Annotated in this window: 101 protein-coding genes and 1 tRNA gene (1 of these 102 running past the window's edge); 97 read left to right on the forward strand and 5 right to left on the reverse strand. The window is 44.6% G+C overall.

Translation table 11 applies throughout. The annotated features are described in order from the left end of the window. The 19 genes from ACZQK9_RS00815 to yihA all read left to right on the forward strand — a co-directional run. Positions 1-636, forward strand: a 636-nt coding sequence (locus ACZQK9_RS00815) for a hypothetical protein (RefSeq protein ID WP_483269324.1), incomplete at its 5' end; no start/stop codon positions are given. 55 nt (positions 637-691) lie between these two features. Next, positions 692-3,409, forward strand: a complete 2,718-nt coding sequence (locus ACZQK9_RS00820) for a hypothetical protein (RefSeq protein WP_483269325.1) — start codon at positions 692-694, stop codon at positions 3,407-3,409. 108 nt (positions 3,410-3,517) lie between these two features. Continuing rightward, the gene (locus ACZQK9_RS00825; RefSeq protein WP_483269326.1) at positions 3,518-4,519 is read left to right on the forward strand and encodes a rod shape-determining protein; all 1,002 of its coding nucleotides are present in this window, start codon (positions 3,518-3,520) and stop codon (positions 4,517-4,519) included. Between the two features lie 63 nt (positions 4,520-4,582). Beyond that, a complete protein-coding gene (locus tag ACZQK9_RS00830) occupies positions 4,583-6,565 on the forward strand; it encodes a YgiQ family radical SAM protein (RefSeq protein WP_483269516.1) in 1,983 nt (660 codons plus the stop codon). Positions 6,566-6,680: 115 nt separating this feature from the next. Further along, positions 6,681-7,865, forward strand: a complete 1,185-nt coding sequence (locus ACZQK9_RS00835) for an acetyl-CoA C-acetyltransferase (protein WP_177987573.1) — start codon at positions 6,681-6,683, stop codon at positions 7,863-7,865. A 43-nt stretch (positions 7,866-7,908) separates the two neighbouring features. Beyond that, positions 7,909-8,700 carry an enoyl-CoA hydratase-related protein gene (locus ACZQK9_RS00840; RefSeq protein ID WP_483269327.1) on the forward strand — a complete coding sequence of 264 codons (792 nt, stop codon included), beginning with the start codon at positions 7,909-7,911 and terminating at the stop codon, positions 8,698-8,700. A gap of 40 nt (positions 8,701-8,740) precedes the next feature. After that, positions 8,741-9,613 (forward strand): 3-hydroxyacyl-CoA dehydrogenase family protein, encoded by an 873-nt coding sequence (locus ACZQK9_RS00845; protein WP_177983616.1) that lies wholly within the window; start codon positions 8,741-8,743, stop codon positions 9,611-9,613. Between the two features lie 76 nt (positions 9,614-9,689). Next, positions 9,690-10,856: an acyl-CoA dehydrogenase gene (locus ACZQK9_RS00850; protein ID WP_177983615.1), complete on the forward strand. Its 1,167-nt coding sequence runs from the start codon at positions 9,690-9,692 to the stop codon at positions 10,854-10,856. A gap of 13 nt (positions 10,857-10,869) precedes the next feature. Then, positions 10,870-11,649: an electron transfer flavoprotein subunit beta/FixA family protein gene (locus ACZQK9_RS00855; protein WP_021986152.1), complete on the forward strand. Its 780-nt coding sequence runs from the start codon at positions 10,870-10,872 to the stop codon at positions 11,647-11,649. Positions 11,650-11,674: 25 nt separating this feature from the next. Continuing rightward, a complete protein-coding gene (locus tag ACZQK9_RS00860) occupies positions 11,675-12,736 on the forward strand; it encodes an electron transfer flavoprotein subunit alpha/FixB family protein (RefSeq protein ID WP_021986153.1) in 1,062 nt (353 codons plus the stop codon). 146 nt (positions 12,737-12,882) lie between these two features. Further along, the gene (locus ACZQK9_RS00865; protein WP_483269328.1) at positions 12,883-13,596 is read left to right on the forward strand and encodes a YkgJ family cysteine cluster protein; all 714 of its coding nucleotides are present in this window, start codon (positions 12,883-12,885) and stop codon (positions 13,594-13,596) included. A gap of 328 nt (positions 13,597-13,924) precedes the next feature. After that, the gene (locus tag ACZQK9_RS00870) at positions 13,925-14,626 is read left to right on the forward strand and encodes a 5'-methylthioadenosine/adenosylhomocysteine nucleosidase (protein ID WP_483269329.1); all 702 of its coding nucleotides are present in this window, start codon (positions 13,925-13,927) and stop codon (positions 14,624-14,626) included. Positions 14,627-14,710: 84 nt separating this feature from the next. After that, a complete protein-coding gene (locus ACZQK9_RS00875) occupies positions 14,711-15,190 on the forward strand; it encodes an S-ribosylhomocysteine lyase (RefSeq protein WP_483269330.1) in 480 nt (159 codons plus the stop codon). A gap of 115 nt (positions 15,191-15,305) precedes the next feature. Continuing rightward, on the forward strand, positions 15,306-15,524 hold the full coding sequence (locus ACZQK9_RS00880) for a hypothetical protein (protein ID WP_483269331.1): 219 nt from the start codon (positions 15,306-15,308) through the stop codon (positions 15,522-15,524). Positions 15,525-15,733: 209 nt separating this feature from the next. After that, on the forward strand, positions 15,734-21,472 hold the full coding sequence (locus ACZQK9_RS00885; protein WP_483269332.1) for an Ig-like domain-containing protein: 5,739 nt from the start codon (positions 15,734-15,736) through the stop codon (positions 21,470-21,472). An 80-nt stretch (positions 21,473-21,552) separates the two neighbouring features. Then, a complete protein-coding gene (locus tag ACZQK9_RS00890) occupies positions 21,553-21,756 on the forward strand; it encodes an alpha/beta-type small acid-soluble spore protein (RefSeq protein ID WP_117780736.1) in 204 nt (67 codons plus the stop codon). Between the two features lie 212 nt (positions 21,757-21,968). Then, a complete protein-coding gene (gene tig, locus ACZQK9_RS00895) occupies positions 21,969-23,255 on the forward strand; it encodes a trigger factor (RefSeq protein WP_483269333.1) in 1,287 nt (428 codons plus the stop codon). A gap of 35 nt (positions 23,256-23,290) precedes the next feature. Beyond that, positions 23,291-24,583, forward strand: coding sequence for an ATP-dependent Clp protease ATP-binding subunit ClpX (gene clpX, locus ACZQK9_RS00900; RefSeq protein WP_216506960.1), 1,293 nt, complete (start codon positions 23,291-23,293; stop codon positions 24,581-24,583). Next, positions 24,583-25,182 (forward strand): ribosome biogenesis GTP-binding protein YihA/YsxC, encoded by a 600-nt coding sequence (gene yihA / locus ACZQK9_RS00905; protein WP_216506958.1) that lies wholly within the window; start codon positions 24,583-24,585, stop codon positions 25,180-25,182. The genes clpX and yihA overlap by 1 nt, the downstream gene beginning before the upstream one ends. Here yihA and ACZQK9_RS00910 read toward each other — a convergent pair. Continuing rightward, positions 25,157-25,675 (reverse strand): DUF4364 family protein, encoded by a 519-nt coding sequence (locus ACZQK9_RS00910; protein ID WP_021984260.1) that lies wholly within the window; start codon positions 25,673-25,675, stop codon positions 25,157-25,159. The two genes, yihA and ACZQK9_RS00910, sit on opposite strands and share 26 nt — an antisense overlap. 235 nt (positions 25,676-25,910) lie before the next feature. On the opposite strand from ACZQK9_RS00910, the gene rho reads away from it, so the two are divergent. The 8 genes from rho to ACZQK9_RS00950 all read left to right on the forward strand — a co-directional run bounded on the left by rho (position 25,911) and on the right by ACZQK9_RS00950 (position 34,265). Next, positions 25,911-27,380 carry a transcription termination factor Rho gene (rho, locus tag ACZQK9_RS00915; RefSeq protein WP_178016534.1) on the forward strand — a complete coding sequence of 490 codons (1,470 nt, stop codon included), beginning with the start codon at positions 25,911-25,913 and terminating at the stop codon, positions 27,378-27,380. A gap of 175 nt (positions 27,381-27,555) precedes the next feature. Then, a complete protein-coding gene (rpmE, locus tag ACZQK9_RS00920; protein ID WP_021984262.1) occupies positions 27,556-27,759 on the forward strand; it encodes a 50S ribosomal protein L31 in 204 nt (67 codons plus the stop codon). Positions 27,760-27,833: 74 nt separating this feature from the next. Then, the gene (locus ACZQK9_RS00925) at positions 27,834-28,781 is read left to right on the forward strand and encodes a DUF1385 domain-containing protein (RefSeq protein WP_178016535.1); all 948 of its coding nucleotides are present in this window, start codon (positions 27,834-27,836) and stop codon (positions 28,779-28,781) included. A gap of 8 nt (positions 28,782-28,789) precedes the next feature. Beyond that, positions 28,790-29,665: a peptide chain release factor N(5)-glutamine methyltransferase gene (gene prmC, locus ACZQK9_RS00930; protein WP_483269334.1), complete on the forward strand. Its 876-nt coding sequence runs from the start codon at positions 28,790-28,792 to the stop codon at positions 29,663-29,665. A gap of 145 nt (positions 29,666-29,810) precedes the next feature. Beyond that, positions 29,811-30,887 carry a peptide chain release factor 1 gene (gene prfA, locus ACZQK9_RS00935; RefSeq protein ID WP_216506952.1) on the forward strand — a complete coding sequence of 359 codons (1,077 nt, stop codon included), beginning with the start codon at positions 29,811-29,813 and terminating at the stop codon, positions 30,885-30,887. A 108-nt stretch (positions 30,888-30,995) separates the two neighbouring features. Beyond that, entirely contained in the window at positions 30,996-31,433 is a 438-nt protein-coding gene (locus ACZQK9_RS00940; RefSeq protein WP_021984266.1) for a GatB/YqeY domain-containing protein, read from the forward strand. Positions 31,434-31,499: 66 nt separating this feature from the next. Further along, positions 31,500-32,300 (forward strand): hypothetical protein, encoded by an 801-nt coding sequence (locus ACZQK9_RS00945; RefSeq protein ID WP_483269335.1) that lies wholly within the window; start codon positions 31,500-31,502, stop codon positions 32,298-32,300. Positions 32,301-32,330: 30 nt separating this feature from the next. Continuing rightward, positions 32,331-34,265, forward strand: coding sequence for an EAL domain-containing protein (locus ACZQK9_RS00950; RefSeq protein ID WP_483269336.1), 1,935 nt, complete (start codon positions 32,331-32,333; stop codon positions 34,263-34,265). Positions 34,266-34,294: 29 nt separating this feature from the next. On the opposite strand, the gene ACZQK9_RS00955 is transcribed toward ACZQK9_RS00950, so the two are convergent. Together ACZQK9_RS00955 and pdxR are read right to left on the reverse strand one after the other, a co-directional pair. Next, positions 34,295-35,134, reverse strand: coding sequence for a putative ABC transporter permease (locus ACZQK9_RS00955; RefSeq protein WP_178016541.1), 840 nt, complete (start codon positions 35,132-35,134; stop codon positions 34,295-34,297). Positions 35,135-35,259: 125 nt separating this feature from the next. Beyond that, positions 35,260-36,678, reverse strand: a complete 1,419-nt coding sequence (gene pdxR / locus ACZQK9_RS00960; protein WP_483269337.1) for a MocR-like pyridoxine biosynthesis transcription factor PdxR — start codon at positions 36,676-36,678, stop codon at positions 35,260-35,262. Positions 36,679-36,878: 200 nt separating this feature from the next. Here pdxR and ACZQK9_RS00965 point away from each other — a divergent pair, with 200 nt between their 5' ends. From ACZQK9_RS00965 to ACZQK9_RS01070, 22 genes are all read left to right on the forward strand, one after another. Further along, complete coding sequence (locus ACZQK9_RS00965) at positions 36,879-37,715, forward strand: pyridoxamine kinase (RefSeq protein WP_216506945.1); 837 nt, start codon at positions 36,879-36,881, stop codon at positions 37,713-37,715. Positions 37,716-37,846: 131 nt separating this feature from the next. Continuing rightward, positions 37,847-38,623: a ZIP family metal transporter gene (locus ACZQK9_RS00970; protein WP_483269338.1), complete on the forward strand. Its 777-nt coding sequence runs from the start codon at positions 37,847-37,849 to the stop codon at positions 38,621-38,623. Positions 38,624-38,742: 119 nt separating this feature from the next. Further along, complete coding sequence (locus ACZQK9_RS00975; RefSeq protein WP_178016545.1) at positions 38,743-39,363, forward strand: flavodoxin family protein; 621 nt, start codon at positions 38,743-38,745, stop codon at positions 39,361-39,363. A 78-nt stretch (positions 39,364-39,441) separates the two neighbouring features. Next, a complete protein-coding gene (locus ACZQK9_RS00980; RefSeq protein WP_178016546.1) occupies positions 39,442-40,722 on the forward strand; it encodes a glutamate-5-semialdehyde dehydrogenase in 1,281 nt (426 codons plus the stop codon). Between the two features lie 68 nt (positions 40,723-40,790). After that, positions 40,791-42,275 carry a polyphosphate:AMP phosphotransferase gene (pap, locus tag ACZQK9_RS00985; protein ID WP_483269339.1) on the forward strand — a complete coding sequence of 495 codons (1,485 nt, stop codon included), beginning with the start codon at positions 40,791-40,793 and terminating at the stop codon, positions 42,273-42,275. 59 nt (positions 42,276-42,334) lie between these two features. Continuing rightward, complete coding sequence (locus ACZQK9_RS00990) at positions 42,335-43,168, forward strand: undecaprenyl-diphosphate phosphatase (RefSeq protein WP_118373666.1); 834 nt, start codon at positions 42,335-42,337, stop codon at positions 43,166-43,168. Positions 43,169-43,267: 99 nt separating this feature from the next. Next, positions 43,268-45,637 (forward strand): glycoside hydrolase family 3 N-terminal domain-containing protein, encoded by a 2,370-nt coding sequence (locus ACZQK9_RS00995; protein WP_483269340.1) that lies wholly within the window; start codon positions 43,268-43,270, stop codon positions 45,635-45,637. Between the two features lie 37 nt (positions 45,638-45,674). Continuing rightward, positions 45,675-47,132 (forward strand): aminoacyl-histidine dipeptidase, encoded by a 1,458-nt coding sequence (locus ACZQK9_RS01000; RefSeq protein ID WP_178016549.1) that lies wholly within the window; start codon positions 45,675-45,677, stop codon positions 47,130-47,132. Between the two features lie 18 nt (positions 47,133-47,150). Further along, positions 47,151-48,197 (forward strand): histidinol-phosphate transaminase, encoded by a 1,047-nt coding sequence (hisC, locus tag ACZQK9_RS01005; RefSeq protein WP_216506934.1) that lies wholly within the window; start codon positions 47,151-47,153, stop codon positions 48,195-48,197. 109 nt (positions 48,198-48,306) lie between these two features. Further along, positions 48,307-49,203 carry a DUF5688 family protein gene (locus ACZQK9_RS01010; RefSeq protein WP_216506932.1) on the forward strand — a complete coding sequence of 299 codons (897 nt, stop codon included), beginning with the start codon at positions 48,307-48,309 and terminating at the stop codon, positions 49,201-49,203. A gap of 85 nt (positions 49,204-49,288) precedes the next feature. Continuing rightward, positions 49,289-49,492, forward strand: coding sequence for a cold-shock protein (locus ACZQK9_RS01015; protein ID WP_178016552.1), 204 nt, complete (start codon positions 49,289-49,291; stop codon positions 49,490-49,492). Positions 49,493-49,707: 215 nt separating this feature from the next. Then, positions 49,708-50,301, forward strand: coding sequence for a TetR/AcrR family transcriptional regulator (locus ACZQK9_RS01020; protein ID WP_178016807.1), 594 nt, complete (start codon positions 49,708-49,710; stop codon positions 50,299-50,301). Positions 50,302-50,329: 28 nt separating this feature from the next. After that, entirely contained in the window at positions 50,330-50,719 is a 390-nt protein-coding gene (locus tag ACZQK9_RS01025; RefSeq protein WP_021984283.1) for a response regulator, read from the forward strand. Positions 50,720-50,729: 10 nt separating this feature from the next. Continuing rightward, positions 50,730-52,055, forward strand: coding sequence for a replication-associated recombination protein A (locus ACZQK9_RS01030; protein ID WP_483269341.1), 1,326 nt, complete (start codon positions 50,730-50,732; stop codon positions 52,053-52,055). Between the two features lie 11 nt (positions 52,056-52,066). Further along, positions 52,067-53,518, forward strand: a complete 1,452-nt coding sequence (locus ACZQK9_RS01035; RefSeq protein WP_483269342.1) for an efflux RND transporter periplasmic adaptor subunit — start codon at positions 52,067-52,069, stop codon at positions 53,516-53,518. Then, on the forward strand, positions 53,518-54,255 hold the full coding sequence (locus ACZQK9_RS01040) for an ABC transporter ATP-binding protein (RefSeq protein WP_483269343.1): 738 nt from the start codon (positions 53,518-53,520) through the stop codon (positions 54,253-54,255). Before ACZQK9_RS01035 ends, ACZQK9_RS01040 begins: the two co-directional genes overlap by 1 nt. Next, the gene (locus ACZQK9_RS01045) at positions 54,248-55,588 is read left to right on the forward strand and encodes an HlyD family secretion protein (protein ID WP_178016555.1); all 1,341 of its coding nucleotides are present in this window, start codon (positions 54,248-54,250) and stop codon (positions 55,586-55,588) included. Before ACZQK9_RS01040 ends, ACZQK9_RS01045 begins: the two co-directional genes overlap by 8 nt. Positions 55,589-55,607: 19 nt before the next feature. Continuing rightward, positions 55,608-56,897 (forward strand): ABC transporter permease, encoded by a 1,290-nt coding sequence (locus tag ACZQK9_RS01050; RefSeq protein WP_483269344.1) that lies wholly within the window; start codon positions 55,608-55,610, stop codon positions 56,895-56,897. A 28-nt stretch (positions 56,898-56,925) separates the two neighbouring features. Next, positions 56,926-57,171, forward strand: coding sequence for a hypothetical protein (locus ACZQK9_RS01055; protein ID WP_178016557.1), 246 nt, complete (start codon positions 56,926-56,928; stop codon positions 57,169-57,171). A gap of 83 nt (positions 57,172-57,254) precedes the next feature. After that, positions 57,255-57,761: an SEC-C metal-binding domain-containing protein gene (locus ACZQK9_RS01060; protein ID WP_021984290.1), complete on the forward strand. Its 507-nt coding sequence runs from the start codon at positions 57,255-57,257 to the stop codon at positions 57,759-57,761. Between the two features lies 1 nt (position 57,762). Continuing rightward, positions 57,763-59,598 carry an ATP-dependent helicase gene (locus ACZQK9_RS01065; protein WP_483269345.1) on the forward strand — a complete coding sequence of 612 codons (1,836 nt, stop codon included), beginning with the start codon at positions 57,763-57,765 and terminating at the stop codon, positions 59,596-59,598. Beyond that, positions 59,580-60,278, forward strand: coding sequence for a hypothetical protein (locus ACZQK9_RS01070; protein WP_483269346.1), 699 nt, complete (start codon positions 59,580-59,582; stop codon positions 60,276-60,278). Before ACZQK9_RS01065 ends, ACZQK9_RS01070 begins: the two co-directional genes overlap by 19 nt. Positions 60,279-60,288: 10 nt before the next feature. On the opposite strand, the gene ACZQK9_RS01075 is transcribed toward ACZQK9_RS01070, so the two are convergent. Continuing rightward, positions 60,289-60,603: a DUF1292 domain-containing protein gene (locus ACZQK9_RS01075; protein WP_178016560.1), complete on the reverse strand. Its 315-nt coding sequence runs from the start codon at positions 60,601-60,603 to the stop codon at positions 60,289-60,291. A 125-nt stretch (positions 60,604-60,728) separates the two neighbouring features. Between ACZQK9_RS01075 and ACZQK9_RS01080 the strand changes: the two genes are divergently transcribed. From ACZQK9_RS01080 to ACZQK9_RS01160, 17 genes are all read left to right on the forward strand, one after another. Continuing rightward, positions 60,729-62,465 carry an ABC transporter ATP-binding protein gene (locus ACZQK9_RS01080; RefSeq protein ID WP_483269347.1) on the forward strand — a complete coding sequence of 579 codons (1,737 nt, stop codon included), beginning with the start codon at positions 60,729-60,731 and terminating at the stop codon, positions 62,463-62,465. Beyond that, a complete protein-coding gene (locus ACZQK9_RS01085) occupies positions 62,458-64,224 on the forward strand; it encodes an ABC transporter ATP-binding protein (protein WP_483269348.1) in 1,767 nt (588 codons plus the stop codon). Before ACZQK9_RS01080 ends, ACZQK9_RS01085 begins: the two co-directional genes overlap by 8 nt. 78 nt (positions 64,225-64,302) lie before the next feature. Beyond that, positions 64,303-65,712 (forward strand): cysteine--tRNA ligase, encoded by a 1,410-nt coding sequence (cysS, locus tag ACZQK9_RS01090; protein ID WP_483269349.1) that lies wholly within the window; start codon positions 64,303-64,305, stop codon positions 65,710-65,712. Then, the gene (locus ACZQK9_RS01095) at positions 65,697-66,113 is read left to right on the forward strand and encodes a Mini-ribonuclease 3 (protein WP_177983493.1); all 417 of its coding nucleotides are present in this window, start codon (positions 65,697-65,699) and stop codon (positions 66,111-66,113) included. The genes cysS and ACZQK9_RS01095 overlap by 16 nt, the downstream gene beginning before the upstream one ends. Positions 66,114-66,134: 21 nt before the next feature. Next, complete coding sequence (gene rlmB / locus ACZQK9_RS01100) at positions 66,135-66,908, forward strand: 23S rRNA (guanosine(2251)-2'-O)-methyltransferase RlmB (protein ID WP_178016565.1); 774 nt, start codon at positions 66,135-66,137, stop codon at positions 66,906-66,908. A 51-nt stretch (positions 66,909-66,959) separates the two neighbouring features. After that, entirely contained in the window at positions 66,960-67,553 is a 594-nt protein-coding gene (locus ACZQK9_RS01105; protein ID WP_483269350.1) for a sigma-70 family RNA polymerase sigma factor, read from the forward strand. A gap of 63 nt (positions 67,554-67,616) precedes the next feature. Further along, positions 67,617-67,689, forward strand: a tRNA-Thr gene (locus ACZQK9_RS01110). A gap of 133 nt (positions 67,690-67,822) precedes the next feature. After that, on the forward strand, positions 67,823-69,643 hold the full coding sequence (locus ACZQK9_RS01115; protein WP_483269351.1) for a dockerin type I domain-containing protein: 1,821 nt from the start codon (positions 67,823-67,825) through the stop codon (positions 69,641-69,643). Positions 69,644-69,670: 27 nt separating this feature from the next. Continuing rightward, on the forward strand, positions 69,671-71,593 hold the full coding sequence (locus ACZQK9_RS01120; protein ID WP_483269352.1) for a cadherin-like beta sandwich domain-containing protein: 1,923 nt from the start codon (positions 69,671-69,673) through the stop codon (positions 71,591-71,593). Positions 71,594-71,656: 63 nt separating this feature from the next. After that, the gene (locus tag ACZQK9_RS01125; protein WP_483269353.1) at positions 71,657-73,324 is read left to right on the forward strand and encodes a glutamine--tRNA ligase/YqeY domain fusion protein; all 1,668 of its coding nucleotides are present in this window, start codon (positions 71,657-71,659) and stop codon (positions 73,322-73,324) included. 37 nt (positions 73,325-73,361) lie between these two features. Then, positions 73,362-74,231, forward strand: coding sequence for a DUF2225 domain-containing protein (locus ACZQK9_RS01130; RefSeq protein WP_483269354.1), 870 nt, complete (start codon positions 73,362-73,364; stop codon positions 74,229-74,231). A 36-nt stretch (positions 74,232-74,267) separates the two neighbouring features. Further along, positions 74,268-74,909, forward strand: coding sequence for a hypothetical protein (locus tag ACZQK9_RS01135; protein WP_483269355.1), 642 nt, complete (start codon positions 74,268-74,270; stop codon positions 74,907-74,909). Between the two features lie 93 nt (positions 74,910-75,002). Further along, complete coding sequence (locus tag ACZQK9_RS01140) at positions 75,003-75,722, forward strand: DUF6062 family protein (protein ID WP_483269356.1); 720 nt, start codon at positions 75,003-75,005, stop codon at positions 75,720-75,722. Between the two features lie 247 nt (positions 75,723-75,969). Continuing rightward, on the forward strand, positions 75,970-76,254 hold the full coding sequence (locus ACZQK9_RS01145) for a co-chaperone GroES (RefSeq protein WP_021984306.1): 285 nt from the start codon (positions 75,970-75,972) through the stop codon (positions 76,252-76,254). A 79-nt stretch (positions 76,255-76,333) separates the two neighbouring features. Continuing rightward, positions 76,334-77,962 carry a chaperonin GroEL gene (groL, locus tag ACZQK9_RS01150; RefSeq protein WP_177983477.1) on the forward strand — a complete coding sequence of 543 codons (1,629 nt, stop codon included), beginning with the start codon at positions 76,334-76,336 and terminating at the stop codon, positions 77,960-77,962. Positions 77,963-78,175: 213 nt separating this feature from the next. Beyond that, the gene (locus ACZQK9_RS01155; protein WP_483269357.1) at positions 78,176-78,373 is read left to right on the forward strand and encodes a type II toxin-antitoxin system HicA family toxin; all 198 of its coding nucleotides are present in this window, start codon (positions 78,176-78,178) and stop codon (positions 78,371-78,373) included. A 2-nt stretch (positions 78,374-78,375) separates the two neighbouring features. Next, positions 78,376-78,771: a type II toxin-antitoxin system HicB family antitoxin gene (locus ACZQK9_RS01160; RefSeq protein WP_483269358.1), complete on the forward strand. Its 396-nt coding sequence runs from the start codon at positions 78,376-78,378 to the stop codon at positions 78,769-78,771. On the opposite strand, the gene ACZQK9_RS01165 is transcribed toward ACZQK9_RS01160, so the two are convergent. After that, positions 78,768-79,814, reverse strand: a complete 1,047-nt coding sequence (locus tag ACZQK9_RS01165; RefSeq protein ID WP_483269359.1) for a LysR family transcriptional regulator — start codon at positions 79,812-79,814, stop codon at positions 78,768-78,770. The genes ACZQK9_RS01160 and ACZQK9_RS01165 overlap by 4 nt on opposite strands. A 227-nt stretch (positions 79,815-80,041) precedes the next feature. On the opposite strand from ACZQK9_RS01165, the gene leuC reads away from it, so the two are divergent. The 31 genes from leuC to thiI form a co-directional block, all read left to right on the forward strand. Continuing rightward, positions 80,042-81,304, forward strand: a complete 1,263-nt coding sequence (gene leuC / locus ACZQK9_RS01170) for a 3-isopropylmalate dehydratase large subunit (RefSeq protein WP_483269360.1) — start codon at positions 80,042-80,044, stop codon at positions 81,302-81,304. A 38-nt stretch (positions 81,305-81,342) separates the two neighbouring features. Beyond that, positions 81,343-81,834: a 3-isopropylmalate dehydratase small subunit gene (gene leuD, locus ACZQK9_RS01175; RefSeq protein ID WP_216506897.1), complete on the forward strand. Its 492-nt coding sequence runs from the start codon at positions 81,343-81,345 to the stop codon at positions 81,832-81,834. 23 nt (positions 81,835-81,857) lie between these two features. Beyond that, positions 81,858-82,553, forward strand: a complete 696-nt coding sequence (locus tag ACZQK9_RS01180) for a zinc-ribbon domain-containing protein (RefSeq protein WP_483269361.1) — start codon at positions 81,858-81,860, stop codon at positions 82,551-82,553. Between the two features lie 37 nt (positions 82,554-82,590). Next, positions 82,591-83,673 carry a 3-isopropylmalate dehydrogenase gene (leuB, locus tag ACZQK9_RS01185; protein ID WP_483269362.1) on the forward strand — a complete coding sequence of 361 codons (1,083 nt, stop codon included), beginning with the start codon at positions 82,591-82,593 and terminating at the stop codon, positions 83,671-83,673. Between the two features lie 277 nt (positions 83,674-83,950). Then, positions 83,951-85,615 carry a dihydroxy-acid dehydratase gene (gene ilvD / locus ACZQK9_RS01190; RefSeq protein ID WP_178016617.1) on the forward strand — a complete coding sequence of 555 codons (1,665 nt, stop codon included), beginning with the start codon at positions 83,951-83,953 and terminating at the stop codon, positions 85,613-85,615. A gap of 103 nt (positions 85,616-85,718) precedes the next feature. Then, positions 85,719-87,401, forward strand: coding sequence for a biosynthetic-type acetolactate synthase large subunit (gene ilvB, locus ACZQK9_RS01195; RefSeq protein ID WP_216506889.1), 1,683 nt, complete (start codon positions 85,719-85,721; stop codon positions 87,399-87,401). 14 nt (positions 87,402-87,415) lie between these two features. Next, complete coding sequence (serC, locus tag ACZQK9_RS01200; protein WP_178016619.1) at positions 87,416-88,498, forward strand: 3-phosphoserine/phosphohydroxythreonine transaminase; 1,083 nt, start codon at positions 87,416-87,418, stop codon at positions 88,496-88,498. A gap of 16 nt (positions 88,499-88,514) precedes the next feature. Further along, complete coding sequence (locus ACZQK9_RS01205; RefSeq protein WP_177970465.1) at positions 88,515-89,678, forward strand: phosphoglycerate dehydrogenase; 1,164 nt, start codon at positions 88,515-88,517, stop codon at positions 89,676-89,678. Between the two features lie 22 nt (positions 89,679-89,700). After that, a complete protein-coding gene (gene asd / locus ACZQK9_RS01210; protein WP_177983463.1) occupies positions 89,701-90,792 on the forward strand; it encodes an aspartate-semialdehyde dehydrogenase in 1,092 nt (363 codons plus the stop codon). 200 nt (positions 90,793-90,992) lie between these two features. Beyond that, positions 90,993-91,559 carry a P-loop nucleotide/nucleoside kinase family protein gene (locus tag ACZQK9_RS01215; RefSeq protein ID WP_216506887.1) on the forward strand — a complete coding sequence of 189 codons (567 nt, stop codon included), beginning with the start codon at positions 90,993-90,995 and terminating at the stop codon, positions 91,557-91,559. Positions 91,560-91,599: 40 nt separating this feature from the next. Then, a complete protein-coding gene (locus ACZQK9_RS01220; RefSeq protein WP_483269363.1) occupies positions 91,600-92,832 on the forward strand; it encodes a DUF1015 domain-containing protein in 1,233 nt (410 codons plus the stop codon). Between the two features lie 18 nt (positions 92,833-92,850). Further along, positions 92,851-95,058 carry a 1,4-alpha-glucan branching protein GlgB gene (gene glgB / locus ACZQK9_RS01225; protein WP_483269364.1) on the forward strand — a complete coding sequence of 736 codons (2,208 nt, stop codon included), beginning with the start codon at positions 92,851-92,853 and terminating at the stop codon, positions 95,056-95,058. Positions 95,059-95,157: 99 nt separating this feature from the next. Continuing rightward, entirely contained in the window at positions 95,158-96,009 is an 852-nt protein-coding gene (locus tag ACZQK9_RS01230; protein ID WP_483269365.1) for a mechanosensitive ion channel family protein, read from the forward strand. 77 nt (positions 96,010-96,086) lie between these two features. Beyond that, entirely contained in the window at positions 96,087-97,301 is a 1,215-nt protein-coding gene (locus tag ACZQK9_RS01235) for a CobW family GTP-binding protein (protein WP_483269366.1), read from the forward strand. A gap of 116 nt (positions 97,302-97,417) precedes the next feature. After that, on the forward strand, positions 97,418-98,380 hold the full coding sequence (locus tag ACZQK9_RS01240; protein WP_117780695.1) for a TIGR03943 family putative permease subunit: 963 nt from the start codon (positions 97,418-97,420) through the stop codon (positions 98,378-98,380). Positions 98,381-98,717: 337 nt separating this feature from the next. Continuing rightward, positions 98,718-99,434, forward strand: a complete 717-nt coding sequence (locus tag ACZQK9_RS01245) for a metal ABC transporter ATP-binding protein (RefSeq protein WP_178016624.1) — start codon at positions 98,718-98,720, stop codon at positions 99,432-99,434. Positions 99,435-99,436: 2 nt separating this feature from the next. Continuing rightward, the gene (locus ACZQK9_RS01250; protein WP_216506879.1) at positions 99,437-100,276 is read left to right on the forward strand and encodes a metal ABC transporter permease; all 840 of its coding nucleotides are present in this window, start codon (positions 99,437-99,439) and stop codon (positions 100,274-100,276) included. A gap of 11 nt (positions 100,277-100,287) precedes the next feature. Next, positions 100,288-101,349, forward strand: a complete 1,062-nt coding sequence (locus tag ACZQK9_RS01255; RefSeq protein ID WP_483269367.1) for a metal ABC transporter substrate-binding protein — start codon at positions 100,288-100,290, stop codon at positions 101,347-101,349. Positions 101,350-101,460: 111 nt separating this feature from the next. Next, positions 101,461-103,089, forward strand: coding sequence for a S1C family serine protease (locus ACZQK9_RS01260; RefSeq protein ID WP_216506875.1), 1,629 nt, complete (start codon positions 101,461-101,463; stop codon positions 103,087-103,089). A 203-nt stretch (positions 103,090-103,292) separates the two neighbouring features. Then, positions 103,293-104,345 (forward strand): heat-inducible transcriptional repressor HrcA, encoded by a 1,053-nt coding sequence (gene hrcA / locus ACZQK9_RS01265; RefSeq protein ID WP_177983433.1) that lies wholly within the window; start codon positions 103,293-103,295, stop codon positions 104,343-104,345. After that, positions 104,335-104,988, forward strand: a complete 654-nt coding sequence (grpE, locus tag ACZQK9_RS01270) for a nucleotide exchange factor GrpE (RefSeq protein ID WP_253292154.1) — start codon at positions 104,335-104,337, stop codon at positions 104,986-104,988. The genes hrcA and grpE overlap by 11 nt, the downstream gene beginning before the upstream one ends. A 59-nt stretch (positions 104,989-105,047) precedes the next feature. Beyond that, entirely contained in the window at positions 105,048-106,892 is a 1,845-nt protein-coding gene (dnaK, locus tag ACZQK9_RS01275; protein WP_021984331.1) for a molecular chaperone DnaK, read from the forward strand. Positions 106,893-106,951: 59 nt separating this feature from the next. Next, positions 106,952-108,118 carry a molecular chaperone DnaJ gene (gene dnaJ / locus ACZQK9_RS01280; RefSeq protein WP_021984332.1) on the forward strand — a complete coding sequence of 389 codons (1,167 nt, stop codon included), beginning with the start codon at positions 106,952-106,954 and terminating at the stop codon, positions 108,116-108,118. A gap of 10 nt (positions 108,119-108,128) precedes the next feature. Next, complete coding sequence (gene prmA, locus ACZQK9_RS01285; protein WP_483269368.1) at positions 108,129-109,133, forward strand: 50S ribosomal protein L11 methyltransferase; 1,005 nt, start codon at positions 108,129-108,131, stop codon at positions 109,131-109,133. 26 nt (positions 109,134-109,159) lie between these two features. Next, on the forward strand, positions 109,160-110,878 hold the full coding sequence (locus ACZQK9_RS01290) for a serine/threonine protein kinase (RefSeq protein ID WP_483269369.1): 1,719 nt from the start codon (positions 109,160-109,162) through the stop codon (positions 110,876-110,878). A gap of 230 nt (positions 110,879-111,108) precedes the next feature. Continuing rightward, positions 111,109-111,819: a LytR/AlgR family response regulator transcription factor gene (locus ACZQK9_RS01295; RefSeq protein WP_483269370.1), complete on the forward strand. Its 711-nt coding sequence runs from the start codon at positions 111,109-111,111 to the stop codon at positions 111,817-111,819. 153 nt (positions 111,820-111,972) lie between these two features. Then, complete coding sequence (locus tag ACZQK9_RS01300) at positions 111,973-113,037, forward strand: LytTR family transcriptional regulator DNA-binding domain-containing protein (protein ID WP_216506867.1); 1,065 nt, start codon at positions 111,973-111,975, stop codon at positions 113,035-113,037. A gap of 11 nt (positions 113,038-113,048) precedes the next feature. Beyond that, positions 113,049-113,204 (forward strand): hypothetical protein, encoded by a 156-nt coding sequence (locus ACZQK9_RS01305; protein WP_178016633.1) that lies wholly within the window; start codon positions 113,049-113,051, stop codon positions 113,202-113,204. Between the two features lie 80 nt (positions 113,205-113,284). After that, entirely contained in the window at positions 113,285-114,031 is a 747-nt protein-coding gene (locus tag ACZQK9_RS01310; protein ID WP_216506865.1) for a 16S rRNA (uracil(1498)-N(3))-methyltransferase, read from the forward strand. Between the two features lie 45 nt (positions 114,032-114,076). Beyond that, positions 114,077-115,222: a cysteine desulfurase family protein gene (locus ACZQK9_RS01315; protein ID WP_483269371.1), complete on the forward strand. Its 1,146-nt coding sequence runs from the start codon at positions 114,077-114,079 to the stop codon at positions 115,220-115,222. Between the two features lie 75 nt (positions 115,223-115,297). Next, a protein-coding gene (gene thiI, locus ACZQK9_RS01320; protein ID WP_178016636.1) for a tRNA uracil 4-sulfurtransferase ThiI crosses the window boundary here: on the forward strand, positions 115,298-115,343 show its start. The gene runs 1,136 nt beyond the window's last position; only the first 46 of its 1,182 coding nucleotides appear in the window; it begins with the start codon at positions 115,298-115,300; its stop codon lies off the right edge, out of view.

A 115,343-nucleotide genomic window follows, 5' to 3' on the forward strand; every position in this document is an offset into this window, starting at 1 on the left:
CCGGAGATCGAGGAGACGGTGGAAGAAGCTGTCGAAGAAGAACCGGAGATTGAGGCAGAAGTCGAAGAGTCAGAGACAGTAGAACCGGAGCCGGAGATGGAGACTGAGCCAGAACCGGAGATCGAGGAGACGGTGGAAGAAGCTGTCGAAGAAGAACCGGAGATTGAGGCAGAAGTCGAAGAGTCAGAGACAGTAGAACCGGAGCCGGAGATGGAAACTGAGCCGGAACCGGAAAACGAGGAAACGGTGGAAGAACCGAAAGAGGAATTCCATGTAGCTCCGTTTACAACAAAACCGGAAAAAAAGAAGCTGGACTTTCCAGTATTTAAGTCATCGTTATTCCCAGATTACCATAAGGAAACGAAAATTGTTGAGAACAATTTTAACGTGATTATGGAAGAAGCACAGGATAAGATGACGGAAAACATGCGTAAAGAGGAGCAGATGCAGAGAGAGGCAGAAGCGTTACTTGCATCACTTGGAATCAGCATGGATGCTATATCAACAACACCGGAGGCTGAGAAGAGAGAAGAACAGCCCGCACAAAAAGGACCTTCACGAGATGAGTTAAAAGCATCTTTGAAGATAGATTCTGTTAAGAAGAATTTGCTGAAACGTGTGAAAGAATACAGATAATTCTTGACGAGAAGACATGACCGAGAGAAGGTATGACTGAAAGGAGGCAATGGGAGTGGCTATTGATCAAAGAGAAGCGTTGATTGCTGCGGTAAGAGCACAGGTAGAAAAGGAAAAAGCTGCCAAGGCTGCAAAACTGAAAAAAGAGCAGGAAGCAATGCAATTGTCTGGGGCTGCAGAGGCTGGAGAAGCTGCTGCGGACCACAATAAGCCAAAATACAAAACTCTGTCAGCGGAGGAACTTGCGAAAATCGAAGAGAAGAAACGTCGTAAGAAAGCTGCAGAACTTGGTATTAAATTGGAGGATGAGGAACCAGAAGAGACATCTGCAAAGGTGGGAGAGCCTGCAAAGGAAGAGCCAAAGAAAGCAAGTGATGAAGGACTTGGTATGAGTGTTGGCATTCAGGCAGATAAGTCTGGTAAAACTTTGGATAAACCAGCTGGTGGCGGACTTGGTGCGCCGGTGGAAGGAGGATTATCCGGAAGTAAAACAGAAAGCAAAGGACTTGGAGGATTGGGCGGCGGCCTTGGGGCTACAGAACCATCCGGCGGTCTTGGACTCAATATTGACATGGGTAACAAGCAGAAAGAGAATGCACCTGAGAAGAAAAAGGCTCAGGATGATGAAAAGGCAAGATTGCGTCCTACAAAGTTATCCGGTGACAGTGGCGATGTAAAAGTAATTGGTGGAGATGATGCAGAAGGTGAAGCATCATTTACAAAACAGGGAAATACAACTATTATTTCCGATGGCGTAGAATGGAAAGCACAGGAGAATAAGACAACCAAGGCTGATGCTGATGATATTATCAGCATCGTACCAAATCGGAGTACTCCTACCAATGATGTGAAGAGTATGTATGATCTTGGTGACGAGGATGAGGATGCTCTGGGTGCAGAGATATCAAAACTTGCGCAATATGGTGATGCTGAGAATAAGGCAGAGGAAGAAAAGAAGAAAGCGCAGGAAGAGAAGGCAAAGAAGGCAGCTGAGGCGGAGGCAGCCAAGAAAAAGGCAGCCATTGAGGAGGCTGAACGGAAGGAAGAAGCCAGAAGAAAGAAACTGAAAGAGGCAGAAGAAAAGGCAGCTGCACAGGAGCGCAGAATTGCAGAAGCAGCAGCCAGACAGCGTGCAGCTGCAGCCGCTGAGAAACGTGCAGCCGAGGAGGCACGCCTCAAGGCAGAAGAGGAAGAAAAACGTAAGAAAGCGGAAGAGGCACGTCTGAAAGCAGCCGAGGAAGCCCGCAAGAAAGCGGAAGAAGAGGCAAGAGCCAAGGCAAAGCAGGAAGCTTTGAAGAAGGCGGAAGAGGCAAAGAAGAAAGCCGAAGAAGCAAAGCGTATCTTAGAACAGGCACAGAAGGCAGAAGAAGAAGCAACAAAGCGTGCAGAAGAGAATCGGAAGCGTGCTGAGGAAGAAGCCAAGAAGAAAGCCGAAGCAGAAGCAAAGAAGAAAGCTGAGGAAGAAGCCAAGAAGAAAGCCGAAGCAGAAGCAAAGAAGAAGGCAGAGGCGGAAGCAAAGAAGAAGGCAGAGGCGGAAGCAAAGAAGAAGGCAGAGGCAGAGGCAAAGAAGAAAGCCGAAGAAGAAGCCCGTAAGAAAGCTGAGGAAGAAGCAAAGAAAGCAGCCGAAGAAGCCCGTAAGAAAGCTGAAGAGGCTATGCGTATCTTAGAAGAAGCAAAGAAGGCGGAAGAGGCAGCACTAAAGGCAGCTGAGGAAGCTCGTAAGAAGGCAGAGGCAGATGCAAAGAAGGCAGCCGAGGAAGCTGCAAAGGCAAAGGCTGAGGAAGAGAAACGTAAGAAGGCGGAAGAAGAAGCAAAGAAGAAGGCAGAGGCGGAAGCAAAGAAAAAGGCGGAAGAGGAAGCTAAGAAGAAGGCAGCTGAAGAACTTGCTGCAAAAGCTGAAGAAGAGGCTCGTAAGAAGGCAGCCGAGGAAGCTGCAAAGGCAGAGGCGGAAGCAAAGGCAAAGGCAGAGGAAGCCCGTAAGATTTTGGAGGCTGCGAAGAAAGCGGAAGAGGAAGCGTTGAAGGCGGCAGAACAGGCAGATACGATTCAGATCGATTTGACACAGCCGGCCGAAGAAGGAAAACTTCCACTTGCTGCATCTTATCTTGAGAAGTATACAAAGATGGAGAAATCCGGAAAGAGTCTTGTCGAGACATTCAATGCAATTACAGTTGACCAGAATAACCGTAATGTATGTATGATGGGTGATCATGGATTTGGTCTGACCTGTGTTGGCGAAGATTTTGCAAGAAGCTTCTATGATATGGGAATCTGCAAGGCAAAGACGATTGCAAAGATCAAGGCACAGGCATTGAACAAGGTAAAGCTTGCAGACGCGATGTCAAAACTTGCCGGCGGATGTATGGTTGTTGAAAACGCAGGCTTGATTGCACCAGACAAGATGACAGAGTTGATAAAGCTTACAGCTAAGGATGCAAATGATGTTGTAGTTATTCTGACGGGTGCAACTGAGTCTATCAATCGCTTGTTTGGCGCAACCGGAGAAGCAAAGAACAAGTTTGCACATCAGATCAATATGGAAGGCATTTCTACAAAGGATATGCTTGCAATTGCAAAAGGATATTTCAAGCAACAGGGCTTTAAGACAGATGATTCTGTAGAGGGTACTGTGAAGAACCTTCTGATGGCGATGGAGTCTGGAAATATCGATCGTATGCTCAAGGCTTGTGATGAGGCGATGTTGAAATGTGACGATCGTGAGAAGGCAAAGGGATCCAGTCGGAAATATTTACTAAGCGAAGATTTTAAATAATCGTTGAAAAAATAAGAGCCGATGCTTATAATTTAAGCATCGGCTTTTTGTGTAATAAGCTGATGGCAAGATGATAAATAAGAAACCAGAAGATAAGAGGTATAAAACGTGGTAAATATAGATATCGGTATAGATCTTGGAACATCGAACACGGTCATATACATAAAAGACAAGGGGATTGTGGTCAACCAGCCATCTGTGGTCGCATATGAAGCGAAGAGCAAAAAGATTATTGCGGTTGGAAATAAAGCGAAGAAGATGCTTGGAAAAACACCGGAGGATATCGAAGTAGCACGTCCAATTCGAAATGGTGTTATTTCCGATTATATTATGACGGAGCGTATGCTCAAGATCTATGTGAAATCAGCGATTGCAAAACGAAAGATCTGGGGGAAGCCAAACATTTGCGTCTGTGTACCAAGTGGTGTCACGGATGTACAGCGACGTGCAGCGTGTGACGCGGTATATCGTACCGGTGCAAAAAATGTGTATGTACTCGAAGAACCATTTGCAGCAGCTATCGGTGCAGGTGTGGATATTGAATCCGCGGTTGGTGCGATGGTTGTGGATATTGGCGCGGGAACGACAGATATCGCGATTGTTGCAAGAGGCGGCGTACAACAGAGCAGTTCTATCAAGATCGGTGGCGATGATTTTGATGAGGCAATCATCCGTTACATGCGCAAACGTCACAATGTGTTGCTTGGCGAAAGTTCTGCCGAGCAGTTGAAGAAGGACATTGGATCTGTATATCCACGGGAGCAGGATGCGATTGGATATGCACGTGGAAAGGAACTGGTACGTGGACTTCCAACAAAGATGGCTGTCAAATCATCTGAGATGATCGAGGCGTGTCAGGAGGAGACAGATCAGATTATGGATGCTATCCGTGTCATGCTGGAGGGAGCTCCGCCAGAGCTTGTTTCGGATATTTCCGAGCATGGTATTATTCTTGCCGGAGGCGGAAGCAAGATCTTCGGTATGGACAAGCTGATTATGGAAAGGATAGGTGTTCCGGTCGTGAATATCAAGAATCCGGATCAAGTTGTTGCGACAGGCGCCGGAACGGCGCATTATTATATCAAGGACGGAAGAACCTTGGAAGAGTAAAAGACAGGATAGAGATACGTGGAAAATAGGAAAATAACACTGCGTGAACATGACGTGGAATATATGTATGACGAGAGATTCCTTCCGCTCACGCAGAAGGAAATGCAATTAAGAGGCTGGGAACAGCCGGATTTTGTCTATGTGATAGGGGATGCTTATGTGGATCATCCATCTTTTGGACCGGCGATTATAAGCCGGGTGTTAGAGGCACATGGATATAAGGTGGCAATTATTTCGCAACCGGACTGGAAGGATGAAAACTCCATTGCTATTTATGGCAGACCGAGGCTTGCCTTTCTGGTGTGTGCGGGAAATATGGATTCGATGGTAAACCATTATACTGTCTCTAAAAAAAGACGGCATACGGACGCCTATACGCCGGGTGGAGAGATGGGAAAAAGACCGGATTATGCGACAGTCGTGTACTGCAATCTGATCCGGAAAAAATACAAGGATGCAGCAATCGTGGCAGGCGGCATTGAAGCAAGTCTGCGCCGGCTGGCTCATTATGATTACTGGTCGAACAAACTCAAACATTCGATTCTCGTTGATGCGCAGGCGGATATGGTAATCTATGGTATGGGTGAACATGCAATCGTGGAGATTGCAGATGCACTGGAAAGTGGTATCGACATCAAAGATTTAAGTTTTATTCATGGAACCGTCTACAAAGCAAGAAATCTGGAACATCTGTATGAAGACTATATTGAACTTCCATCGTATGATGCATTACAGGAAGATAAGTTAAATTATGCGAGAAGCTTCAAGATACAATATGATAACACTGACCATATCACCGCGAAGGTTCTAGTAGAAAAATACAAAGATTATCAATATGTGATCCAGAATCCGCCGGCAGATCCTTTGACGGAGCTGGAGATGGATGAGGTGTATGCACTTCCATATACGAAGACCTATCATCCGATTTATGAAGCACAAGGTGGAATTCCAGCGATATCGGAGATTAAATTTTCACTTGTCAGTAATCGTGGGTGCTTTGGCGGATGTAGTTTTTGTGCGCTTACATTCCATCAGGGGCGGACATTACAGACACGCAGTCATGCTTCTATTATAGAAGAAGCAAGGGAAATGACGAAAGATCCTGAGTTTAAGGGATATATCCATGACGTGGGTGGACCGACGGCAAATTTCCGGCAGCGAGCCTGTAAGAAACAGGAAAAATATGGCGTCTGTGCGAATCGGCAGTGCTTATTTCCGAAGCCTTGTCCGAACCTGATCGTGGACCATTCGGATTATCTGAAGCTGTTGCGGGAGCTTCGGAGTCTGCCGAAGGTAAAAAAAGTATTTATCCGTTCAGGTATCCGGTTTGATTATCTGATGGCGGACAAGGATGACACGTTCTTCCGGGAACTTTGCAAATATCATATCAGCGGACAGCTGAAAGTGGCACCGGAGCATATCTCGGATAAGGTGCTGATGAAACTTGGTAAACCGGAGAATGCAGTCTTTCAGGCATTTTGCAGGAAATACAAGCGGATCAATGAAGAACTTGGTTTAAAGCAGTACATGGTACCATATCTCATGTCATCGCATCCGGGTTCGACCCTGAAAGAAGCGGTGGAACTGGCAGAGTATCTGAGGGACTTAGGCTACATGCCGGAGCAGGTGCAGGATTTCTATCCGACACCATCCACGATATCGACCTGCATGTATTACACCGGTGTCGATCCGCGGACGATGGAAAAGGTGTATGTACCGAATTCGCCACATGAAAAGGCAATGCAGCGGGCCTTGATCCAGTATAGAAATCCGGATAATTATGATCTGGTGCATGAGGCACTTGTCAAAGCAGGGCGGACAGACTTGATTGGATTTGATAAAACTTGTCTGATCAAACCACGGAAGATGAAAAATGCTGTATATGAGAAAAAATCTCAACATGGGGCGCTGAATAAACAAACTGGAAACCGTTCGAATGTGCAACATAAAAATTCTGCCCAGAAGCAGGGACAAAATCAGAAGCCACAAATGAATACAAAAAATAAGAAAAGTATACGCAATGTACATAAAAAGAAACAAAAGTAAAGGTTTCTTTTATTGCGAAACCATGGAAATTATGATATTATCTATCTAGGCGTGTCGACATATGCATGATCGGCACAGATAGAAACAATAAAACGAAATGGAGGAAAATTTCATCATGGCAAAGAAAGTAGTTTTAGCTGGCGCATGTCGTACAGCAATCGGTACTATGGGTGGTGCTCTTTCGACAACACCGGCACCAGTGTTAGGTTCTATCGTAATCAAGGAGGCTCTGAACAGAGCAGGCGTTCCTGCAGATCAGGTCGATCATGTATATATGGGTTGCGTTATCCAGGCAGGTCTTGGACAGAACGTAGCTCGTCAGGCATCTCTGAAGGCTGGACTTCCTATCGAGACACCTGCTGTTACAGTAAACGTAGTTTGTGGTTCTGGTTTGAACTGTGTTAACATGGCAGCTCAGATGATTCAGGCTGGCGATGCTGATATCGTTGTAGCAGGTGGTATGGAGAACATGTCTATGGCTCCTTATGCAGCTATGAACGCTCGTTTTGGTTACAGAATGAACAACGGCAAGCTTGTTGATACAATGGTAAATGATGCTCTTTGGGATGCATTCAATGATTACCACATGATCAAGACAGCTGATAACATCTGTGAGCAGTGGGGACTGACTCGTGAAGAGCTTGATGTATTTGCAGCAAACAGCCAGCAGAAGGCAGCAGCAGCTCAGGAGTCTGGTGCATTTGACGCAGAGATCGTTCCAGTTATGGTTAAGAAGAAGAAAGAGACAATCGAGTTCAAGAAGGATGAGGGTCCTCGTCCTGGAACAACTGTTGAGACTCTGGCTAAGCTTCGTACAATCAACCCAGGCGGATTCGTTACAGCTGGTAACGCTTCTGGTATCAACGATGGTGCAGCAGCAATCGTTGTTATGTCTGAGGAGAAGGCGAAAGAGCTTGGAGTTAAGCCTATGGCTACATTCGTTGCAGGCGCACTTGCAGGTGTTGATCCTTCTATCATGGGTATCGGACCTGTTGCTTCTACAAAGAAGGTTATGGCTAAGACAGGCATGAAGATCGAAGACTTCGATATCATTGAGGCAAATGAGGCATTCGCTGCACAGTCAGTCGCAGTTGGTAAGGATCTTGGTATTGATACAGAGAAGCAGCTCAATCCAAACGGTGGTGCAATCGCACTTGGTCATCCGGTTGGAGCTTCCGGATGCCGTATCCTTGTTACATTGCTTCATGAGATGCAGGCAAGAGGCGCTAAGACAGGTCTTGCTACACTGTGTATCGGTGGTGGAATGGGCTGCTCTACAATCGTTAAGATTGAGGACTAATTGAGCCGCGTAACATATTTGGATATAGTTTAAGGAGATTAAGATGGAATTTATTACTTATGAGCAGGAAGGCTTTGTAGGCGTTGTTACAATCAACAGACCTAAGGCTTTGAATGCGTTGAATAGTCAGGTGTTGGATGAGCTTGAAGCTGCATTCGATGCAATTGATCTGGATACAACAAGAGCCGTAGTTCTTACAGGTGCTGGCGAGAAGTCATTTGTAGCAGGTGCTGATATCGCAGAGATGTCTACACTTACAAAGGCTGAGGGCGAAGCATTCGGTAAGAAGGGAAATGATGTATTCCGTAAGATTGAGACATTCCCGATCCCGGTAATCGCTGCAATCAACGGATTTGCACTTGGCGGTGGCTGTGAGATTTCTATGAGCTGTGATATCCGTATCTGTTCTGAGAATGCAGTATTCGGTCAGCCAGAGGTAGGTCTTGGTATCACACCTGGATTTGGTGGAACACAGAGACTCGCTCGTCTGGTAGGAGCCGGTATGGCAAAGCAGATGATCTACACAGCAAGAAATATTAAGGCTGATGAGGCATACAGAATCGGTCTTGTAAACGCTGTATATCCATTGGAAGAGCTTCTTCCGGCAGCTAAGAAGATGGCAGCAGGCATCGCAGCAAATGCTCCGATCGCTGTTAGAAACTGCAAGAAGGCAATCAACGATGGACTTCAGGTAGATATGGATCAGGCAATCGTGATCGAAGAGAAGCTCTTCGGTGACTGCTTCGAGACAGAAGACCAGAAGGCAGGTATGGGCAACTTCCTTGAGAAAGACAAGGAGAAGAAGTTAAAGGTTGTTCCTTTCCAGAACAAATAATAAACAGGTAAGTAATTAAAATTTTAAGGAGGAAATAAACATGAAGGTTGGCGTTATTGGTGCTGGTACCATGGGACAGGGCATTGCAAAGGCATTTGCTATGGTTGATGGTTACGAGGTTGCACTTTGCGACATCAAACAGGAGTGGGCCGAAGGCGGAAAGGATAAGATCGCTAAAGGCTATGCTAGACTTGTAGAAAAAGGAAAGATGACACAGGAGAAGGTAGATGCAATTCTTGCAAGCATCACACCTGGTCTGAAGGAAAATCTCTGTGCAGACTGCGATCTGATTGTAGAAGCTGCATTCGAGGATATGGGAGTTAAGAAGACAACATTTGCTGAGCTTGACAAGATTGCAAAGCCAGAGTGTATCTTCGCTTCTAATACATCTTCACTTTCTATCACAGAGATCGGAAATGGCCTTACACGTCCTATGATCGGTATGCATTTCTTCAATCCTGCTGACAGAATGAAGCTTGTTGAGGTTATCGCCGGTGTAAATACTCCACAGGAGACAGTTGATAAGATCATCAAGATCTCTGAGGAGATCGGTAAGACACCTGTACAGGTAAATGAGGCTGCTGGTTTCGTTGTAAACCGTATCCTTATCCCAATGATCAACGAAGCAGCTTTCATTAAGATGGAAGGTGTTTCTGATATCGCAGGTATTGATGCAGCTATGAAGCTTGGTGCAAATCACCCAATGGGACCGCTTGAGTTAGGTGATTTCGTAGGTCTGGATATCTGCCTTGCAATCATGGATGTTCTGTACAAGGAAACAGGCGACAGCAAGTATCGTGCATGTCCATTGCTTCGTAAGATGGTACGTGGTGGAAACCTCGGCTGTAAGACAGGCAAGGGATTCTACGTATACAACGCAGATCGTACAAAGACACCTGTTGACGCTCAGTAATAAGCGTACAATTTCCGCATGTGGCTGTTAGCCACGTGCGGGTGTAATAAACAATCTATTATGGAGGATAGAAAGAATGGATTTCACTTTAGACAAGAAGTATGAAATGGCGCAGACCCTGTTCAAGGATTTTGCGCAGAACGAAGTAAAGCCTCTTGCACAGGAAATTGATGAGCAACACAGATTTCCAAGAGAGACTGTAGACAAGATGGCAAAGTATGGTTTCTTAGGAATTCCTGTTTCTAAGGAATTAGGCGGACAGGGCTGTGATATTCTCACATATGCTATGTGCGTAGAAGAGCTTTCTAAGGTTTGTGGTACAACAGGTGTTATCGTATCTGCACATACATCTCTGTGTGTAGACCCGATCGTAACATTTGGTACACCAGAGCAGAAGGCAAAGTATGTTCCGGATCTTGCATCTGGTAAGAAGCTCGGTGCGTTCGGTCTGACAGAGCCAGGTGCCGGTACAGATGCACAGGGACAGCAGACAAAGGCAGTTCTTGATGGTGACGAGTGGGTATTGAACGGTTCTAAGTGCTTCATTACAAATGGTAAGGAAGCTGACGTATATATCGTTATCGCTGTTACAGGTATCATCGAGAAGCGTGGCAGAAAGATGAAAGAGATTTCTGCATTTATCGTAGAGAAGGGAACACCTGGATTTACATTTGGTACGAAGGAAAACAAGATGGGTATCTGTGGTTCTTCTACATATGAGTTGATCTTCACAGACTGCCGTATCCCTAAGGATGCACTTCTTGGACAGAAGGGCAAGGGCTTCAATATCGCTATGCACACACTCGATGGTGGTCGTATCGGTATCGCTGCTCAGGCTCTTGGTATCGCTGAGGGCGCTCTTGAGACAACTGTAAACTATGTAAAGGAAAGAAAGCAGTTTGGTAGATCAATTGCCCAGTTCCAGAATACACAGTTTGTACTTGCTGATCTTGCTACAAAGGTAGAGGCTGCTAAGCTTCTTGTATACAAGGCTGCAAGAAAGAAAGATGAGTATCAGAGTGGCGCTAAGGTTTCTTACTCTGTAGAGGCTGCTATGGCTAAGCTTTATGCTGCTGAGGTTGCTATGGAAGTAACAACAAAGTGTGTACAGCTTCATGGTGGTTATGGTTACATCAAGGAGTATGACGTTGAGCGTATGATGAGAGATGCTAAGATCACAGAGATCTACGAAGGTACTTCAGAAGTACAGCGTATGGTTATCTCAGCAAACTTGTTAAAGTAAGGAGGTACTTATCGTGAAAATTATCGTATGTATTAAGCAGGTACCTGATACAAAGGGTGGCGTACAGTTCAACCCGGATGGTACATTGAATAGAGGAGCAATGCTCACAATTATGAACCCGGATGATAAGGCTGGTCTTGAGGCAGCTCTTAGACTGAAGGATCAGTATGGCGCTGAGGTTACAGTTCTTACAATGGGACTTCCAAAGGCTGCAGATGTTCTTCAGGAAGCAATCGCTATGGGCGCTGACAAGGGTGTTCTTGTAACAGACCGTGTACTTGGTGGTGCTGATACCTGGGCAACATCTACAACAATCGCTGGTGCGATCAGAAAGCTTGACTATGATCTGATTATCACAGGCCGTCAGGCTATCGATGGTGATACAGCTCAGGTTGGTCCTCAGATCGCTGAGCACCTTGGACTTCCAGTTATCTCTTATGCACAGGAGATCAAGGTGGATGGAGACAGCGTAATCGTTAAGCGTCAGTATGACGATGGTTACCATATGGTAAAGGCTCAGATGCCATGTCTTATCACAGCACTTTCTGAATTAAATGATCCAAGATATATGACACCAGGTGGAATCTTCGATGCAGTAAACGCAGAGATCACAACTCTTGGTAGAGCAGATCTTGTAGATGTTGATGATTCAAACATCGGTCTGAACGGTTCTCCAACGAAGATCGCCAGAGCTTCTGACAAGGTTAAGAAGGGTCAGGGCGAGATGGCTCCGGAAGACGCAGATCCAGTAAGCTATATTGTTGGTAAACTGAAGGATAAGCATGTAATTTAATTAAAAAGGAAAAGTGGTGAATAAAATGGGAGCAATGAATGCAGAAGAATTAGCAAAGTACAAGGGCGTATTCGTCTTTGCACAGCAGGTAGATAATGTATTAAGCGGAATCTCTTTCGAGCTTGTTGGCGAAGGAAAGAGACTTGCAGAGAAGTTAGGCACAGAAGTAACAGCAGTATTGGTTGGTTCTGATGTTTCAGGACTTGTAGACGAGCTTGCTGCTTACGGTGCAGATAAGGTAATCGTAGTAGACGATCCAGAGTTGAAGAATTACAGAACTGAGCCATATGCACACGCACTTGCTTCAGTTATCAATGAGTTCAAGCCGGAAATCATGTTGGTTGGTGCAACAGCAATCGGTCGTGATCTTGGTCCTACAGTTTCAGCCAGAGTTCAGACAGGACTTACAGCTGACTGTACATTACTTGAGATCGGTGATTTCCCTGTTAACCCAATCCCAGGAAAAGAGCAGAAGCACAATCAGCTTCTTATGACTCGTCCAGCATTTGGTGGTAACACAATCGCTACAATCGCATGTCCAGACAACCGTCCTCAGATGGCTACTGTACGTCCAGGCGTTATGCAGAAGCTTGACAAGGTTGAGGGTGCAAAGGCTGAGGTTATCAACTACAACCCAGGTTTCACACCAAATAACAGATATGTAGAGATCCTTGAGATTTCTAAGGCTGTTTCAGACATCAAGGATATCATGGATGCAAAGATTCTTGTATCTGGTGGTCGTGGTGTTGGTTCTGCTGAGAACTTCAAGCTTTTGGAGGATCTTGCAGACGTACTTGGCGGACAGGTTTCATGCTCACGTGCCGTTGTAGATTCAGGCTGGAAGCCAAAGGAGCTTCAGGTTGGTCAGACAGGTAAGACTGTACGTCCACAGCTCTACTTCGCAATCGGTATCTCAGGAGCAATCCAGCATGTAGCTGGTATGGAAGAGTCTGATATCATTATTGCAATCAATAAGGATCCAGACGCTCCAATCTTTGATGTAGCTGACTATGGTGTTGTTGGTGATCTGAACAAGATCGTTCCAGCACTGACAGAGGCTATCAAGGCTGAGCTTGCTGCAAAGTAATCTGATTATTTGCGAAAGTAAATAGTAAATAAGAGTTTAGAACCACCGTGTATCGTAAGATATGCGGTGGTTTTTGTTATTGAAAATCACCTATAAACTATGCTATTATCGTTACGTGGAAAAAGTTACAGAAAAAGGAGTTGCAAATGATACGCGAATGTAGTCTGGAAGAGATATCCGATGGACGGACATACCGGGAAAATGATATGGTGAAGGCGGATACCGCTGGATGCGGTGGCTGTCATAAATGCTGCATGGGCATGGGTACGTCAATTATCTTAGATCCCTATGATATCTGGCTTCTGAAGAGTTTCTCAGAAGAAAAGAAGCTTACATTTGAACAGCTTCTTGCAACCGGAAATGTAGAGTTGAATATCGTAGATGGATTGATTCTGCCGAATCTCAGCATGAAAAAGGAACAGGATAGCTGCGCTTATCTTAACGACGAGGGACGATGTCAAATCCATGATATACGACCGGGCATCTGCCGGTTGTTTCCACTTGGAAGAGTCTATGATGCGAAAGGGGAGTTTTCCTATTTTCTGCAGACCGGTGAGTGTGAGAAGAATAATCTGGCGAAGATTAAGGTGAAAAAGTGGATTTCCATGCGTTGTCCGGAGAAAAATCGGGAATTTATCACAGCGTGGCACGCGCTTATACGTACAGCCGGACAGAAGATGGTGGAACATAAACAGAGCGGGCGTGGAGAGAAATTACAGGAACTTGCCATGTACATCCTGAACGAATTCTATGTTGCAGATCTGCCGGAAGCAGCCTACGATGATGCAGGAATCACAGCCATTTACGAAACATTATGCAATAAGATAGAAAATGCAAGAGAATCTCTTGAACATTTTTGAAATGATGAAGTAAATGCATAATTGCAAAATGCGATATGTGTATTTCCATATTTATAGTTTGAAATTCAAGAATATGCATATGTTTGGAACTTAGAATTACTTAATGTTCTGTGACATAAACAGAAATGATTGAACACGATGTTCAATCAAGCCGCCACTGAGCCATGGATGGCGAATTGGCGGCGGTTTCGTACGAAGTGATGGAGTGTATCGGAACATTTAGTAATTCTTAGTTCCAATACATCGCATAGGATTGAAGCTTAAACTATAAATATGGAAGATAGAAATACTTGAATTTGCAATTATATTTATTAAGGAGGAAAGAAAAATGCTCGGAATTATCGGCGCAATGGATGAAGAAGTTGCAAAATTAAAGGAAACCATGCAGGATGTTACAGTCGAGACAAAGGCATCTATGGAATTCTATAAAGGAACGATGAACGGCAAGGATGTCGTCGTTGTCCGCTCCGGAATCGGAAAGGTCAATGCGGGAATCTGCACACAGATTTTGTGCGACCTGTATCATGTCGATGCAGTGATCAATACAGGAATCGCAGGAAGCTTAAATGCGAAGATTGATATCGGTGATATCGTACTTTCGACCGATGCACTGCAGCATGATATGGATGCCACAGGCTTTGGTTATGAGCCGGGCGTAATTCCGCGGATGGAGACATCGACATTTGTTGCAGATGAGAAGCTGCGCAAGCTGGCGAAGGAATGCTGCGAGCGTGTGAACCCGGATATCCATGTATTTGAGGGACGCGTGGTCAGTGGTGATCAGTTTATCTCCGATAAGGCGAAAAAAGAATTTATTCTGGAGACATTTGCAGGCGACTGCACCGAGATGGAAGGCGCAGCAATTGCACAGGCTGCATACTTAAATCAGATTCCATTTCTGATCATCCGTGCGATTTCAGACAAGGCGGATGACAGTGCAACCGAAGATTATCCAACCTTTGAGGCGAAGGCAATCGCACACAGCGTGAAGCTCGTGCAGGCAATCGTTGCAGGATATGCGAATGCATAGAATAAGAGTTAATCTCATATGTGATTCCATGTATAAATAGAATCACATGTCGAATATAGAATCAATAAGAAAGCAGGTAAAATCATGGAAAAAATAGCAAGCTTTACAGTCAATCATCTGAATTTACTCCCAGGCGTATATGTGTCAAGAAAGGATAACGTCGGCGGAAATGTGATTACGACGTTTGATCTGCGTATGACAAGACCAAACTATGAGCCGGTGATGAATACGGCGGAGGTACATACGATAGAGCATCTGGCAGCAACATTTCTGCGGAATCATAAGGATTATGGCGATAAGATCATTTATTTTGGACCGATGGGATGCCGGACGGGATTCTATCTGATCTTGGCAGGCGAGTATGAGTCGAAGGATATCGTGCCATTGCTGAAAGAGCTTTATACATTTATGAGTGAGTTCGAGGGAGAAGTGCCGGGTGCGTGTGCGCGGGATTGCGGAAACTATCTCGACATGAACCTGCCAATGGCAAAATATCTGAGTAAGAAATATCTGACGGAAGTATTGGAGAATATTTCAGAGGAGAGACTCGTCTATCCGGAATAATTATCCACAATATCCACAAAATGCGCGTATTTGTTGCATTTTGTAAAATGTCTTGAAAATCCCATGCAAACCGCTTATCATCTTAGTATAAGGTAAGGATGGAAGGAGGATTTGCATGGGAGAAGAACAGGATATATCCAGGAAGATCGAGTATGAAAGCCTTGTCGAATATGATTCATTTCGCAACCCTTCGATTGTGGAAGAACAGCCGTTTTATTACAAAGGGATAAGCCGGAGTGAGTATGAGAAAGAACTTGCATATCTCAATCAGAATCTGCCATCATTTTACGATGGTTCGTATGTGCCGCTCTGGAAACAGTCGTGGTATCGGTAAGGAGCTTTGGCCAGCATCCGAAAGTACAAAATAAGTCATTATTTCTAAAACAACCCCAATATTTTGTGGAAAATTTCATAAAAAGTATTTGATTTTACATAGCAGTATGATACAATGAAGTATAATTGTGGACAGGTATAGTTTGACTTGAATTATTATGGAAAATGTATCGAGGATATAGAGAGTTTATAAGGTAGAGAGGTGTAACTATGAACTTGAAAGACAAGCTGGTAAGTAAATTATTGGATATTGGAAAGAAACACCGGATATTAGTTTATCCGATGCTTGCTTTGGTTGCGGTTGTAACTGCAATTTCACATGTCATCTGCTGGGGACGCGGAAATGGCAAGAAGATGGTCGCATCGATTATGGTTGTGGCTCTTCTGATCACACAGTCGATGTTCCTGACGTCATCCGCTGTAAATAATGGCGATGATGCAAACGCGGCACTGACGAATACCGCGACAGACGCAACCAGTGTGATGAATGGCGAGGATGGTGCAGACGATGCAGTTCAACTGCTTGATGAAAGCGGAAATGCCGATGCTGTAGACGACGGAACGACGGATGCAGGAACGGCCAATGTTACATACTATGCATATACAACCTCATCTCAGACAATTGCCGGTTTTTCAAAGGCTTGTGCAGTTGCAGACTCTATCATTACTTTGATGAACAATAAAGCAGAAATTCTGCAGGGCTTTGGTCTGGATGCAAATTATTTTACAACAGACGGAAATCTGTACAGTGATGCACAGTGTACAACTCAAATCGCTGGCAATCAGATGACAACGACAGAAAATGGAACCTATCAGGTATTTGTAAAGATCACAAGAACTGCATATACACTCGCATTTTCTGATTGTGGTGATCAGGGAGAGGTAGCAAGCGTTACGATACCGACGAATGAGACAGATACCGGTAATGTGGAACAGGGAATGTCATTTGCAGTACCGGGATCAGATGCTACCTATCATTTCTATAAGAGAGGATATAAGTATATCAGTCTTGGAGATAAGACGATTGGTCAGAATATCGAGGTGAAGTCTTCCGATGTTCGCACGAACACGATCACGGTGAAGGCAGGCTGGGAGCCGATTAAGGATATGAAGCTGACATACCAGTTGTATGATCCGTCGGTTGTCAGTGTACTTGGTCCGGTAAATGCAGCTGATGCGGTAGAAGAAAGTGCGCCGTTTGCATATGGTGATGTGGTATCTATCTTGTCTTTGGACGAAGCAGCTTATATCAATAACAAGGGATATTATTTTGCAGGCTGGAAGATCGAGGGCACTGATACGATTATTGATCCATCCCAGACAGCAACAATGGCTGCGACGATCGAGAGTGGACTGGTAAAAGAAACTGGTGAGCTAAAAGATGAAACAAATGTTGCGCCGGTTAAACTGATTGGTCAGTGGAAATATAAGGAAATTGAGTTGTATGTCGATGGCAATAAGGTGGATGGCAGTGATGCGGCTGTGACAGGCATGTACGGTACAGCCATGAACCATGTCATTACGGCAAAGTACAAGAAAGATGGCGCAGAGAGCGAGTCTATCCAGTTTACAAATGGTATGCAGGCAGTTACAACCGGACTGGGTACCTATGGACTTTCTGTAAATGAATCAGCAAACTCTTATACGATAACAGGTACACCGAACAATGTGACAACGGATGCACAGAGCTATACATTTACGGTCACAGATACAAACGACACAAACAAGACAGCAACCTTCAACCTTGTGTTTGCCGTTGAAAAGCTTCCGGTTATCATCGGTGAGGTCAAGGATGCTTCCACGGGAGGAACTTTGACAAAGGTATATGATAATTCGGATACCATTCAGGTGCAGACGACAGCGTCTGTCACTGCGCAGGATGGCAGTGTACCAGCGTGCATTACGAATGATGCAATTCAGGTGACATTTGATGCTGCAGCGAAGATGCTTGATACCGGAAGCGTGAAAGGCAAGGATGTCGGAACTGGAAAGACAATCCGTCTCACATCACCAAAGCTATCCGGAAATAATGCAAACTGCTATGAGCTACTGAATGTAGAAGAAGGGCACCTTGATGTAGCAAATGCAGCCAGCGTAACGAAGCGTACCCTGAACGTAGAGGTTGCATACGATATGGATTCTGTATTGTTTGGACAGGATAGTCCGGACTGTACACTGACGATCACAAATCCGGATAATATTGCACAGGGAAATAACAACGAAGAGCAGAATGCATATGCGGCAGATCCGAATGCATTTATGACAAGATATCTTGGATTGAATAATAAGGATGCATGGGAGACAAACCGTAAGGTTTACAGCAGTCCGGCAAATGCATATTATTATATCCGACCAACCTTTGCAAGCAACGGAAACTATGAGGTGGTTGTTGCAAATCCACCGAAATTTTCGGTAACAAGAGAAAGTTCTGACGGATATTTCACTGTCAAAGAGACAGCAGTCGGTGGATATTATCAAAGCTATACGATCGTGGCAACGAACGGATATGATATGGTTCGAATCCTGGGTGATGGCGAAGTGGATATCTCTGATACGATGACACGTGCGCAGGCAAAGGCGCTGTTCAAAAACCAGTCCGCAGGTATTACGGCGGATGGCACATACACGAACATCCGGTTCCAGCTGTATAATTCGACAACTGATGCAATCTCTGCTATCTATACGGTGAAAGACACAATCGTTGTAGATACGAAGATTCCGGTTTATGTAAGCCATACGGTAGAACCGGCAGGCTTTGTAAATCAGCTTGGATTTGGTACCTATTATCATTCGCAGGACAATGTCACAGGTATGACATTGACGGTTACATATCGTTCAGACGAAAGTCCTTGTGATTACCTGCATTATTATTTTGCGGGCGAGGATGCAGGCACTGTTTCGACGACAATGATGCAGACGAAGATGGTATCGAAAGGAAATGGTCTGTATGAGGCAAAACTTCTGGTAGGAAGTGGATATGCCGGACAGCTGGTTGTATGGGCAACCGATACGAAGCAGAAAGAGTCTGCACATACAAAGCTGGTATGTTATACGACGAATACAGATGCAAGTCTGACAGATAAATATTATGAGTGGATGGTTGAGGGAAACCCTCCAACTGCTGCGCTGAACGTGCAGGGAAATGAAGAAGCTGCTCTGACAGACAAGTGGTATAACACCTTGGATGCAGCAATCGCGGCAACGGATATTGACAGTGGACTGGATGCAGCGATATGGAGTATTGAGACACCAAGCACGACTGTGACGGCTACGACATCTGCGTATGGTGTCAATGTGACAAAGAATGCAAAGATTACAGATTATACATTCCACCAGATTATCACAGGTGGAGCATCAAATGATTACACGCCAGGCAAGTATTACATCTCGGCGGTTGTAAAGGATAATGCAGGCAATACGGTAAATGTGGAGAAGCAGGGACCATTCCTCTTCGATGGCATCAAGCCGGCAGTGACATTGTCTGATGATGGAGAAAGCCAGACGCAGTTCCAGTCTGATGTCACGATTAAAATGGAAGCGACAGAGGGTGAACTGGAAAGTGGTATTGACAGCATTGCGCTGTACAAGGACAGCACAGACAGTGAGCCGATCCAGACATGGTCGGCCTCCGGTGCGAAGAGCTGGACAGAAAGCTATGATGTAACAGAGAGTGGAACCTATATCTTGGTTGTAACGGATATCGCAGGCAATAAGTCTACCGAACAGGTAACCTACAGTCATATTTCTTCCGAGAGACCGGATAAGCCAAGCGTATCAATCACAAAGGGTGATAATGGAGCGATTGGAAATGCGGGCTGGCTGATCGAGGACAAGCCGAAGGTAACGATCAAATCGACAACGGAGACAAGTGATAAGGTTCCGGTCAAAACCTATTATAAAGTGATTTACACAGATGCAAGTGGAAAACACGAATCCTCTGATAGCTTTACAGGAGAAAACTACACATTTGCACTGGATGGACAGGGCGATGTGACGGTGGAAGCATGGGCAGTCAGCGAGGCGGGTTGTCAGAGTGATACCGCTTCCGAGGATGTAAAGGTTGATATTGAGGGACCGTCTGTGACGATTACAGATTCTGTGGTAGATGCAAGTGGTACAGTAACCATTAATTTTCAGGCCGTCGATCTGATTAGTGGAGTAAATGTTGATCAGGTGCTTGTGAATGGCAATGCAGTTGCTGTTACGGATACAGATGGTGTGTCAAAGGGAAGCTTCAAGGCAGATGGCAGTGCAACTTACACGATTGTTGCTTACGACAATGCAGGTAACAAGTCTGCAGAGGTAAGCTTTGAACCGCTTGGTCTGGAGGTAACACCGGTTACAGCCATCACAAATACGACAGCACATATCGAGGTACAGGTGATTCAGGGAACAAATCCGCTATCAAAGAGTCTGTGCTATATCGAATACAAGAAGGCAACTGAGACAAGCTATGATACTGTACTTGTCAATAAAACAGATACCGCACGTGGAATTGAAATGATTTACAATTTCAGCAAACTGACACCAGATACGGTATATAATTACCGCGTACATGCAGCAACTCTGAATTCTGCTGAGGAGCGTGTGATTGAAGGAAGCTTTAAGACACTGTCTGGCAATTCAACGACCACAGTCTACGGTACGGCAGCTTATAATGATTCATTGCCGGACGATGTGAAGGATAAGCCGATTTATATCAACCTGTACCGTGGCAATACCATTGTCGGCGGCGAGGTTGTAACAAGCGCAGAAAACACACGGTATATGTTTACGGGTGTATCCGATGGAACCTATCGTATCGTTGCAACAAACGGTACTCTGACGAAAGAAGCATCAGTAACGGTTACGGATGGAATGATCACATATCCAGAAACTTATTCGACAACCGGAGGAATCAACTTCGTACTTTCCGGTTTGTCTACGGACGTGATATTGGATGATGGCGATGTGGAGATTGCTGTGGATGGTCTTGATAAGATCTACAATAACAGCTACTACAAGGGAAATGTAACGGATGATGATCTGCGAATCGTTCAAAATGGTGGTCGGATCGACATTGCGCTGCATGCAAGCTATATTAAGGTAAACGATGTGACATCTGAAGAAAAGGGGATTTTCGCAGATAAGCTTGGCAGCCAGACAGAGATTGTTCGATATATCAAATTGTATATTGAGAAAAATGTTTATAATAAATACGGTAATTTGGAATATACACAGAATCTGACGAGACTGTATGAGCCAGTTACGATATCATTCCCATTGGAGGATCTGGCAGGCGAGAATATCAAGGTAGCTTCATTACATGCGGAAGGGCAAAATTATTCGTTCAAGAACTGGATAGACGCAAGTGAGGCTACACTTACACATGATTATGTTATTATTAATACAGATCGTTTTTCAACCTATGCGTTGTATCGTGTAACACAGCCAAAGACTTATACGGTTGTATGGAAGGATGGCGATGGTAATGTCTTAAAAACTGAGACAGTAGAAGAAGGTGCTTCTGCAACACCGCCGGAAGGTATACCGACCAAGACACCAACGAAGGATTACACATACACCTTCGAGGGCTGGGATCAGGATTATACAAATGTTACAAAAGACATGGTGATTCTTGCATGGTTCTATTCGGTAAAACAGGAAGAACCAACAACGGAACAGCCAGGAACGACGGAACAGCCTGGAACAACGGAACAACCGGGAACAACCGAGAAACCAGGAACATCAGAGCTGCCGAATACGGATGTGAAACCGGGCGATAATGGTAATGGCGCAAACGGCGGACAGAACACTACGAAGAATCCTGTGAAGTATACCTATATGGGTGCAGCCGGATCTCCACAGACGGGGGATGCAACACCAATCGTATTGCTTGTGTGCGCATTTGTATTTGCGGGCGTAGGAATCGTGGTTACGATCAAAAAGAAAAAAGTTTCTAAAAATTAACAGTCATAGTTCTTCGCATACCGAACATAATAAGAGTAAGACATACATGTCTTAATTCAAAAGTATGGAGGTAGAAAATTATGAAGAACTCAAACAACACAACAAGCGTACCAGAGGCTAAGGAAGCTATGAACAAGTTCAAGATGGAAGTAGCAAATGAGCTCGGTGTAAACCTGAAGCAGGGATACAACGGAGATCTTACTTCCCGTGAGAGCGGTTCAATCGGTGGCGAGATGGTCAGACAGATGATCAAGAAGCAGGAGCAGCAGATGTCTGGTAAGTAATCGGACTTATCAGATGGATATGCACTAAGTAAGACCAAGTAAGGGAGTTTGTTTCTATATCAGTGATAATGGGAAACATTATTGCATAAGATATAGAAACAAGCTCTTTTTTTGAGTAAATATATAGACTTGCGAAAAATCTTATGTTATAATGCAGAGAATAGTGCTTACAGTGGATAGTAGGCGTTGCAAGTTAAGGAGGAAAAAAACAAATGAGTTTAGCAGTAGAAAAATTAGACGGAAGCATGGCGAAATTGACAATTACAGTACCAGCCGAGGAGTTTACAAAGGCAATTACTTCTGCATACAATAAGCAGAAGAGTAAATTCTCTGTACCTGGATTCCGTAAGGGAAAAGTACCACAGGCATTCATCGAAAAAATGTACGGTGCTGCTATCTTTTATGAAGATGCTGCAAATCAGCTTATAAATGAGTATTATCCAAAAGAACTCGAAAACTGTGAGGAAGAGATTACATCCAATCCAGAGATCGATGTAACACAGATTGAGAAGGGTAAGGATTTTATCTTCACAGCAACTGTAGCTGTAAAGCCAGAGATCAAGATTGGTGATTACAAGGGTGTTGAGATCGAGAAGATTGATACAACTGTAACAGATGAAGATGTTATGGCAGAAATCCTGAAGGATCAGAAGGAAAACGGAAGAAAGATCGATGTAACAGACAGAGCAGCACAGATGGATGACGAAGTTACAATCAACTTCGAGGGCTTTGTAGATGATGTTGCATTTGAAGGTGGAAAGGGCGAGAACTACAAGCTCACACTTGGTTCACACTCCTTCATTGATACATTTGAGGATCAGATCGTTGGAAAGAATATTGGCGATAAGTTTGATGTAAACGTAACATTCCCGGAAGAGTATCATGTAGAAGAGCTGAAGGGCAAGCCAGCTGTATTTAAGGTAGAGCTTCTTGCAATCTCCGCACTGGAGCTTCCAGAGCTGGATGATGAGTTCGCAAGTGATGTATCTTCTTTCGAGACATTTGCTGAGTACAAGGAAGATAAGAAGAAGACATTGGAAGTAAAGAAGGAAGAGCAGGCAAAGCGCGAGAAGCAGTCTAAGGTAGTTGAGAAGATCGCTGAGACAGCTGAGGTAGAGATTCCGGAAGCAATGATCAAGTACAACCAGGAAAGAATCATGAATGAGATGTCTCAGAGAATGATGTATCAGGGACTTCAGATGGAACAGTATCTCCAGCTTATGGGAACAACAAAGGAAGAGTTCTTAGAGCGTGTAAAGCCGGATGCAATCGCAAGAATCAAGACAAGTCTTGTGCTTGAGGCAGTTGCAGCAGCAGAGAATATCGTTGCAAGTGATGAGGATGTAGATGCTGAGATCCAGGATATGGCTGCACAGTATCAGATGAAGCCAGAGGAACTCAAGGATATGATTGGTGCTCCGGAGATGGAGAATATCAAGAAGGATATCGCTTCCAGAAAGGCACTCGAATTCCTTGGCGAGAATTGTAAGGAAGTTTAATCAGAAAAGCTTCACTTAGTTAGGAGATAATTAGAATGGCAAATCGTTCAGACGATAAGAAAAAAGTAAGATGTTCGTTCTGTAACAAGTCACAGGAGCAGGTGCGCAAGCTGATTGCTGGTCCGAATGTATATATCTGTGATGAGTGTATTGAGATTTGTTCTGAGATCATACAGGATGAATTTGATAACGAGCCTTCTGACTCTGAGATCAATCTCTTGAAGCCGAAGGAAATCAAAGAATTCCTGGATGATTATGTCATTGGACAGGAACAGGCAAAGAAAGTACTTTCTGTGGCGGTGTACAATCACTATAAGCGTATTCTGGCGGAGAAAGATTTTGATGTCGAGCTTCAGAAGAGTAATATTATTATGATAGGACCTACGGGTTCCGGTAAGACATATCTGGCACAGACATTGGCAAAGCTTTTGAATGTTCCGTTTGCAATCGCAGATGCAACTGCTTTGACAGAGGCAGGATATGTCGGTGAAGATGTAGAGAATATCTTATTGAAGCTGATTCAGGCAGCCGATTATGATATTGAGCGTGCACAGCATGGAATTATCTATATTGATGAAATTGATAAGATCACGAAGAAATCAGAGAATGTATCGATTACACGTGATGTATCCGGTGAGGGTGTACAACAGGCACTTTTGAAGATTATCGAGGGTACTGTTGCTTCTGTGCCACCACAGGGTGGAAGAAAGCATCCACAGCAGGAGTTTATCCAGATTGATACAACGAATATTCTCTTTATCTGTGGTGGTGCATTTGAGGGCATGGAGAAGATTATCGATAACCGTATCGGTAAGAAGTCCATCGGATTTAATGCAGAGATTGCAGACCGTTCTTCAGACAAGAAGGTTGGCGAGATTTTAAAACAGGTATTGCCAGAGGATTTTGTAAAATATGGTCTGATTCCGGAGTTTATCGGACGTGTACCGGTCAGCGTTACGCTGGATTTGCTGGATGAGGATGCACTGGTACGGATTTTGTCAGAGCCGAAGAGTTCCATCTGCAAGCAGTATAAGAAGCTGTTTGAATTAGATGGTGTTGAACTGATCTTTGACGAGGATGCGCTTCGAGAGATTGCGAAGGAAGCTATGACAAGAAAGACAGGTGCGAGAGGATTGCGTGCAATCATCGAGAAGACGATCATGGAACAGATGTATGAGATTCCTTCCGATGATACCGTTGTCAGCTGTCGTATCACAAAGGATATGGTGGATGGCGTTGCAGGTCCGGTCATTGAGCGTTCAGACGAACCTAGAACGAAGAAAAACGCTTCCCGTAAGCGGATAAAGCAAGAGGATTCAATTGCGTAATGGTTATCAAATCAGCAGAATTAGAAACAGTATGCGGCATTACGAGTAAATTGCCGGAAAATACATTCCCGGAGATTGCTTTTGCGGGCAAATCGAATGTTGGAAAGTCTTCGCTGATTAATGGTTTACTGAACCGGAAATCGCTGGCGAGGACTTCGGCATCGCCCGGAAAGACACAGACGATCAATTTCTATAATATCAACAAGAATCTGTATTTTGTAGATCTGCCTGGTTATGGCTATGCGAAGGTATCGCAGGAGATCCGTAACAAATGGGGGAAGATGATCGAACGGTATCTGCATGCATCGTCGCAGTTAAAGGCGGTATTGCTTTTGATTGATATCCGGCATGCACCGGGAGAAAATGATGTAACGATGTATAACTGGATCGTGGCAAATGGATATGAGCCGGTTATCATAGCGACGAAGCTGGACAAGATCAAGCGGAGTCAGAAAGACAAGAACATAAAAGTGATTCGAGAGACGCTGGGATGTGGAAAAGAGACAAAAATAATCCCCTTCTCCGCTGTATCAAAACAGGGAAAAGAGGAGATTTGGAATCTGATTGAAGATTCTATTCAGACATCCACAGTTGATTGACAAGATATTCATAAATGCCGGAACTTTTGCTTCGCCAGTTGTTGCAAATAGTTTCGGCTTGTGATTTTGTAGGAACATCGAATTTCAGATCGATCAGGGTTTCCTTTCGATCCTTGATAATACACTGTACGGTGTACCAGTTTGAATCGTTGTAAAAGTAGTCCGCATAGATTTCGGACTCTTTTTTTACGTTGATACGTTCTGCTTTGAGGTATTCTAAGATATCCTCCTTGATGGCGTAAGGCAGACGGTTCTCGAAATAAGAGAGTGCCTCCTCCCCGGAGCTCGTGATTTTGTAATGAATCGTATCACGGATCGTGTCTGTGGAGATAAACTCGTCGTTGATCAGTTCGCTTAGGGATTCATGCAGATTGAATACACTGGTGTAATCCTTTCCAACGATAAAACCAGAGATCAGGGAGTTTGTCATTGTATAATCCGTGCGATCCAGCATATATAAAATCATTAATTTGTAAAGTAATAACCCTTCCATGATAGTTTCCTCCTATTGTGTCATTTTTACTTTACGCTACAAGAAAGTAAAAATCAAGAAAAAAAGCAAAATTAAAGGTTTACGTGCTTCAATAAGTGTGCTAAGATAAATTTAATCTTTCTAAAGGTATAAGTTATCACTTCATTATTCAGTGAGATGCCCCAGAATTAGAGAATATAATTGATTTAGTAAAATGTAAAAATAGTAAGCAGAGTATTTCAAAAAGGAGACACGAATGGAATTTAGAAAAATGTCTTTGGCTGAGTTACGGGAATATGCGAAGGAAAAAGGAATCCGCAATATTTCAACGCTCAAAAAAGCCGAGCTTGCCGAGCTTCTGGAAAATATGGAGAAGATGATGGCAGCGAAGAAAAAAGAAGCAGAACAGAAGAAAGTAGCAGAACGAAAGACACAGGAAATGGCAAAGGTCCGTCCGGATACAAGACAGGCGAATCGTACAAAAAATCCAGCAGAAAATTATCAGGAGCTTCGGAATATCGAACCTGAGGAAGGGGAGACAGAAGCAGAAATCCAGGCATTTGACGGACAGGAATATAATCCGAAGCTGGATAGCGGTTCGGAAGCAAATGGTATTCTGGAGGTTATGACTGAGGGGTATGGATTTATCCGTAGTGCAAATTATCTGCCGGGAGACAGGGATATCTATGTATCACCGGTACAGATCCGGAAATTCTGTTTGAAGAAGGGTGATATCATCGGTGGACCGGTGCGGAACAAGACACAGGGAGAGAAATTCTCAGCGCTTTTGTTTATCCGGCATGTAAATGGCATGCTGCCTTCGGTAGCGGCAAAGCGCAAGCCGTTTGAAGATCTGACCCCGATCTTCCCGAATGAGCGTATCTCACTCGATGAGACAGGTGCTCCGGTAGCAATCCGTATCGTGGATCTGCTTTCTCCGATTGGAAAAGGCCAGAGAGGAATGATCGTATCGCCTCCGAAGGCAGGTAAGACAACCTTATTAAAAGCGATTGCAAAAAGTATCAGCACAAGAAACCGGGACATGCATCTGATCGTGCTTTTGATTGATGAACGTCCGGAGGAAGTGACAGATATCCGCGAATCTATCGAGGGGGAAAATGTCGAAGTTATCTATTCGACGTTTGATGAGCTTCCAGATCACCATAAGCGTGTTTCAGAGATGGTAATCGAGCGTGCAAAGCGGCTGGTAGAGCATGGCAAGGATGTTGTGATTCTGCTTGACAGTATCACAAGACTGGCAAGAGCGTATAATCTTACTGTACCACCAAGTGGAAGAACATTATCCGGTGGTCTGGATCCGGCAGCACTGCATATGCCAAAGCGGTTTTTCGGTGCGGCGCGTAATATGCGGGAGGGCGGAAGTCTGACGATCCTTGCAACAGCACTGGTAGAGACCGGAAGCCGTATGGATGATGTCGTGTTTGAGGAGTTCAAGGGAACTGGTAACATGGAACTGGTGCTTGACCGGAAGTTATCCGAGAAGCGTATCTTCCCAGCTATTGATATTGCAAAGTCCGGTACGAGACGGGATGATCTGCTTCTGACACCGGAGGAGCAGGAGGCAGTCAATATGATTCATAAGGCATTAACCTCTGCAAAATCCGAAGAATTTACAGATGAGATTCTGAAGCTGTTTGCAAGAACAAAGAATAATCGGGAATTCATCGAGATGGTAAAGAAGATTTTGCCTTATGGCAGAAGATAAAAATATATCAGAAAAATGGTATTATTCATAAATAATATTTATAGAAAATATTTATACGAAATATCAAAAAATGCTTGAATTTCTTGATATGGTATGATAAAATCCGTATGTTGTGTAATGAATAGTCTGCTATGTCTAGCACATGGCAGCAAGTATATTTTAAGAGGTGAAAGAAATGAGAGAAGGAATCCATCCAGCGTATTATCAGGCAAAGGTTGTTTGCAACTGTGGTAATGAGTTCGTGACAGGTTCAACTAAGGAAGATATCCATGTTGAAATTTGTTCAAAGTGCCATTCATTCTACACAGGTCAGCAGAAGGCTGCTCAGGCTCGTGGTAGAATCGATAAGTTCAACCGTAAGTACGGCGTTCAGGCATAATACTGAGAAGACATGGAATAGGCTTGTTACGATATGTAGCAAGCCTATTTTCTTATGTATAGGACAGGAGAATTATGAGCAGAATTAATATTGGCGGACAGGCGGTTATGGAAGGCGTGATGATGCGTAACAATAACCGGTATGCGGTAGCGGTCCGCAAACCAGATAAAGAAATAGATGTAAAAGTAAATGCGTGTGCAGGAACGTCGGAACGACCGGCGATCTGTAATATTCCGATTGTGCGTGGTGTATATAATTTTGTACAGTCTCTGGTCATTGGCGTAAAGACACTGATGTATTCGGCGCAGTTCTTCGAAGATGAGGAAGAAGATACACCGATAAAGGAAAAGAAAAAGAAGAAAGAGAAGACGAAGGAACAGGAGGCTCGGGCAGAGAAAGCGGAGATGGCAGGGACAGTTGCATTTTCGATTGTGCTTGCAATCGGACTTTTTATGTTGCTTCCGGCGTGGATTGCATCGTTGCTCGACGATGTGGTAAAAAATCATGTTCTGATTGGGCTCATCGAGGGTGTGATCCGGCTGATTATTTTCCTTGGTTATGTAATCGCAATTTCCCGTATGGAGGAGATTAAACGAACCTATATGTACCATGGTGCGGAGCATAAGACGATCAACTGCTTGGAGCATGGGCATGAACTGACGGTGGAGAATGTCATGCAGGCGTCCCGGTTCCACAAACGATGTGGAACGAGCTTTCTGTTCATTGTTATGATCGTAAGTATTTTAGTGTTTATGTGCATTTCGGTAGATGCGATGTGGCTGCGGTTATTGCTGCGTGTATTGCTTGTTCCGCTGATTGCAGGAATTTCTTATGAATTTATCCGGTTTGCAGGAAACAGTGATTCGTGGATTGCAAATGTTTTGAGTAAGCCGGGACTTTTGATTCAGAGACTGACAACGAAAGAGCCAACCGAGGATATGGTCGAGGTTGCGATTGCTTCGGTGGAGGCGGTTTTGGACTGGCGTGCATATCTGGCAGAGCAGGCAAAGAGTAAGAAATGAGGAAAACTATGACGTGGCAGGCATTGATGAAGGAAGAATTAGAGCGCCTGAGACAGGCAGACATTCCGGAGGCGGACAGTGATATCCGGCTTTTGACGATGGATGTGGCAGGCTGTACATATTCGACACTGATTCTGCGTATGGCAGAGGAAGCAACAGAGGAACAGGCGCGGAAGCTTCGTGCCTATGTCACGGAACGCATGACGCATAAGCCATGCCAGTATATTCTTGGGTCACAGGAATTTATGGGGATGGAGTTTGCAACAGCGCCGGAAGTGCTGATCCCAAGACCGGAGACGGAGCTTCTCGTGGAACAGGCATGCGGAAAACTGGAGAAACTCAGAGAGAAAAAACGGAAACAAACCGGTGACGGAAAGTTGCGTGTGTTAGATATGTGTTGTGGGAGTGGCTGTATCGGAATCAGTGTGTCAAAACTTGTTCCGGCTGTATCGGTTGACCTTGCGGATATTTCGGATGCGGCAATTACTCTTACAAAGAAAAATCGGGAGCGGTTACAGGCAGATTGTACGGTGATACAGACCGATTTATTTGCGCAGATTGAAGAACAATATGATATGATAATATCAAATCCGCCATATATCCGGACGGATGAGATTCCAAAGCTTATGGCAGAGGTGCGTGATTTTGAACCACATCTGGCACTTGACGGAAAAGCGGATGGATTGTATTTTTATGATAAGATAATTCGGGAAGCGAGGGAGTATCTGTATGAAGATGGATATATACTGTTTGAAATCGGACAGGATCAGCTGGACGCTGTTCGGGGATTCCTTGTAGAGAACGGATATGTGGATATAGAGGGAATGAAAGATTATGCGGGACTTGACCGGATCGTGATGGCACGGTATCCTGCACTCGGATAAGAGAAAATACATAATGAGATACCTGATTTGGCTGAAACAGCCAGATAATCCTTGTGGCGTATATAATTGGATAAATGAGATGTTATAGAGGTTTGGCACATAGGAAGGGTATATTGAGATAGAAAAATAGTTGGAGGATAAAAACATGTTTGATAAATTAGAGGACCTGGTAGCCCGTCTGGACGAATTACAAAATGAACTTTCAGATCCGAACGTGGCAAGTAATGCAGAGAGATTTAAGAATTTGATGAAGGAGCAGGCAAACCTGGCTCCAATCGTAGAGAAATATCAGGAATACAAGGAAGCCAAGCAGACGATTGAGGACAGCATATCCATGCTGGAAGGTGAAAGTGATGAAGAAATGCGCGAGATGCTGAAGGAAGAACTTTCTTCCGCAAAACAGCAGGTTGAGCAGTGCGAAAATGAGCTTAAAATCCTTCTCCTGCCAAAAGACCCGAACGATGAGCGAAATGTTATCCTGGAGATCCGTGCAGGTGCCGGTGGTGATGAGGCAGCACTTTTTGCAGCAGAGCTTTACCGTATGTATGTGCATTATGCGGAGAGCCGCCATTGGAAGGTTGAACTCATGGAAGCCGAAGAAATTGGTATCGGTGGTATGAAATCAGTAACCGCAATGGTAACTGGAAATGGTGCGTATTCCGTATTGAAATATGAGAGTGGAGTCCATCGTGTGCAGCGTGTACCGGAGACAGAGAGTGGCGGACGAATCCATACAAGTACCGCCAGTGTAGCAGTACTTCCGGAGGCGGAGGAAGTGGATGAGATTGATATCCCGGATAAGGATATCCGTATCGATGTCATGCGTGCGTCCGGTAATGGGGGACAGTGTGTCAATACGACCGATTCTGCGGTGCGTCTGACCCATATTCCAACCGGAATCGTGATCTACAGCCAGACAGAGAAATCACAGCTTCAGAATAAGGCAAAGGCGTTTGCCCTGCTTCGTACAAAGCTGTTGGATATCGAAATGCAGAAGCGTCATGATGCGGAAGCAGATCTGCGTAAGAGCCAGGTTGGTACGGGTGACCGTTCCGAGAAGATCCGTACTTACAATTTCCCACAGGGACGTGTAACCGATCACCGGATCGGACTGACATTATACAAATTGGACAAGATTATGAATGGAGATATTCAAGAGATTATCGATGCATGTATCGCCGCGGACCAGGCAGCGAAGCTTGCCAAGATGAATGAAGAGTAATCGCCCAATGTGATGAAGTCACATTTTAGGATGGCAGTTACGACCTGACACAGCATCCGCAGGATGGTGTGTCCATATCCGTATAAATATGAATGGAGGAATAAAATTATGCAGTTAGAAACATTACAGAAAGACATGATTGCCGCTATGAAGGCAAGAGATAAGGCAAGAAAGGATTCCATCTCTTCTCTGATTTCCGCAGTGAAGAAGGTAGCCATCGACGAGGGCTGCCGCGATGACATCAAGGAAGAACTGGTAGATCGTGTAATCTTAAAGGAGTTAAAGACAGCAAAAGAGCAGATCGATACCTGCCCGGCAGAGCGTACAGACCTGCTTGCAGAGTATCAGGCACGTTACGATGTCATTAACGAGTATGCGCCATCTTTGATGAGCGAGGATGAGGTAAAGGCATTTCTGACAGAGAAATGTGCAGATGTGATCGCTACAAAGAACAAGGGAATGATCATGAAGACGGTTATGCCACAGTTAAAGGGCAAGGCAGACGGCAAGGTGATCAATGCGGTTGTAGCAGAACTTTGTAAGTAAAAGAAAGTAATATTGTGCAGGAACTTTATCATATGTTTGAATGATGGATATGAAAGAAGATGACATATGAACAGTTCCACGCGCATCAGGCAGGGTGCAGCAGGCATCCTGCTTTTCGTAATAGGGATTTTGATGAGTCTTGTGTTACACAGACCGGCACCGGAGCATCTGCGGGAATTTTCGATGGAACGGCTGCTTCGGACATCGCTGCTTCCGGTTGGACAGACGATGTATATCTGGGGCGGCGGCTGGAATCAGGAGGATGCAGGGGCTGGCAGGGAGGCTGTCACACTTGGCGTATCAAAGCGATGGGCGGAATATGCCGCAAGACAGACAGAAACATATGATTTTGACAAGACCAGATATCAAAGTCACGATGGGTTGGATTGCTCCGGTTATGTTGGCTGGCTTTTGTACAATGTATTTCATACCCGAAACGGAGAGACCGGATATGTGACCGGAGCGTCGAAGATGGCACGTGCCTGTGCGGCACGCGGTTGGGGGTATCTGGTGCAGGGAAACTATAAACCGGGCGATATATGCAGTATGGAAGGGCATGTCTGGATGAGCCTGGGAAGCTGCGCGGATGGGAGTGTGCTTTTGGTACATGCAAGTCCGCCGGGTGTGCGTATCTGTGGGACATATCTGAATGATGGCACAAAAAGTGAGGCGGTGAAGCTTGCCGAACAGGTGATGCAGAGGCAGTATCCGGCGTGGTACTCGAGATATCCGGAGTGCGGAGTCGGGTATTTCTATCTGGAGGATTCTGTCAGTATGCGGTGGTATACGGAAGATGAGACAGATCCGTACCATTTGCAGGAGATGCAGGCAGAGGATGTGGTTCATTTCTTATATCCGGATATGTAAGAAGTATATGGAAGCGAAAGAAGAGGAGCTATGGGAGTCATTTACAAAAATGTCAATTATGATTATTGTGCCATGTTGATTATATCCATACTGATTATAACAACGATTCTCAGACGAATGATCAAGGGAAAAGTGAACCGTTCCTTTTTGGAAGTGTTGGTTGTGGCATGGCTTACAATTTTGTTTGATATCTGGGCGGTGCATCTGGATAATCTGGGTGTGCAGCAGGTGTTTACCAAATATGTGGCGCATATGGGATACCTGGTGCTGCATAGCTTAGAAATGCCATTTTATATTACATATGTGGTAGCAATGACAGATACCTGGCATTTGTTCAAGGCGAAACGGCTGCTTGCCTTTTTGTCATCGTTTCCGGTGCTTGTGATAACCGGACTGATTCTGACGAGTCCGGCAACAAAATGGATTTTTTATATCAACGCACAGTATGAATATACGCGAGGTAAATATTTTACGCTGTTATATGTATGTGCAGTGATTTATTTGATTTACGGATTGGTTTATCTTGGAATACATCGGAAGATGTTCCGGCGAAGATATCTCGTTTCTCTGGGGATTGTCTTTGTGGCGGAAATTGCCGGTGTCGCTATACAGTATTTTTATCCGACGTCATTGGTAGAGATGCTTTGTATGTCGATTGGTCTGTTGTTTATTTCGCTGATGCTGCAGCGTCCGGAAGAGCGGTTGGATGTAGTGACAGGCTTAAATAAAATTACAGCGTATATGGATGATATGCGGCAGGCGTTCAGGACGAGAAAGCCATTACATATCATTATGGTCAACATTACAAACTATGCATCCTTGCTCGAATTACTTGGATATGGGAAATGCATGCAGGTGATGGCAGGGATTTCGGAATATATGATGCGCCTGGATAAAGAGAAGAAATTAAAGGCTGCAATGTATTATCTGGGACAAGGAAAATTCCGATATGTGCTGGAAGATACTCTGTCTGACCATGTCCCGGATATAGCGGAAGAAATAAATCGTACTTTGAAAGCCTGTTTTGTGATCAACCAGATGTCGGTCAATTTTATTGCCAATATTTGTATTGCGGATTGCCCGGAAGATGTCTCGGATGTGGATACGCTGATGGCGTTTGGAGATACATTACAGACACTCCCTGTTACCGGCAATATCATGGTGGCTTCAGAATTGATGAAACAATTGCATTTTGATATGATGCACGATATGGATGCGATTATTGAATCTGCGTTGTCAAATGAACGGTTCGAGGTATATTACCAGCCGATTTATTCTGTGAAGGAGAAAAAGTTCCATTCTGCGGAAGCTTTGATCCGGCTAAAGGATGAAAAGTATGGTTTTATCTCACCGGAGGTATTTATACCGGTAGCGGAGAAGAGTGGAGCAATCCACAAAATTGGTGATTTTGTGCTTGAACAGGTATGTGCATTTATTGCAAGCGACGAATATAAGAAGCTTGGAATGTCCTATATCGAAGTGAATTTGTCTGTGGTACAGTGTATGCAGCCGAAGCTGGCCGATCATATTATGGGGATTTTGAATCGGTATGGTGTACGACCGGAACAGCTGAATCTGGAGATTACAGAGACAGCGGCGTCTATTTCTCAGCAGGTGTTAGAAGATAATATCGAAGATCTGACCAACATGGGAATAAAATTTTCTTTGGATGATTTTGGAACCGGATATTCGAATATGCAGCGTATCGTAAAATTACCATTTGATATTATTAAATTAGACCGGACATTTACGGAGTTATATGATAATCCGAAGCTTGGGATTGTGCTGACGAATGCAATTAATATGATTAAGGCAATGAAGATGAAGATTGTGGTAGAAGGGGTGGAGACAGCGGAAATGCTGGAGCTCTTCTCAGATCTTGAATGTGAATATATTCAGGGATATTACTTCTCGAAGCCGATTCCGCGGGAAAAATTCGTAAAATTTATCCAGGCATCCTTATAAGGGAATGCCTGGATTTTCCTTTTTCTATATTATTTCGTTTTTCTGAGTTCGTTAATGCGTTCTTTGATCGATTCAAATTCTGCCTTATGCTTGTAGGATACAGAACCCGGGTTACGACGCAGGATGCGGGTAGCATGCTTGCGCATCTTCTGTGAGCGGTGTTCAACACGATCTTTGGCTGCCTGGAGCCGGTTCTGGAATTCTTCGGTGAGTTCTTCTTTACTCTTGTTAAATTCCAATCCTTTCTCTTTCAGATAATCCTGGAACTTTGCCTTGTCGTCCTCCGCAAAGGCATGTATCACATCAAGACGTTTCTGCAGACGCTGGACTTCCTCGTTTTCAAGGATGATCTTCTTCAAATCGAATGCTTCCTGTGCAGATGTAATCATATCCCAGATAAAATAGACTGCAAATACGATATCGATGACCATCAGAGGTACAGCAGGAAGGGATAAAACAAGTTTTTCAATCGGGGTATGCACAAGCCCGGTCAGAAGCAGTGCACAGACGCCCCATGTGAGAGAACAGCCAAGACAGATATAACCGTGCAGGTTACAGAAGTCGTAGGTGTAATCCCAGTATTTGACATGGAAGATCTGTTCCATGGCCCATCCGGTAAAGTACTCAAGCAGGGTGGCACCAAGCATACCGAACAGGAAAATTAAAAAATAGTTATTGCGGACAGGAATGGTGGAGATCAGAATGATCACAGCACCAAATCCGTAAATCGGAAGAAACGGACCATGCAGGAATCCGCGATTGACCCATTTCCTGTGTTCCCATGAAACATATAAGCTTTCACCGATCCAGCCGATGAGACAGTAGATGATGAAAAAGGCAATCCATTGCCAGAGATTATAAGCGAACATAATATCCTCCTTTGTGTTTGCGTATAAAGATAACATGAGTATAACATTTGTTGTTTGCAAAGAAAATATACATTTTCAAAGATATATATGGAACAATTCAAATAATTGAAATGTTGCTGCAGGCATCATAGTGAATTGCTCCAGGCATTGCTGAGCCGTTTAATCACGACCGGGATATCGTCCATGTCAAGTCCGGAATAATTGATGATTGCGGTGTGATCGTACCGGCTTATATCGGATTTGAAATCAAAGCTGTAATAATCGGAGACGAATGCGAGTGTGATATCGTGTGTCTGAGCCATCGCCTGTAATTCCTGATCACTTTTTTGGCTGTCAATATGCAGCAGAAAATGCAGCCCTGCATTTTCCTGGCTGATTGTGATCCTATCAGCAAGCGGACTTTGCTTAAAACCTGCAATCAACTCATCGCGCAGACTGCGATAGTGGTTCCGCATACGATTGATATGTTTCTCAAAATATTGATCCCGTATAAAAGCTGCAAGTGTATACTGCTCGAAATTCGATACCGTACAGGCATAAAAGCCAAGCTTGTTGTAATACAGGTGCAGCAACGACTTGGGAAGAACCATGTAGCTGATACGTATCGTGGAGGCAAGGCTTTTGGTAAAGGTGTTAAAATAGATAACCTTGTCTGTTGTATCCATCGAGAATAGGGATGGGATCGGCTTTCCCTGTAGACGGAATTCGCTGTCGAAATCATCTTCGATAATATAGCGGGAATTCGATTCGTTTGCCCATTGCAAAAGTCCGTATCTTCGGCTCACAGAAGTTACAATACCGGTTGGGAAATGGTGGGATGGAGATATCTGGATGATGTCGGGAATCGTCAGATTCCGGGCATCTAATTGAATCCCCTCCTCGTCCATCTCGAGCGGTGCAACCTTCACACCAAGCGCCTCATAGATGCTGCGGATCTTCTTGGAACTCGGATTTTCCAGTCCGTAGACAAGGTCCCGTCCAAGCAGCTGCACGATCAGGCCATACAGGTATTCTGTTCCGGCACCGATCATGATCTGTTCCGGGGATGCGTTGATGCCACGGAATTCGTGCAGATGTCTGGCAATGGCTGTACGTAATTTTGGTACACCGCCTGCAGGTGGGGGCACTAACAGATCCGGACTTTGCTCACTTAAAATCTGACGAGTCAGCTTCGCCCAGATAGAAAAAGGAAAATTCTCCGGAGCTGTATGATTGGAAATCAGGTTGATGGAATTGTCATGGACGTAAGTTTTTTTTGCTTCAATAAGGTCAGATTCACTGTTTGTAGAAACAATCTGACTTTGTATCGGGGAAACGAAGAATCCACTTTTGGGTTTGGAATAGATGTATCCTTCTGCCATAAGCTGCCCATACGTGTTTTCAACCGTGACAATACTGATGCCGTGATTGCTTGCAAATGCACGTTTGGATGGCAGCTTTTCATTTGGGGATAAAACACCGTTTATAATGTCAGTTTTCATGCAGTTATAAAGGTATTCATACAGGCTTTGACCGTCGCGTTTATCGAAAGAGTAGGTTAACATGATAAGCTCCTTTTTCTGTATTCTGGCATTGTAAGTTGAAAATGCCGCTATTTTATATAGAATTGGATGTTTTCTTTTAAAAAGTATAAACTATATTTATATTTTTGTAAATCTGACATTTTTAGATATTTTACAATTGGAGATTTACACAAGGTCAAAGTGACTATATAGTTAGAGAAAATAAAAAAGAGGTGTTTAATATGACAGATAAAAAGGTTTTGACAATTCAGGATATTTCATGTATGGGACAGTGTTCCCTTACAGTCGCACTTCCAATCATTTCGGCATGTGGCGTAGAGACTATCATACTGCCTTCGGCTGTGCTGTCCACACATACAGGCGGATTTACCGGGTATACATTCCGTGATCTGACGGAGGATATCCCTGGCATTATGGATCACTGGGAAAAAGAAAAAATCAGCTTTGACTGCCTGTACACCGGATATCTCGGTAGTATCACGCAGATCGAATATGTGTATGATCTGAAAAAGCGTGTTGTGAAGGAAGACGGACTTCTGATCGTGGATCCGGCGATGGCGGATAACGGAAGCCTGTACTATGGATTTGATGATGCGTTTGTTGCACAGATGGCAAAACTCTGCGGCAGTGCGGATATTATCCTTCCGAATATCACAGAGGCGGCATTTATGACCGGCTGTGAACTGCGGTTAGAAGGACAGGATGAAGCGTATGTACAGATGATTTTAGAGGCTCTTGCGAAGCTTGGCTGCAAGAAGATTGTTTTAAAAGGCATCAGCTTCGAAGATGATAAAATCGGAGTTGTCGTATATGACTGCGCAGAGAAAAAAGCAGAATATTATTTCACAGAGAAGGTGCCAAAGAGCTCACATGGAACCGGCGATTGTTATGCGGCAGCTTTTACAGGTGCGATGATGCAGGGAAAGACGATTTCCGAAGCTGCAAAGATGGCTGCTGATTTCGTTGTGGACAGCATTAAGAAAACAGACGACGGACACTGGTATGGCGTATGCTTTGAGCGTGCATTGCCGATGCTTGTGACAGAATTGAACAAATAAATGCTTATTACTTATATCTGAATCCCCAAGGAAGGATTGCATTGGTTTTGACCGTGCAATCCTTTATTCTTTGTTGCCGATTCCGGTTATTTTGTATATAATATGGATATCTATGAAATAAGGAGGCATATATGAATATATTGATTGCCCTTGGCATACCTTTTATAGGAACAACACTTGGCGCGGCAATGGTATTTTTTATGAAAGAAAAGATCGCTCCGAAGCTTGAGAAAGCGTTGCTTGGCTTTGCGTCCGGCGTGATGATCGCTGCATCGGTCTGGTCGCTTCTGATTCCTTCAATTGATATGACGGAGACACAGGGCGGCATCGCGTGGGTGCCAGCAACGGTCGGCTTTTTGTTTGGTATCGCATTTTTATTGTTATTGGATACCCTGATTCCGCATCTGCACTTAAACAGTGATAAGCCGGAGGGTGTACATACGAAGATCAGTAAGACACTGATGATGCTGTTTGCAATCACGCTACACAATATACCGGAAGGCATGGCGGTCGGTGTCACGATTGCCGGTGCGCTTGCAGGCAATGCGGGAATTACGATTACGGGTGCATTTGCCCTGTCGCTTGGTATTGCGATTCAGAATTTCCCGGAAGGTGCGATTGTCTCTATGCCGTTAAAGGGCGAGGGAATGGGAAAGCCGAAAGCATTCTTGTGTGGCATGGCATCCGGTGCAGTGGAGCCGGTGTTTGGATTTCTGACGATCCTGCTTGCAGCACAGATGACACGGATCCTTCCGTATTTTCTGTCTTTTGCGGCCGGTGCGATGATCTATGTCGTTGTGGAGGAACTGATTCCGGAAGCACAGGCAGGCGAGCACACGAATATTGGAACGATCGGGACAGCGATTGGCTTTGCGCTGATGATGGTGCTTGATGTAGCGCTTGGATGATGATAGAAAGAGGATAAATAACCGTTCACAAAATACATCCGCGCGGTATCACATCATGTGTCGTGTGGATGTACGCATTATATGGCTTGTGCAAAGTTTGAAAGGAGTAGATATATAAGATGAAAGTATTGATGTTAAACGGAAGTTCCCATATCAACGGAACGACGATGGCAGCTTTGAACGAGGTAGGAAAGGCACTCGAGGAAGATGGAATAGAATATGAAATCTTTCAGATCGGCGGTGGACCGGTCGCAGACTGCCTTGGTTGCGGGCAGTGTACAGAGAATGGCTGTATCTTCTCGGATGATGCGGTAAATGCGTTTGTCGCAAAAGCAAAGGAAGCAGATGGATATATATTCGGTACACCGGTTTACTATGCACATCCAAGTGGGCGGATCCAGTCGTTCTTAGACCGTGTCTTTTATAGTAGTGGCAGGTGTTTTGCCCACAAGCCGGGAGCTTCGGTCGCAGTTGCAAGACGTGGTGGTACAGCGACAACGTTTGATGTGCTTAATAAATATTTCGGTATCACGCAGATGATTACCGTCGGATCGACCTATTGGAATCAGGTGCATGGAAGATGTGCCGAGGATGCGGCGAAGGATCTCGAGGGCATGCAGACGATGCGTAATCTCGGACACAATATGGCGTGGGTATTAAAATGCTTAGAGGTCGGTAAGGAGAAGGGAATTGTGCCGCCGGTGGCAGACCGCTCAAACCAGACGAATTTCATACGGTAGTTATAGAATACAAACAGATAGTTGGAAAAACAATGTGTGATAGAGGATATTGGCAAGATACACAGTAAGGAGGAGCATATGACGATAGAACAACAGGCAGGATTTGTAAAGCTGGCAGGTCCAAAGTTGGCAGGAACAACCGGAGAGCTCCGGGACCAGGCACTTTTGGCGGTTGCGAAAGCATTGACAGATAATAAAGATGCAATCTTTGAAGCAAACAGACAGGATATGGAACAGGCGGAGGCAGATGGAATTGCGGCCCCTGTTTTAAAACGCCTCAGATTCGACGAGGGTAAGCTGCGTGATGTCATAAACGGCATCCATGATCTGGTGCAGATGCCGGATCCGCTGTTTCAGACGAAGCTTGCGAGAGAGCTGGATGAGGGACTTACTCTGTATCGCGAGACCTGTCCGATCGGTGTGATCGGCGTCATCTTCGAGGCGAGACCTGACGCACTCGTGCAGATATCGGCGCTCTGCATCAAGAGTGGAAACTGTGTGATCTTAAAGGGCGGCAGCGAAGCAGCTAAGAGCAACAAAATCTTATTTGATACGATCTATGCGGCGGTACGGAAAGCAGGACTCCCTGAGCACTGCATGTTACAGCTTGAAGCAAGAAGTGAGATTAACGAACTGCTTACCTGTCAGGAGTCGGTGGATCTTCTGATTCCGCGCGGTTCCAATGCATTTGTACAGTATATTATGAGCCATACAAATATCCCGGTTATGGGGCATGCGGACGGAATATGCCATATCTATGTGGATAAGGATGCGGATATCGAGAAGGCGATTCCAATCATCTTAGATGCGAAGACACAGTATGTCAGTGCCTGCAACACCGTAGAGACATTGCTCGTACACAAGGATATCGCGAATAATCTGGTTCCGAAGCTGGCACAGGCACTGAAAGAAAAGCACGTCGAGCTTCGCGGAACGAAGGAGATTCAGGCGCTTGTAGATTGTGTACCTGCGACGGAGAAGGACGATGATACCGAGTACCTTGATTATATTCTCTCTGCGAAGATTGTGGAATCGGTGGATGAGGCAATCGACCATATCAACCGGCATGGTTCCCATCACACAGACAGCATCGTAACGGAGAACAAGGAGACTGCGCTGCATTTCATGCGCATGGTTGATTCTGCCGGGGTATACCAGAACTGTTCTACAAGGTTTGCAGATGGCTATCGCTATGGATTTGGTGCAGAGGTCGGCATCAGTACAAGTAAATTACATGCGAGAGGTCCGGTCGGATTAGAGGGGCTGCTCAGCTACAAATATAAACTGTTTGGCGATGGACATATTGTCGATGATTATGCACAGGGAAGGAAGAAGTTCCATTTTGTTGATCTGCCTTGATGCTATGAGGATGAGGAAAGGCGTGCGGTTCAAAAACGAATCATGACATACGAAAGGGGATACGGGATATGGAAAAAATGATCGCATCAATCACGAAACCACAGGATGCGGAGCTTGGGAAAAGACTGGCCGTGGCGAGAGAGAAGCTTGCAGCACTGCAGATCAAGGTGAAAGAAGCGAAGCTTCCGGTACTTGTTTTGTTTGAAGGCTTTGGCGCTGCCGGAAAGGGGAGTATGTTAAGCCGGATCATAAAGAGTATGGATCCGCGGTTTTTCCATGTCGAGACGATGGATCAGCCGGAGCCGACGGAGCTTCGGAAACCATTTTTATACCGGTATTTCAAGCGGATTCCGGAGAATGGACAGTTCACGTTCATGGACGGCGGCTGGATGGAAGAAATCGTGAGAGACCGTGTGCATGAACAGCTGGATGATGACGCTTTTGAGAAGAAGATCCGCAGTATCAAGCGGTTTGAACGGACACTCTCGGACAATGGCTACACGATTCTGAAATTCTTTTTCTATATCGATGAGAAAGAGCAGAGGAAGCGGATGGAAGAACTGCTTGCCGATGAGAACACGGCGTGGCGTGTCTCCGAGGAAGACTTGTGGCAGAACAAAAAGTACAAGAAATGTTCAGACGCCTATCAGGCGTATATGGAGCAGACAAACCAGTCGTATGCACCGTGGTATGCAGTCGATGCCAAGAGCAAAAAATGGGCAGAGCTGCAGATCTTAGAGCGCATCAACCAGAATATTGAGACTGCACTTGCAAATGCCGGACATGCGGTTCCAATCCTGCAGAATGTGTTCCCATTAGAGCCGATTCCGAAGCTTGCAGAGGTTAATTTGAATAAGTCACTTTCAGAGGAAGAGTATCAGGAAAAGCTCGAAAAGCTGCAAAAGCGGTTGTCGGAACTGCACAATGTGTTATATCGTGAGAAGATTCCGGTTATTATCTCTTATGAGGGCTGGGATGCCGCCGGAAAGGGTGGTAATATCAAGCGGATTGCTGCGGCTCTTGATGCGCGCGGCTATGAGGTTCACCCGATTGCAAGCCCGGAGCCACACGAGAAAAACCGGCATTTCCTGTGGCGCTTCTGGACCAGACTGCCGAAGAGCGGACACGTTGCAATCTTTGACCGTACCTGGTATGGACGTGTGATGGTAGAACGTCTGGAGGGCTTCTGTTCGGAAAATGACTGGCAGCGGGCATACAACGAGATCAATGAGTTTGAGAAAGAACTTAATGACTGGGGCGCTGTTATTGTGAAGTTCTGGGTGCAGATCGACAAGGATACCCAGTTAGAGCGGTTTACACTTCGCCAGAATACCCCGGAGAAACGCTGGAAGATCACCGATGAAGACTGGAGAAACCGGGAGAAGTGGGATGCGTATGAGGAGGCGGTCGATGAGATGCTGCAAAAGACCAATACGACGTATGCGCCCTGGCATATTCTGGAATCCAATGATAAAAAATATGCGCGCATAAAAGCGTTGGAGATTGTGATTCAGGCGATGGAAGAGCAGATCAAGAAAAAGAAAAATTCATAAAATATTAAAATCAAAATGCAGGGGTATTTCGGATACAAACGCCTCTGCCGGAGGAAACCATGTTAAGTATAGTTGAAATTTTAAAGGTTGTTTTTTTAGGAATTGTAGAAGGAGTCACAGAATGGCTTCCAATCAGCAGCACCGGGCATATGCTTCTGGTGGATGAGTTCATCCAGATTCAGGCATCCAAAGAGTTCAAGGAGATGTTTTTTGTTGTCATCCAGCTTGGCGCAATTTTGGCAGTTATCCTGTTATTCTGGAAAAAAATGTGGCCATTCCAGATGAAAGACAAGACAAAACCGGTCTGTGTGAAGGAGACATTTTCCCTGTGGTTTAAGGTAATTGTTGCCTGCATACCGGGCGCTATCGTGACACTGCTGTTTGATGATTATATCACAGCACATTTTGAGACGCCGTATGTGATCGCAGGTGCCTTGATCTTTTACGGTATCGTCTTTATCATCGTGGAACGCTGGAACAAGACACGGACGCCGAAGGTGGAGAAGCTGGAAGATATCACATACAAGACTGCGTTTTTGATCGGTCTTTTCCAAGTGTTATCCATCGTACCAGGTACATCCCGCTCCGGTTCGACGATTATAGGTGCACTCCTGATTGGGGTATCCCGTGTAGCAGCTGCTGAGTTTACATTCTTCTTAGCAGTTCCGGTTATGTTTGGATATTCCCTTTTGAAGGTAATCAAGATGAGTGTGGCAATCACAAGCTCGGAGCTTGTAATCCTGATTGTCGGCTGTGCCGTTGCGTTTGCTGTTTCACTTGTAGTGATCAAGTTCCTGATGAGCTATATCAAGAAGCATGATTTCCAGGTGTTCGGCGTGTATCGTATTATCCTTGGCATCGCCGTGATTGCATATTTTGCGCTTGCTGCATAATTAATAAAACTGCTTATTATATTATATGTCACCACGCGCTAGCGTGATGACCTGCGCACGCATCAGCGTGCTTCATTATATCATAAGGAGGACATACACATGACAAATAATATTGATCAACTGATTGATAAAATGACATTGGAGGAGAAGGCACATCTGGTCAATGGTGCAACCTTCTTCGGAAGCTATGGGATTGACCGTCTCGGCGTACCACGGATGCAGCTGTTAGATGGCGCTACCGGCATGAATCTGGAGCAGGTATTTGGAGATATGACCGAGTATGAGGATTGGTCGAATGCCGAGGAACGTAAGCAGATAGACGCAGATACAAGCAAGCCGGTTAATATAATCGGAAGTACAAGACTTGTGCATGTGATTGAACATTATTTTGAGCCGGAGAAGCTCTCTGCGGATGAGAAGATCTTGTATGGCTGGATCAAGAAGTATATGGATGCGCGTCTGCAGGGAAAGGATTATGCACCGGGTTGTTATCCGCCGGGCATCCTGCTTGGTTGTACGTGGAATCCGGATGTAATCCGCAAGGTTGGAGAGGCACTTGGCTTAGAGAGTTGTGTCTATGGTGTGCATTTCCTGCTTGGACCAAATGTCAACATCCTGCGGGATCCTAGAAACGGACGTCTCTTCGAGGGATACTCCGAAGATCCGTGTGTCGTATCGAAGCTTGCACCGGAGATTGTGAAGGGAATCCAGAGCTATGGTGTCTCTGCGACGGTGAAGCATTATGCGGCGAACAGTCAGGAGACAAACAGGGTAGGTATTGATGAGACGATCTCGAAGCGCGCACTGGAAGAGATTTATCTCCCAGGGTTCCGTGCGTGCGTGAAAGAGGGCGGTACAAAGTCTATTATGAATGCGTATAACCGCATCAACGGTGTGCGGTGTACAGAGAATGAATGGCTGTTGGACGAGAAGCTGCGCAAGGATTTTGGGTTTGAAGGTATGGTGATGTCGGACTGGGGTGCTGTCTTGGATCCTGTAAAGGCGCTTGCCGGTGGGACGGATCTTGCGATGCCAGGTCCTGGGGAAGCACAGACAATCTGTGATGCTGTGAAAGATGGTACACTTGAAGAAGAAAAACTTAATCAGGCGTGTGCACGTGTGCTTGCTGCAATCAACTGGATCACTGAGAATTATAAGAAGGAAGAAGTGGACAAGCTTCCGGTTGAGGCGATTATAAAGCAGACGGACGAGGCGGCATACGAGGCAGCATGCGAGGGAATCGTATTGCTTAAAAATGAAGCATGTCCTCTTGCAGAGCATACAAAAATCGCACTGCTTGGCAGCGGACATGCACAGATGCTGGAGTGTGGTTCCGGTTCTGCAGGCATTGATACAAGCCGTCATGGTGACGTAGCGGCGGAATTTGCAAGGTATTTTGATGTGGTTGATGAGTCACAGGCAGAGTATGCGGTTGTGATCGGCATAGTGCCTGGCATGGAAGGAAATGACCGCAAGACGCTTGCACTTGCAGATAAAGATCTGGAAGTGTTAAAACGATTGGAGCAGGCGGGTAAGAATGTAATCTTAGTATTAAATACATGCGGTCCGATCGATATGCGTGAGATTGATACAGACAATGTAAAGGCTGTCTTTGCAACGTTCCTTCCGGGTATGGCAGGTGCAAAGGCACTTTCTGATATGATTGCGGGACGGGTGAATCCATCCGGCAAACTGACGATTACATTCCCGGAGAGAATCGAAGATATGCCAACATACATGAATTTCCCGGGAGATGGGTATCATGTATCCTATGGTGAGGGTATTTACGTCGGTTACCGGTATTATGATAAGAAGAAGCTTCGTCCGCGGTATCCGTTTGGATATGGATTGTCGTATACGACATTTGACTGCAGACTGATCGATGCAGTGGTTGACGGGGATATGATCAAGGTTCATACAAGTGTGGAGAATACCGGTAAGGTGGCAGGCAGCGAGGTTGTACAGATATATATCCATGATCCGTACAGTACACTTTCGAAGCCGGAGAAGGAGCTGAAGGCTTTTGAGAAGGTAATGCTTGCACCGGGAGAAAAGAAGAATGTGACCTTCACAATTGCAAGAAGCAGCCTTGCGTCGTACGACATGGATCTCGGACAGTTTACGGTGGAGGAAGGCTATTATGACATTCTGGCTGCAACCTCTTCGGCAGCAGAGGATGTATTCGGACAGACACGCGTCTATCTTGATGTGAAGTCCCCATATAGCTACAGCGTGGATACACAGCTCAAGGTTATCTGCGAGGATGATGCACTGCTTGAAGCGGCGGACAGCGCGTGGGCAGCCGAAGGCTGGGATATCGGATTGATCCGGAACAATTATCAGTATTCCCCTCAGAAGTCCCTGCGCGAGATCCTGGTTTATCTCGACGCACAACTTCGGACAGAGGAGAAGGTGGCACATTTCATTGCCGCATTTGAAGAGAAAGTAAGAACTATAAAGAAAAAATAATTTGCATGTAATTGCGAAAATAAAGGAGGCAGCCAATATGGCAGTGCTTGCACAGTTAGAACCGAAAGCAGTCTTTCATTATTTTGAGGAAATCTGCGGAATTCCGCATGGATCTTCCGACACACAGGCAATCAGTGATTATCTGGTTTCATTTGCAAAGAAACGGAAGCTCTATGTGAGACAGGATACACTTGGAAATGTCATCATCAAAAAGCCGGCGTCATGTGGTTATGAAGATGCGCCGGTTGTGATGATCCAGGGACATATGGATATGGTCTGCGAGAAGACGGACGATAAGGAGATTGATTTCCATACGCAGGGACTGGATCTGGTGCTTGATGGGAATGTGATCTGTGCCGACCGGACAACCCTTGGCGGCGACGATGGAATTGCGGTTGCATTTGCACTGGCAATCTTAGATGCCACGGATATTCCACATCCGGCGCTCGAAGTTGTGATTACGGTGGATGAAGAAATCGGTATGCTTGGCGCGGCAGGGATTACAACCGAGGATCTGCAGGCATCTTATATGCTGAATCTTGATTCGGAGGATGAGGGACAGCTGCTGGTCGGCTGTGCCGGAGGAATGACGGCGGTCTGCCATATGCCGGTTTGCCGGGAGACCTGCGACTTGAAACACCCGGTCAGCATGCAGCTTATTGTGGATGGTCTGCTCGGTGGACATTCCGGTATGGAGATCATCAAGCAGCGTGCAAATGCGAACAAGACGCTTGGCAGAGCACTAAAAACAATACGGACAGTGGCAGATATCCGGATTTTGTCGATTGACGGCGGAAAGAAGGACAACGCGATTCCACGTGCGGCACAGGCAGTGCTTGCTGTGGAGGCAGAAGCAAAGGATGCTGTGAAGCAGGCAGTGCAGACGCTGCAGGAGACAATCAGACATGAATATGAGGTAAGTGATCCGGAAGTGACATTGAAGATGACAGAATGCACAGAAGCGGTGACGCAGGTAATGAACCGTGCGAGCGGGGATGCAATCATTGATGCACTTTTTCTGCTTCCAAACGGTGTGCAGAAGATGAGTGATGCGATGCCGGGACTGGTGCAGACCTCGTTGAACCTTGGGATTCTTACGACGAAGGAAGATGAAGTACAGATGGGCTTTTCGGTGCGGAGTAGTGTCGGCAGTGAGAAGAATCTGCTTGCTTTACAGATAAGGACACTGTGTGAACGTCTGGGCGGGCAGTACACCGAGAGTGGAACATATCCGGCATGGGAGTATAAGCAGGATTCGAAACTGCGCGATCTGATGGTTGCTGTCTATGAGGAGCTGTACGGCGAGAAGCCGAAGCTGGATGTGATCCATGCAGGTGTGGAATGTGGTCTGTTTATGGATAAGATGAAAGATCTGGACTGTGTATCATACGGACCGCAGATGTATGACATTCACACGCCGAACGAGCAATTACATGTTGACAGCGTGCAGAGAACGTGGGAATATACACTTGAAATCTTGAAGCGACTGAAATAGTTTGGAGGAACGAGACTTATGGGAAACTGGGAAACAAATATACGAAAGGTTGTGCCGTATGTACCGGGCGAACAGCCGAAGGAACAGGACATTATCAAGCTGAATACAAATGAAAATCCATATCCGCCGGCACCGGAGGTATTAAATAAGCAGGTGGAATTAGCCAATCTGCGTCTGTATCCGGATCCGGCAGCAACGAAATTAGTTGAGGCGATTGCACAGTATCACGGTGTGGATAAAAAGCAGGTGTTCGTCGGTGTCGGAAGCGACGATGTACTAGCCATGTCATTTATGACATTTTTCAATTCGGGAAAGCCAGTCTTCTTCCCGGATATTACATATTCGTTCTATGATGTCTGGGCAGATATGCTCCGGATTCCGTATGAGAGAAAACCGCTTGATGAGAAATTTCGTATTCAGGCATCTGATTATTACGGCGAAAATGGTGGCGTTGTATTCCCAAATCCGAATGCACCAACCGGAATTGCAGAACCAGTCGAGTTTGTCCGTGACATCGTCAGCCATAACCCGGATGTAATCGTGATCGTGGATGAGGCGTATGTGGATTTCGGTGGACAGACAGCATTGCCGCTTCTTGATGAGTTTGACAATCTGCTCGTTGTCCGTACTTTCTCAAAATCTCGTTCGATGGCAGGACTCCGTATCGGATATGCAATCGGAAATGAGAAGCTGATCGGTTACTTAAACGATGTCAAATATTCCTATAATTCCTATACGATGGATCTGACAAGCATCGAGCTTGGAACCTGCTCAATCAAAGCGGATGACTATTTCAAGGAGATGGTCAAGAAGGTTATCAATACGAGAACATGGTTTGTAAAGGAAATCGAGGCACTTGGATTTACCGTGCTTCCGTCAAGCGCGAACTTTGTGTTTGCAACACACAAGTCGGTTCCGGCAAAAGAAATATTTGAGAAGGCTAGAGAAAATAAGATATTTGTACGGTATTTTGCCAAACCGCGGATTGATAATTATCTGCGTATCAGCATCGGAACCGATGAAGAAATGCAATTATTTGTTGCATTTTTAAAAACTTTGCTGTAAGTGGTTGTGCTTTTGTAAAAAAGAAAATATAATAGGGGATGTCATCATTCAGACATGTCCGGTCTGAATTTTCCTACGCGAATTATTTAGAATAAAAGGAGTTTTAAATATGGAGCGTATGGATTTTAAATCTTTTTGCAATGCCGTGGCAAGCGGTATCGCAGAGTATCTTCTGCAATATGAGATTGAGAGTATCCGGCTGGAGACGGTATGCCATAACAATGGCATTGAGCATGTCGGACTTGTGATTTTGTTGCAGGGAGAAAGTGTTTCCCCAACGATTTATCTGGAACAATATTATAGGTATATGAAACAGCAGCAGCGGCCGTTTGCGGAGGCACTGGAGGCAATTGCAAAGGAATACCGGCGGATACAGAACAGTCTGTTGAAGCAGGAACCGTTATCTATTGATATGAATCAGATAGAGAGTCATGTATTTCTGAGGCTGGTAAATTATGAACGGAACAGGGAGATACTTGCAGACTGCCCGTATATACCATTCCATGATATGGCAATTACGTTCCGGTATCTGGTCCGGATGGATCAGACGGGAATTGCATCTGCATTGATCAATTATGAAAACCTGAAGGCTTGTGGCTTGTCTGTGGATGCGCTGTATGAGACAGCAAAGGAAAATACGATTCGTCTGTTTCCGCCTTTTTTGATGCGGTTGGATAAATTTTTGGAGACAAGATATCCACAGGAAACAGAATATCCGGACGAACCGGACATATATATTTTGTCAAATCAGCAATTTATCTATGGTGCGACTATGATGATTTATCAGGATGTCGTAGCAGAGTTTGCTGCACATATGGGAAAAAATGTATACATTGTTCCGTCCAGTGTCAATGAGCTTTTGTTATGTCTTACAGATGCAAAAAAAGAGAAGGAAATGCTGGAAAACACACTGCATGAAGTCAATGAGTTTGTCGTTTCCGATATGGATTTTTTGTCCGATGTAGTCTATTTTTATGATAAAGAATTAGGAAATATTGTAGCATAAATGCTTGACGAATGAACGCGTGTGTGCTATTGTTAAAACGCATTTTCAGATATGAAAAGCGATTTTAGAATTTGGAGGATTTGTCATGACAAAAGGTACAGTAAAGTGGTTCAATGGCCAGAAGGGTTTTGGTTTCATCACAGATGAGAACGGCAAGGATGTATTCGTACATTACTCAGGACTTAACATGGAAGGTTACAAGAATCTCGAGGAGAATCAGCAGGTTGAGTTCGATGTTGTTGATGGCGAGAAGGGACCACAGGCTACAAACGTAACTGTTATCAAGTAGTTTAACTTAATCAAGTAACAGGGTACCTATATTTTATAGATTCTGCATGCATTGTTATACTGAATTTTGAATTGGGATTTGTTATATTTATTGAGTGAAACAGAGAAGGAGCCACCGGAAAAACAGGTGGCTCCTATTTTTGTAATTTATTGACAAAACAGGGTAAATGGCATAGAATGAACATATGAAAAAAACAGGACGGAGAGGAAAAACTATTGGGGGATAGCTTTGTTTCAAGAAAAGACAGAATAATAGCATCTGCAATCGAAATTATCAGCGAATCCGGATTATCAGCTCTTACAACTAAAAACCTTGCCCTGAAGGAAAACATGTCAGAGGCACTTATGTATAAGTATTTTGGAGGAATTGACGAAGTGCTTATAGAGGTGGTGGAGACCTATTCCAAGTTTGACGAACGTATTCGTCAGACTGTAGAGGCAAAGAATGCATCGAATGTAGAAAAACTGATGGATTATCTCGAAGCGTATGCGACGTATTATGATAATTATTATGCGATATCCACATTGATGCTGCAGTATGAAGAACTGTTACACATTGTGGAAACCCGGGAGAAGATTGCATGGTGTATTACCGAACGTCTGGCATTCCTGGAGGGATTGTTTCAGAAAGCAATCGAGGCAGGTGAGATTTCAGACGTTATTTCGGCACCTGTGTTGGCAAACAATGTAACAGGTATGGCGATGAGCCATATATTGGATCGCAGAATTTCTTATCATAAGAAGTCGTTCAAGGAAGAATATATGGATAATATTCAGAAATGGATGCAGTTACTTCAGATAAAAAAATAAGCGTGAGAAAAGGATTGGGAGGCAGTTTATGAAAGTATTGGTAGCAGAGGATGATTTGGCAAGTGGAAAATTTATGCAGAAGCTGTTGTCAAAGTATGGTGAGGTCGTACTGGCAAGAGATGGAATCGCGGCTGTGGATGAATTTGTAAATGCAGTCAGCACGAATGAGCGGTTTGATTTGATCTGCATGGATATCATGATGCCAAAGATTGATGGATATAAGGCACTTGCGTCTATTCGTGATGCAGAGCGGAAGCTCGGTACACCGAGGGATAAACGGTGTAAAGTAATTATGATCAGTGCACTTGATGAAGGGTTTGATGCAAGCTATGCGAGTGATGATTATGAGGAATACATGTGTAAACCGATTGATATCATGAAGTTTGACAGCTTGATTCGTAAGCTTGAAATCATCTAGGTAAAAGTAAATGGATTTATTTGACTATATGAGAGAGACAAATATGAAGAAGGGAGAATCTCCGCTTGCAAAGCGGCTTCGACCGACTTCATTGGACGAGATAGTGGGACAGGAGCACATCCTTGGAAAGGATAAGCTGCTATATCGGGTGATACAGGCAGACAAGCTTGGTTCGATTATTTTGTATGGCCCACCAGGAACGGGGAAGACGACGCTTGCAATGGTGATTGCCAATACGACAAGCGCAGTATTTAAGGAACTGAATGCAACGACAGCCGGAAAGAAAGATATCGAGGCGGTTGTAAAGGAATCCAAAGACAATCTCGGAATGTACGGCAAAAAGACGATTCTTTTTGTAGACGAGATTCATAGGTTTAATAAAGCGCAGCAGGATTATCTTCTTCCGTTTGTAGAGGATGGAACGGTTATACTGATAGGCGCGACAACGGAGAATCCGTATTTTGAAGTGAATTCTGCGTTGATATCGCGCTCTTCTATTTTTCAGCTGAAACCATTGTCGAAGGACAACATCAAAACATTGATCCGTCGTGCAGTGACGGATACTGAAAAGGGAATGGGAAGTTATGATGCGGAGATTACAGAGGAAGCGGTTGATTTTCTGGCAGATATGTCAGAAGGGGATGCGCGGCATGTGCTGAACGCGGTTGAGCTTGGAATTTTGTCGACGGAGCGCAATCCGGAGAGCGGAAAGATTGTGATTGATCTGGCTGTAGCAGAGGAATGTATTCAGAGGCGTTCGATTCGATATGATAAAGACGGAGATAATCATTATGATATTATCTCTGCTTTTATAAAAAGCATGCGTGGTTCCGACCCGGATGCGGCGGTTTATTATCTGGCAAAGATGTTATATGGCGGGGAGAGCGTCACATTTATTGCCAGAAGAATCATGATCTGTGCCAGTGAGGATGTTGGAAATGCGGATCCGCAGGCAATTCAGGTTGCAACTGCATGCGCACAGGCAGTGGAGCGTGTCGGAATGCCGGAGGCACAGATTATATTAGCACAGGCAGCAACTTATGTGGCGTGCGCACCGAAAAGTAATTCCGTTGTGAATGCAATCTTTGATGCAATGCAGGCGGTAAAAGATGTAGGGAACTGCCAAGTGCCTGTACATCTCCGGGATGCACACTATTCCGGATCGGCAAAGCTTGGCAATGTTGGATACAAATATGCCCATGATTATGAGAATCATTATGTGGAGCAGCAGTATCTGCCGGATCAATTGGTAGGGAGAACCTTTTATAAACCGGGGGATATTGGATATGAAAAGCGTATACAGGATTGGTTTCACCTGATCAAAAAAGAAAAGTAAGAGGTAGAAAAATGAAGAAAAAAGGAATCATCATTTTAATTGTTGTATTGCTTGTTCTTGCAGGCGCAGCCGGCACAGTTTATTATGTCCTGCATAATAAGAAAGAAAAAACATCAGAAGAGCTTGTGTATGCAACAAAGGTATCGGATCTGACGGGAAATTATGACCTGATGGAAAGCCGGTATATGGGTACAGTGGTGTCACAGGAAGTAAAGGGCGTAAACCGTGATGCAGATAAGAAGATAAAAGAATTGTATGTGAAGGAAGAGGATGAAGTAAAAGAGGGGGATGTACTGTTTGAGTATGATACGGAGTCTATGGAATTGCAGCTTCGCCAGCTGGAACTCGAGCTTACAAGTATCAACAATAACATCACAACCTTAAACCAGCAGATTTCTTCTCTGGTTTCAGAAAAGGCAACTGCACCGGCGGAAGAACAGTTGGGTTACAGTGCCCAGATCCAGAATCTGCAGGCACAGGTGAATCAGGCAAATTATGATGCGAGTGCAAAGCAGCTGGAGATTGACCGGCAGAAGCTTTCCATGGAGAATACGAAGGTTGTGGCTCCGATGGATGGAATCATCAAGACAATCAATGAGAATAATTCATCCAATAATTCGGATGAGACAGGTTATAACAATTCCAATAATGGCACTGACTCGACGGATAATGCGTATATCACCATTATGGCAAAGGGCGATTATAGAATCAAGGCAACGGCAAGTGAGCTGACTGTACGAAGCATGTCAGAGGGACAGAGCATGATCATCCGTTCCAGAGTGGATGATACAACATGGACAGGCACAGTGACAAAGATAGATCTGGAACATCCAGATAATGGGAATAATAATGATAATTATATGATGGGCTCCGGAGGAACAACAGCGACGAAGTATCCATTTTATATCAGCCTAGACAGCACTGAAGGATTGATGCTTGGACAGCATGTCTACGTAGAGGCAGATTATGGACAGGGAGATGTAAAGGAAGGCTTGTGGCTGGATGAATTCTATATCATGCAGGAGGACGATGGTGCCTATGTATGGGCAGAAAATGCAAAGGGATACATTGAGAAGCGCAAGGTGGAGCTTGGCGAATATGATGAAAATATGATGCGGTACCAGATTCTGTCCGGTTTGACGGAGGATGATTATATTGCATATCCGGAAGAACGTGTCAAAGCAGGTATGAAGGTTACTCATAACTATGAAGATGTTATGACAGATGATACAGGCATCGATGATGGTTCTTATGAGGATGCCAGCATGAGTGACGGCATGTATGAGGATGGTATGATCGATGATGGATTCACGGAAAACGGAAGTGATAATGGTAGCCTGATGGAAGATAATGGGGAGTCAGAAGATGAAATCATGCCTCAAGACGTGGATACAGATGAAAATTCGGATAGTGACAATGGGACTGAGGCATCCCCGGCGAATGATGGCGAGGTGGTGCAATAGTGTTACTGGAATTGAAAAATATCTATAAAAACTATATTCAGGGTACGATGGAAGTTCCTGTACTAAAGGATATCAATCTTTGTGTGGAAGAGGGAGAATATGTGGCAATCATGGGCCCGTCCGGCTCAGGTAAATCTACCCTCATGAATATAATAGGCTGCATTGATAAGCCAACTTCGGGAACGTATCTGCTTGATGATGTGGAAATCGAAAAATGCAAGGATAAAGAACTGTCAGAGGTACGGAATCAGAAGATTGGCTTTGTGTTTCAGAACTTCAACTTGTTGCCAAGACAGAGTGCATTGGATAATGTGGCACTTCCGCTTCAGTATGCGAAGGTACCGGTCAGAAAAAGAAAACAGAAGGCAAAAGAAATGCTGGAAATGGTCGATTTAGGTGATCGTTTGAATTTTAAACCGACACAGCTTTCCGGAGGGCAGAAACAACGTGTAGCAATTGCACGGGCGATGGTGGCAGATCCTAAAATTCTGCTTGCGGATGAACCTACAGGTGCGCTTGATTCAAAATCCGGGCTGCAGGTTATGGAATTGTTTGACACGCTGCATAAGCAGGGAGTTACGATTATTATGATCACACACTCAGATGAAATAGCATCTTATGCCGAACGAATTGTGAAAATCATTGATGGAGAATTATATGAGGGGGATGCACAGCCGAAGACAGATGAGACAGATATGCCGGATTCTGTGACGATCGGGGGTGATGTGCATGAATAAGACTAAGAAAATCATTATAATTGTTGTAGCGTGTCTGGTTGTGCTCGGAGGTATATATATTACACTTCGAACCCTGAAACAGAAAAATCAGAACAGCAAAACGGCAGGTGTATATGCTGTGAGTGATATTGGATATAATGCTTCTGATATGTGGGACAGCAGTACACTGAGCGGAAACGTGACTGTAAATTCGGAACAGAAGGTGTATGTAGGGAAAAAGCAGGTTGTTTCGGAGATTAAGGTGACAGAAGGACAGACGGTGAAAGCCGGAGATGTGCTGTTAGTCTATGATACAACCGCCAATGATCTGCAACTGGAATTGCAACGATCAGAACTGGAATTATCGCGAGTGTCAATCATTGACGCAAAACGGGAATTGGAGAAGCTGAAAAACACGACACCGTTGGAGGACATACCAACAACAGAGGCACCAACGACAGAGGCACCAACAACAGAGGCACCAACAACAGAGGCACCGATTGCAACAGGCTCAGATGTGGTTCCGCAGCCGGCACCGCAGCCGGCACCACAGCCGGATCCACAGCCAGATCCACAGCCGGATCCACAGCCGGATCCGAATACAGATCCGGACGCGGAGATACCGCCAACCAGAGAAGAGTTAAAAAAACAGATCGCAGAAAAACAGCAGGAAATTGTATCTATGCAGACGCAGTATGAGATTGCACAGGTAAAGCTTCAGATTGAAGAAATGCAGAATGCAACCGGTGAGGTGCTGGCAAATTTTGATGGCGTTGTCAAGACAGTGACCACGGCAGATGAGGCGGCGTCCAGTGGAGAACCGGCTATTGTAATAAGTGCTGCGGACGGATATCTGGTGGAAAGCCAGATTGGAGAACTTGCAATGTCAACAGTGAAAATAGGCGATACGGTATCCATGTATTGCTATGATACCGGGATGAATTATGAAGGTACGATCACGGAGATATCTACCTTCCCGGAGGATAATTACAGTAATTACAATGGTAAGGTGGAAACCTATTATCCGATCAAGATTGCGTTGAACGATGCAACGGATGTCAGTCAGAATATGTATATGGAAATTACGCTGAATTCGGGCGCGGAGGATAGCAGCGAAGGTTTTTATCTCTCAAAGGCGTTTATGAAGCAGGAAGGCAGCAACTATTATGTTATGAAGGATGTCGATGGCAGACTGAAGAAGACCTATATTAAGGTTGGAAATAAAACGTCCGGAGACTCGGTGCTTGTACTTGGAGGTTTGACGATGCAGGATTACATTGCGTTTCCATATCTTGATGAGGCGGTGGAAGGCGTGAAAACTGTGCAGAAAAAGACAGACGATCTGTATAACTGATAAGAAAGGAAATGAGTCTATGTTAGAAAATATAAGATTATCGTTCCAGGGTATTTGGGCACATAAGATGCGTTCCCTTCTTACCATGCTAGGCATCATTATTGGTATTGCGGCAATTATTGCAATCGTATCAACGATTAAGGGAACCAGCGAGCAGATCAAGGAGAATCTGGTCGGCTCCGGGAATAACATCGTTAATGTAAAGCTGTATCAGGGCGATTGGACATATACGTCCGGGGAATCATCGACACCGGAAAATATGCCGATGGTCACAGAAGATATAAAAAAAGAAATATTAGCTGTTGACGAGGTTACAGATGTAGCTGCTTACCGCTATGGTGCACTCTATGAGGGAATCATCAGCGGAACAAAGGATCTGGGAAATGCACCCGTGTATGGCGTTGATCAGGATTACTTCCGTGTGATGGGGTATGCTGTACAGAACGGACGATTGTTTGAAGAACGTGACTGGACGGAGTATACGAAGGGCGTTATTCTGGATACGGTTGCGGCAAATACATTGTTTGCAAGTGAGAATCCGATTGGAAAAACTCTGGAAATAAAGGGAGAACCATTTATCATAGTAGGTGTTGTGGAACAGATCGACGGGTTCACGCCAAAGGTAACGAATATAAATGACTGGTATACGTATTATGGAAACACAACTTTCGGTCAGGTGTTTATCACAGATGTCAACTGGCCTTTGATTTTCTCGTTTGATGAACCGTATAATTTGGTAGTGAAGCCGGCAGGAACGGAAGCTATGACAAATGCGGGAAAGAAAACCGCGGATATCATGAATTCATATATGCCTTCATCGGGAGAAGGAGATGGATCGGATAGTGAGGATGGCGGTTCTTCTTTCAAATATAAGAGTGAAGATCTTCTGGAGACGGCAAAGGCGATGCAGGAGGTCAGTGCATCAACGAGCCAGCAGCTGATCTGGATTGCAAGTATCTCTCTTCTGGTAGGAGGTATCGGCGTTATGAATATCATGCTGGTATCTGTCACAGAGCGTACAAGAGAGATTGGTCTGAAAAAGGCACTTGGTGCAAGAAAGTCAATTATTTTGCTTCAGTTTTTGACGGAGGCAGCTGTGCTTACAAGCATGGGAGGCATTATCGGTGTCGGTGCTGGCGTCGGACTCGCATATCTGATTTCGGATGTTGCGTCGGTTCCTGTGGCAATCAGCGGTGCTGCGATTGCAGTATCTGTGATCTTCTCTATGGTGATCGGTATTGTGTTTGGATTTATTCCTTCGGTCAAGGCGTCAAACTTAAATCCGATTGATGCGCTTCGATATGAATAAGCAAAAGCTGTGACGATGGAGATAAGGTATGGAAGAAGAAAAAAAGACAGAAACTTATGAACAAAGTATACGCAGACGTCCGGTTTTACGTGTGATGGCATGGGTAGGACTGGCTGTGATCTTCGCACTGATCCTATTAGTGATCGTGACAGGTGTGACAGGCAGCAGATATTTTATGCCAAGTCTTGCTCTGATGATTATAGTTCCGATACTTATCTATGTGGCACTTTGGCTTGGAAAGGTCCTGCAAAATCACAGAAAGAATCGGTCTTGAAAAATAAAGGCTGGTTTGCTATACTGGATTGGATGAAAAAATGAAAGGGAAACACAGGATAATAACACTGTGTAGGTACGGTTATGAGTTTATTAACAGAATGGCGTGAGCATGCATATAGTCTTGATGACAGAACTCCAGAAGGAAAGGAGTTTTGGCTTGATTATTTCCAGAGAGAAAAGGCAATCTATGAGAAGATTCTTGAGAATCCGGTTGAGATCGAGGGCGGTACAGTCAAAGAACTGGCTGAGAAGTACGATATGAGTATTGAGCTGATGATCGGATTCCTGGATGGTATCGAGGACAGCCTGATCGTGCCAAACAAGGTCGATGAGCTGGAAGAGGACTCACAGGTAGCGCTCGGCTACGATCCAGAGAAGCTTTATATGAACATGGTAGACTGCAACGCAGAGTGGTTGTATACACTTCCACAGTGGGATAAGATCTTGACACCTGAAAGAAGAAAGGAACTGTACAAGATCCAGAAGTCTTCCAAGACAATCGTAAAGCCACCAAAGGTTGGACGTAACGATCCATGTCCTTGCGGAAGTGGAAAGAAGTATAAGAAGTGCTGTGGAGCGAATGCATAATATGAAATTAAACGAGGCACAATCCAAGGCGATTTCGCATGTGGATGGACCTATGATGGTAATTGCAGGACCGGGCTCCGGGAAGACAACTGTAATTACAAAACGAATCAAGTATCTGATAGAATCTGCGGGTGTTTCACCCGCAGATATTCTTGTTATAACCTTTACACGGGCAGCCGCAGGGGAGATGCAGCAACGCTTTCGTGCGATGACACCCGGAAAGGAATATCCGGTTCGATTTGGAACCTTTCATTCCATATTTTATTGGATTTTAAAAACTGCATATGGGCAATCCATGCTGCGTGTGATTTCCGAGGAAGAAAAGCGGGGGATCATCGAGCAGATTTTACATACGATGGAACTGAGCTACGAGAACAAGGAAGAGATTGTAAGCAGTATTGTTTCACAGGTAAGCCTTGTCAAATGTGACATGATGGATGTGGAAAATTATTATAGCAAGGACATGCCGGAACGTGCATTCCGGGAATTGTACCGACGGCTGGATACAGAGTTAAAACGCAGGAAGCTGATCGATTTTGACGATATGATGGTACTTTGCTATGAACTATTAACAGCACGGCCGGATATATTGGATAAGTGTAGAAAGCTGTTTCCGTATATTATGGTAGATGAGTTCCAGGACAGTAACCGGATTCAGTACGAGATTTTCCGGATGCTTGCAAACCCGCGGAAAAATGCATGTATCGTCGGAGACGATGACCAGTCCGTCTATGGATTCCGGGGCGCAAGACCAGAGATCATGCAGCAGTTCCGAAAGGATTTTCCAAGCTGTAAGATCGTGTATCTCGGGGAAAATTACCGCTCTGATTACCGGATTGTACAGGCAGCAACGCAGGTGATTGAGAAGAACCGGGCACGGTATAAGAAAGAATTAAAGGCAGATTCGAAGGAACCGGGTATTGTACAGATGCATACAGTTAAAGACGAGGCAGAAGAAAATGAATGTATCATACGGCACATCCGGGAACAGTATCAGGCTGGAATCGCGTATGAAAAACAGGCAGTTTTATACCGGACGAACTTACAGCCGCGACGGCTTGCCTATAAGCTCAATCAATACAATATTCCATATACGTTAAGTGATGCATTACCAAATTTGTTTGATCATTTTGCTGTGCGGTATGTGCTTGATTATATGCGGATTGCAATGGGTGATACCTCACGGGCAGCATTTTTGCGGATACTGAATAAACCATCGCGGTATATCAGCCGGGAAATGCTTTTGGAAAATCCGGTTGATTATGATAAGCTGCGGTTTCGATTACGGAACAAAGAGTCGCTTGTGGAGAATCTGGATAAGCTGATTGCGGATATAAAGATGTTACGGAAACTGCGGCCATATCCGGCACTCAATTTTATCCGGAATTTTATTGGTTATGACACGTATATCAAGGACTATGCAGAATACCGCCAGCTTGATGCATCAGAGATGTACGAGGTTTTGGATGAATTTGGTTATATGATTAAAGACATGGAAAGCTATGCGGAGTTGTTCACATTTATAGACGAATACAAAGAACAGCTTGCAAGACAGCAGGAGAAAAACCGGATGCGGAAGGGCGTCAATCTTATGACGATGCACAGCGCAAAGGGACTGGAATTTGATGTGGTGTATATCCTTGATGCAGTAGAAGAGATTACACCGTATAAAAAGGCAAAGACCGCAGAGGAACTCGAAGAGGAACGGCGGATGTTTTATGTTGCTATGACACGGGCAAGACATGCCCTGCATATTTATGTGCCGAAGACAATCGCAGGAAAGGCGAAAGACAAGAGCCGGTTTGTGGAGGATATTACATGGCAAAAGGAATCTTGAAAAAAGGTAAAATGATTATGATGCTTGCAGCGATTGGAAGCTGTCTGTGTCTGATCGGCTGTGCGGCAAAGGAAGAGACAACCGAAGCGGTAAATTATGAACCGGAGGATTCTTCTCTTAAGTATGCGGTCCATACGGAGTTGGACGGACATGTGATTGAACTTCCGCAATTTGCATCAACGCATGACAGTGCCGTGATTGAAGAATTAAATCGGGACATCATGGAGGGGCCGGGAACTGTTTATGAGAAAGACAAAGATGGGGAAGAGATCATCCCGGAGATCCGTACGACGGAATATAATACGGATCAATATTTACAGGCGGTTGTACGTTATGTCGAGTACCCGCTTGTCGGTGGCTATGGGGATGTAGCAAGCTATAATTATGATCGGATACAGGATAAGAAGATCACACTGACGGATGCGCTTGTGAAAAAGAAAACGACACTTGATGATGTGCGGCAGATGGTGATTGACAGCTGTATTCGGATGCAGGAGCTGTCAGACAAAGAAACATCCATCTACGGTGTGACAGTAGATGGATTTTCGTTGGATGCAAATGATAATTGTACATTTTATGGGAATGTTGATCTGTGTCTGAACGGAACAACGCAGTGGTCATACATTTACAGCTTCCGGTTTGAAACGCAGACAGTGGAAATCTATGACCTTACAGATTAAATAGTAAAGCTTACATATCTTCGTAGGCTTCGTTATCTAAAAGCTCATCAAATGCATCGGCAACAATCTCGTATTCCTCTTCAGAGTCGATCATGCCAAGCTCGACGTCGTCGCCGTCTTTTTCTGTGTAGCGGTAGAGGAAGACGTCGTCTTCTTCGTAGCCTTCTACGACTTTGTCCGGAAGCAAAGCGATATACTGCTGCCCTTCAACCGGGAAGATGGCAATCACACTGCAATGAAGCTCTGTGCCATCATCTAACACCATGTCTACATAGTCATCGTCTTCCGTATTATCTGTCGGAAATAAATTGTTTGTATCGTTCATAGTATGAATCTCCTTTATATTTTTAGATTTTGTATTGAAAAAGAAAAATCCTCGTCTATAATAGTTTAAGGGAATTTGTATCATAGGTCAACTATAAAATAAGAGAAAGAGAAAAGGAAAGAAACGTGAAACAAGTATTACAGTATTTCAAAAATTACAAGTGGAAAGCAATTTTGGCACCGCTATTCAAGATGCTGGAAGCTGCGTTTGAACTTCTGGTACCGCTCGTTATGGCTGCAATCATTGATAATGGTATTGCAGGAAATGACAAGCCATATATTTACAGGATGGCATTTGTCATGGTTGGACTCGGCGTGGTCGGACTTGGGTGTTCGATCACAGCGCAGTATTTCTCGGCAAAGACAGCCATGGGAATCGGAAAGGAACTCCGGTATGACCTGTTCAAGCATATCGAGACACTTTCCTATACAGAAATCGATAAGCTCGGCAGTGCGACACTGATCACACGTATGACGAGTGACGTCAATCAGGTGCAGACCGGAATCAATATGTTCCTGCGTCTGTTTATGCGTTCGCCGTTTATCGTGTTCGGTGCAACGATTATGGCATTTACAGTCAACGCGAAGGCGTCGCGTGTATTCTTTATCACGCTTCCGGTTCTGATTGTAATTGTATTTGGAATCATGCTTGTATCCATTCCTTTGTATAAGAAGGTACAGAGCAGGCTTGACATGGTAACGTTGAAGTCCAGAGAGAATCTGTCCGGTGTGCGTGTCATCCGTGCATTTAATCAGGAGAAGAAGGAAAAGAAAGAGTTTGCTGAGGTAACGGAAGCATTGACAAAAGGTCAGCTTTTTGTCGGAAAGATTTCTTCGTTCTTAAATCCGCTGACCTACGCGGTGATTAACCTGTCTATCGTTGCCCTGATCTGGGGTGGCGCGAAACAGGTAGATCTCGGTATCTTAAAGCAGGGGCAGGTCTATGCACTTGTAAACTACATGTCACAGATTCTGATCGAGCTTGTAAAGCTTGCAAACCTCATCATTACCGAGACAAAGGCAGTGGCCTGTGCGAACCGTCTCGGTGCGATCTTCGAGACAACAAGCAGCCAGACATACGAGACAGCCCCCGTGGAAGCAACTGGCGGTACAGCGATTCCGAAGGTTGAATTTGTGGATGCCGGACTTACGTATGCGGATGCGAAGGAAACCTCCATCGAGGGACTTTCCCTGAAAGTGAACCGCGGCGAGACAATCGGTATTATCGGTGGTACAGGTTCCGGTAAATCGACCCTTGTGAATCTGATTCCTCGTTTCTATGACTGCACACAAGGCAGTATTAAAATCGATGGCGTGGATGTAAAAGAGTATCCAAAAGAGCAGTTGACCTCTAAAATCGGTGTCGTTCCACAAAAGGCAGTACTTTTCTCCGGAACAATCGCAGATAATATCCGCTGGGGCAAGGAAGATGCGACAAAGGAGGAAATCGAGGAAGCACTTTCAATCGCGCAGGCGGAGGATTTTGTACAGCAGAAAGAGGGCGGCATTGGGTTTGTGCTGAACCAGGGAGGTAAGAACCTGTCCGGTGGACAGAAGCAGAGACTGACGATCGCACGTGCACTTGTGAAAAAACCGGAGATCCTGATCCTTGACGACAGTTCTTCCGCACTTGACTATGCAACGGATGCAGCACTCCGGAAGGCAATCAAGGAGAAGACCGATCACACGACGGTTTTCCTTGTATCGCAGCGTGCGTCATCCATTATGTATGCAGATAAGATCGTTGTTTTGGACGATGGTAAGATCGCGGGGATAGGCGATCACGATACACTGATGAGGGATTGTCCGGTATATCAGGAGATCTACGCATCCCAGAACAAGGAGGTGAAGGCAGATGTCTAAGGATAAGAAAAAGAAGCTGCAGGGCTTTGATAAAGCCGTGTTAAAACGTGTACTGACACATATCAAGAAATACCGTATTCTGGTCATCCTTTCGTTTGTCTGCGCGATGATTACGGTTGCCTCTACCTTGTACGCACCGATTCTGACCGGTGATGCAATCGACTTAATCGTTGGAAAAGGTCTGGTTGATTTTGATGGAATCAAAGACATCATCTATACATTTTTGATGGTAACCGTTGTGACAGTGCTTTCACAGTGGTTTATGAATATTATTAACAATCATATCACATACTCCGTTGTGCGGGATATCCGTATCGAAGTGTTCAATCATATGGAGGAGCTTCCGCTTTCCTATATCGATTCACATAAGCACGGCGATATCGTGAGCCGTATCGTATCGGATATTGACCAGTTTGCAGACGGACTTCTGATGGGATTTACACAGCTGTTCACCGGAATTGTAACGATTCTTGCAACGCTTGGATTTATGATAGCTGTAAATGTACCGATCGCACTGGTTGTAATTGTATTGACGCCGCTTTCCCTGTTTGTAGCATCGTTTATTGCGAAGCGAACATATCATCTGTTCCACCGGCAGTCTGAGACACGTGGAGATATCACAGCACTTGTTGATGAGATGATCGGGCAGCAGAAGATCGTGCAGGCATTTGGCTACGAGGATGAAGCATTGGAGCGTTTTGAAAAGATCAACGATCGTCTGGAGAAGGACAGCATGTCAGCTACGTTTTATTCGTCCATTGTCAATCCATGTACAAGATTTCTCAACAACCTTGTATATGCGGCAGTTGGTATCATCGGTGCGGTTTCCGTGATTTCAACCGGATTTACTGTCGGACAGCTTACCTGCTTCTTAAGCTACGCGAACCAGTATACAAAACCGTTTAATGAGATATCGAACGTGATTACCGAACTGCAAAATGCGATGGCATGTGCCGGACGTGTGTTTGAGCTTTTAGACGAGACACCGCAGATACCGGAGAAGGAGCATGCCCATGTATTAACAGATACGAAGGGTGCAATCGAGATTAAGGACGTGAACTTCTCCTATGTAAAGGATAAGACACTTATCACGAATCTGAACCTCTCTGTAAAACCGGGTATGCGTGTGGCAATCGTCGGACCAACCGGATGTGGAAAGAGTACACTCATCAATTTATTGATGCGGTTTTACGATGTGGATACCGGTTCCATCTCGGTTGACGGTACAGATATCCGGGATATGACAAGAGACAGCCTGCGAGAAAATTATGGTATGGTATTGCAGGAGACATGGTTAAAGAGCGGTACGATTCGTGAGAATATCGCTTATGGAAAGCCGGATGCAACGGATGCGGAGATCATACAGGCAGCGAAGCTTGCGCATTCCGACAGCTTTATCCGTCGTCTGCCACAGGGCTATGATACAGTGATCGCTGAGGACGGTGGAAATCTGTCACAGGGACAAAAGCAGCTTCTGTGTATCACACGTGTGATGCTGTTATTGCCGCCGATGCTTATATTAGATGAGGCAACATCTTCCATTGATACACGTACGGAGATCCGGATCCAGAAGGCATTTAACCGTATGATGCAGGGCAGAACAAGTTTCATCGTTGCACACAGACTGTCAACGATCCGGGAGGCTGATGTAATCCTTGTTATGAAGGATGGAAACATCATCGAGAAGGGAAACCATGACCAGCTTATGGCACAAAACGGCTTCTATACGAATCTGTACAATTCGCAGTTTGCACATTAAGCTTTTGCTTGACAAACCGCGGATTGCATGACATATTTGAAAAAGAAATTGGAACGATCGCAGGAGGAACAAACAGGTATGAAGATTTTTAATACACTCACCAGACATAAGGATGAATTTCAGCCAATCAATGAGGGCAAGGTAGGCATCTACGTCTGTGGACCAACCGTATATGACTATATTCACATCGGAAATGCAAGACCGATGATCGTATTTGATACATTGCGCAGATATTTTGAGTACAAGGGTTATGAAGTAAACTATGTGTCAAACTTTACCGATGTCGACGACAAGATCATTAAGCGTGCGAATGAGGAGGGGGTTGATGCGTCTGTAATCTCCGAGCGTTACATCGCAGAGTGCAAGAAGGATATGGAAGCGCTTCATGTAGAAGAAGCAACGACACATCCGCAGGCAACGAAAGAGATTCCGGATATGATTGCGATGGTAGAGACATTGATTGAGAAGGGTTATGCGTATGAAGTAAATGGAACTGTATATTTCCGTACAAGAAAATTCTCTGATTATGGCAAGCTTTCCAAGAAGAATATCGACGATCTGCGTGCCGGAAACCGCGAGCTTCTCGTGTCCGGCGAGGATGAGAAGGAAGATCCGCTTGATTTCGTACTCTGGAAACCGAAGAAGGAGGGTGAGCCATCCTGGCCATCTCCTTGGGGTGACGGAAGACCGGGCTGGCATCTGGAGTGTTCGGTTATGTCGAAGAAATACATTGGCGATGTTATCGATATTCATGCCGGTGGTGAGGATTTGATCTTCCCACACCATGAAAATGAGATCGCACAGAGTGAGGCAGCCAATGATACAGAGTTTGCACGCTACTGGATGCACAATGGATTCCTGAAGATCAACAACGAGAAGATGTCCAAGTCACTCGGAAACTTCTTCACGGTAAGAGAGATTGGAGAAAAGTATGATTTGCAGGTGATTCGTTTCTTCATGCTTTCCGCGCATTACAGAAGTCCGCTTAACTTCTCCGCAGAGCTTGTGGAAAGCTCTAAGAATGGTTTAGATAGAATCCGTACATCTGCATCGAAGGTAGAAGAGGCAATCAATAACTGTACAGTTTCCGATATGACAGAGGCAGAGACGAAGCTTGCAGAAGAGATTCCGACCTATGTAAAGCGTTTTGAGGATGCAATGGAGGATGACTTAAATACAGCGGATGCGATTTCTGTTATCTTCGAGCTTGTAAAATTTGCAAATACAAATGTAAAGACCGGTGTAACAAGCAAGGCATTTGCACAGAAGCTGTATGATACAATGAAGCAGCTGATGGATATTCTTGGTATTGATATCAAGGAGCAGGAGGTTCTTCTGGATGAGGAGATTGAGAATCTGATTGAGGAACGTCAGGCAGCCAGAAAGGCAAAGGACTTTGCGAGAGCAGATGAGATCCGTGATCTGCTTACAGAGAAGGGAATTATTCTGGAGGATACCAGAGAAGGTGTAAGATGGAAGAGAGCGTAAAGACCGAACAGGTAAATGCATATCAGTATTCGCCGCTTGCGCTTGCGTATATGGGTGATAGTATATTGGATCTGCTGGTGAAGAAATATTTCGTCACACATTCCAATATGCAGCCGCATAAGTATCATGTGGAGGTCAGCAAAATCGTAAAGGCGGTGAATCAGGCGGATTATATCGACCGGATCATGGAAGAACTGTCGGAGGATGAGCTTGACGTCTACAAGCGTGGTAGAAATACAAATACCCATTCCAAGGCGAAGAATGCAACAATGGGGCAGTATCGCAAGGCAACGGGATTGGAAGCGCTGTATGGTTATCTGTATCTGAAAGGGGATATGGACCGGCTGCAATATTTTGTGGATGGTATGATCCGGCAGTATCTTGAGAGCAAAGAATCATAGCTATGATGAAGGAAAATAAAAATGAGTGAGAATAAGAATATTATAAATGAACAGGAACAAACAGACGATCATATGATTGAAGGAAGAAATGCCGTCTTAGAGGCATTCCGTGCCGGAAAGACTGTTGATAAGCTGTATATTCAGGATGGTCTGCGCGATGGCGTGATCTCATCTATCCTGCGCGATGCGAAGAAACGGGATGTGATCGTCAACTTCGTGAGCAAGGAGAAACTCGACCAGATGTCTTCGGACCGCAAACATCAGGGAGTGATGGCAATTACAGCGGCATTTTCGTATGCTGAAGTGGATGATATCTTAGAGAAAGCAAAGGAAAAGGGAGAGGATCCGTTTATCTTTATCTTAGATGAGATCGAAGATCCGCATAACTTAGGCGCAATTATCCGTACCGCAAACCTGTGCGGTGCGCATGGCGTGATTATTCCGAAACGGCGTGCAGTGGGACTTACAGCGACAGTTGTAAAGGCTTCGGCAGGAGCCATCCATTATACACCGGTTGCCAAGGTGACGAATATTGCCAAGACAATTGATGAATTAAAGGATAGAGGCTTATGGTTTGCCTGCGCTGATATGGGCGGTGAGGTGATGTACCGTGCGAATCTGACCGGACCGATCGGGCTGGTAATCGGAAACGAAGGAAGCGGTGTGAGCCGTCTTGTCAAAGAAAAATGTGATTATGTTGTATCAATTCCGATGAAGGGTGACATAGATTCCCTGAATGCATCGGTTGCTGCTGGTGTGCTTGCATATGAAGTTGTGCGGCAGAGAATGCAGTAGAAACAGCATTGTGCGGCAGGAAAGAATGAGCATGGACATGGGGAGAAAAGTTTGGATTATTCAAAGCTTGAAGATAATGAAATTATAAAACGGATTCATAAGCATGATGACGATGCGGTGGAGTATCTGCTCAAAAAATACGGATATCTTGTCAAACGAGAGGTTCGGACTGTGTATCTGATTGGCGCCGAGATGGATGATCTGTCACAGGAGGGGATGATCGGACTTTTTAAGGCAATGCGTGATTATCAGCCGGAAAAGGATACGTCGTTTGCAACCTTTGCAAGTGTTTGTATCCGCAGACAGATCCAGAACGCGATTACAAATTCAAACCGGAAGAAGCATGTGCCATTGAATTCTTATGTATCCCTGTATATGAACAGCGAAGAGGATGATAATTTCATGTTGGAGGAACGGCTTGTTACAAGCCGGGAAGAGGATCCAGAGAAGCTGCTCATTGCGAGAGAGCAGCAAAAAGACCGGAATGAACGTATCCAGAAAGAGCTAAGTAAGCTGGAAAAACAGGTACTTACACTGTATTTACAGGGAATGTCTTACGAAGCAATTGCTGAACATCTTGGAAAGACAGAAAAGGCAGTGGATAATGCATTACAACGGATCCGAGGGAAATTATCGCGGAAATAAGATTGCCCCTTGACAGAAAACTATAAATAAAGTATTATCTCATTTGTGCTTTGCATAAAGCAAGCTGGTATGGCTCAGTCGGTAGAGCGTCGCATTGGTAGTGCGGAGGTCACGGGTTCGATTCCCGTTACCAGCTTTCTTTTTTTATCTTTTTTCATGTAAATCTAAGAAAAATCACAAAAAAAGCCAAAAAAATACTGCACCCATCAATATATTGTGCTATACTACCCTTGTATCACTAGGCTTAAAATTGGAAAAGGTGTGGTTTAATGACAAAAAAACGATGGATTTCAATGGCAGTGGCAATCTGTATGGTTGTTCTGCTGTTTCAGTATATACCCGTTTTGCGAGCTTCCGCGGCAACGGAGGGGGCTATAAAATCTGGTGTAACCGGACTCTATTTTCGCGAGACACCGGGAGGGACACCAATCAAGGATTCCAATGGTAATACAATTTATCTGAGTGGTGGTCAGACGCTGACGATACAGGACACATCCAATTCCAGCTGGTATAAGGTATCACTTACATACAATGGAACAACTTATACTGGATATGTGTCCTCTTCGTATGTTGTCGCGGGAGAGACACCAACACCTTCAACACCGAGTGGGGATGCTGATTTTGAAGCGAGTCTTTCGGCGCAGGGGTTCCCTGACAGCTACAAACCCTATCTGCGGGCAATCCATGAGAAATATCCAAACTGGAAATTCCGGGCTGTGCAGACAGGGGTTGACTGGAATACACTCTTAGCCAATGAGGTTTCCAAGTCCGGACAGGTAAAGAATCTGATTTATGGTACAAGTTCCTATCCGCATTATAACTGGCGGTCAACAACGGTTGGCTACAATGCAGCAACGGATACATGGAGTTCTTACGATGGAAAAACATGGTTTGCAGCTTCGGATGAGCTGGTTGCATATTATTTGGATCCACGTACATATCTGTATGAAAATTATGTGTTTGCGTTTGAAAGCCTGTCATATCAGCAGGATGTGCAAAATGAGACAGGTGTGGAAGCAATTTTAAAAGGAACATTTATGTATCAGACAATTCCGTCTGGAGAGAGCAAGACGTATGCGCAGATTATTATGGATGCGGCGGCGCAGTCAGGTGTCAGTCCATATCATATCGCAAGCCGGATCAAGCTGGAAATGGGTTCAACAATCGGAACAGCATGCTCCGGTACGAATTCTTCTTATCCGGGAATTTATAATTTTTATAATATTGGCGCGTATAATTCGCCAAATGGAAATGCGGCGGTGAAAGGCCTGCAATGGGCAGCGGGGAGCGGATCTTACGGAAGACCGTGGAATACAGTTTCAAAATCAATCATTGGTGGTGCACAGTTTTTGGGCGCATCATACATTGGAGTTGGACAGAATACGTTGTATACACAGAAATTTAATGTGACGAATAAAAGTAGTCTGTTCAGTCATCAGTATATGGCAAACATTCAGTCTCCAGCGACAGAATGTCTGACAAATTATAATGCATACTACAATAACAATCTGTTGAATTCTTCTATGTTGTTCGAGATACCGGTATATTCGAGTATGCCTTCGCAGGCGGTCTCAAAGCCGGCGGATTCAGGCAATCCAAACAACTGGTTGAAAACACTTTCTATACAGGGATACGGATTGACACCATCCTATGCTGTGAATAATACAACAGATTATTCTCTGATTGTATCTGGTTCGGTAGATCAGATTTCAATTACAGCAACGCCGGTAAATCAGAATGCACGTGTGAGCGGAGCCGGAACGATATGCCTATCTGAAGGAACCAATGTGATCAGCCTTGTAGTAACAGCGCAGAGTGGTGCGACCAGGACCTATAATTTAACGGTTGTACGGGGCACGGCAACGAACAACCCGACGACGCCATCTGCAGATGGCAGGAAGGGTGATCTGAATGGAGATGGAAAGATTACAGCTCTGGATATAGTTAAAATACAGAGACTGATCGTTGGTCTGGATACGTTAAATGGTGATGTGCTTGCGATTGCGGATGTCAATGGAGATGGAAAGGTAACCGCTTTGGATATCGTTAAAATACAACGACATATTGTTGGATTAGAAACAATCCAATAACTATAGGATAAAGGCAGGAGGACTATCATGAAACAATTTTTGAAACGTGGACTGGCAATATTGACAGCATTCATTTTATGTATGCAGTTTGGCAAGATTGATGCGCAGGCAGCGAATGTAGTGATTGCGTTAAGTGCAAGTACCGTGAGTGTAGGAAACAATGTCACTGCGACAATATCTGTCAGTGGTTCGGATATTTCCGCATATACGATTTATGTGTCATACAACTCTAGCGTATTGCAATATAATTCTGCAAGTGGAAGCGCCATTGTCAATGGAGGAGGCGGAACTGTGACAGCAAGTGGAACTTCAGCAGGCTCGTTCTCAATTTCTTTTACAGCGATTGCAAACGGTAGTGGCAGTATTACGACAAGTGGAAGTGATGTCTACGATATCAATGGCAATGCGGTATCTATTTCTCATGCAGGTGCAACAGTAACGGTGGAGACAACATCAAATGAGGATAACAAATCGACAACCGAGGAAGGGAAGACAACAGAAACAACTGAGGAGGATGGAAAGTCCGCAGACTGTGATCTGGCAAGCCTGCAGGTATCTCCTGGAACATTGAATCCATCTTTTTCTGCTGATCGGACTTCGTATTCTTTACAGGTTGACGAGGATGTGACAAGTGTTGTTGTAAGTGCGGAAGTAGCAGACAGCAAGGCGACAACGAATATATCCGGTGCCAACTCGATTCAGAAAGGTAAAAATACAGTACGGGTTACGGTAACCGCAGAAAATGGTGCGGTTAAGGTTTATACGATCAACGTACAGGCAGGGGAGGATGTTGGTGATCCGGTTGCAACAATCGAGGGAAAAGACTATTCGTTTGTTATGAGTGAGGATGGCCTGGAGGCTCCAGAGGGCTTTACTGCAGGTACGACAACCTATAAGGATTGGGATGTACTTTCTTATGAGTCTCCGAACAAGAAGCTTACAGTAGTATGCCTGAAAGATGAAGATGGTGAGAATCACTGGTTTATTATGGATGCGGAGAAAGATATATTCACACCATATCAGGAATACTCTTCCCAATATAACCGTTATATCATCACAGCCGTTCCGGAAGGCGTTACGATTCCGAAAGGGTTTGTGGAGACTGTGTTGAAAATTGGCGAGAATCAGGTTGTTGCATATCAGTCTGGGGATATCGCGGATAAGGAGCTGTATCTGGTTTATGCAATCAATGTAGAGGGCGAGGAAGGCTTCTATGAATACGATGCAAAGGAAGAGGCGTTTTTGCGCTATGTGCCGATGATCGTTTCAGAGGAAGTGCTTGTGCCGGCAACTCCGACCGTGGCAACTCCAAGTGCCCCTGTGGAAGTTCCAACAGAGAAGAACCCATTTACAAATCCACTGGTAATCGGAATTATGGTGGGAGCAGCTTTGATTATTGTGATTCTGATAATATGTCTGGTAATTATTGGATGCAGAATCAACAAGCAGAATAAGGAAATGCTGGATGCAGAGGATATGATTGCCCAGCTTGCAAATGCAAATAAAGATGTGAATCCGGAGCTTTTGCAGAAGCTTGGTCTGGAAGAGCCTGAGATTACAGAAGAACCATCAGCACCACAGCCTGAAACAACGGATGAAAAACTGGCGGATGCTGTGATCGAGGGAATTTATGATAATGAGGTGTCTAAAGTGCGGGTACCGGAGAATGTGGCTGATCCATCGGAACTGGAGCATACCTCTGAGATTCCAAAGGTAGATAGTTCAATTCTTACACCAGAGGTGAATGCGCTGGTGGAGGAAGTGAACCGTGATTTCCAGACAAGCATGGGTGGTGAAGCCTATGTCGAGAAATCAGAAAAAGAACTTGCACATGAGGATTACGAGAAGCGTTCCATGGAGATCAATAATCGGATTATGACGAATTATGATTCCCAGAGAGACAGTGTATTTGCAGATGATACACAGCCAAAGGATTCAGAGAATAAATAGGAAATTGACGAAATAATGATACAATGATATGATATAAAAATACTAGAAAAAAGGAGTACGTCCATGGAAGGTGAAGCAACAGTTTCAAAGAATTTTATTGAACAGGAGATAGATAAGGACTTGGCAGAAGGGAAATATACGGAGGTTGTAACCCGTTTCCCTCCAGAACCAAATGGATATCTGCATATCGGACATGCCAAATCCATTTTGTTAAATTATGGTCTTGCCAAGGAGTATGGCGGAACATTCCATTTCCGGTTTGATGATACGAACCCGACAAAGGAAAAGACGGAATATGTGCAGTCCATCATTGATGATATCAAATGGCTGGGTGCTGATTATGGAGATAAGATTTATTTCGCATCGAATTATTTTGATGCGATGTACGAAGCAGCAATTAAGCTGATCAAGAAGGGAAAAGCATATGTCTGTGATCTGTCTGCAGATGAGATTCGCGAGTATCGTGGAACTTTGAAGGAACCGGGCAAGAACAGCCCATACCGAGACAGAAGCGTAGAGGAAAATCTAAAATTATTTGAGGGGATGAAGAATGGAGAATATCCGGATGGAAGCAAGGTATTGCGTGCGAAGATTGACATGGCAAGCCCGAATATCAATATGCGTGATCCGGTTATCTACCGTATTGCACGTATGACGCATCACAATACCGGTGATAAGTGGTGTATCTACCCGATGTATGATTTTGCACACCCAATCGAGGATGCAGAGGAGGGAATTACACACTCTATCTGTACATTGGAATTTGAAGATCACAGACCGCTGTATGACTGGGTTGTGAGGGAACTGGAATACAAGAATCCACCGAGACAGATTGAGTTTGCAAAGCTATATCTGACGAATGTAGTTACAGGAAAGCGATATATCAAGAAGCTTGTAGAAGATGGAATTGTGGATGGCTGGGATGATCCGAGACTGGTATCAATCGCTGCTCTTCGGAGACGTGGGTTCACAAGGGAATCCATCAAGATGTTTATGGAGCTGGTTGGCGTATCCAAGTCACAGAGTTCCGTTGATTATGCGATGCTTGAATATTGTATCCGTGAGGATCTGCGCCTGAAGGCAGATCGTATGATGGCGGTGCTTGATCCAATTAAGCTTATCATTGACAACTATCCGGAAGGACAGGTGGAGTATTTTGATATCGATAACAACCAGGAGGATGAATCGGCTGGCAAACGTCAGGTTGCATTCTCCAGAGAGTTATATATCGACCGTGAAGATTTCATGGAGGAACCACCGAAGAAGTATTTCCGTCTGTTCCCTGGAAATGAAGTGCGCTTAAAGGGTGCATATTTCGTAAAATGTGTGGATTACAAGAAGGATGAAAATGGTGTTGTAACAGAGATCCACTGTACTTATGATCCGGAGACGAGAAGCGGTTCCGGGTTCGAGGGCAGAAAGGTCAAGGGAACGATCCACTGGGTATCTGCCGAGAGCGCAGTCGATGCGGAAGTACGCCTGTATGAGAATATCGTGGATGAGGAAAAGGGAAAGCTTAATGAGGATGGTACTTTGAATTACAATCCGAATTCTCTGACAGTATTGAAGAACTGTAAGCTCGAAGCAGCGCTTGGAGAGGCTGTCAAGGGTGACAAGTTCCAGTTCTTGCGTCATGGCTATTTCTGCGTGGATGCGAAGGATACAACAGAAGATCATCTGGTATTTAACCGGATCGTCTCGTTAAAGAGTTCGTACAAACCGGCGAAATAAGAACGGTAATAAGGGTGTTAGGCAGAGGAGGATTACTATGGGCATTTTTTCCACAATGGGAAAACTTGGCCTGGGTGATTTTGATGAGTCGAAAATTATGGAGACTGATTGCGATGCTGCAGGTAAACATGGCACAGTCGAGGTAAAAGATACAAAATCACCGGAGGAGATAGAGAAGGAAGCACTGTTTGATAAGACCTATGAATGTCCGGTTTGCAATCTGACATTCAAGACAAAGTGTGTGCGTGCTGGAAAAGTACGGCTGGTGTCGAAGGACAGTGACCTCCGGCCAATCTATAATCATATAGATCCGATCAAGTATGATGTGATTACTTGTGAAAAATGTGGATATTCTGCGCTCGGAAGGTATTTTGGAAAGCTGATGAACCGTCAGATTAAAGATATCAGTGAACAGATTGGCGCAAAATTCAATGGATTGGAATCAGCGGTCAGTAAAGACATTTTTACGTATGATGATGCAATCACACGATACCAGCTCGCGCTGATTACAACGATGGTGAAAAAGGCAAAAAGCAGTGAACGGGCATATACCTGTCTGAAATATGCGTGGGTATTACGAGGAAAGCGGCAGTATCTTGCGGCACGTCCGGAAGGAATCAAACCGGAGGAAAACCGATCTTTGTATATGGACGAAAGAGAATGCATAAAAAATGCGTATGAGGGATTTTTGAAGGCAATCTCGTCAGAGACGTTTCCGATGGCGGGAATGGATGAAAATACACTTCAGTATCTACTGGCAGATCTTGCACGCAGGCTTGGAAAGAACGAAGATGCACTTCGCCTGCTGTCTACCGTGATTACTTCGCGCTCGGCTTCGTCCCGGATGAAGGATGAAGCATTGAAGCTGAAGGATATGATTCGGGAGAGTATTAAGAACAATAAATGAGATGGAGCATAATCTGTATTAACAGATGGAACAGGTATGGATGCAAATAATATTATGACAGACATTCCTTTGCACGTGTATGAACCGGATGAAGAGGATTACAGTGTTTATATTGTGTTATCTAAGACACAGACACTCCCGTCGCAGGTGATTAAATTGTGGACGCATGAACCGTATGCGCATACATCGCTTGCCATGGATGTGGAATTAAAGGAAATGTACAGCTTTGCAAGAAAGCATTTACATAATCCGTTTGACTGCGGGTTTATCAACGAGGATATCACGACGGGGGTATTTGGACGTGATGTCCATACTACATGCAGAATTGGAAGATTGCGTGTAACAAAAGAACAGTATGAAAAGATTACGGAGATACTGGAACAATTTAAGAGTGAAAAAGCATTTTACCGATATAATTATCTTGGTATTTTAGGCGTGATGTGCCGGAGGTCGGTGGAACGTCGATACAATTATTTCTGTTCACAGTTTGTATCGTATGTTCTTCGGAAAGCAGGAATTCCTCTGATTACGAAGAAACCGGGACTGACGTGCCATCGCGATTTCAGGATGTGCGAAGGACTCGAAGTTATCTATGAAGGCAAGCTGCGGAACTATAGGAATTATCTGAAGCTGCATTTCCTGCGGGATGCTGAGACAGGAGATTATATTGTAAATTAAGTGAAGAGAGCACAACAAGACCGCTGTGCTCTTTTTTCGGTTGAGACGGGTAGAGCCTGTCTCGATAAGACACAGAGAAAAAGGAGACGAAAAATGGCAGAACAGTTGTATACAATTCCGGTAAATGATGCATTTACAACAGATTGTGAGTGCCCGATCTGTGAGATGAACCGCCAGCTCGAGCGCAATGCGATTGAATATACAATGGGACCAAGCTACATGGAGGATGATAACCGTGCAATGACGGATGAACAGGGCTTTTGTGCACATCATGTGCGGATGCTCTATGCGGAGAAAAACCGGCTGGGGCTTGCACTGATGTTGAAGACACACACGGATAAGACAATCCGGGATCTGAAGGCACTGAGTACGGGAAAACCGATTGTGTCGGGAGGACTTTTCAAGAAGCAGGCGAGCTCTTCGGTCAGTGACTATATCAAACGTCTTGAGGATTCATGTTTTATCTGCAACCGGATGAAGGAGACATCCATGCGGTATATCGATACGATTCTTCACCTGTGGAAGAAGGAACCTGAGTTTCGGAAGAAATTTGCTGACTGTAAGGGCTTTTGTACCTATCATTACGGAGTTCTGTATGATGCGGGAAGCGTGAAGCTTCCGAAGGATGCCTATGCAGAATTTCAAGAGGTTTTGAACAAGACATATTTTGATGGCATGGAGCGGGTAAACGGTGACATTGGCTGGTTTATCGATAAATTTGATTACCGGTATAAGGACGAGCCGTGGAAGAATGCGAAGGATTCGCTGCCGCGGGGGATTATCAAGACCAATCATACAATTATAGAATCATAACAGAGCAGGATACAGGCAGAAGAGTTACATGCTTTTCTGCCTGATTTTTGTTATGACGACGAGGAAAATGGCATAAAACCAATGCGGCATTCATACATTATTTACGGGCTGTCCGGTAAATTGTGTCCATTTGGTTAAATTTGCAAATTAGGGGTTGATTTTTTCAAAAAAATGAGTACAATAAGAATTATGTTAGCACTCGACCAATACGAGTGCTAAAAGTAAAAATTAGGAGGTCGGGTATATTATGAAGTTAACACCGTTAGGAGACAGAGTTGTATTAAAGCAGTCCGTTGCAGAAGAGACGACGAAATCAGGAATCGTTCTTCCGACACAGTCACAGGAAAAACCACAGTATGCAGAGGTTGTTGAAGTTGGCCCTGGTGCTGTCGTAGATGGCGAGAAGGTTCCAATGGAAGTAAAGGCTGGCGATAAAGTAATCTATTCAAGATATGCAGGAACAGAAGTAAAGCTTGGAGATGATGAGTACATCATTGTAAAGCAGGCAGATATTCTTGCAATCGTTCAGTAACAGGTAAGGCAGTATGGGTACGAAGAAAGTATTGCCGTTATCATTAGAAGATGCGAAAAAAACTAGGAGGCGTAATACAATGGCAAAGGAAATTAAGTATGGAGCAGAAGCCAGAAAGGCTTTGGAGGCAGGCGTAAACCAGCTTGCAGATACAGTTAGCGTAACACTTGGACCAAAAGGAAGAAATGTAGTTCTTGCAAAGTCATTTGGTTCCCCACTCATCACAAATGATGGTGTGACAATCGCAAAGGAGATTTCTCTTGAAGATCCATTCGAGGATATGGGTGCACAGATTGTAAAGGAAGTTGCAACCAAGACAAACGATGTTGCCGGTGATGGTACAACAACAGCAACCGTTCTTGCTCAGGCAATGATCAACGAAGGTATGAAGAACTTAGCAGCCGGAGCAAACCCAATCGTACTTCGTAAAGGTATGAAGAAGGCTTGCGATGCAGCTGTCGATGCAATCTCAGAGATGAGCGAGTCTATCAATGGCAAGGAGCAGATCGCAAGAGTTGCCTCTATCTCTGCTGGTGATGATGGTGTCGGTGAACTTGTTGCAGATGCAATGGAGAAGGTTTCTAAGGATGGCGTTATCACAATCGAAGAGTCTAAGACAATGAAGACAGAGCTTGACTTGGTAGAAGGTATGCAGTTTGATCGTGGTTATGTAAGTGCTTACATGGCAACAGATATGGAGAAGATGGTTGCAGAGCTGGATAATCCATATATCCTGATTACAGATAAGAAGATTTCCAACATCCAGGATATTCTTCCACTTCTGGAGCAGATCGTACAGGGCGGACAGAAGCTTTTGATCATCGCTGAGGATATCGAGGGCGAGGCTCTTACAACATTGATCGTAAATAAGCTGCGTGGTACATTCTCCGTTGTAGGTGTAAAGGCACCTGGCTATGGTGACAGAAGAAAAGAAATGTTGCAGGATATCGCAATCCTGACAGGTGGTACAGTCATCTCTGAGGAGCTTGGCTATGATTTGAAGGAGACAACTCTGGATCAGCTCGGACGTGCAAAGAGCGTAAAGGTTGCCAAGGAGAATACAGTTATCGTTGATGGTTGTGGTGCAAAGGCAGATATCGAAGCAAGAGTCAATGTCATCAAGGCACAGCTTGCTGAGACAACATCTGAATTCGATAAGGAGAAGCTGCAGGAGAGACTGGCAAAGCTTGCTGGTGGTGTTGCTGTTATCCGTGTTGGTGCTGCAACTGAGACAGAGATGAAGGAAGCAAAGCTTCGTCTGGAAGATGCTTTGAACGCTACAAGAGCAGCTGTAGAAGAGGGTATCATCGCAGGTGGTGGATCTGCATATATCCATGCTTCTAAGAAGCTGAATGCTCTGATTGATACATTGGAAGGTGACGAGAAGACCGGTGCAACAATCATTGCAAAGGCACTGACAGCTCCGCTTGCTCATATCGCATCCAATGCAGGTCTTGAGGGCGCAGTTATCATCAACAAGATCAAAGAGTCTGAGGTTGGTGTTGGATTTGATGCTTACAAAGAAGAGTATGTAAACATGATCGAAGCAGGTATCATCGATCCTGTGAAGGTTACAAGAACAGCATTACAGAATGCAACATCCGTTGCTTCTACATTCCTTACAACAGAGTCTGTTGTTGCAGACATTAAGGAAGATGCTCCGGCTATGCCAGCAGGTGGCATGGGCGGCGGCATGGGAATGATGTAATAACCTGAGCAACGCATATAAAAATAAAAACACGGCGGTTACGCAAGTTTACTTGTGGTAACCGCCGTGTTTTTATTTTTATGTATGTTGCGAAGCAACATACTGAGCTGGAGCGAAGCGGAAGCGAAGTAGCGTTGCTCAGCTTATTACAATTCCACCTTTCATATTGACAATACGTATTGCTACGTATACAATAATAAAAAGGAGAACAATATGCCAACAACATCAAAAGCAATGATAGAAAAATTGAAGAAACATGGATTTCAAATCATATCACAAAATGGATCACATGTGAAATTAACAAACGAAGAAACACAAAAAACAGTGATTGTGCCATATCACTGTAAAGATTTGAAAATAGGTTTGGAACAGGCAATATTAAAACAGGCAGGAATAAAGGAGGAGAAATAACTATGCATCATTATTTTTATCCGGCGATATTTCATAACGATGAGAAGGGCGGCTATTGGATTTCATTTCCAGACTTCCCGGAATGTATGACACAGGGAGAAACAATGGAAGAAGCATACGAGATGGCTGTAGAAGCAATGGGATTATGCATTGATGACCGGCTGAAAAACGAAAAATCATTGCCGGAAGTATCTGCGCCTGTGGATTATATACTGCAAGAGGGCGATTTTTCCTGCCTGATTGAATTTGATTTGGTACAGTACAGGAAAAAACACAACACAAAATCTGTGAAGAAAACACTTAGTATTCCGGAATGGTTAAATGAAGCGGCGATGGAACATGACATCAATTTCTCTCAGGTGCTTCAAGAGGCATTGATGAAGAAAATAGGAATTTAACATCCCCACATTCCCAGAAACTTCCTTAACACCTCCGATTTCTCACGGCTCTTTGGGTACACGAACCCGACGGTACGCTCTGCAACCGGGTGGGAGAGCGGAAGCTCTAAGATCTGCCCGGAAGCCAGATAGTCCGTTGCAAACTCTCGTACGACACTGGCAATGCCCATGCCGATGGCGGCAAAGTCAATGAGCAGATCCATGTTGTTTACTTCGAGTATCTGCTGCGGATGGATTCCCTGCGACTCCAGGTAATCATCAATATGCGTACGTGTGATATTATTTTTCTCCAACAGCATAAGATTTGATTTTTCCAGAATGTCCTTCATGGCAAATCCAGATTCATCTGTGGAAGATGCAGGATTTATCGAAGCGCAAGTTGAATCAGCAGACTTTTCATTTTTGATGTTACCTTCATCCAGATTTCCCATAATACCGGTCAGATTTCCGGCAAACAGCCACGGATTTATCGGCTCCGGTGCAAGCTCCTCCTGTTCCCGCAGGTGCAGGTTGGAGAGGTAAGTTTCATTTACGACGAAGATGTCGTGAATCGTGCTGACATCCTGATATTCAAAGCCGGCAGGGATGTCCGTCTTGCAGATCAAACCAATATCGATGCGCCCGTCATTTAGAAGCTTCAATGTGTTGACCGTGGAATGACAGTCGATGATAATCTTGATATGCGGATTTTCTGAGATAAAGGTCTGCAGTTTGTCTAATAAAATATGTTTGCAAAGAGAGGTACTGACACCGATTCGTACCTGTCCGATGCCGAGCTCATGGATATGTCGGATCTCGTCCTCCCCCTGTGAGATATTCGAGAATGCTTTCTCGATATGGCTGTATAGCACCTGCCCCTCGTCCGTCATAGTCACGCCCTTGGAAGAACGCAAAAAGAGCTTCACATGCAGTCCGTCCTCAAGCTTGGAGATTGCTTTCGAGATCGCAGGCTGGCTGATAAACAGCATATCGGCAGCCTTGCTGATATTTCCGGTATTTGCAACCGTATAAAACACTCTGTAATAATTCAGATTATCAAACATAACATCCTCTCATTTCTTTTCATATAAACGAATCTTTCCTATAATATTGGAATATTCTATATAGATCATATTTTGTTTTTGCATTATAAATAAGTTCAGCTTTATTTAATATATCATACCCAAACCATAACCACAAGTTATAAATGGTATTCATATTATATATTGTAATTATAGAAAGAAATATGGTATGATTCTAACATTATTAGTAGAACTAGGAGGAAATGATTATGGGAATGACCATGACGCAGAAAATACTTGCGAAACATGCAGGTCTTGCAAGTGTGGAAGCAGGACAGTTGATTGAGGCAGATTTGGATTTGGTGCTTGGTAACGATGTCACAACACCGGTTGCCATTCATGAGATGGAAAAGTTTAATAAGAAGGAAGTGTTTGATAAGAGCAAGATTGCACTTGTTATGGATCACTTCACACCGAATAAAGATATTAAGAGTGCAGAACATTGCAAATGCGTACGCGAGTTCTCCGGTGAAAATGAAATCGTGAATTTCTTCGATGTCGGAGAGATGGGAATCGAGCATGCATTGCTTCCGGAAAAAGGATTGATCGTTGCAGGTGAGACATGTATCGGTGCCGATTCACATACATGTACTTACGGTGCCCTTGGCGCATTCTCCACAGGTGTCGGCAGCACGGATATGGCAGCCGGTATGGTGACGGGTAAGGCATGGTTCAAGGTACCATCTGCAATCAAGTTTAACATCGTAGGAGAGAAAGCACCATATATCAGCGGGAAAGATGTGATCCTTCACATCATTGGTATGATCGGTGTGGACGGCGCACTTTATAAGTCTATGGAATTTGTTGGTGAGGGTATCAAGAACCTTACCATGGATGATCGTTTCACGATTGCGAACATGGCAATCGAGGCAGGTGCGAAGAATGGTATCTTCCCAGTCGATGAGCAGACAGAAGCTTATATGAAGGAACATTCTACAAAGACATATACAACGTATGAGGCAGATGCCGATGCAGTATACGATGAGGAATATACGATTGACCTTTCAACCTTAAAGCCAACTGTTGCATTCCCACATCTTCCGGAGAATACAAAGACAATCGATGAGGTCGGCGAGATCAAGATCGATCAGGTAGTCATCGGTTCCTGTACAAACGGAAGAATCTCTGATATGCGTATTGCTGCGGATATCATCAAGGGCAGACATGTGGCAAAGGGGGTACGTGTGATCGTCATCCCAGGCACACAGGAGGTTTATCTGCAGATGCTCGAGGAAGGTCTGACAAAGGCATTTATCGAGGCAGGTGCGATTGTATCGACTCCAACCTGCGGACCATGCTTAGGTGGACATATGGGTGTTATGGCAGCCGGTGAAAAGTGTGTTTCTACAACCAACCGTAATTTCGTCGGACGTATGGGACATGTAGATTCTGAGGTATATCTGGCAAGCCCGGCGGTTGCAGCAGCATCTGCGATTACAGGTAAAATCAGCTGCCCATGTGAATTGAAGTAATATGGTACAGTGATACTAAGAATTTGGAGGAATAGAGAATGAAAGCATACGGAACAGTACATAAATATGGTGACAATGTAGATACAGACGTAATCATTCCGGCAAGATATCTGAACTCTTCAGATCCTGCGGAGCTTGCAAAAAACTGTATGGAGGATATCGATAAGGACTTCGTAAAGCGTGTGAAGCCGGGCGATATCATGGTAGCAAATAAGAATTTTGGATGCGGCTCATCCAGAGAGCATGCACCGATTGCAATCAAGGCATCCGGTATCAGTTGTGTAATCGCTGAGACATTTGCCAGAATCTTCTATCGTAACGCAATCAACATCGGTCTTCCGATTATTGAGTGTCCGGAGGCAGCCAGGGGAATTGAGGCAGGCGATATGGTAGAGGTTGATTTTGATAATGGTATGATCTACAACAAGACAAAGGGAACGGAATTCAAGGGACAGGCATTCCCTCCGTTCATGCAGAAGATTATCAAAGATGGCGGCTTGATCAATTATATCAATGCAAAAGAAAATTAAATTCATTGGGGAGGATAAAATATATGGGAGTTTGTAATAATTGTGGCAACCAGATTTCGGACGGACAGCTGACCTGTCCAGTCTGTGGAGCTTATACCGGTGCAGGCGCACAGGCAGATAATCAGGCACCGCAGCAGAATATGTATAACCAGCAGGGGATGTACAATCAGGCACCACAGCAGAATATGTACAACCAGCAGGGAATGTATAATCAGGCACCACAGCAGAATATGTACAACCAGCAGGGAATGTATAATCAGGCACCACAGCAGCCACAGCCGGAACTTGGAATGAAATGGTTCCATTTCGTAATTTATTTTCAGCTGTTTGTTTCAACACTTGTTGGATTGTGGAATGGATTCCAGCTTCTTACAGGCAGAATTTATGGTGAAAATACTGATCGGGTATATAGTTATTTTTCTGGCTTAAAGGGTGTGGATACGATTATCGGTATCTGCTACATCGCACTTGGTATTTTCTCACTTATAACGCGTTTTATGCTTGCGGATTTCAAGAAGTCCGGACCGGCAATGTATATAGGTATGCAGGTGGCAGGCCTGGTTGTGTTAATTGCATATATCGCGAGTGTTACAAGCATTGTGGATGGACTTTCGGAGTATATTTCCAGTTCAAACTATGGATCATTGGCGACTTCCATTGTGATGTTAATCTGTAACATCGTATATTTTAAGAAGAGAAAGCATTTATTCAACCGCTAAGCGGATACAGGATAAATTATTATTTGGAGGATGAATCATGAATTGTAATATTGCAGTAATCAAAGGAGACGGTATCGGACCTGAGGTTGTCACACAGGCAATGAAGGTGTTAGACGCAGTCGGAGAAAAGTTTGGACATACATTTAATTATGAGCAGCTTCTGATGGGCGGATGTTCGATTGATGCACATGGTGTTCCGCTGACAGACGAAGCGGTCGCAAGAGCGAAGGCAAGTGATGCAGTATTGCTTGGTTCTATCGGTGGCAATACAAGCACATCGCCTTGGTATAAGCTTCCACCGGAGAAGAGACCGGAAGCCGGACTTCTGAAGATTCGTAAGGAATTAGGACTTTTTGCAAATTTAAGACCGGCAAATCTTTATGAGCAGTTAAAGGGTGCATGTCCTTTGAAGGCGGAAATCGCAGACCGCGGGTTCGATATGATGATTATGCGTGAACTGACCGGTGGTCTTTACTTCGGTGCAAGAGAGACAAAGGAAGTAGACGGTGTGATGACGGCTGTAGATACATTGACTTATAATGAAAATGAGATCCGCCGTATTGCAATCAAGGGCTTTGATATCGCAATGAAGCGCCGTAAGAAGGTAACGAGCGTTGATAAGGCAAACGTGCTTGATTCCTCCAGACTCTGGAGAAAGGTCGTGGAAGAGGTTGCCAAAGATTATCCGGAAGTCACATATGAGCATATGCTTGTTGATAACTGTGCAATGCAGCTTGTCAAAGATCCGGCACAGTTCGATGTTGTATTAACGGAGAATATGTTTGGTGACATCTTGTCCGATGAGGCATCGATGATCACAGGTTCCATCGGTATGCTGGCATCTGCCTCCTTGAACGAGACAAAGTTCGGTATGTACGAGCCAAGTGGCGGTTCGGCACCGGATATTGCCGGACAGGACAAGGCAAACCCGATTGCAACGATTCTTTCCGCATCGATGATGCTCCGCTACACATTCGACCTCGACAAAGAGGCAGATGCCATTGAGAACGCAGTCAAGCAGGTGCTTATAGACGGTTTCCGTACATGTGATATCGTGTCCGAAGGCACAACTCTTGTCGGCTGTAACGAGATGGGCGACAAGATCGTAGAGCGGATTTAGGGTAGTAAGGTAAAATAAATATATCTTTCGGATTATGAAATATATGCTTAACGATGATATATGAATATTTAATCAATAAGTGTAGGAGAGATAGGCGAACTATCAATTCCTAAGCAGACCATTGAAACACGCCGGCACTTAATGAACTGTGCCAACGTAGTTGGTGCAGTGAATTTAGTGCTGCTGCGTGTATTCACTGAGCGAGAGCGGGTCTGCGGGGAATTGGATAGTTCACCTATCTCGGCTAGCAGTATGTGAAGAGAAAGGAAGAAAAAAGATGAAGAGTGATAACGTAAAAGTTGGCATGCAGCAGGCACCACACAGAAGCTTGTTCAATGCCCTTGGAATGACAGAAGAAGAAATGAAGAAACCATTGGTCGGTATCGTATGTTCCTACAACGAGATCGTACCCGGCCATATGAACTTAGATAAGATCGCACAGGCCGTGAAGCTTGGCGTAGCAGAAGCAGGCGGAACACCTGTGATGTTCCCTGCAATCGCTGTCTGCGATGGTATCGCGATGGGACATATCGGAATGAAGTATTCCCTTGTAACAAGAGATTTGATCGCAGATTCAACCGAGTGTATGGCAGTTGCACATCAGTTTGATGCACTTGTCATGATTCCAAACTGTGATAAGAACGTACCGGGACTTCTGATGGCAGCAGCCAGAGTCAACGTGCCAACCGTATTCGTATCCGGTGGCCCGATGCTTGCCGGTCATGTGAAAGGACATAAGACCAGCCTTTCTTCTATGTTCGAGGCAGTTGGTTCTTATGCAGCAGGCAAGATGACCGAAGAAGATGTCAACGATTTTGAGTGCCATGCATGCCCGACTTGTGGATCATGCTCCGGTATGTATACCGCAAACTCTATGAACTGTCTGACAGAGGCACTTGGTATGGGACTTCCTGGAAACGGAACAATCCCGGCAGTATATTCTGAGAGACTGAAGCTTGCAAAGCGTGCCGGTTATGCCGTTATGGAGATGTACAAGAAGAATATCTGTCCGAGAGATATTATTACGAAGGACGCCATCATGAATGCTTTGACTGTTGATATGGCGCTTGGATGTTCTACAAACTCTATGCTTCATATTCCGGCAATCGCACATGAGATTGGATTTGATTTTGATATTTCCATGGCAAATGAAGTCAGTGCAAGAACACCAAACCTCTGCCACTTAGCACCGGCAGGCCCGACATATATGGAGGACTTAAACGAGGCCGGTGGTGTGTATGCGGTTATCAACCAGCTCTGCGAGGCAGGATTGATCAATGAGGATTGCATGACAGTAACAGGCAAGACAATCGGAGAGGCGGTAAAGGGACATAAGAACCTGAATCCGGAAGTTATCCGCCCGATGGCAAACCCATACAGTTCAACCGGTGGACTTGCCGTACTGAAGGGAAATATTGCACCGGACGGCTCTGTAGTCAAGCGTTCTGCAGTTGTTCCGGAGATGCTGCAGCATGAAGGTCCGGCACGTGTGTTTGAATGTGAAGAGGATGCAATCGCGGCTATCAAGGGTGGCAAAATCGTCGAAGGTGATGTTGTGGTTATTCGTTACGAGGGACCAAAGGGGGGACCTGGAATGCGAGAGATGCTGAACCCGACATCTGCGATTGCAGGTATGGGACTTGGCTCTTCAGTAGCACTGATCACAGATGGACGTTTCTCAGGTGCAAGCCGTGGTGCTTCCATTGGACATATCTCACCGGAGGCAGCAGTTGGAGGTCCGATCGCTTTGATCGAAGAGGGAGATATCATCAGCATTGATATTGATGCATGTACGATCAATGTGAAGGTTTCCGACGAGGAGCTTGCAAAGCGGAAAGAGGCATGGACACCAAGAGAGCCAAAGGTAACAACCGGATATCTGGCAAGATATGCAAAGATGGTAACATCCGGTAACCGCGGTGCCGTTTTGGAGTTGAAGTAAAATATATTGAATAATTCAAAACAATGTGCTATCCTATCAGATATTGGTTATCTGACAGGAAGAAAAAGGATAAATCAAGTTGTATGTAGATAAGGAGAAGTTTATGAAACAATTAACTGGATCAGAAATAGTGATTGAATGTCTGAAAGAACAGGGCGTTGACACAGTATTTGGATATCCGGGAGGAACGATCCTGAATGTCTATGATGCATTGTATAAGCATCAGGATGAGATTCACCATGTCCTGACATCCCATGAGCAAGGTGCAAGTCATGCAGCGGATGGATATGCAAGAGCGACTGGCAAGGTTGGCGTATGTATGGCAACTTCCGGTCCGGGTGCAACGAATCTTGTAACCGGTATTGCAACCGCATATATGGATTCGATTCCGCTTGTTGCAATCACTGCAAACGTAGGTGTTTCTCTTCTTGGAAAGGACAGTTTTCAGGAGATTGATATTGCGGGTGTAGTTATGCCGATTACGAAGCATAGCTTTATTGTAAAGAATGTACATGAACTGGCAGATACAATCCGCCGCGCATTTAAAATCGCACAGTCAGGCAGACCGGGTCCGGTTCTTGTTGATATTACAAAGGATGTAACTGCAAATGTTGCAGACTATGAGCCAAAGGCACCGGAGCCAATCGAGCGCGTGACCAAGACAATCCGTGCAGAAGATATCGACACAGCCATTAAGATGATTGAGAATTCGAAGAAACCGATGATTCTTGTCGGTGGTGGCGTTGTTGCGGCAGATGCATCCAAGGAGCTGAAGAAATTTGCAGAGAAAATCGATGCAGTTGTCTGTGATACATTGATGGGCAAGGGTGCATTTCCGGGAACGGATGATCGTTACACAGGCATGATCGGTATGCATGGAACCAAGGTTTCAAACTTCGGTATCAATCAGGCAGATCTTGTAATCGTTGTTGGTGCGAGATTCTCAGACCGTGTAACCGGTAATGCAAGTAAGTTTGCAAATCAGGCAAAGATTTTACATATTGATATTGATGCTGCAGAAATCAATAAGAACGTGGAAGTTGATGCAAGTGTTGTCGGTGATGCCAAAGAAATACTGAAGATGATCTCTACCAGAATCAAGGCTTCTAAGAAACCGGAGTGGAGAGCACAGATTGATGCACTCAAAGAACAGTATCCGGATCATGCGGATATGAATGAATTCTCGGGACCGGCGATCATCAACAAGATCTATGAGCTGACAGAGGGGAATGCAACAATTACAACCGACGTTGGACAGCATCAGATGTGGGCAGCCCAGTATTATAAATTTAAAGAGCCAAGACAGCTTCTGACATCCGGCGGACTTGGAACAATGGGCTATGGCGTTGGTGCCTGTATCGGTGCCAAGTACGGACGTCCAGACCGTGTGGCAATCAACATTGCGGGAGATGGCTGTTTCCGTATGAATATGAACGAGATCGCTACGGCAAGCCGTTACAATGTGCCGATCATCCAGGTTGTAATCAATAACCATGTGCTTGGTATGGTGCGTCAGTGGCAGACATTGTTCTACGATAAGCGTTATTCGAATACAATTTTAGATGATTCCGTTGATTTCGTGAAGGTAGCGGATGCACTTGGAGCGACCGGATTTAGAGCTACAAATCTTCAGGAGTTTGAGGATGCCATGAAGCAGGCAATCGAGTTAAATAAGCCGGTTGTGATTGATTGCATCATCGGTAAGGATGATAAGGTATGGCCAATGGTTGCTGCAGGAGCAGCTTTGGAAACCTGTTTTGATCAGCAGGATTTAGATAATAAGTAGGAGGAAGAGGAAAAATGGCAAGAGTATTTAACTTTTCAGCAGGTCCTTCCGTATTACCGGAAGTAGTGTTGAAGCAGGCAGCAGATGAGATGCTGGATTACAAAGGTTCCGGCATGAGCGTAATGGAGATGAGTCATCGCTCGAAAGTATACGATAACATCATCAAAGAAGCAGAAAAAGACCTTCGTGATCTGATGGATATTCCAGATAATTACAAGGTATTGTTCCTGCAGGGTGGTGCATCACAGCAGTTTGCTGCAATTCCAATGAACCTGATGAAAAACGGTGTCGCTGACTATATTATTACCGGTCAGTGGGCAAAGAAGGCATGCGAAGAAGCAAAGAAGTACGGAAAGGTAAATGTCGTTGCATCATCGGCTGACAAGACCTTCAGCTATATCCCGGATTGCTCTGACCTTCCGATTTCCGAGGATGCAGATTATGTATATATCTGTCATAATAATACAATTTACGGAACTACTTACAAGAAGCTTCCGAACACAAAGGGTAAGATTCTTGTAGCTGATATGTCTTCCGATATTCTGTCACAGCCAGTCAATGTATCTGACTATGGTCTGATCTACTTCGGCGTACAGAAAAACGTAGGACCGGCCGGTGTTGTTGTTGTAATCATCCGTGAGGATCTGATCCGTGATGACGTCCCAACTTACTGCCCGACCATGCTGAAGTACAAGACACAGGCAGACAATGACAGCTTGTACAACACACCTCCATGCTATGGTATCTATATCTGTGGTCTGGTGTTCAAGTGGGTAAAGGAAATGGGTGGACTTTCTGCAATGAAGATCCATAATGAGAAGAAGGCAGCTATCCTGTATGACTTCTTAGATTCTTCTAAGATGTTCCGTGGAACTGTTGTGAAGGAAGACCGTTCCCTGATGAACGTTCCGTTCGTAACAGGCAACGAGGAACTCGATGCAAAGTTCGTAAAGGAAGCAACAGCAGCAGGCTTTGTAAACCTGAAGGGACACAGAACAGTTGGTGGTATGCGTGCAAGCATCTACAATGCAATGCCAATTGAGGGTGTTGAGAAGTTGGTTGCATTCATGAAGGACTTCGAGGAGAAGAACTCATAATAAGGGAGAGAAGAAAATGGCTAAGATTAATTGCTTGAATCCGATCGCAGCCTGCGGTATGGATTTGTTCAATGATACATATGAAGTAGTAGACGATTTTGCAGCAGCGGACGCGGTACTTGTCAGAAGTGCAGCAATGCATGATTTAGAGCTTTCCGATAATCTGCTTGCAATCGCACGTGCAGGTGCAGGTGTCAACAACATCCCGCTTGACAAGTGTGCAGATAAGGGAATCGTTGTATTTAACACACCGGGTGCCAATGCAAACGGTGTAAAGGAACTCGTAATTGCAGGACTTTTGCTCGCATCCAGAGACCTGATGGGTGGTTATAACTGGGTAAAGGAGAATGCATCAGACGAGAATATAGCAAAGACAGTTGAGAAGCAGAAGAAACACTATGCCGGCTGCGAGATCATGGGTAAGAAGCTCGGAGTTATCGGTCTTGGTGCAATCGGTGCCAAGGTTGCGAATATTGCTTTCCGGCTTGGTATGGAAGTATATGGCTATGATCCATATGTCTCTGTCGATGCTGCATGGAGACTTTCCAGCCACGTAAAACATATCAAGAATGTAGAAGATATTTACAAAGAGTGTGATTACATTACTGTACATGTACCGGCGCTTGATTCTACGAAGGGCATGATCAATAAGGATGCATTTGCCATGATGAAGGATGGCGTGAAGATCCTGAACTTTGCAAGAGATATTCTTGTAAATGATGATGATATGATCGAGGCACTTGCAAGTGGAAAGGTTGCTAAGTATGTAACAGACTTCCCAAATGCAAAGATTGCCGGAGTTGATAACGTAATCACATTGCCACACCTTGGTGCATCCACAGAGGAGTCTGAGGATAATTGTGCAGTGATGGCAGTGAAGGAGATCATGGATTTCGTTGAGAATGGTAATATCAAGAATTCTGTAAATTATCCGGCCTGCGATGCTGGCAAGTGTTCGGAAGCAGCAAGAGTTTGTGTATGTCACAAGAATATTCCGAATATGATCACGCAGTTTACTGGTGCATTTGCTTCCAAGGGTATCAATGTATCTGACATGGTAAGCAAGTCAAAGGGTGATTATGCTTACTCGGTATTTGATATTTCTGAGAAGGCAGATGAAGATACTGTAAAGTCTATTTCCAGTATCGATGGCGTATTGAAAGTACGTGTAATTCAGTAAACAGGAGTTGGAGGATAACAAAATGAGTGATAAGTTAAAGGTAGGTATTCTTGGTGCAACCGGTATGGTTGGACAGAGATTTATTTCACTTCTTGAGAACCATCCATGGTTTGAGGTTGTGACAGTTGCAGCCAGCCCACGTAGTGCAGGCAAGACATATGAGGAGGCAGTTGGTGACCGCTGGAAGATGGATACACCGATGCCGGAAGCTGTTAAGAAGCTGATCGTACACAATGTAAACGAAGTAGAAGAGGTTGCTTCTACCGTTGATTTTGTATTCAGTGCTGTTGATATGTCTAAGGATGAAATTAAGGCAATCGAGGATGCATACGCAAAGACAGAGACACCGGTTGTCTCTAACAACAGCGCGCACCGCTGGACCCCGGACGTACCGATGGTAGTTCCGGAGATCAACCCGGAGCATATGAAGGTTATCGAGTTCCAGAAGAAGCGTCTTGGTACGACAAGAGGATTTGTAGCTGTAAAGCCAAACTGCTCCATCCAGTCTTATGCACCGGTGCTTACAGCATGGAAGGAATTCGAGCCATATGAGGTTGTTGCCACGACCTATCAGGCAATCTCAGGAGCCGGAAAGACATTCAAGGACTGGCCGGAAATGGTTGGAAATATCATCCCGTTTATCGGCGGCGAGGAAGAAAAATCTGAGAAAGAGCCACTTCGTATCTGGGGACATATTGATGAGGAGAAGGGTGAAATCGTTCCTGCGACAAGCCCGATCATCACATGCCAGTGTATCCGTGTACCGGTATTGAACGGACATACAGCAGCTGTATTTGTAAAGTTCAAGAAAAATCCGACAAAGGAACAGCTGATCGAGAAGCTGGAGTCTTACAAGGGCGTTCCACAGGAACTTGGGCTTCCAAGTGCTCCAAAGCAGTTCATCCGTTATATGGAAGAAGATAATCGTCCACAGGTTACTTTGGATGTGGATTATGAGAACGGCATGGGTATCTCTGTTGGACGTATCCGTGAGGATTCTGTCTATGACTGGAAGTTTGTCGGACTTTCTCATAACACAGTTCGTGGGGCTGCCGGTGGCGCTGTATTATGCGCAGAACTCCTTAAGGCACAGGGGTACATCACAAAAAAGTAATTCATGTATATTGCATAGATAACAAACAAAATTAAGAAAAGGAACAAACAGACATATTTCATGACGAAACAGAATGGAAATGCTTGTTTGTTCTTTTGTTTTGTGGTAATATTGTAATAATTAGGTTCTTGTTGTATGCGTTGCATACAGAGGTAGAACATATAGAGAATTTTTATGTACATATATAGGAGGCACCAACCATGAAGAAATTGATTTTAGTAACTTCACCACCAGCCTGTGGCAAGACATTTATTTCACGTAAGCTTGCAAAAGCACTTCCAAACTGCGTATATCTGGATAAGGATACATTGATCGTATTGTCCAAGCAGATTTTTAAGGTGGCTGGCGAAGAATACAACCGTTCGTCTGATTTCTTCCAGAGAGAGATTCGTGATTACGAGTATTATGCAGTTCTTGATTTTGCATTTGAAGCATTAGAGTATAACGATACTGTATTGATCAATGCACCATTTACAGACGAGATCCGTGACAACGAATATCTCGACAATCTGCGTGCAAAATTAAAGGAAAAGGATGCAGAATTATTTGTAGTATGGGTACATACAGATGTTGAAGTATGCCACGAGCGTATGATCAAGCGTGCATCTGACCGTGATGCATGGAAGCTTGCACATTGGGATGAGTATATCGCAACACAGAACTTCAAGCAGCCGGATAATATTCCGGAGTTGTTTGTATTCAACAATTCTTCTGAGGAAGATTATAAGAAGTCCATCGATGCGGCGGTAAAGGCAATTCGTGGATAAACCTGTCTGTCGGAGACAGTATACTTAGAGGAGAAGATACATGGCAATTATTAAACCATTTAAAGCGTATAGACCGAGAAAAGAAATTGTCAGTGAAGTGGCAGCGTTGCCATATGATGTATATAACCGGGAAGAAGCAAAAAAAGCAGTGGAGGGAAAACCTCTTTCCTTCCTGCGCATCGACCGCGCAGAGACAGCATTTGATGACAGCGTGGACACTTATGCGCCATGTGTATACGAGAAGGCAAAAGAATTGCTGGATGGTATGATTGGGCGTGGTGACTATGTGGAAGATGTAACTCCGATGTATTATCTGTATGAGCTTGTGATGGATGGAAGATCCCAGACCGGAATTGTGGCATGTGCATCCATAGAGGATTATGAGTCCGGTGTCATCATGAAGCATGAGAATACACGGGAAGATAAAGAGATTGATCGTATCACGCATGTGGATATGTGCAATGCACAGACAGGTCCGATTTTTCTTGCGTACCGCGCACAGGCTGCGATTGATGCAATTGTAACGAAGATCAAGGCGCGTCCTGCAGAGAACGATTTTGTCTCTGAGGATGGAATCACACACCGGGTATGGCTGGTGACAGATGCAGCGGATATTGCGGCAATCCAGCAAGCATTCTCCGGGATGTCACAGATCTATATTGCGGATGGCCATCACAGGGCAGCATCGGCGGTAAAGGTTGGAATCAAGCGCAGAAATGCGAATCCAAACCACACGGGCGAAGAAGAATATAATTATTTTTTATCCGTTCTGTTTCCGCATGATCAGCTGAAAATCCTGCCATACAATCGTGTTGTACATGATTTGAATGGGTATACTGCGGATGCATTTATAGATGCGGTCAAGGCAGATTTCGAAGTAGAAGCGGTTACGGAAGCATATCAGCCGGAAGAAAAGGCAGCCTTTGGCATGTATCTGGATGGTATCTGGTATAAGTTGCGTGCAAAATCACATATACTATCTGAAGATCCGGTGGATGGGCTTGATGTTTCAATTTTACAGGATCATCTCCTTGCACCGATTCTTGGAATTGAAAATCCGAGAACCGATAAAAGAATCGATTTTATCGGAGGAATCCGCGGTCTTGCGGAGTTGGAACGACGTGCAAACAGTGATATGAAGCTTGCATTTTCGATGTATCCGACATCAATTGAGGAGCTTTTTGCGGTTGCTGATGCAAAACGGTTGATGCCACCGAAGTCAACCTGGTTTGAACCAAAGCTAAGAAGTGGAATCTTCATTCATAAATTGTAGAGAGGAGACACATTTGACATGTCCCAAAGAAAAGCAGTTTTTGCTATAAACTGGATGGAAGTCGACGCTTTGGTCCAGGGCATTCATAACAATCCGCATCATATTCTTGGTATGCATGAGTGCATCGATGATCTGTATATCAATGCATATCTGCCGGGTGCAAAGGTTGTAAATGCCATTGAAGTATCCACAAGAAAGAAGTACACACTTGTCTCAGATCGTGTGCCGGGATTTTTTTCTGTGGTTATAAAAGATAAAAAACCGTTTGAATATAAGCTGAACGTACGTTTTGATGATGGCGATGAAGTGACATACTTTGATCCGTATGTGTTTGAACCGGTGATTGATCCGATCGATATCAGCTTGTTCAACGAGGGAAAACATTACAGCATCTATGAGAAGATGGGGGCACATCCGATGACTGTGGATGGCGTGGATGGTGTACTTTTTGCTGTTTGGGCACCGAATGCAGACCGTGTATCGGTCGTTGGTAATTTCAACAACTGGGATGGCAGACGGCATCCGATGCGGAAGCTGGATTATTCCGGTATTTATGAGTTGTTTATTCCGGGAAATTTGGTTGGAGAAATTTACAAGTACGAGATCAAGGCGAAGTCCGGACAGGTATTTATGAAGAGCGATCCGTATGCGTTCAGCAGTGAGGTACGTCCGGCAAATGCATCCCGTATTGTGGATATTTCCTATAAGTGGAAGGATGCCGCGTGGATGGAACAGCGGGAGAATAAAAATACGGACGAGCAGCCAATGGCAATCTATGAGATGCATCTTGGTTCATGGAAACGTCCGACGGATGGCAGAGAGTTTTATAATTATCGGGATATTGCAAGTCTGCTTGCGGATTATCTGTTGATGATGAATTACAATTATGTAGAACTGATGCCAATTATGGAGCATCCGTATGATCCGTCCTGGGGATATCAGGTAACCGGGTATTATGCACCGACATCCCGTTACGGGTTACCGGCAGATTTTATGTATTTTGTTGATTATCTGCACAGTAAGGGAATCGGCGTGATCTTAGACTGGGTTCCTGCGCATTTTCCAAAGGATGAGCATGGACTTGGCAGATTTGATGGCACAGCACTTTATGAGCATGAGGACCCTAAGCGTGGGGAACATCCGCACTGGGGGACGTATATATACAATTACGGGCGCAATGAAGTCCGGAATTTCCTGGTTGCGAATGCACTTTACTGGGCGGAGAAATATCATATTGATGGTATCCGGATTGATGCGGTTGCATCCATGCTGTATCTGGATTATGGACGTAACAATGGCGAGTGGCTGCCGAACATCTATGGCGGTAATGAGAATCTTGAAGCGATTGATTTCATCAAGGAATTAAACAGCAAGATGCATGAACTGCACAAGGGTGTTATCATGATTGCGGAGGAGTCAACGGCATGGCCGATGATGACGCATCCGGTTGAGGCTGGCGGACTTGGATTTGATTACAAGTGGAATATGGGCTGGATGAACGATTTCCTGAACTATATGAAACTGGATCCATTATACCGTAAATATCATCATAATGATCTGACTTTCAGCATGGTATATGCATACAGTGAGAAATTTATTCTCGTACTTTCCCATGACGAGGTTGTTCATGAGAAAGGATCTATGATTGCAAAGATGCCGGGCGGATACGAAGACAAATTCTCGAATCTGCGTGTGGCATATGGGTATATGATGACGCATCCGGGCAAGAAGCTTCTGTTCATGGGACAGGAGATTGCACAGTTTGCAGAATTCAACGAGAATGCGGAAGTAGACTGGTCGCTGTTCGAGTTTGATGCACATGTGTTCATGCAGGGGTATGTCAAGGAATTAAATGAGCTTTATAAGACAGAGCCGGCACTGTATGAACTTGATTCTTCTCCGGACGGATTCACATGGATCAACTGTAATAGTGCCAATACAAGCCTTCTTTCTTATGTTAGAAAAGGTAAGAAGGAGAGTGATACGCTTTTGATCATCTGTAACTTCACACCGATGGAACACAAAGCATACAAGCTTGCTACTCCATCCGGCGGAAGATGGCAGGAGATTTTCTCCAGCGATAACAACCGTTATGGTGGCGAGGGCAGAAATAACAAGACAGTGAAACAGGCAAAGAAAGCAGAGTGTGACGGACAGGAGCATTACATCTCCGTTACCGTACCACCACTTTCTATCAGTGTATTTAAAAAGAAAATCGGCAAATAATTAAGATGAAACGGGCTGTCCTTCGTGAGAAGGGCAGCCTGTGAAGTTTTAGAAATAAATGAATATTTACTTATATGAACATAAAAAGGAGGGTCTTGTTTGGAAGACATCAGAGAAATTGAACCGTCTAAGATCGAAGAGTATCTGAATAAGCTTGGAGACTGGGCATTAAATAAAGGATTTCAGTTAGTGCTTGCGATATTATGTATGTATATCGGGATGAAGCTGTCGAAGCTGATCGTGAAGATGATACGCAAATCCTTCAAGAAATCAAACATGGAGGAAAGTGTTGCGTCATTTCTGTTGTCGCTGATTAAATTCACATTTTATGCCATCGTATTTATCACGGCAGCGTCTATTGTCGGATTCCAGGTAACATCGTTAGTCACGATTCTTGGAACCGCCAGTCTGGCAATCGGTCTTGCGCTGCAGGGCAGTCTGGCAAACTTCGCAGGTGGTGTGCTGATACTTATATTGAAGCCGTTTCGAGTTGGTGATTACATCATTGAGAATGACAAGCAGTGCGAAGGTATGGTCGTGTCAATCGACATCTTCTATACGAAGCTGCAGACGTATGACAACCGGATCATTGTGATTCCGAATGGAAACATTACGTCAAATTCGATCGTCAATGTGACAGCAGCGGGAACAAGAAAACTGGACATTGCGGTCGGAGTAGCCTATGATTCAGATCTGAAAAAAGTAAAGGATACATTGTATCAGGTTGTAACGGAAAATCAGTATTATGATAAAACGAAGGAAGTCGATGTGTTCGTGGATTCCTTCGGGGACAGCAGCATCAAGATGGGTGTCCGCTGTATGGTTGCAACGGAAAACTACTGGAAGGCAAAATGGGAAATACAAGAAGCCATCAAGTATGCTTTCGATGCACAGGGCATTGAGATTCCATTTGACCAGATGGAAGTGACATTGAAGAATAAGGATGCATAGCATGTGGAAAAAATAATAGAAATGTGCTATTATATAAAGTTGACGAAAAAAGAAATATTTTTTAGGAGGCAATAGAGATGACAAAGATTGATATTCTTTCAGGATTTTTAGGTGCAGGTAAGACAACATTGATCAAGAAACTGATTGCGGAGGCATATCAGGGTGAGAAGCTTGTATTGATCGAGAATGAATTTGGTGAGATCGGTATTGATGGCGGATTCATGAAGGATGCAGGCGTGGAAGTCACAGAGATGAATTCCGGTTGTATCTGCTGTTCCCTTGTCGGAGATTTTGGTACAGCCTTGAAGAAGGTAATCGTAGATTATGCACCGGACCGTGTAATTATTGAGCCATCCGGTGTTGGCAAGCTGTCAGATGTGATGAAGGCAGTCGAAGATGCAAAGCAGGATGCCGATGTTGTAATCAACAGTGCAACAACGGTTGTTGATGTAGCAAAGTGCAAGATGTATATGAAGAACTTCGGCGAGTTCTTCAATAACCAGGTAGAGAGTGCAGGAACCATCGTGCTTTCCCGTACACAGAATGTGCCGGAGAAGAAGGTAAGTGATACTGTTGCTATGCTGCGTGAGCATAACAAGGATGCAGCAATTATCACAACACCTTGGGATGAGATTGACGGTAAGGTAATCTTAGATGCCATGGAGCATGCAAATACACTCGATAAGCTGATCAAAGAGGCAGTTGAGATTGCAAGAAAGCATGAGGAAGAGCATCATCACCACCATCATGACCACGATCACGATCATGACCATGACCATGAGGAGCATGACCATCATCACGATCATGACCATGAGGAGCACGACCACGATCACGATCACGACCATGAGGAGCATGACCATCATCACGATCATGACCATGAGGAGCATGACCACGATCACGACCATGAGGAGCACGACCATCATCACGACCATGAGGAACATGACCACCATCACGAGCATGGACCTGGATGTACATGTGGCTGCCATGACCACCATCATGATCATCATGCAGATGAGGTATTTACAAGCTGGGGTAAGGAAACTGCCAAGAAGTTTGCAGATGCCGATATGGAACAGATTTTGAAGACACTGGCTGACAATGCAGACGAATATGGAGTTATCCTGCGTGCAAAGGGTATCGTTCCGAACACGGATGGTGAGTGGATTCATTTCGACCTGACACCGGGCGAATATGAGATTCGTAAGGGCGCTGCTGATTATACGGGAAAGCTTTGCGTGATCGGAAGCAATCTGAAGGAAGACAAGCTGGCAGAGTTGTTCGGGGTTGCATAAACCGGAGCATCAGGAAGGAAAATAATAGGCGGTTGAGAAGTGGCAGGATCCGGTGGTATGCGGGATCTGGCCCACTTCCCGGCTGACGGACAGATAGAGAAGAAAGGAAATAGACTATGGGACCAACAAAGGAAGTAGAAGAGATTCCGGTATATATGTTTATGGGTTTTCTGGAAAGCGGAAAGACAACCTTTGCGAACGAAACTCTGATTGATCGTGGATTTACAGAAGGCGAACCAACCCTTCTGCTTGTCTGCGAAGAGGGCATTGAGGAGTATGACGAGGAGTACCTTAAGAGCCAGAATATCTTTGTTGAATATCTGGAGGAATCTAACCTGAATACTGAATATCTGCTTGACCTGCAGGATAAGTACAAGCCAACTCGTGTGATGATCGAGTATAACGGTACATGGAAGATGGACAAGCTGTTTTCTATCCGTGTGCCAAAGGGCTGGACGATCGTACAGGTAATCACATTTGTCGATGCATCCACCTTTGATGTGTATGTGGCAAATATGAAGGCGATGATGATGGAACAGTTATCGAGCGCGGATATGATTATCTTCAACCGATGCGATGAGAATACAAAGCGTGCGGAGTACCGCCGGAGCATCCGTGCGGTAAATCGTCGTGCACAGGTTATCTTCGAGAACAAAGATGGCGCAGCCGATGTCGGTGATGAGGAGTTAGATCTGCCATATGAGATCGATAAGCCTAGCATCACACTTGAAGATGAAGATTACGGTATCTTCTATATTGATGCCTGTGATAATCCGGACAAATATGTAGGAAAGCAGATTACATTCAAGGCGATGGTACACAAGCCAAAGAGCTACAAGGCAAATGAATTCGTACCGGGTAGATTTGCGATGACCTGCTGTGCCGAAGATGTTGCATTTATCGGATTTAAGTGCTATTCCGATCTGACAAAGCATCTGAAGGACAGACAATGGGTAACAGTAACCGGAACGATTGACAAGGAGTTCTATCCGGAATTTGAAGGCGAAGGGCCTGTGATCCGTGCAACCAAGATCGAACCGGCCAAGCCAGCCGAAGAAGAGCTTGTATATTTCAACTAATTAAGGAAAATTAGAACAAGAGGTTCGAAGAATTATAGAACAATTGTAATTTGTGTGTATTTCATATATTTCAAAAAACAAATTCATGAAATATACATATGTTTGGAATTTAGATGTTCTTGATGCTCTGTAATCAATCAGCAATGTTTGAACACGATGTTCAAACAAGCCGCCACTGAGCCATGGATGGCGAATTGGCGGCGGTTGCGTGCGTTTATATGGAGTAAATCAGAGCATCTAGAACATCTTAATTTCAATACATCGTATATAAATGAATTGTTTTTGAAATATATGTAACACACAAATTATAAGTATAAAACAGAAAGGAGGAACCGCGATGGTTCTATCATGTGAAGATGTATCCCTTGGATACGAAGGAAAACCGGTGGTTGAACATCTGAATTTCTGCATCGAACAAGGGGATTATCTCTGCATCCTTGGCGAAAACGGTTCCGGAAAAAGTACTCTGATGAAAGCGATTCTGGGACTGAAAAGTCCGATGCAGGGAAAACTTGTCAGAGGCGAGGATTTGAAAGCAAATGAAATAGGATATCTGCCACAGCAGACTGTGACACAGCGTGATTTCCCTGCATCCGTGCAGGAAATCGTTTTGTCAGGGTTCTTGTCGAAACGTGGCATGCGTCCGTTCTATAACAAAGAGGAACGCAAAATTGCACAGAAGAACATGAGGCGGCTGGAGATTGAGCCGTTTATGAAGAAATGTTACCGTGATCTGTCTGGTGGACAGCAGCAACGTGTGCTGCTGGCGCGGGCACTTTGTGCAACCTCGAAGCTTCTGCTGCTTGATGAACCGGTGGCAGGATTAGACCCCCGTGTGACAGTCGAGATGTACGAACTGATCCAGAAACTGAACCGGGAAGGAATCACGATCATAATGGTATCGCACGATACACAGGCAGCTGCACAATATGCAAACAAGGTGTTGCATGTGAGTGATACACCGGAGTTTTTTGATTCCAAGGAAGCGTACCTAAAAAGTGCAATTGGCAGACAATATGCGGATTATGCTGCAACAAGAGAAGAAGGAGTATAGATATGTGGAATACATTAGTTGAATACCTGCAATATCCATTTGTCCGTCGGATCTTAGTTGCCGGTGTGCTGGTTGCTTTTTGTGCATCCATGCTTGGTGTGACACTTGTGTTAAAGCGGTTTTCTTATATTGGAGACGGATTGTCCCATGTGGCATTTGCGGCAATGGCGATTGCTATGGTGCTGCGCATGACGAACAATACACTGATCATATTGCCGATTACGGTCGTGGCGGCGATACTGATGTTAAAGACCGGACAGAATGCGAAGATCAACGGAGATGCCGTGATCGCGATGCTTTCCGTCGGATCGCTCGCGTTTGGATATCTGATCATGAATGTATCGGGAACATCCCAGAATGTATCCGGAGATGTCTGCTCGACGCTTTTTGGAGCGGCGTCGATACTTACATTATCGAATACGGATGTGTGGATCTGCCTAATCATGTCACTATTAGTGCTTGTGTTCTACATTCTGTATTATCACAAGATTTTCTCGGTGACTTTCGATGAGAATTTTGCACGTGCAACCGGTATCCATACTGGTGCCTACAATGTGCTGATGGCGGTTGTCACAGCGGTTGTAATCGTAGTTGCGATGAACATCGTCGGATCCCTTCTGGTATCGGCGTTGATTATATTTCCGGCACTATCTGCGATGCGTGTATTTAAGAATTATAAGAGTGTATTCATCTGTTCCGCCGTGTATGGCGTGGTATCTTCCGGTGTGGGAATCCTGATTTCGATTGCAACATCGACGCCGGTCAGTGCGACGATTGTAGCGATTGATATTGTGCTATTTGTGATATTCAGTATCATCGGAATCGCGCTGCACAGAGAGTAGAGGTGGCGAGAATGAAACACAGACATTTAAAATCCATCGGGATTGTCCTTGCACTTTGTCTGACTTTTCTTACCGGGTGCACCGAACCGACGACGGCAGAACAGGACGAGAATGTGATTTTATGTACAACCTTCGCGGCATATGACTGGGTGCGGGAAATCCTTGGTGATACGGATACATTTACATGCCGGATGCTGGTCGATAACGGCGTGGACTTGCACAGCTATCAGCCGAGTGCACAGGATATCATGAAGATTGCGGATTGCCGGATGTTAGTCTATGTCGGTGGAGAGAGTGATACATGGGTGAGCGATGCCCTTGCAGAGTCTGGTAATAAAGATATCGTTGCCATCAGTCTGTTGGACCTGGTTGGCGACCGGGCGTTAAATGAAGTGGAATTGGAAGGCGTAGAAGGACATCATCATCATGATCATGACGGCGAAGAACATGATCATGACGAACACGGACATGAAGCAGAAACCACAGATTATGATGAGCACGGACATGAAGCGGAAATCACAGATCATGATGATCATTACGACGAGCATGTGTGGTTATCCTTGAAAAATGCAATCGTCTGTACAGAGACATTAGCGGATGCCATTACAAAGCTTGATTCTTGCAATTCACAGAAGTATGCGGCAAATGCCAAAGCCTACACCGGAAAGCTCGAAGCACTGGATGCAGATTATCAGACCATGCGGGATGCAGCCACGCAGACGACGATCTTAGTCGGCGACCGGTTTCCATTCCTGTATCTGGCAGAAGATTATGATATTCATTATTTTGCGGCATATTCCGGCTGCTCAGCCGATGTGGAGGCAAGTGTGCATACCGTTACCTATCTGGCAGAAAAATTGCAGGAGTACAAGCTGCCAGCCATCTATGTGGTGGACAATGGCACAGACAGCCTAGCAAGAACGATTGCGGAGTCGGCGGATATGCAGCCACAAATCCTGCATCTTTCGTCTATGCAGTCAGTAACAAAGGAAGACATACAAAAGGGATGCACATACCTATCTTATATGGAAGAAAATCTGCAGATGCTAAAAAGAGGTTTGCAGGCGCCATAGATGAATTCACATTTTCTTGACATTTTCTTCAAAATTTAACCATAGCTTGGGGTTATGATTAAGCCATAACAAAGATAAGTAATAAAGCTTATATCGAATGGAGGAATAGATATGATGGACGAATTTGGAAATAACAGAGAAAATGAACATGTGGATCAGACAACACATGCAGAGACACCGTATGATACCGGAGATAGTAATACGGATAATTTGAAACGTACCACACAGCAGGCAGAACAGCATGCCGGTCATACACAGCAGGATGCCTACACACAGGCACAGCAGTATGGTAACACATACTACAGCGATATGCGTACACAGGAATACATGCAGGCGATGGCAGAACGCGCCCAGCAGATGAGCCAGGGTACCGAGCATTACTATAATAACAATTACCAGCAGCCGAATCAGAATGCATATAGCTATGGACAGACCGGTTATTATCAGAATGCAGATGCAGAACAGGCGAAGGCAAAGGTAAAGAAAGCAAAGAAACAGAGAGTCAAGAAATCAAAAGCTCCAAAGACACCACATAACAAACGTACCTTCTGGAAGAAGGGCGTGGCAGTCGTTGCAAGTGCGGCAGTCTTCGGCGGCGTAGCCGGTGGCGCATTCTACGGAATCGCCGGAAACCAGATCAAGAAGCTCGATGCACTTATGAATACAACGACAGAGGCTGCTTCCACAACATCTGCACCGACGACAGAGTCCCTGAGCCTGACATCAACCGCTTCGGTTGGAAATGGCATGGATGTCTCCACAATCGCAGAAAATGTTATGCCAAGTGTTGTAGCAATCAACATTTCGGCAATCGTGGAGCAGCAGGGTATGTTTGGTTATACACAGCAGTATGAGGCAGAAGGCTCCGGTTCCGGTATTATCATCGGTGAGAATGACAGCGAGCTTTTGATGGTAACAAACAACCATGTTGTCAGTGATGCCACAACCGTAAATGTAACGTTTGCAGATGGTGAGAGCTACGAGGCACAGGTAAAGAGTACCGATAGCGACACGGACCTTGCAATCGTTGTTGTAAAGCTCAGTGATATAAAGGAATCCACGATGAATCAGATCAAGATTGCCACGATTGGTGATTCGGATTCCCTGAAGGTCGGTGAACAGGTCGTAGCCATCGGTAATGCACTTGGCTATGGACAGTCTGTTACAACTGGCATTGTCAGTGCAAAGGACCGTACAAACAGCACGAACACAACACCGCTCATTCAGACGGATGCAGCCATTAACCCTGGTAACAGTGGCGGCGCACTTCTGAATATGAAGGGCGAAGTTATTGGTATTAACTCTTCGAAGTATTCCGATACAACCGTGGAAGGCATGGGATATGCAATTCCGATTACTGCTGTACAGGATCGTCTGGATGATCTGATGAACCGTCAGACACGTGAAAAGGTTGATGAGAATGAGAAAGGTTATCTTGGAATCTCCTGTGCAACCGTATCTTCCGATGTGTCAGAAGCATATGGTATTCCGGAAGGTGTTCTTGTCACAGAAGTAGCCGGCAAGAGTGCCGCGCAGAAGGCAGGCATCAAGGCGAATTATGTGATTACGAAGATTGATGGACAGTCCATCAGCAGTGCTGAGGAATTAACAGAGAAACTGAATTATTATGCAGCCGGAGAGACGGTTCCAATTACTTTTGAATATCTGAAGGACGATGCGTATGTGGAGAAGACTGTTGATGTTACATTGATGGAAAATCCAAACGCAGATAACAAATAAAATTTACAATCATCCGTGATTTTTCTTCCCTAAAGAGTGCGGTTTTCCGCACTCTTTTTCATATAGATGAAATACACATTTTTTTCACAAAATTATGATAATTTTCCTTGACAATTACTATATGTAGTGGTAGTCTACCAATAGGGTTAGCACTCGATAGAAATGAGTGCTAATAAATAAAAGGCTTTCGAAGAGGTGATAAGATGGAATTAGATGAGCGTAAGGTGAAGATCCTGAAAGCCATTATTTCCAATTACCTGGAGACTGGGGAACCGGTAGGTTCCAGAACAATCTCAAAGTACACCGATCTGAACTTAAGTTCCGCTACAATCCGGAATGAGATGGCAGATCTGGAGGAAATGGGATACATTATTCAGCCACATACATCGGCAGGACGAATCCCGACAGATGCCGGATACCGGTTCTATGTCGATCAGCTGATGGACGAGAAAGAAGAATTTGCAGAGGTTGCAAAGCAGGAGCGTGACACACTGTTAGAACGGGTGGACCGCATGGAGGTGCTCTTGAAACAGGTTGCGAAGGTACTGGCATACAATACCAATTATGCAACGATGGTTACGGCACCAAATTATGAGAAAACAGTCAAGTTTATCCAGCTTTCTCTTGTAGATGAGAATACGCTTCTCGCAGTCATTGTGGTTGAGGGTAACATTATTAAGAATCAGATGATTCACATCAATGTGGACCTTGATAATGAAGATGTTCTGAAATTTAATATCTTATTGAATACCTTCTTACAGGGTGCAAGCTTAGAGGATATCAATCTGGAGATGATTCAGGCGATGAAGAAGCAGTCCGGAGGGTATGGTGAGATATTAGACCAGATCTTTCAGGGAATTGTGGAAGCGATACATGAGGCACAGGAACTTGAGGTTTATACCAGCGGTGCGACAAATATTCTGAAGTATCCGGAGCTTGGAGATATATCCAAGACGAGTGAATTGCTTGAGAAGCTCGAGGATAAGAACGAAGTATCCCATCTGCTGGAAGAGACAACCGGAAAGACGAACGAATCCGGAATTCAGGTATATATTGGAGATGAGACACCAAGCCTGAAAGATTGCTCTCTTGTTACAGCGACCTACCAGATGCCGGAAGGCGCAAAGGGAACAATTGGAATATTGGGACCGAAGAGAATGGATTATAAGAAGGTTGTCAGTACATTGAAGAACCTGACAATCGAACTCGATGAGATATTCAAGAAAGGCGAAGGGGTGAATGAGAATGGCCAATAAGACAAATGTAAATGCAAATAAAGAAGCGGAGACAGTCGAAGAAGTTAAGGCTGTGGATGATGCTCCGGTAACAGAAGGAACCGACGTGCAGGTGAACGAAGAAGAAACTGTTCCGGCAGAGAACAAGGAAGAAGCGGAGGCCGCAAAGCCAAAGCCGGTTTCAAAAGGAAACCGCAGGGGCAGCAAGGCTCTTCAGCTTGAGCTGGAGAAGGCAAAGGAGCTGGCAGCCGGCAACGAAGAGAAATATAAGCGCCTGCTGGCAGAGTTCGAGAACATGCGTCAGCGGAACGAGAAGGAATCCAAGAAGATGTATGATATCGGAGCCAAGGAAGTTTTAGAGAAGCTGCTTCCGGTAGTGGATAATCTGGAACGTGCCCTTTCCAGTATTCCGGAAGAGGATATGGACCGGGCATTTGAACAGGGTGTCGATAAGATTTACCGGCAGCTCATGGTATCACTTGAGGGACTTGGCGTAAAGCCGATGGATGCAGAAGGCAAGACATTTGATCCGGATTACCACAATGCGGTAACACATGTGGAAGATGAAAATTACGGAGAGAACGTTGTAGCCGAAGAGATGCAGAAAGGCTATATGTACAAGGATCAGGTATTGCGATACAGCATGGTAAAGGTTGCAAATTAACCTTTTACAATAAATCAATCAGCATATTTTAAGAGATAATAATTAGGAGGAAAAATATTATGGGTAAGATTATTGGTATTGACTTAGGTACAACAAATTCATGTGTAGCAGTTATGGAAGGTGGTAAGCCGGTTGTTATTACAAACGCCGAGGGTTCAAGAACAACACCATCTGTTGTTGCATTTACAAAGACCGGCGAGCGTGTCGTTGGTGATGCAGCAAAGCGTCAGGCAGTTACAAACGCAGATAAGACAATCGCTTCCATCAAGAGACATATGGGTAGCGATTACAAGGTAGACATCGATGGTAAGAAGTATTCTCCACAGGAGATTTCAGCTATGATTCTTTCTAAGCTGAAGAGAGATGCCGAGAGCTATATCGGTGAGCCGGTTACAGAAGCAGTTATCACAGTTCCTGCATACTTCACAGATGCACAGAGACAGGCAACAAAGGATGCAGGTAAGATCGCAGGTCTTGATGTAAAGCGTATCATCAACGAGCCTACAGCAGCAGCTCTTTCTTATGGTCTGGATAACGAAGAAGAGCAGAAGATCATGGTATACGACCTTGGTGGTGGTACATTTGATGTATCTATCATTGAGATTGGCGACGGTGTCATCGAGGTTCTTGCTACAGCCGGTGATAACAAGCTTGGTGGTGATGATTTCGATAACGCAATTACACAGTATATGCTCGAAGAGTTCAAGAAGGCTGAGGGCGTAGACCTTTCAACAGATAAGATGGCTATGCAGAGATTGAAGGAAGCAGCAGAGAAGGCAAAGAAAGAGCTTTCATCCGCTACAACAACAAACATCAACCTTCCATTCATCACAGCTACCCAGGACGGTCCAAAGCACTTTGATATGGATCTGACACGTGCGAAGTTTGATGAACTGACAGCACATCTGGTAGATAAGACAAGAGTTCCTGTACAGACAGCATTGAAGGATGCAGATCTGACAGCAGCAGAGCTTGATAAGGTACTTCTGGTCGGTGGTTCTACACGTATCATCGCTGTTCAGGATATGGTTAAGAAGCTGACAGGCAAGGATCCGTTCAAGGGTATCAACCCGGATGAGTGTGTTGCAATCGGTGCTTCTATTCAGGGTGGTAAGCTTGCAGGTGATGCAGGTGCCGGCGAGATCCTTCTGCTGGATGTTACACCACTTACACTTTCTATCGAGACAATGGGTGGTATCGCTACACACCTGATCGAGAGAAACACAACAATTCCTACAAACAAGAGCCAGATTTTCTCAACAGCCCAGGATAATCAGGATGCCGTTGATATCAACATCGTACAGGGTGAGCGTGAGTTCGCAAGAGATAACAAGAGCCTTGGTCGTTTCAGACTGGATGGTATCGCTCCTGCAAGACGTGGTGTTCCACAGATCGAGGTTACATTCGATATCGATGCAAATGGTATTGTAAACGTATCTGCAAAGGATCTTGGAACAGGTCGTGAGCAGCATATCACAATCACATCCGGAACATCCCTTTCCGATGAGGATATCGATAGAGCAGTGAAGGAAGCTGCTGAGTACGAGGCACAGGATAAGAAGCGTAAGGAAGCAATCGAAGTACGTAACGATGCAGATGCTATGGTATTCCAGACAGAGAGAGCACTTTCCGATGTAGGAGATAAGCTTTCTGCAACAGATAAGACAAAGGTAGAGGCTGATCTGAAGGCTTTGAAGGATATCATCGAGAGCACAGATCCGGATGCCATGACAGACTACGATGTAGAGAAGATCAAGGCTGGTAAGGAAACCTTGATGAACAGCGCACAGGAATTGTTCTCAAAGCTCTATGAGCAGAACGGTCCTGGTGCAAACGCTGGTACAGGCACAGGCACACCAGATTATTCAGACGATGTAGTGGATGGAGACTACAAGGAAGTCTAAGCGTTAAGACGGGGAGCAAGTTGATAAAAGCAGATTACGAATAATAAGGGTGAGTGCAGATGTCTGATAAAAGAGATTATTATGAAGTCCTCGGAGTCACGAAAGGTGTCTCCGAGGCGGATTTGAAAAAAGCTTACCGTAAGGTAGCGAAGAAATATCACCCGGACACAAACCCGGGAGACAAAGAAGCAGAAGAAAAGTTCAAAGAGGCTGCAGAGGCATATGCTGTACTGTCCGATCCTGAGAAGCGTGCAAAGTATGACCAGTATGGTCATGCTGCATTCGAGCAGGGCGGTGGTCCGGGCGGCTTCGGTGGATTTGATTTCTCAGATATGGGAGATATCTTCGGAGATATCTTCGGAGATATGTTCGGTGGCGGCAGCCGTCAGAGACAGTCCAATGGTCCGGTTAAGGGTGCGAACATCAAGACAACCGTACGTGTTAGTTTTACAGATGCTGTATTTGGTACACAGACAGAGCTGGAGCTTCCGTTGAAGGATGAATGTACGGTCTGTCATGGTACAGGAGCGCAGCCGGGACATCAGCCGGAGACTTGTAGCAAATGTGCCGGAAAAGGTCAGGTTGTCTATACCCAGCAGTCATTGTTCGGTATGGCAAGAACCGTATCCGTATGTCCGGATTGTGGCGGCTCCGGAAAGATTATCAAGTATAAGTGCAGCAACTGTGCAGGTTCTGGTTATGTAAAGAGTAAGAAGAAGATTCAGGTCGCTATTCCAGCAGGTATTGACAACGGTCAGAGTATCCGTATTCGTGCAAAGGGCGAGCCGGGTATCAACGGCGGTGAACGTGGAGACCTGCTTGTAACCGTGCTTGTCGACCGGGATCCTAGATTCCAGAGACAGGAGTATGATCTTTACTCTTCTGAGCCGATTACATTTACACAGGCAGCGCTGGGTGGTAAGATCACCGTTACAACGATTGACGGACCTTATGAATTGGAGATCAAGCCTGGTACACAGACAGATACAAAGGTAAAACTGAAGGGCAAGGGTGTTCCGACACTTCGTAACAAGACCGTACGTGGTGATCATTATATCACTCTGGTTGTTCAGGTACCGGATAAGCTGACAGAAGAGCAAAAATCGATTCTGAATCAGTATGCGAATACAACGGTCAATGCGCGTTCGTCTACGGATGCGGCATCGTCCGGTTCTTCGATTTTTGGTGATCATAAGAGAAAGAAAGGGTTCAAAAAAGGATTATAGGTAAGGTAAAATGATGTGGACAAAACTGACCATCGATACAACGGTGGAAGCTGTTGATCTCATCTCTGCATTCTTAGATGAAAAGGGTGTGGAAGGTGTGATGATAGAAGATCATGTGCCACTTACCGAGGAAGATAAGGCTGCTATGTTTGTGGATATCCCGCTTGTTGATGGCGAGGATGATGGAACCGCACAGGTTTCCTGCTACATAGATGACTCTTTCAATATAGAAACGTTAAGGGCGGATATAGCTGCAGAGCTTACCCGCCTTGAAGCGTTTATACCGGTAGGCAGCAAGAATATAACACTTTCAAATACAGAGGACAAAGACTGGATGAACAACTGGAAGCAGTTTTTCCATCCGATCCGTCTCTATGATGATATTGTGATTAAACCGACCTGGGAGACAGTTGAAGACGCGAAGCCGGATGACATCGTGATTGAGATTGATCCGGGTATTGCATTTGGAACGGGTTCCCATGAGACAACGAAGCTTTGCATCGGACAGTTAAAGAAATATTTAAAGCCGGGCGATACGGTGTTTGATGTCGGCTGTGGCAGTGGTATTTTATCCATGATCGCATCAAGGCTTGGAGCAGGCTTTGTACATGGTATGGATATTGATGAGCTTGCTGTACGGGCAAGTGAAGAAAATGCAAAGCTTAATCATATGAGTGAAGATAAGATTAAGTTTTCGTGTGGAAATCTTCTTGCGGATAATTATATTGGCAAGGGAACGACATTCCAGCTTGATCGTTCATCAATCAAAGAAACACAGCATCTGGAGGTAGATAGACAGTATGATATTGTTGTTGCCAATATTCTGGCAGATGTGATCGTGCCTCTCTCTGCGGTAATTGGACCGTATCTGAAACAGGATGGATATTTTATTACATCCGGAATTCTGGATGTGAAGGAAAAAGATGTCACAGATGCAATGACTGCGAATGGTTTTGAAGTTATCGATGTCGTGCATATGAACGACTGGGTATCTGTAATCGGAAGAAAGAAATAAAATGCGATTAATGGGGAGAACGCGGAATGATTGAAAGTCCGTCGAATCGTAGTATGAGTAACACCCGGTGTTTAAAACCGGGTGTTATTTTGAAAGAGCGATATAAAATTGAAGAAGTGATCGGTGCAGGTGGATTTGGAATCACGTATCGTGCATGGGATCCGCTTTTGCAGGCTTATGTTGCAATCAAAGAGTATTATCCGTCCGGGATTGCAACACGCAGTGTAGATTCTTCAAAAGTCTGTGTGCCGGTTGGAAATGAGAAGAAGGAATATCATCGTGGACTGGTCCGGTTTTTGAAGGAAGCACAGGATGTGGCACGATTTCAGGCAGAACCGAATATTGTCAGTATTTATGATTATCTGGAAGAAAATGATACTGCATATATGGTCATGGAATATCTGCATGGCTGTACGTTAAAGCGGTATGTACTTGACCATGGAGGCCGGTTGGACACGGATCATATCATACATATCTGTCTCTCGGTGCTGGATGCGCTTGCAATTGTTCATGCATCGGATATGATCCACCGGGATATCAGTCCGGAAAATATATTTATCTGTGAGGATCTTACGGTAAAACTGATTGATTTTGGCGCGGCAAAGCAGGTATATCTGGATGGAGAACAGACGATGTCGGTTGTATTAAAGCCGGGATATGCACCGCCGGAGCAGTACGCAAAGAAGGATAAACAGGGCCCGTGGACAGACATCTACGCACTTGGTGCCACACTTTATTTTGCAGCGACCGGAGAAAAGCCGGAGGAATCTTTCGGTCGTGCACTGGAGGATACGATAAAGCCTGTCTGTGTAGTGAATCCGGAGATTCCGATGTATTTATCAAAGGTGATCATGCAGGCAATGTCTGTAAAAATCGAGGATCGTTATCCGACCGTGGAGGCGATGCGGGAAGCTTTGCTTGATGGAGCCAATCAGGGGGAAGTGCGGAGTATTTATACAATTCCAAAATCCAGTATACCGAAACGATATTTGCAGACTGGAAAGAAGCTTCGGGGTATCGTATTGATTTTGATTCTTTTGATACTTGGTGGGACAATCTGGATGCTCCGGCTAAAAATACATCAACCGGAGAATGTAGCGGTAACGCCAACCGATGCATCGACAGAGGAAAAAATAGCAACACAGACAGATGGACAGATCAGTACATTGCCAGAGCCTGCGTCAGAGGCAGAACAAACGACCGGGAATTTGGATAATTCTATGGTAATGCATGTGCCAACAAAGGAAGAACTTGAGGAACAGCAAAAACTGGATACAATTTTGAATGTCACATCTTCGGAGACAGAACGTGTCAGTATTGATGCGTTTGAGTATATGGAGGATGGAAATCTTGGAGGTGTCATGGATTCTTCACAGATGGCAACAGATCCATATTATGGAGACTGCGCAAAGCTTCGATTAAAATATTATGACAGTCTTCTGGCAAATCCACCGCAGATGTCGGAAACATTCACATATTCATTTACTTTTGAAAAGTATGATTCGGAAACTGGAATTTATAAACCGATCTATGGTTTGGCTGGCATGGAGAGTACATGGGATTATGCAACATGGTTTACGCCGGAATTTCACTTTGATAAGGATGCGTTTACATTATATATTCCGCTTGCTTCAGATTTGGAGGATGGAAAATACAAATTATATTTTTCATATGAGGATCCGGACACCTATGAGGCATTGTTTCAGGTGACAATTGAATTCTGGTTGAACAGGGGTATTTCATAGTGAGGGTTTTACTTGATAGAAAAATATACTAATTAATACAAAAAACAGTATAAATATTACATTTTTTATTTGAAAAATGCATTTTTTGCTAAGATATCGCTAGTCAGTAATTGTAAAAGAATCGTAAATTATACCGGATATATAGCCAAATCAGCAGGATTTCGTTTTTGGGGTGTTTTTTATGATAATATTTACAAAATGAATATTTGGGACCGGGGAAGAGACGAACGATGAAAATAGGAATTTGTGATGAAAGCTGCGAAGTAAGGCGAAAACTACTTCTTGTATTAAGTGATCTTTATAAAGAAACACAGGGGATTTTATTTCGACCATATACACCGAATGAGATTATGATAGATATGGAAGAAATGGTTTTTGATTGTGAGATATTGATTATGAATACACAGTATCCAAATAGCGGAATGGATGGTGTGGCTCTTGCAAAACAGATTAATGGCGCGTTTCCTTTTTGTAAGATTATATATCTGACAGAAGATGAAAATGCAATTAAAGATGTATATGAGACAAATCATTGTTATTTTATAAGACGGAAAGATGCAGAACAGGTGTTGGGATTAGCAATGCAAAAAGCAATTGCATTGGTAAAACAGGATAAAAACCGGAAGTCCATGGAGATTATCTGTGAAGGACATCATGTATTCATTAATCGTCCGGATATTATATATATTGAGAAATGCGGAAGAACTATCAATATTGTTACACGTTATCGGGAATATATCTGTTATGAATCGCTTGCAGGGATCAGTAAGAATATTGGGGATAATATGATACGTGTGCATGGCGGGTATATCGTGAATCTGGCATATATCATCTATTTGGGTGTGGAGACGTTAGAGGTACAGAGTGGAAAGATCATTCCGATCGGCCGGACATATGATAAAGATGTAAGAAAAGCATATCAGGAATATTGGAAAAAATAAAGGAACATGATAAAATATAAATCGGGTACTCAGTACTCGATTTTTTGTTTATTGTGATGAGAAAATGCACGCATTTATGCGGTGCATTTGCAGACGCTGATCAGAGCGAGATGCGCAGAACGCATCTTGTCTCTGTGCAACGGGGATAGAAGAATGTTACGTATAGGAATTTGTGATGAAAATGCAGAGAATCGGGAATCGGTTCGCAAGATTTTGACGAAGGTGTTATTTTATAACGAGGAATTTTCCTGCATGGAATATGCGGATGCAGAGACACTGGAACAGGAACTGGAAAGGGAAACAGTTCCATTTAATTTATTGCTGCTCGAGATAACGTTTCAATCAAAAAATGGATTACAGCTGGCAAAGAAAATTCGACAAAAGAAGCTGGATGTGGATATTATTTTTGTGACAGAAGAAACGAAATACGTCTACGAAGGATATGATGTTCAGGCAATGGGCTATATATTAAAGAAGAATATGTCCGTGGATTTGCCTGTTTGTCTGCAACGTTATATGGCAGGGTACAGACAGGGGAAAATGCTCACAATAAAATCAGAGTCGGCATACCGGACGGTTTTGCTTGCGGATATCCAATATATTGAGAGTAATGGAAGACGTCTGTTGATTCATACAGACAGAGAGGAAATCCCTTTTTATGGGAAACTTGCAGATATTGAGGAACAGATCGGAAACTATGGCTTTTTGCGAATTCACCAAAGCTTTTTAGTCAGGAAATCAAAAATTGCCGGGCTGCAGGGATATGAGGTGTCAGTGGGAGAACGATGGCTTCCGGTAAGCCGGAGATATTACCGGAAAGTGCAGGAGCTGTTCTGTCCGGAATCTGGAAATTTATTTCAAAGACAGGATGCAGATCAGACAGTGACACGCAGTGTGGCATTGCATATGGATGATAACGGTGCGGTAATTGGAACAAAAGGGGAATTGCTTGGCGTAATATATCGTATGAAAAAAGGAGAACATTTATATCTGGGCAGGGATTTATCTATCTGTCAGATCGGCATGACGAAATCTACGGTAAGCCGGAAACATTGTGTGATCCAGCGTTTGGAAAACGGGAATTATGAGATTGAGGATTGTTCAAAGAACGGTGTGTATGTAGAAGGAACACGAATCGGAAAGGGAAATAAGAAAGAAGCATATGCGGGGAATCGCGTCTGGATCTGTGATGCATCACAGGAGCTTCGATTGGGATAAGGAAAACAGGTATGATTATAAAATGTGACAAGGGTAAGCATTATTACGAGAATGACAAATACACACGGTGTCCATTGTGCATAGAAGCAGAACGGATTGCAGAAACAAAGGTAAAATTTTCAGAAGAAACAGAAAAGCAGACAGCCTGTTTGACGGAGACACAATAATCAAAAAGAAAAAAATCTTTAAAAACCGTGGCAGATGCGGTATGATAGGGAACGTGATACCGAAAAGGAGGTAGACGGAAATGCCAAGATTTTATGTGGAAGGCTGCAGAGATGCACAGACAGGCATTACAATTACCGGTGAAGATGTCAATCATATAAAAAACGTACTTCGCCTGTCTATTGGCGACAGCATCACTATATGTGATGGAGATGGAAAGGAATATGTGTGCCAGATAGCAGAGCTGGATAAAGAGCATGTATATGCGGAAATTGTTGATATTAATCAGAACGCGGCGGAACTTCCATGTAAGATTACGTTGTTTCAGGGAATGCCAAAGTCCGACAAAATGGAATTCATTATACAGAAAGCCGTGGAGCTCGGGGCTGCGCAGATTGCCCCTGTGATGATGAAACGAACGGTAGTGAAGCTGGAGGAAAAGAAAAAAGACAAAAAAAGAGAACGCTATCAGATGATTGCGGAATCCGCAGCAAAACAATCGGGACGTGGTGTGATTCCAGAAATTTTGGATTTTATGACATATGGAGAGGCTTTGCAGTATGCAAAAACATTTGATGCGTTGTTGGTTCCGTATGAAAGTGCAGAAGGAATCACGTATGCAAGAACGGTGATTGCACAGGCGGCAGAGCTTCCGGAGGGTTCTAAGATCGGGATTTTTATAGGTCCGGAGGGTGGATTTGCCAAGGAAGAAATTGATGCAGCAAAGGAAGCCGGCGCGAAGATTCTGACACTCGGAAACCGGATTTTACGTACAGAGACTGCTGGACTTGCAATTTTGTCCATTTTGATGTTTCAGATGGAGCAGTAGAGATATAAGAAATTTTTATAGCATAGATTGATAGAAGGAAAAAATATGGAATGTTATTTTGATAATGCAGCAACAACAGCTGTGTTTCCAGAGGTAAAGGAACTGATGATGACATTGCTGGACGTGGATTATGGAAATCCATCGTCCCAGCACAAGAAAGGATTGACGGCGAAAGACTATGAGCGCACTGCGACCGAACAGGTAGCAAAGACACTCAAATGTCAGCCGAAGGAGATCGTATTTACATCTGGCGGTACAGAGGCGAATAACCTCGCTTTGATTGGTGCAGCTCTGGCACATCGCCGTGCTGGGAAGCATATTATCACGACACCAATCGAACATGCATCGGTTCTTTCCACGGTGGAGTTTTTGCATAAGGAAGGCTTTGAGGTAAGCTTCCTGGAAGTTGGTTCGGATGGAAAGGTTGATCTGGACAGCCTGTCGAAGCTCCTGCGGGACGATACGATACTCGTCAGCTGCATGTATGTAAATAATGAGATCGGAAGCATCCAGCCGGTCGAGGAACTGGTAAAGCTTGTGAAGGCACACAATCCGCAGACACTTGTGCATGTGGATGCAGTGCAGGCGTATGGTAAATTAAAATTCACACCGAAGCAGCTTGGCGTAGATCTGCTTTCGGTGAGCGGTCATAAGATCCACGGACCGAAGGGCAGCGGGGCGCTGTATATCAAGGATAAGACGTTGATCCGTCCGATCATTTATGGAGGCGGGCAGCAGAATTTCATGCGTTCCGGTACGGAGAACCTGCCGGGTATCGCAGGTATGGGACTTGCCGCAGAGATGATCTATACGGATCATGAAGCGAAGATGCAGCATATACGAGAAGTACGCGATTATCTTGTATCGGAAGTAACGAAGATCGAGGGAGTCTATGATCATTCGGGTGAGGCACCACATATTGCGAGTATCAGCTTTGAGGGCGTACGGGCAGCGGTATTGATGCGTGCAATCGGTGACAAGGGAATCTATGTATCAGCAGGTTCGGCGTGCTCCTCAAATAAACCACAGGTAAGCCATGTTCTGACGGCAATCGGACTGTCACAGGAACAGTTAGAATCGACACTCCGGTTCAGCTTCTGTGAATGGAACACGAAGGAAGAAGTAGATTATTGTGTGTCAGTGTTAAAGGAGACACTTCCAATGTTGCGACGTTATACAAGAAAGAAATAATTGCTATTCCATGCTGGTTCTGCTATAGTGGAGCGATGGAAGACAGCAATAGAGTATAAGAAATGAGGATTATAAATGCAGTATAAGATGTTTTTAATCAAATATGCGGAGATTGGTACCA

This window comes from Wujia sp., assembly GCF_056872695.1.

Excerpts from the sequence above, each read along its gene's own strand:
- ACZQK9_RS00830 (WP_483269516.1), top strand. The coding sequence starts at position 4,583 with ATGTATGACGAGAGATTCCTTCCGCTCACGCAGAAGGAAATGCAATTA.
- ACZQK9_RS00835 (WP_177987573.1), top strand. The coding sequence starts at position 6,681 with ATGGCAAAGAAAGTAGTTTTAGCTGGCGCATGTCGTACAGCAATCGGT.
- ACZQK9_RS00840 (WP_483269327.1), top strand. The coding sequence starts at position 7,909 with ATGGAATTTATTACTTATGAGCAGGAAGGCTTTGTAGGCGTTGTTACA.
- ACZQK9_RS00845 (WP_177983616.1), top strand. The coding sequence starts at position 8,741 with ATGAAGGTTGGCGTTATTGGTGCTGGTACCATGGGACAGGGCATTGCA.
- ACZQK9_RS00850 (WP_177983615.1), top strand. The coding sequence starts at position 9,690 with ATGGATTTCACTTTAGACAAGAAGTATGAAATGGCGCAGACCCTGTTC.
- ACZQK9_RS00860 (WP_021986153.1), top strand. The coding sequence starts at position 11,675 with ATGGGAGCAATGAATGCAGAAGAATTAGCAAAGTACAAGGGCGTATTC.
- ACZQK9_RS00865 (WP_483269328.1), top strand. The coding sequence starts at position 12,883 with ATGATACGCGAATGTAGTCTGGAAGAGATATCCGATGGACGGACATAC.
- ACZQK9_RS00870 (WP_483269329.1), top strand. The coding sequence starts at position 13,925 with ATGCTCGGAATTATCGGCGCAATGGATGAAGAAGTTGCAAAATTAAAG.
- ACZQK9_RS00875 (WP_483269330.1), top strand. The coding sequence starts at position 14,711 with ATGGAAAAAATAGCAAGCTTTACAGTCAATCATCTGAATTTACTCCCA.
- ACZQK9_RS00880 (WP_483269331.1), top strand. The coding sequence starts at position 15,306 with ATGGGAGAAGAACAGGATATATCCAGGAAGATCGAGTATGAAAGCCTT.
- ACZQK9_RS00885 (WP_483269332.1), top strand. The coding sequence starts at position 15,734 with ATGAACTTGAAAGACAAGCTGGTAAGTAAATTATTGGATATTGGAAAG.
- ACZQK9_RS00890 (WP_117780736.1), top strand. The coding sequence starts at position 21,553 with ATGAAGAACTCAAACAACACAACAAGCGTACCAGAGGCTAAGGAAGCT.
- tig (WP_483269333.1), top strand. The coding sequence starts at position 21,969 with ATGAGTTTAGCAGTAGAAAAATTAGACGGAAGCATGGCGAAATTGACA.
- clpX (WP_216506960.1), top strand. The coding sequence starts at position 23,291 with ATGGCAAATCGTTCAGACGATAAGAAAAAAGTAAGATGTTCGTTCTGT.
- yihA (WP_216506958.1), top strand. The coding sequence starts at position 24,583 with ATGGTTATCAAATCAGCAGAATTAGAAACAGTATGCGGCATTACGAGT.
- ACZQK9_RS00910 (WP_021984260.1), bottom strand. The coding sequence starts at position 25,675 with ATGGAAGGGTTATTACTTTACAAATTAATGATTTTATATATGCTGGAT.
- rho (WP_178016534.1), top strand. The coding sequence starts at position 25,911 with ATGGAATTTAGAAAAATGTCTTTGGCTGAGTTACGGGAATATGCGAAG.
- rpmE (WP_021984262.1), top strand. The coding sequence starts at position 27,556 with ATGAGAGAAGGAATCCATCCAGCGTATTATCAGGCAAAGGTTGTTTGC.
- ACZQK9_RS00925 (WP_178016535.1), top strand. The coding sequence starts at position 27,834 with ATGAGCAGAATTAATATTGGCGGACAGGCGGTTATGGAAGGCGTGATG.
- prmC (WP_483269334.1), top strand. The coding sequence starts at position 28,790 with ATGACGTGGCAGGCATTGATGAAGGAAGAATTAGAGCGCCTGAGACAG.
- prfA (WP_216506952.1), top strand. The coding sequence starts at position 29,811 with ATGTTTGATAAATTAGAGGACCTGGTAGCCCGTCTGGACGAATTACAA.
- ACZQK9_RS00940 (WP_021984266.1), top strand. The coding sequence starts at position 30,996 with ATGCAGTTAGAAACATTACAGAAAGACATGATTGCCGCTATGAAGGCA.
- ACZQK9_RS00945 (WP_483269335.1), top strand. The coding sequence starts at position 31,500 with ATGAACAGTTCCACGCGCATCAGGCAGGGTGCAGCAGGCATCCTGCTT.
- ACZQK9_RS00950 (WP_483269336.1), top strand. The coding sequence starts at position 32,331 with ATGGGAGTCATTTACAAAAATGTCAATTATGATTATTGTGCCATGTTG.
- ACZQK9_RS00955 (WP_178016541.1), bottom strand. The coding sequence starts at position 35,134 with ATGTTCGCTTATAATCTCTGGCAATGGATTGCCTTTTTCATCATCTAC.
- pdxR (WP_483269337.1), bottom strand. The coding sequence starts at position 36,678 with ATGTTAACCTACTCTTTCGATAAACGCGACGGTCAAAGCCTGTATGAA.
- ACZQK9_RS00965 (WP_216506945.1), top strand. The coding sequence starts at position 36,879 with ATGACAGATAAAAAGGTTTTGACAATTCAGGATATTTCATGTATGGGA.
- ACZQK9_RS00970 (WP_483269338.1), top strand. The coding sequence starts at position 37,847 with ATGAATATATTGATTGCCCTTGGCATACCTTTTATAGGAACAACACTT.
- ACZQK9_RS00975 (WP_178016545.1), top strand. The coding sequence starts at position 38,743 with ATGAAAGTATTGATGTTAAACGGAAGTTCCCATATCAACGGAACGACG.
- ACZQK9_RS00980 (WP_178016546.1), top strand. The coding sequence starts at position 39,442 with ATGACGATAGAACAACAGGCAGGATTTGTAAAGCTGGCAGGTCCAAAG.
- pap (WP_483269339.1), top strand. The coding sequence starts at position 40,791 with ATGGAAAAAATGATCGCATCAATCACGAAACCACAGGATGCGGAGCTT.
- ACZQK9_RS00990 (WP_118373666.1), top strand. The coding sequence starts at position 42,335 with ATGTTAAGTATAGTTGAAATTTTAAAGGTTGTTTTTTTAGGAATTGTA.
- ACZQK9_RS00995 (WP_483269340.1), top strand. The coding sequence starts at position 43,268 with ATGACAAATAATATTGATCAACTGATTGATAAAATGACATTGGAGGAG.
- ACZQK9_RS01000 (WP_178016549.1), top strand. The coding sequence starts at position 45,675 with ATGGCAGTGCTTGCACAGTTAGAACCGAAAGCAGTCTTTCATTATTTT.
- hisC (WP_216506934.1), top strand. The coding sequence starts at position 47,151 with ATGGGAAACTGGGAAACAAATATACGAAAGGTTGTGCCGTATGTACCG.
- ACZQK9_RS01010 (WP_216506932.1), top strand. The coding sequence starts at position 48,307 with ATGGAGCGTATGGATTTTAAATCTTTTTGCAATGCCGTGGCAAGCGGT.
- ACZQK9_RS01015 (WP_178016552.1), top strand. The coding sequence starts at position 49,289 with ATGACAAAAGGTACAGTAAAGTGGTTCAATGGCCAGAAGGGTTTTGGT.
- ACZQK9_RS01025 (WP_021984283.1), top strand. The coding sequence starts at position 50,330 with ATGAAAGTATTGGTAGCAGAGGATGATTTGGCAAGTGGAAAATTTATG.
- ACZQK9_RS01030 (WP_483269341.1), top strand. The coding sequence starts at position 50,730 with ATGGATTTATTTGACTATATGAGAGAGACAAATATGAAGAAGGGAGAA.
- ACZQK9_RS01035 (WP_483269342.1), top strand. The coding sequence starts at position 52,067 with ATGAAGAAAAAAGGAATCATCATTTTAATTGTTGTATTGCTTGTTCTT.
- ACZQK9_RS01045 (WP_178016555.1), top strand. The coding sequence starts at position 54,248 with ATGAATAAGACTAAGAAAATCATTATAATTGTTGTAGCGTGTCTGGTT.
- ACZQK9_RS01050 (WP_483269344.1), top strand. The coding sequence starts at position 55,608 with ATGTTAGAAAATATAAGATTATCGTTCCAGGGTATTTGGGCACATAAG.
- ACZQK9_RS01055 (WP_178016557.1), top strand. The coding sequence starts at position 56,926 with ATGGAAGAAGAAAAAAAGACAGAAACTTATGAACAAAGTATACGCAGA.
- ACZQK9_RS01060 (WP_021984290.1), top strand. The coding sequence starts at position 57,255 with ATGAGTTTATTAACAGAATGGCGTGAGCATGCATATAGTCTTGATGAC.
- ACZQK9_RS01065 (WP_483269345.1), top strand. The coding sequence starts at position 57,763 with ATGAAATTAAACGAGGCACAATCCAAGGCGATTTCGCATGTGGATGGA.
- ACZQK9_RS01070 (WP_483269346.1), top strand. The coding sequence starts at position 59,580 with ATGGCAAAAGGAATCTTGAAAAAAGGTAAAATGATTATGATGCTTGCA.
- ACZQK9_RS01075 (WP_178016560.1), bottom strand. The coding sequence starts at position 60,603 with ATGAACGATACAAACAATTTATTTCCGACAGATAATACGGAAGACGAT.
- ACZQK9_RS01085 (WP_483269348.1), top strand. The coding sequence starts at position 62,458 with ATGTCTAAGGATAAGAAAAAGAAGCTGCAGGGCTTTGATAAAGCCGTG.
- cysS (WP_483269349.1), top strand. The coding sequence starts at position 64,303 with ATGAAGATTTTTAATACACTCACCAGACATAAGGATGAATTTCAGCCA.
- ACZQK9_RS01095 (WP_177983493.1), top strand. The coding sequence starts at position 65,697 with ATGGAAGAGAGCGTAAAGACCGAACAGGTAAATGCATATCAGTATTCG.
- rlmB (WP_178016565.1), top strand. The coding sequence starts at position 66,135 with ATGAGTGAGAATAAGAATATTATAAATGAACAGGAACAAACAGACGAT.
- ACZQK9_RS01115 (WP_483269351.1), top strand. The coding sequence starts at position 67,823 with ATGACAAAAAAACGATGGATTTCAATGGCAGTGGCAATCTGTATGGTT.
- ACZQK9_RS01120 (WP_483269352.1), top strand. The coding sequence starts at position 69,671 with ATGAAACAATTTTTGAAACGTGGACTGGCAATATTGACAGCATTCATT.
- ACZQK9_RS01125 (WP_483269353.1), top strand. The coding sequence starts at position 71,657 with ATGGAAGGTGAAGCAACAGTTTCAAAGAATTTTATTGAACAGGAGATA.
- ACZQK9_RS01130 (WP_483269354.1), top strand. The coding sequence starts at position 73,362 with ATGGGCATTTTTTCCACAATGGGAAAACTTGGCCTGGGTGATTTTGAT.
- ACZQK9_RS01135 (WP_483269355.1), top strand. The coding sequence starts at position 74,268 with ATGGATGCAAATAATATTATGACAGACATTCCTTTGCACGTGTATGAA.
- ACZQK9_RS01140 (WP_483269356.1), top strand. The coding sequence starts at position 75,003 with ATGGCAGAACAGTTGTATACAATTCCGGTAAATGATGCATTTACAACA.
- ACZQK9_RS01145 (WP_021984306.1), top strand. The coding sequence starts at position 75,970 with ATGAAGTTAACACCGTTAGGAGACAGAGTTGTATTAAAGCAGTCCGTT.
- groL (WP_177983477.1), top strand. The coding sequence starts at position 76,334 with ATGGCAAAGGAAATTAAGTATGGAGCAGAAGCCAGAAAGGCTTTGGAG.
- ACZQK9_RS01155 (WP_483269357.1), top strand. The coding sequence starts at position 78,176 with ATGCCAACAACATCAAAAGCAATGATAGAAAAATTGAAGAAACATGGA.
- ACZQK9_RS01160 (WP_483269358.1), top strand. The coding sequence starts at position 78,376 with ATGCATCATTATTTTTATCCGGCGATATTTCATAACGATGAGAAGGGC.
- ACZQK9_RS01165 (WP_483269359.1), bottom strand. The coding sequence starts at position 79,814 with ATGTTTGATAATCTGAATTATTACAGAGTGTTTTATACGGTTGCAAAT.
- leuC (WP_483269360.1), top strand. The coding sequence starts at position 80,042 with ATGGGAATGACCATGACGCAGAAAATACTTGCGAAACATGCAGGTCTT.
- leuD (WP_216506897.1), top strand. The coding sequence starts at position 81,343 with ATGAAAGCATACGGAACAGTACATAAATATGGTGACAATGTAGATACA.
- ACZQK9_RS01180 (WP_483269361.1), top strand. The coding sequence starts at position 81,858 with ATGGGAGTTTGTAATAATTGTGGCAACCAGATTTCGGACGGACAGCTG.
- leuB (WP_483269362.1), top strand. The coding sequence starts at position 82,591 with ATGAATTGTAATATTGCAGTAATCAAAGGAGACGGTATCGGACCTGAG.
- ilvD (WP_178016617.1), top strand. The coding sequence starts at position 83,951 with ATGAAGAGTGATAACGTAAAAGTTGGCATGCAGCAGGCACCACACAGA.
- ilvB (WP_216506889.1), top strand. The coding sequence starts at position 85,719 with ATGAAACAATTAACTGGATCAGAAATAGTGATTGAATGTCTGAAAGAA.
- serC (WP_178016619.1), top strand. The coding sequence starts at position 87,416 with ATGGCAAGAGTATTTAACTTTTCAGCAGGTCCTTCCGTATTACCGGAA.
- ACZQK9_RS01205 (WP_177970465.1), top strand. The coding sequence starts at position 88,515 with ATGGCTAAGATTAATTGCTTGAATCCGATCGCAGCCTGCGGTATGGAT.
- asd (WP_177983463.1), top strand. The coding sequence starts at position 89,701 with ATGAGTGATAAGTTAAAGGTAGGTATTCTTGGTGCAACCGGTATGGTT.
- ACZQK9_RS01215 (WP_216506887.1), top strand. The coding sequence starts at position 90,993 with ATGAAGAAATTGATTTTAGTAACTTCACCACCAGCCTGTGGCAAGACA.
- ACZQK9_RS01220 (WP_483269363.1), top strand. The coding sequence starts at position 91,600 with ATGGCAATTATTAAACCATTTAAAGCGTATAGACCGAGAAAAGAAATT.
- glgB (WP_483269364.1), top strand. The coding sequence starts at position 92,851 with ATGTCCCAAAGAAAAGCAGTTTTTGCTATAAACTGGATGGAAGTCGAC.
- ACZQK9_RS01235 (WP_483269366.1), top strand. The coding sequence starts at position 96,087 with ATGACAAAGATTGATATTCTTTCAGGATTTTTAGGTGCAGGTAAGACA.
- ACZQK9_RS01240 (WP_117780695.1), top strand. The coding sequence starts at position 97,418 with ATGGGACCAACAAAGGAAGTAGAAGAGATTCCGGTATATATGTTTATG.
- ACZQK9_RS01245 (WP_178016624.1), top strand. The coding sequence starts at position 98,718 with ATGGTTCTATCATGTGAAGATGTATCCCTTGGATACGAAGGAAAACCG.
- ACZQK9_RS01250 (WP_216506879.1), top strand. The coding sequence starts at position 99,437 with ATGTGGAATACATTAGTTGAATACCTGCAATATCCATTTGTCCGTCGG.
- ACZQK9_RS01255 (WP_483269367.1), top strand. The coding sequence starts at position 100,288 with ATGAAACACAGACATTTAAAATCCATCGGGATTGTCCTTGCACTTTGT.
- ACZQK9_RS01260 (WP_216506875.1), top strand. The coding sequence starts at position 101,461 with ATGATGGACGAATTTGGAAATAACAGAGAAAATGAACATGTGGATCAG.
- hrcA (WP_177983433.1), top strand. The coding sequence starts at position 103,293 with ATGGAATTAGATGAGCGTAAGGTGAAGATCCTGAAAGCCATTATTTCC.
- grpE (WP_253292154.1), top strand. The coding sequence starts at position 104,335 with ATGGCCAATAAGACAAATGTAAATGCAAATAAAGAAGCGGAGACAGTC.
- dnaK (WP_021984331.1), top strand. The coding sequence starts at position 105,048 with ATGGGTAAGATTATTGGTATTGACTTAGGTACAACAAATTCATGTGTA.
- dnaJ (WP_021984332.1), top strand. The coding sequence starts at position 106,952 with ATGTCTGATAAAAGAGATTATTATGAAGTCCTCGGAGTCACGAAAGGT.
- prmA (WP_483269368.1), top strand. The coding sequence starts at position 108,129 with ATGATGTGGACAAAACTGACCATCGATACAACGGTGGAAGCTGTTGAT.
- ACZQK9_RS01290 (WP_483269369.1), top strand. The coding sequence starts at position 109,160 with ATGATTGAAAGTCCGTCGAATCGTAGTATGAGTAACACCCGGTGTTTA.
- ACZQK9_RS01295 (WP_483269370.1), top strand. The coding sequence starts at position 111,109 with ATGAAAATAGGAATTTGTGATGAAAGCTGCGAAGTAAGGCGAAAACTA.
- ACZQK9_RS01300 (WP_216506867.1), top strand. The coding sequence starts at position 111,973 with ATGTTACGTATAGGAATTTGTGATGAAAATGCAGAGAATCGGGAATCG.
- ACZQK9_RS01305 (WP_178016633.1), top strand. The coding sequence starts at position 113,049 with ATGATTATAAAATGTGACAAGGGTAAGCATTATTACGAGAATGACAAA.
- ACZQK9_RS01310 (WP_216506865.1), top strand. The coding sequence starts at position 113,285 with ATGCCAAGATTTTATGTGGAAGGCTGCAGAGATGCACAGACAGGCATT.
- ACZQK9_RS01315 (WP_483269371.1), top strand. The coding sequence starts at position 114,077 with ATGGAATGTTATTTTGATAATGCAGCAACAACAGCTGTGTTTCCAGAG.